The sequence below is a fragment of the Serratia sp. 14-2641 genome, from assembly GCF_001692375.1.
GTDB lineage: Bacteria > Pseudomonadota > Gammaproteobacteria > Enterobacterales > Enterobacteriaceae > Chania > Chania fonticola_C.
The window spans coordinates 229,125-338,976 of sequence record NZ_LXKR01000044.1 but is presented as its reverse complement, the minus strand read 5'-3'; the positions used below and the strand labels follow the sequence as shown (position 1 = coordinate 338,976).

Here is a 109,852-nt window from a genome sequence, read left to right as displayed (position 1 = left end):
AGCGCCTTGACAAACGCGGGGTCCTGGCAGATGGTTTTGCCTGGGCTATCGGACAGTTTGGCTACCGGCTTGCCTTTACACTCGACCAGCTTGATCACGATATTCAATGGCTTGACGCCGGGGATATTACAGGTCAGACGCGTACCGATACCGAACGCCAGGTTGATGCGCCGATCAAAGTGGCGATACAGTGCCAATGCCTTATCCAGATCCAGATTGTCTGAAAACACCAGCGTCTTGCTCATGGGATCGATGCCCAATTGCTGGTAATGGGCAATGGCTTTTTCACCCCATTCGATCGGGTCGCCAGAGTCGTGGCGCAACCCTTGATAACGCTGGGCAAACTGTTTGCCGAAATCACGCAGGAACGCATCCATGGTGATACAGTCGGTAAGCGCAATGCCGAGCTGATCGGGATATTCATCCAGCCAGGCCTGCAAGGCGGCACGTTGGCTGTTGGCCAGCACCGGGCTAATCTGTTGATGAGCCTGGAACCACTCATGGGCTTGCGTGCCAACCGGGATCAGATCCAGCCTATGCGCCAAATCGTAGTTACTGGTGCCAACCAGATAGGGGAATTCGTTTTTCAACGTGCTGACAATGGCCTGTTGCACGCCGCGGGAGAAGCGGCGACGGCTGCCAAAGTCCATCAGCTTGAAGCGTGAGATATCAATATCCCCGCTCAGTTGCTTGAACTGCGCCAGGTTCTGGCGCAACTGGCTAATTGCCATCTCTGGCGTGGCCTGTGGCGAACGTTGGCGGTGCACTACTTCACTGATCACCGCCAACAACGGCACTTCCCACATAATCACTTCGCGCCAGGGGCCAGCGATGCGGATATGCAATTTGCCGTCGTGATTGCTAATGCTGACCTGTTGCGGATCGTAGCGAAACTCCCGCAGCCAGTTCAGGTAATCCTGATGGAAGAAAGGCAGGCTGGAGAGATAGCGGTGTTCGGCTTCGGTTAGCGCCAACTCGCTCATCATGGCAACCTGCGCGCGGATCTCGTCGGCATATTCGCCCAGCAGTTTGTCGCCACGGCAACGAAACTCCGCCGCAACGGTAATTGCGGGGTAGCGATGGAACACTGCTTGCTGCATATGAAGCTTGTAGGCGTCAGTATCAAGCAGTGAAGTCAAAATCGGGGAAGCGTATAGAGTCATATCGCGTTACAGCATCCTCGTCAGGCGCGTGTCCAAATCCGGATAATCAAAAAAGTGGGGGGAGTATACCCGGATTATCCTGTTATTGAAGCCTCATCACACCACAAATGGCCTGAACGGGTCGAGGATAAAACGTGCCTTTATTTTACTGGGGGCACAGCCTCAGACAGAAAAAGCCATTTAATCCAATAAACTGAATGGCTTAGTTGATTTACTCATAAAAATTATGAGGTTAATTATTTTAAACACCGATTCAGATAAAACCGGTTGGCGTATAAATACTGACCCGATTGCGCCCGCTCTTCTTACAAAAATAGAGCGCTTCGTCGGCCTGTTTGATGGCTGGATGCAGTTCTGCCAGGTTGCCTACGGCAGCGATGCCACAGCTGATGGTAAAGCGCACTCGTTTTCCATTGAGCAACTCCAGGCACATCTGTTGGGTTTGCTCACGCAGCGCTTCCATCATGCTGCGGGCATTTTCCAGGGAACAGTGGCCGAGCAGCAGGGCAAACTCCTCACCGCCATAGCGGCAAAAGATATCGCTGGAACGGAAGGTGTTACTTAACGACTGGGCGAACATCACCAGCACTCGGTCGCCGACATCGTGGCCATAGGTATCGTTAAGACGCTTGAAGTTATCGATATCGATCAGACAGAACGCCAGCGGATAGCTACTCTGGGCGAGCATCTCACACTCAAGGAAAAATTTGCGACGGTTATAAATGTTGGTCAACGGATCGAAGAATGACGAGACTTCCAGCTCTTTGATTAGCTGTTGCTTTTCGTTTTCCAGCGCGAGTTTGACCTGATTGTATTGTTTGAGCTGGGTGATGGCATCACTGATGGCGATCAGCTCTTTGCTGTAAAAAGCGTCGTTGTCATCAATATTCGTATCGCCTTGTGACAGGCGCAGAATATTTTTATGCGTTTTGGTCAGCCAGCGGGTAATGTTGGAACAGAAGATCATAGAAGGCAGCAGGATGAACAGGGCAATCAGCCCACTCAGAGAAATCATGCCGTAGATGGCCGTCTGGCTATCATACTTTTTTGCTTCGGAAGCGGCCATCTCCAGCTCAAAGCTGCGCTCATAGAGTCTTTGGGAAAGCTTGTCCATCTCCTCGATATAGCTGGCGATCAGGTTGATGTCATAGACGGTATTGTGGGTAATGGCTTGATATAACCCGTCTGAAATGCTGCTGATCCGGTTGTTGGAGATGTTACGCAGTATCTCATCCACCAGTTCGGCAATCTGCGGATCGTTATAGGCCAGCTTTAAGAACGCCAAACGGGTACCGAGCGGGGTGAATACCCCGGTCAATTGGATGGCCTTCAGATAAGCATTCTTGCGTTCCAGGCTGCTGAGATTGACGTCGATAATCTGGTCGATCAGTTCGGTCAGCGACATATTCAACCGATTATTAAGGCGAACAGCCTCCAAAAACAGAAATGAGTCCGCATTGATCAGCCGGGTGTCATAGGTATAGCGGTAGAAGGCTTTGGTGGTCTGGACGATATAATAGGCGCTGTTGATATTGAACAGATTGCTGTTGGCAGTGTCGACTTGTGTGACCTGGCGTGAATCGTTATCCAGTAGCCTTTCCATCCAATCGAGCATGGACAGTATGGCAATTTTTTGCCGAATGCCCAGACGCAGGGCGAGATCGGCGTCAACATTGGATTTAACAATCGCGATTTTTTCACGCGCCTGTTTATCGGCCTGTTGCCATTGGGCTTGGGTCACGGATTTATCCGCCAGGCCTAATCTTTTTAACCTGTGTGCCAGCAGCGTAGCCTGAAAGGCCTCGGCCACTTCTTTGGTTCTGCTGATCTTATACAGGTTTTCCAGACTTCGGTCATAACTGGCCTGGGCCTTCATCAGCCCATTGGCGATAAAAACCGCAAAAGACAGCATGATGGCAAAGGTGAAGAAATAGATCAGGTATTTTACTTTCATGCCAATCTGTTTCTCCTACTGGCTCTTGGATGATTATATCATTGCTACCGCTGGTTTTCCTCCGCAATTCGGTTGCCAACGGGGACGGAACTGCGCCTGTTTAAGCATAAAATGCTGAGTTTGACGTTAAGCGAAGCGCCAGGGTAGCTGGAGCATAGCAAACAACAGCGAATGTCTGCGTGAATCGTGTGATTTCTTGGTGCGATTTGCTGCCATTTCTGGGTTTTTTTTATAGCTGTGATACAGTTTGTTCACAATCGGGCCATTGAGGTACCACGTCGTCCTGCACGGCGGTACGCTCCGAGTCCGGGATCTGTAACTCACTGAGACGTCAAAGGGTTTTTATGACACAACAGCCACAGGCGAAGTATCGCCACGATTATCGCGCCCCAGATTATACCATCACCGATATCGACCTGAATTTTGAACTGGATGCAGACACCACGCGCGTGACCGCCGTCAGCCAGATCAAACGGCAGGGTGCCGCCGGTGCCCCATTAACGTTGAATGGCGAAGACCTGACTCTGGTGAGTATTCAAGTGGATGGGCAGCCGTGGAGCGCCTATCGCCAGCAGGAAAACCAACTGGTGATTGAACAGCTACCTGCCCAGTTTACCCTGACGATCGTCAACGACATCCATCCGGCCAAAAACAGCGCATTGGAAGGGCTATATCTGTCTGGCGAAGCGTTGTGTACCCAATGCGAGGCCGAAGGTTTCCGCCATATCACCTTCTATCTGGATCGCCCAGACGTGCTGGCCCGTTTTACTACCCGCATTGTTGCCGATAAAGCGCGTTATCCGTTCCTGCTGTCGAACGGCAACCGGGTGGCTGAAGGTGACCTGGCAGACGGCCGTCACTGGGTACAATGGCAGGATCCGTTCCCGAAACCTAGCTATCTGTTTGCGCTGGTGGCAGGGGATTTCGACGTGTTGCGTGATAGCTTCACCACCCGTTCTGGTCGTAAGGTGGCCTTGGAGCTGTTTGTCGATCGTGGCAACCTGGATCGTGCCGATTGGGCCATGACCTCGCTGAAAAATTCGATGAAGTGGGACGAAACCCGCTTTGGCCTGGAATACGATCTGGATATCTACATGATCGTCGCCGTGGATTTCTTCAACATGGGGGCGATGGAGAACAAAGGGTTAAATATCTTTAACTCGAAGTATGTGTTGGCCAAGGCCGAAACCGCCACCGACAAGGATTACCTGAATATTGAAGCGGTGATCGGCCACGAATATTTCCATAACTGGACCGGCAATCGCGTGACCTGCCGCGACTGGTTCCAGCTAAGCCTGAAAGAAGGGCTGACGGTGTTCCGCGATCAGGAGTTCAGCTCCGACCTGGGCTCTCGTTCGGTCAACCGCATCGATAATGTGCGGGTGATGCGTGGGGCGCAGTTCGCCGAAGACGCCAGCCCGATGGCGCACGCGATCCGGCCGGATAAAGTGATCGAGATGAACAACTTCTACACCTTGACGGTGTATGAGAAAGGATCCGAAGTGATCCGCATGCTGCACACGCTGTTGGGGGAACAACAGTTCCAGGCGGGGATGCAGCTCTATTTCGAACGCCACGACGGCAGTGCGGCCACCTGCGATGATTTTGTGCAGGCAATGGAAGACGCTTCCAACGTCGATTTATCGCTGTTCCGCCGCTGGTATAGTCAGTCTGGTACGCCGCTGTTGACGGTACGTGATGACTATAGCGCCGAGGATCAGCAATACCGCTTGCACGTCAGCCAGAAAACCGCGCCGACGGCCGATCAGCCAGAAAAACTGCCGTTGCATATCCCGCTGGATATTGAGCTTTACGACAGCGAAGGCAACGTCATTGCTTTGCAGAAAGACGGTTCACCGGTCAATAACGTGTTGAACGTCACCGCCGCCGAACAGACTTTTGTGTTTGATGGCGTCACGCATAAGCCGGTTCCTTCGCTGCTGCGTGAGTTTTCGGCACCGGTCAAGCTGGATTATCCGTACAGCGATCAGCAACTGACCTTCCTGATGCAGCATGCACGCAATGAGTTTTCTCGCTGGGATGCCGCGCAGAGCCTGCTGGCTATCTACATTAAGCTGAACGTGGCCAAATATCAGCAGAAGCAGCCATTGTCGCTGCCGCTGCACGTGGCAGATGCCTTCCGGGCGGTGCTGCTGGATGAGAAGCTGGATCCGGCCCTGGCCGCGCAGATCCTCACGCTGCCATCGGAAAACGAAATTGCCGAGCTGTTCGCCATTATCGATCCACAAGCCATTTCGGCGGTGCATGAGGCAATCACCCGTTGCCTGGCTAAAGAGCTGGCCGATGAGTGGCTGGCGGTGTATCACGCTAACAAAACCGAAGGGTACCGGGTTGAGCATGGCGATATTGCCAAGCGTTCGCTGCGTAATATTTGCCTGCATTATCTGGCCTTCGGTGATGCAGAGCAGGCCGACAAGCTGGTGGTGCAACAGTTCCAGCAGGCCGACAACATGACCGATTCGCTGGCGGCACTGGCAGCGGCGATGGGGGCACAGCTGCCTTGCTGTGATGCCTTGATGGCCGAGTTTGATGAGCGCTGGCATCACGATGGTCTGGTGATGGACAAGTGGTTCATCCTCCAGGCCACCAGCCCGGCGGCAGACGTACTCGGTAAGGTACGTGCACTGCTGCAACACCGTTCATTCAGCCTGAGTAATCCAAACCGCACCCGCTCGCTGATTGGTGGGTTTGCCTCGGCTAACCCGGCGGCGTTCCATGCGGCAGATGGCAGTGGCTATCAGTTCCTGGTAGAGATCCTCAGCGATCTGAACAAGCGTAACCCACAGGTTGCCGCGCGGCTGATTGAACCTCTGATCCGCCTGAAGCGTTATGATGCCTCTCGTCAGGCGTTGATGCGTCAGGCGCTGGAGCAGTTGAAAGGGCTGGAGAACCTGTCTGGCGATCTGTTTGAGAAGATCACCAAGGCGTTAGACGCATAAAAAGCAAGGGGACGGCATTTGCCCGTCCCCTGATTAATTCGCCACCTGGCGGGAAGTCTCAACGGCTTGCGGTGGTGCCAACACTCTTGCCAATACTTCTGCTTCCAACTCCGCCAGCTTTGCAGAACCTTTGCGGCGCGGCCGAGGCAAATCAATAGTCAGATCCAGCCCAATACGTCCCTCTTCGATTAACAGCACCCGATCGGCCAGTGCGATCGCCTCACTAACGTCATGCGTGACCAGCAGTACGGTGAAGCCATGCTGTTGCCATAGCGTTTCGATCAGCCCCTGCATTTCAATACGGGTTAACGCATCCAGTGCCCCTAAAGGTTCATCCAACAGCAATAGCCGTGGGCGGTGGATCAACGCACGGGCCAGGGCGACACGCTGTTTCTGCCCGCCAGACAGCGCGGCTGGCCATTCATTGGCACGATCGGCCAGCCCAACGGTGGTTAACGCCTGCAATGCAGCATCACGCCAGTTGCCGCGCAGGCCAAGCCCCACGTTATCGATCACCTTTTTCCACGGCAGCAGGCGAGCATCCTGAAACATCAGACGGGTATCGTCTTTGGCGTGGCTGAGCGGGGCATTCCCACTCAACAGTGTCCCGCTGTTGGCCGTCTCCAGCCCTGCGAGCAGGCGTAATAAGGTGCTTTTACCACAGCCGCTGCGGCCAACCACGGCCACAAACTGGCCTGCGGTGATGCGGAGTTGCAGATCGTCCAGCACGGTGCGGCTGCCATAACGTTTGGCGATGCCTTCCAGCGTAATGGGGGTGCCTTGCGGAATACGAGTCGGGGCCGTCATTATGCTTCTCCTGATTTCAGTTGATAGGCCGGATGCCAGCGTAACCAGACACGTTCGAGCAATTGTGCGCAGGCATCGGCCAGTTTGCCGAGCAGGGCATATAGAATGATGGCGACCACCACCACGTCGGTCTGTAGGAATTCACGGGCATTCATCGCCAGGTAACCGATGCCCGAGTTGGCGGAGATGGTTTCGGCGACGATCAGCGTCAGCCACATAAACCCGAGGGCGAAACGCACGCCGACCATGATCGAAGGCAACGCGCCGGGTAGTACCACTTGCGTGAACAGGCCAAAGCCGCTCAGGCCGTAGCTGCGCGCCATTTCCAGCAGGCCACGATCGATATTCTTGATGCCGTGATAGGTATTCAGATAGATCGGGAATAGCGTACCCAGCGCCACCAGGAAGATTTTGGCGGACTCGTCAATGCCGAACCACAAGATCACCAGCGGGATCAGAGCCAGATGCGGCACGTTACGGATCATCTGTACCGAGCTGTCGAGCAGGCGTTCTCCCCAGCGGGACAGGCCAGTAATGAATCCCAGCACCAGGCCAATGCTGCCACCGATACTGAAGCCAATCAGCGCGCGCCAACTGCTGATGGTCAGGTGTTGCCACAGTTCGCCACTCTTGGTCAAGGCCCAAAAGGCAGCCACTACGGCGCTCGGCGCGGGCAAGATACGGTTAGATAACCAGCCAGCCTCAACGGCGGTCTGCCAGCCAATCACCAGCGCGACCGGCAAAGCCCAGGGGGCCAGCCGGTGTAGAATTTGTTGTGCACCGATCGCCATCACTGTTCTCCTCAGCTTTGTGACACTTTTTGCGGGATATAGATATTGGCGACCGCTTCGCCCTGCGGCTTGATCGCACGCAACTGGGTCGGTTGTTCGCTGGTCGCCAGATCGAGATGCGGGAACAGCAGTTCACCTACGCGATAGGCCTCTTCCAGATGCGGGTAACCGGAAAGAATAAAGGTATCGATACCCAGATCGGCATATTCCTGAATGCGCTCAGCGACCGTCGGACCATCGCCCACCAACGCGGTGCCCGCACCGCCACGCACCAGTCCGACACCGGCCCACAGATTAGGGCTGATTTCCAGATTGTCTTTCTTGCCGCCATGTAAGGCCGCCATACGCTGTTGGCCAACGGAGTCGAAGCGGGCAAAGGCTTTCTGCGCATCCGCAATGGTTTGATCATCGAGGTTGGCGATCAAACGCTCGGCCGCCTGCCAGGCTTCGGCGGTAGTTTCGCGCACGATGACGTGCAGGCGAATACCGAAGCGGACTTTACGCCCCAGGGCCGCTGCTTTAGCTCGTACTTCCTCTATTTTTTCTTTCACTTGGGGAGGGGGTTCTCCCCAGGTCAGATACAGTTCGACCTGCTCAGCTGCCAGATCCTGTGCCGCCTCTGAAGAACCGCCAAAATACAGCGGTGGGCGAGGTTGCTGCACCGGGGGAAACAACAGCTTGGCGCCTTTCACCTGAATATGCTTACCGGCGAAATCGACGGTTTCACCTTCCAGCACTTTGCGCCACACATGGGTAAATTCGGCGGAGGCCTCATAGCGTTCGGTGTGGTCAAGGTGCAAACCTTCCGCTGCCAGCTCTTCCGGATCGCCACCGGTCACCAGATTGAAGAGGGCGCGGCCATTGGAAAGGCGATCCAGCGTGGCGGCCTGCCTGGCTGCCAACGTCGGGGAGATGATGCCAGGGCGAAGGGCCACCAGGAATTTCAGCCGTTGCGTGACCGGAATTAATGACGCGGCAACCAGCCAAGAGTCTTCGCAAGAGCGCCCCGTTGGGATCAGCACGCCGCCGAAACCGAGCCGGTCAGCAGCCTGGGCGGTCTGCTGAAGATAACCGTAATCGACCGCACGTGCCCCTTCCGAACTTCCCAGATAGTGGCCATCTCCGTGAGTCGGTAAAAACCAAAATACGTTAATGCTCATAGGGTTCTCTCCTGATTATTGTGCGGCTGGATGCCATACGCGTTGAGAAATATCGACCTGCACCGGAACCAACCGGTTGGCGAAAAAGAGATCGGCGGTTTTTTGCTGGGCAGCAATGGTGGTGTCCCCTAAGGGTTTGATGGCCGTTGGCGGGCGATGATCCAGATAGCTGGCAATCACCGCTTCCGGTAAGCCCATCGCCTTGGCCAGCAGGGTAATGCTCTGCGCCCGATCGCTATGCGTCAGCGCATCGGCCTGGGTCAGCACCGCCAGCACCTGCTGAATGAACGGGCCGTTGGCTTCGGTATATGGGCGAGCGGCCAGGTAGAAAGAGCCGGTCTGGTTCAATTCGCTGCCATCGGTCAATACCCGCACACCGCCTTGCAGCAACGCGGCAGAATAGTAGGGATCCCAGATCACCCAGGCATCGACGTTGCCCTGTTGGAAGGCTGCTCTGGCATCGGCGGGCGTCAGATAAACCGGTTGGATATCGGTAAACTTCAGGCCGTCCCTTTGCAGTGCCCGCAGCAGCAAGTTGTGTGAGCTTGAGCCTTTCTGGAAGGCTACTTTGTGGCCTTTCAACTCGGCGACGCGGTGAATCGGACTATTTTCCGGCACCAGGATCACTTCCGCCTTGGGTTTTGGCGGCTCTACGCCGACGTACAGCAGGTCGGCCCCGGCGGCTTGGGCAAAGATTGGCGGGATATCGCCGGTGCTGCCCAGATCGATGCTGCCGACGTTCAGCGCCTCTAGCATCTGTGGGCCCGCCGGGAATTCGATCCAGCTGATGTGGGTGGCAGGAAAGCGTTGTTCCAGCAACTGATGGGTTTTGGCCAACACCAGACTCACTGAACCTTTTTGGTAGCCGATACGAAACTGAGCAGGCGCGTTATCTTGTGCGACAGCGGTATTGATCAGCACCAGCGTCATGATGGCGGCCAACGCACCGGTGTTAAGCCAACGGCGGAAAGAGAGCGGCATGATGATGTCCTTAGGCGGTTTGCCGGGTTAACAGAGAGGCGGCGGTGTTTAGCACCGGCGGTTTACGGCGGCTGAGCGCCAGATAAAAACTGTCCAACGCTTCGTTCAGGCGCGCGGCCACCCCATCGGATAGCTGGGCCTGTTCACCGTTAAGCACTATCTGGCCGTCATCGGCAAACACGCCGTGCAGCACCTCCTGAGCTTTCAGCGCCGTCAATACTGGCTTCAACGCATAGTCCACCGCCAGCATGTGGCCGATGGAGCCGCCGGTGGCCAGCGGTAGAACCACTTTGTGTTCCAGCGCTCGTTCAGGAAGCAGATCGAGTAAGGTTTTCAGCGCGCCAGAAAACGATGCCTTATAAACCGGCGTGGCGACCAATAGGCCATCCGCATCGGCAAGTTGCGCGGCGAAGGCTTTAATGTCAGGGCTGTTAAAATTGGCGCGTAGCAGGTCTTCCGCCTGGAAATCGTGCAGGGTATAGGGGATCACTTCCACCTGCTGTTGTTGTAACCAACGTTGGCTCAGCTGTAACAGCGCCGCCGAGCGTGAGGGGAGCCTTGGGCTGCCAGCCAGAGAAATAACGCGCATCGCCACTCCTTATATCGAAAAGTTATCAATGTTAAATTAATGTTCGAAAAGTGTTTTAAAGCTAACAGCAAAAGGGGGGGATTTTTAAATCTCATTTTTTGATTTTGATATGCGTAAAGAGGGAAAAGCGGGGAAGTAGCTCCATACAAGGGAAACGATTGCGCTAAACGCGCTTTTTTTGCCTTTAATCAATTCCAATTGGCGAGGGGATACCGGATAATACGCCCCCGGTCGACAGGCCTATCCTGCTGACTTGAGGTTGTCGCTAAATAACCGCAACACCTGTATCCCCATCAGGCACAGCGATTTACTTGCGACCTCAAGTCAGCAGGATATCACCGGGAAATCAGGAGAGTACATGTACTACCCCATCGTCAGGAAAGCCTTGTTCCAGCTCGATCCCGAGCGCGCACACGAATTGACCTTCAGTCAACTGCGCCGTATTACCGGCACCCCACTAGAGTTTCTTATCCGTCAGTCGGTGCCGAGCAAACCGGTGAGCTGCATGGGGCTCTCTTTTAGCAACCCATTAGGGTTGGCCGCCGGTCTGGATAAAGACGGCGAGTGCATTGATGCCTTTGGCGCGATGGGCTTTGGCTTTGTTGAGGTCGGTACCGTTACACCGCGTCCGCAAGCGGGCAATGATAAACCGCGTCTGTTCCGCCTGGTCCCGGCCGAAGGGCTGATCAACCGCATGGGGTTCAATAACCACGGCGTAGACAATCTGGTTGAAAACGTTAAAAAATCCCATTTTGGCGGCGTGCTGGGGATCAATATCGGCAAGAATAAAGACACGCCGGTCGAGCAGGGAAAAGACGATTATCTGATCTGTATGGATAAGGTTTATCCGTATGCCGGCTATATCGCGATTAATATCTCATCACCCAATACCCCGGGATTACGATCCTTACAGTATGGTGAAGCGTTGGACGATCTGCTAGCGGCGATAAAAAATAAGCAGGCCCAATTGCAGGCTCGCCATCACAAATATGTGCCGGTTGCGGTAAAGATCGCGCCGGATCTTTCAGAGGAAGAACTGATCCAAATAGCGGACAGTTTAGTGCGTCATAATATAGATGGGGTCATTGCCACCAATACCACCCTCGATCGTAAACTGGTTCAGGGATTGAATTACTGCGATCAGGCAGGGGGATTAAGTGGCCGTCCGGTACAGTTACGCAGCACCGAAGTGATCCGTCGTCTGTCGCAGGAGTTGCAAGGGCGCTTGCCGATTATCGGCGTTGGTGGAATTGATTCCCTGACGGCGGCGCGGGAAAAAATGGAGGCCGGGGCAACTTTGGTACAAATTTATTCCGGTTTTATCTTCCACGGACCGCGTTTGATTAAAGATATCGTTACCCATATCTAATATTTTGCCTTTCATTTTCGACCGGGGGTTTATTTCTGCCCCTGGCTCGTCTATATTTTGTTCGGTAGCGGAATTATCCGATGTTTAAGCAACCTTTCTGGTGATAAAATCGCCCTTTGCGTAATACTGCGTTGGCATGTGGTGAGAAGGATAAGTAATGAAGATAAAACCTGATGACAATTGGCGTTGGTATTTTGACGCTGAGCACGATCGACTGATGCTCGATTTAGCCAATGGTATGATCTTCCGTTCACGCTTTCCGGCAAAAATGCTAACCCCGGATGCCTTCGCTGAATGCGCATTCTGCGTCGATGATGCGGCGCTTTATTTTGATTATGAAGAACAGTGCAAACAGATAAAGCTCAGCCATGAACAACGTGCCGAGTTGGTATTAAATGCGCTGGTGGCCTTTCGTTTTCTTAAACCTCTGATGCCCAAGAGCTGGCATTTTGCTCAGCAACACTATCCGCTACGCCCTAAAAATGGCGAGTTGGCGGCGGTGAAGGTGATGGATAGCGGTGTCGATGCGCGTCTGCTGGTGGTGGAAGCCGGGGATAATGCCAGCCTGTGCTTGCTGGCACAAAATCAGCTGGTGTTGGCTGGGCGAACCATGGTGCTGGGGGATGCGATAAAAGTGATGCACGATCGCCTGAAACCCTGCATCCCAGGTGAACAGTCTGCCCCGGCTTACGACAGGGCAGTGTAATAAGCGTTACGCCAGCTTCACATCGCTTTTAGGAATACAGCTGCAACAGAGAATAGTGCCGTTGGCGGCCACTGCGCTTTTCTTTAGCGGTGCAACTTCGCCCTCCACCAACGTTATCTTGCAACTGCCGCACAGGCCAGCACGGCAGGAGTAAGGGATGCGAATGCCTTGCTGCTCCAACTGCTCTAACAAGATCTGCTGGTTATTACCGGCAAACACCTTTCCTTGATATTCAATGCTCACGCTGGTGGTGCTGTCCTGCGGTGCTTGCAGGCTTTCGACGACCTTGCCAGCCCCATAAGGCCGCGGCGGTTTGGTTGACAACACTTCAACGCTATCGCCGACGCGGATAATACCGCTGTTACGGGCAATCATGTTTTGACCAAAGTCGACGTCGCCATTATCGGCAGTGCGGAACTGTTGCAGCGTACTCAACGGCTCGCCGCTCGGGTGTTTGCGGCCACGCTCCACGCTGACCGTAGTCAATACGCAGCGGCTGCAGGGTTTCACCAGATCGAACATCACGTCGCCGACGCGGATCACCTGCCAACCATCTTCTGCCCAGGCCGGGCTACCGGTCACCACCAGGTTCGGGCGGAACTGCTCCAGCCTGATGCTGCTTGGGCAACGTTGTTGCAGATCCTGGAACGAGGCTTCATTAATCAGCAGATAAGGGTAACCGTCGGCAAAGGAGAGCGGAATTTCCGGGTGCTTCTTTACCCTACGGGTTAATTCAGGCCCAAGCCAGCGCAGCTGTACCTCGCGCTGAAAATAACCGCTTAACCAACTGTTGATGGCCACCGGCGCGATCAACGCGGTGAAATGGTTGCCCCACACCTCGGTCGGCTGCGCATCGGGGGCGAAATCAATGAAGCGGATCGCCGCACTTTCACCGTCCGGTGCGGTCAGAAACAGGCCATCGGCCAACAACGCCGGGGTAAACAGCACCATCTGCGGGTATTGGCGGGCGGTGATGAAGGTACCGTCTGGCTCGGTGATCATGAAGGAGCGATCAAAAGCCAGGCCGTGACTGGCCACCTGGGCGTGAGAAAGCTGCAAACCCCGTAGTGATTTGACCGGATGAACGTAAAGTCGGGAGAGCGTGATCACCCCTGCCTCCGTGCGATAAATGAAATAGAAGGGAGCAACTTTATGACAAGCGGTCTGGATTAGCTATAATGCGCAACAATTTTCTTTTTGGTGATAAGCACGATATGAACACTCTGTTTGCCAGCACGGCGCGTGGACTGGAAGAACTGTTAAAAAGCGAACTGGAGCGGCTTGGCGCTCACTCCTGCAAAGTGGTGCAGGGGGGAGTACATTTTCAGGGTGACGATCGTCTTCTGTACCAAAGCCTGCTTTGGAGCCGCCTGGCTTCGCGTATTCTGTTGCCGCTGAATGAATTTCGCGTGCACAGCGATTTGGATCTGTACCTCGGTGTGCAGGCCATTGACTGGCCATCGATATTTGGCCTGGATAAAACCTTTGCGGTGCACTTCAGCGGCCTCAATGAAGAGATCCGCAATAGCCAATATGGCGCGTTGAAAGTCAAAGACGCCATTGTGGACAGCTTTACCCGCAAGCTCAACGATCGGCCAATGGTAGAGAAACAGCAGCCGGACATTCGCGTCAACGTTTTCCTGCAGCGTGATATGGCCAGCGTAGCGCTCGATCTGAGCGGCGAAGGTTTGCACCAGCGTGGCTATCGCGATCTTACCGGCCAGGCTCCGTTGAAGGAAAACCTGGCGGCGGCGATCGTCCAACGCTCCGGTTGGCAACCAGGGGCGCCGATGCTGGACCCGATGTGCGGCTCCGGTACGCTGTTGATCGAAGCGGCGATGATCGCCTCCGATCGTGCGCCTGGCCTGCATCGCCAACATTGGGGCTTTACCGCCTGGAACGGCCACAATGCCGAACTGTGGCGTGAAGTGATCACCGAAGCGCAGGTGCGGGCGAAACGTGGTCTGCAGGAAACCCCGTCACGCTTCTTCGGCTCGGATATCGATCGCCGCGTCATTGAAATGGCGAAGGGGAACGCCCGCCGCGCTGGCGTGGCCGAATTGATCACCTTTAACGTTAATGACGTCAGCAAACTGACCAACCCACTGCCGGAAGGCCCGGTAGGCACGGTGGTCAGCAACCCGCCATACGGTGAACGCCTTGAAAGCGAACCGGCCCTGATTGCGCTGCACAATATGTTAGGGCGCATTATGAAGAGCCACTTTGGTGGCTGGCAGCTTTCGTTGTTCAGCGCTTCACCGGAATTGCTCAGTTGCCTGCAACTGCGCGCCGAGCGCCAGTTCAAAGCGAAAAATGGCCCGCTGGATTGCGTACAGAAAAACTACCAGTTGGCAGAAAACCCGCAGGGTGCTGGTGGCGTGCAGGTAGCGGAAGACTTTGCCAACCGCCTGCGCAAGAATCTAAAGAAATTGGACAAATGGGCGAAGCAGCAGGGGATCGAATGCTATCGCCTGTATGATGCCGATCTGCCTGACTATAACGTGGCGGTGGATCGCTATGGCAGTAAAGTGGTGGTCCAGGAGTACGCGCCGCCGAAAACCATCGACGCGCAGAAAGCCCGCCAGCGCCTGTTTGACGTGATTAATGCCACGTTGGCGGTGTTAGAGCTGCCATCTAATCAGCTGATCCTGAAAACCCGCGAACGTCAGAAGGGCAAGAATCAGTATGAAAAGCTGGCGCAGAAGGGGGAGTTCCTGCTGGTAGAAGAATTCAATGCCAAGCTGTGGGTCAACCTGACGGATTATCTCGATACCGGGTTGTTCCTCGATCACCGCATCGCTCGCCGTATGCTGGGCGAGATGAGCAAAGGCAAAGACTTCCTCAACCTGTTTGCCTACACCGGCACCGCAAGCGTACATGCCGGGTTGGGGGGCGCACGCAGCACCACCACGGTGGATATGTCGCGCACCTATCTGGAATGGGCGGAGAAGAACCTGCGGGTTAACGGCCTGACCGGTAGACAGCACCGCTTGATCCAGGCAGATTGCCTGTCCTGGCTGCACAATGCCGACGAACAGTTCGATGTGATCTTTATCGATCCGCCGACGTTCTCCAACTCCAAGCGGATGGAGAACACCTTTGACGTACAGCGCGACCATCTGGCGCTGATGAAAGATTTACAACGGATACTGCGCCGTAACGGGACCATTATGTTCTCCAACAACAAACGCGGTTTCCAGATGGATCTGGCAGGTCTGAACGCTCTGGGTCTGGAGGCGAAAGAAATTACCGCCAAGACACAGTCAGAAGACTTTGCCCGTAACCGTCAGATCCACAACTGCTGGCTGGTCACCCACGCCGGCGAAGGAAAATAATTACTATGTCGTTAATCAGCATGTCCGGTGCCTGGCTCTCTTTCAGCGATGCACCTTTGTTAGACAACACCGAAATTCATATTGAAGATAATGAACGCGTCTGCCTGGTTGGGCGCAATGGGGCCGGTAAATCGACCCTGCTGAAGATCCTCGGTAAAGAGATCCCATTGGACGATGGGCGCATCATTTATGAGCAGGATCTGATTGTGGCGCGTTTGCAGCAGGATCCTCCGCGCAATATCGGCGGTACCGTGTTCGACTTTGTGGCCGAAGGCGTGGCCGAGCAGGCGGAACACCTGAAGGCGTATCACGCTATCTCGCACCAGGTAGAGCTGGATCCGAGTGAAAAGAACCTGACGCGTATGGCGCAGGTCATGGAAATCCTCGATCACCAGGGCTTATGGCAGCTAGACAGCCGTATCAGTGAAGTCCTGTTGCAACTGGGCCTGAACGGCGATGCAGAGCTGTCCTCCCTTTCTGGTGGTTGGCTGCGCAAAGCGGCACTGGGCCGCGCGTTGGTCAGTTCACCGCGCGTGTTGCTGCTTGATGAACCTACCAACCACCTGGATATCACTACCATCGACTGGCTGGAAGGGTTCCTGAAAGAGTTCCAGGGCAGCATCGTATTCATCTCGCACGACCGTTCGTTTATCCGCAATATGGCCACACGCATCGTCGATCTCGATCGCGGCAAGCTGGTGTCATGGCCGGGTAACTACGAGCTGTACCTGGAAAGCAAAGAAGAAGCGCTGCGGGTCGAAGAGCTGCAAAATGCTGAATTTGACCGCAAACTGGCACAGGAAGAGGTTTGGATCCGTCAGGGCATCAAGGCACGCCGCACGCGTAATGAAGGCCGGGTGCGCGCTCTGAAGGCGTTGCGTAATGAGCGTTCACAACGTCGTGAAGTGATGGGTACCGCCAAGATGCAGGTGGAAGAGGCCGTGCGTTCGGGCAAGATTGTGTTCGAAATGGAAGACGTCAATTATCAGGTCGCCGACAAAGTGCTGGTCCGGGGCTTCAGCGCCCAGGTGCAACGCGGTGACAAAATCGCGCTGGTGGGGCCAAACGGCTGTGGTAAAACCACCTTGCTGAAATTGATGCTCGGTCAACTGAAAGCCGACAGCGGGCGAGTGCACTGCGGCACCAAGCTGGAAGTCGCTTACTTTGACCAGCACCGCGCCGAACTGGATCCAGAACGTACGGTGATGGACAACCTGGCGGAAGGGAAGCAGGAAGTGATGGTCAATGGCCGTTCGCGCCATGTGCTGGGCTATCTGCAGGACTTCCTGTTCCACCCTAAACGGGCAATGACGCCGGTCAAAGCGTTGTCTGGCGGGGAGCGTAACCGCCTACTGCTGGCTAAACTATTCCTTAAGCCGAGTAATTTACTGATCCTCGATGAACCAACCAACGATCTGGACGTCGAAACGCTGGAACTGTTGGAAGAGATGATCGATAGCTACCAGGGCACCGTATTGCTGGTGAGCCACGATCGTCAGTTTGTTGATAACTCAGTGACCGAATGCTGGATTTTCGAAGGCAATGGCGTGATCGACACTTACGTTGGGGGTTACTATGATGCACACCATCAACGTGCCACCGCCAAGCCGATCCGCACGGTTGCCGCCAGCCAAACCAAGGCTGCGGTGGAGAAAAAAACCGAGCAGCCCAAGAAATCAGCGGCCAAACTGAGTTATAACCTGCTGCGTGAACTGGAGCAACTGCCACAGCGCCTTGAACAGTTGGAAATGGATATTGCAGCCTTGCAGGCACAGGTGAGCGACGCAGGGTTCTTCTCACGCCCGCACAGCGAAACCCAGCAGGTGCTGGCCGATCTTGCCACTGCGGAGCAGGCACTGGAACAAGCCTTTGCCCGTTGGGAAGAGCTGGAAGCAATGAAAAACGGCTGATCGGTAACGGGTTGCCCGCACGCTGCTGCTGTGGGCAACCCAGGTGTACCGATGAGCGACACGGTTAAGGAGGATAATGGTGTGTTCCCACGAAAGTCATAAGCAGCAGAGTCATGCGATGCATGGCGAGCGTCAACAGGATAACCTGATACTGTGCCCACAATGCGATATGCTGGTGGCGTTGCCGCCTTTGCAATCAGGCTCCAAGGCCGTTTGTCCCCGTTGTAAAACGACGCTCAGCGCCCGCTGGGCAGAACCGCGTAAACAACCAATTGGCTTTGCCCTCAGCGCGTTATTCATGCTGGTGTTAGCCAATATCTTCCCGTTTATCAATATGCGCGTTGCCGGTCTGGGCAATGAAATCAAACTGATCCAAATTCCTCAGGTGATGGTGGCGGAAGACTATGCCAGCATGGCCACCCTGTTTATGGTGTTTGTGCAACTGATCCCGGCGTTTTGCATGTTGGCGATTATTCTGTTGTGCGCCAGGGTGCGGCTGCCACGACAATGGAAGATATGGATGGCCAAGGTGCTGTTCCAGTTGAAGACCTGGTGCATGGTCGAGATCTTTCTGGCTGGCGTGCTGGTCAGCTTCGTCAAACTGATGGCCTATGGTGATATCGGCATTGGTTCCAGTTTCATCCCTTACTGTCTGTTTTGCCTGCTGCAGGTGCGAGCCTTCCAATGCGTCGATCGTCGCTGGCTGTGGCAAGATATTGAACCGGCCCCGTTGATCGAACAACCGTTGCAGGTTGGGCGTACTGGCCTGCGGCAAGGCGTTCGTTCCTGCTCCTGCTGTACGGCCATCCTGCCCGCCCAGCAGTCCAAATGCCCGCGTTGTCACACGATGGGCTATGTACGCCGCCGCCACAGCCTGCAATGGACGATGGCGTTATTGGTCACCTCGATCATATTGTATATTCCGGCGATGCTGATGCCGATTATGATCACCGAGGCGTTGGGCAATAAAATGCCATCAACGGTCATGGCTGGGGTGGTGCTGCTATGGGGAGAAGGGTCCTATCCGGTGGCGATGGTGATTTTCATTGCCAGTATTATGGTGCCCTCGCTCAAGATGTTGGCGATTGGCTGGCTATGCCTGGATGCCAATGGCAAAGGCAAGGCCAATGCCGATAGCGAGCGTATGCATCTGATTTATGAAGTGGTGGAGTTTGTTGGCCGTTGGTCCATGATCGACGTGTTTGTGATCGCCGTGCTTTCGGCGTTGGTACGTATGGGACAGTTGATGAGTATTTATCCAGACATTGGGGCGCTACTGTTCGCCATGGTGGTCATTCTCACCATGTTTGCTGCTATGGCGTTTGATCCCCGTTTAACCTGGGATCGCGCAAATGAAACAATAAAAAAGGAGCCGCAAGGTGACGGAAAGTAATCATGGCGTCGCGGATGTTGAGAAGATCAAGCGCTGGTCGCCAGTGTGGATCATTCCCATTGTCACCGCGTTGATCGGTGCGTGGATCCTGTTTTATCACTTCAGCCATCAAGGGCCGGAAGTGACGTTGGTCACGACCTCTGCCGAAGGGTTGGAAGCGGGAAAAACCAAGATCAAAAGCCGCAGTGTGGATGTCGGTACGGTGGAAAGCGTTACCCTGAGTGAAGACTTGAGTAAAGTGCTGGTGCAGGCTCGCCTGAATTCCGGCATGGAAAAGCTGCTGCGTGACGATTCGGCCTTCTGGGTGGTGAAACCGCAGATTGGCCGTGAAGGCGTCTCTGGGCTGGGGACCTTGTTCTCTGGTGCCTACATTGAATTGCAACCGGGCAACAAGGGCAAGGTAGGAAAAGCGGATTATCAGCTGCTAGATGCTCCGCCGCTGGCCTCGCCCGATGCCAAAGGGTTGCGCGTCATACTGGACAGTGACAAGTCTGGCCAGTTGAACGCTGGCGATCCGGTGTTGTTCCGTGGCTACCGCGTTGGCTCGGTGGAAACCAGCTATTTCGATCCCAAGCTGCGCGCCATGCGCTATCAGCTGTTTATTACCGCGCCTTACGATCAGTTGATCACTACCAACGTCCGGTTCTGGAAAGACAGCGGCGTTGCCTTCGATATGTCCGCACAGGGTATGCGTGTGGAAATGGGATCCTTGGCCACGCTGTTTAGCGGTGGCGTGAGCTTTGACGTGCCTGAAGGTTGGGAGCGTGGCCCTGCGGTGAAAGAAAAGGCCGAGTTTGCCCTGTTCGATAACCAGCGCAATATTCAGGATTCGCTGTATACCGAGCATGTCGATTATCTGGTGTTCTTCTCCGAATCGATCCGTGGCTTGCAGCCAGGGGCACCAGTCGAGTTCCGGGGTATTCGCCTGGGTACCGTGGGGCAAGTGCCGTTCTACAAAGAAGGCATGCGCCAGCAACTGGATAATGACTATCGCATACCGGTGCTGATCCGTATTGAGCCAGAGCGCTTTAACCAAGAGGTGGGTAAGGGCTTCGACGTAGTACAGCATTTGAAAGATGCAGAAGCACGCGGCATACGCGCCTCGCTGAAGTCTGCTAACCTGCTGACCGGAGCGCTATATATCGATCTGGACTTCTATCCAAATGAGAAGCCGTGGAAGGGGCCGCGTGAGCTGTTCGGTTATCCGCTGTTGCCAACTACCGGCAGTGGCCTGGCGCAGATCCAGCAGAAGCTGGTACAGACGCTGGATAAGATCAATTCGATGCCGATCAATCCAATGATCAACGAAGCGACCAAAACGCTGGCAGAAAGCCAGAAGACCATGAAAGAAACGCAGAAAACCCTGCAGTCGCTCAATGACATCATCAGCAGTAAAGAGATGAAGGCATTGCCGGAAGATATGCAAAAAACCCTGCAAGAACTCAATCGCAGCATGAAAGGGTTCCAGCCAGGTTCACCGGCCTACAACAAAATGGTTGGCGATATGCAACGTCTCGATCAGGTGCTGCGTGAGCTGCAACCGGTGCTGCGTACCCTGAACGATAAGAGCAACGCCCTGGTATTTGAAGCCTCGGGCAGTAATGACCCTCAGCCGAAGAAGGCCAAAAAATGAAAAAATGGATCCCGGTAGTTCTGGCGCTGTTGCTGAGCGCCTGCAGCAGTACGCCTAACAAGACTTACTATCAGTTACCGGCGTTGGGGACCCCGGCTCAGGTGAGTGGCACTCAGGCGTCACGCCAGCTGTGGTTGGAGCACGTCAGCGTGGCGGATTTCCTGGCGCAGAGTGGGGTGGTCTACCAGACTAACGACGTGCAGTTTGTGATTGGGCAAAACAACCTGTGGGCCAGCCCGTTGGATCAGCAATTGCAACAGACGTTGGTGACCAACCTGGGCAGCGCTTTGCCGGGTTGGGTGGTGTCATCACAGCCTATGAGCAGCGATCAGGATGTGCTTAACGTCACCATCAGCGGCTTCCATGGGCGCTACGATGGTAAAGCGATCGTTCGGGGTGAATGGGTGCTGAGCCATCAGGGCAGGCTGATCAAGCGGCCATTCAACCTGGAATTGAAACAGGGTGAAGATGGCTATGACGCCTTAGTTCGCACCTTGGCCCAGGGCTGGTTGCAGGAAGCGCAGGAGATTGCCGCGCAGGCAGCTCGCCTTTAATCATAGCTTGTAATAATTCGTTCTAAAGCCATCCCGGTAAGGCAAAGTAAAAGCCTTGCCGGGATTTTTTTGTTTTATTATCATGCAATTAAATCCAGCTCAGCAATATCAGCCACTTAGCTTATGCGCCGTGCATAGCTCACAAATATGACAGCGGTATGAAATTTGAACATTGATCTTCTCGCCATTTAGGGCTATTTCTTAAATGTGGCTGTATTTCGTGCAGTCATTGTTTTCTTTCCACAAAGTAACAACGAGGGAAGTGAGGCATGAAGAGACAGAAAAGAGATCGTTTGGAACGGGCTGAATCACGTGGTTACCAAGCCGGTATTGCAGGGCGTTCAAGGGAACTTTGTCCCTACCAATCTTTAGACGCCCGAGCTAACTGGCTGGGAGGTTGGCGACAAGCCATGGAGGACAGGGCTGTGACCGCTTAAGCGGCTCTCTGTCATGAATTAAGGAACGACCTCCGCCAAACAAGCGGAGGTTTTCGTTTTAAGCGTAAAATTATTCCTGCCAGCGTTTTAGCAAAATACTCGCGTTGACTCCCCCAAAACCAAATCCGTTCGACAGGGCATAGGTCATTGCCATCGGTTCCGCCTTATTGGCCACCAGATGTAAACCGGCGGCGGCAGGGTCTGGATTATCCAGATTCAGCGTGGCCGGAGCAATTTGATCGCGCAGTGCCAGAGCGGTGAAAATGGTTTCCAGGCCACCTGCGGCTCCCAGCAGATGGCCGGTGGCCGATTTGGTGGAGGTGATAGCGATATGCCCATCGGTGCCGAACAGGTGTTTGATGGCGTTGATTTCACCCAGATCGCCAACGGGGGTTGAGGTGGCGTGTGCATTCAGATGCTGAACCTGATCTGGCGTGACGCCAGCCTGTTTCAGCGCAATCTTCATCGCACGATAGGCGCCGTCGCCATCTTCAGCCCCGGAAGTCATATGGTAGGCATCCGCACTGGTGCCGTAACCGACAATCTCAGCTAACGGCTTGGCACCGCGTGCCAACGCATGTTCCAACGTTTCGATCACCAACATCCCGGCACCTTCACCCATCACAAAGCCGTCGCGGGCACTGTCAAACGGGCGTGACGCTTTGGTTGCGGCATCCGCAGGCGTGGTTGACATGGCTCGGGCAGCGGCAAAGCCCCCCAGGCTAACGGTATCGATAGCGGCTTCCGTTCCTCCGCATAAGGCGATATCGGCTTCATCGTTGCGGATCATCCGCACCGCATCGCCAATGGCCTGTACGCCTGCTGCACAGGCGGTGACCGGTGCGCCAATCGGCCCTTTGAATTGATGCTTGATGGAAACATGGCCGGCGGCCAGGTTAACCAGGAATGAGGGAATGGTGAAAGGAGAGAGGCGCTTCGGCCCGCGGCTATCCGTGGTGCGTACCGCATGGGCGATAGCGGGGAAGCCACCAATGCCGGAAGCGATCACGGTGGCCGTCCGTTCCTGTTTCTCCTCACTATCGGCATTCCAACCAGCCTGCTTGATGGCTTCGTCAGCGGCGGCCATCGCCAGCAGAATGAAGCGGTCCATTTTCTTTTGGTCTTTCGGTGCCACGCTCAGGTCTGGATTAAAACCGGCAGCGGCATCCTGCTCCAGTGTGGGCACCTGACCGCCGATCTTGACCTGCAAATCTGCCACCATCTCTTCGGGCAGCGGGCCAATCCCTGACTGACCAGCCAACAGGCGTTGCCAGATCGGCTCTACGCCGCAACCTAAAGGAGAGACGGCCCCCATACCGGTGATAACTATACGACGACTGCTCATAGTGACTCCTTGGATGATTCATTAAGTAAGGCGTAGTGATGCTGCATCAGAGAAGCACGGCGTGACATGGCTTCTCCGGCCGCAGGACCTGCCGCCAACGTGATGTGCTGCAGGGCGATAGGCTGCTGGGTTAGCGCATCGATTAATTGAGGCTGTATCGGTTGACCGCTGCGCCGATCAACCAGTTCCGCGCTGTGCGCCCCTTCGGTCAGATGGGTATTGCCCCACTGGAACAACGTCACCAACACCGGGAAGAAATCCTTGCCGCGATCGGTGAGCAGGTATTGATAGCGTACCGGGCGTGTCTGGTAGCGTTGCTTATACAGAATGCCGCTTTCCACCAGAAATTTAAGCCTGCGGGTCAGCAGCGTGGGGGATAGCCCCAGGCTTTGCTGAAACTCGTCAAATTTGCTCAGGCCATGAAAAGCATCGCGCAGGATCAGGATGCTCCACCATTCCCCCACGCGCCCCAACGAACGGGCGATTGGGCAGGGGGTCGTTGCAAAACTGGTTTTTTTCATGCTGCCCTCTTGGTGAATACATTTATTGTAGTCACTGGGTGGCGATTAAACGACCAGCTCAGTAATAATACAGGGGGAAATAAACGGCGACCGAGAGAGGTCGCCGTAGGGCATTAGAACGCCGCTGCGTCCTTGAACAGGCCCACTTTCAGATCGCTGGCGGTATAGATCACTTTGCCGTCGCACAGCACTTCGCCATCAGCTACGCCCATAATCAGCTTGCGGATGATCACGCGTTTGAAGTTGATGCGGTAGGTGACCTTTTTGGCGGTTGGCAATACCTGACCGGTGAACTTCACTTCGCCGACGCCCAGCGCACGGCCTTTGCCTTCACCGCCCATCCAGCCGAGGTAGAACCCTACCAACTGCCACATGGCGTCCAGACCCAGGCAGCCTGGCATGACCGGATCGCCAATAAAGTGGCAATCGAAGAACCACAGATCCGGATTGATATCGAGCTCAGCTTCTACGTAGCCTTTATTGTGGCTACCACCGTCTTCGGTCATCTTGACCACGCGGTCCATCATTAACATGTTGCCTGATGGCAACGGTGGGCCACCGGCGCCAAACAGTTCGCCACGGCCCGATGCTTCGAGATCTTGTTTCGTATAGGATTCGCGTTTATCTACCATGTTCTCAGTAAACCTTATTTTGATGAAGGACGCAGATTAACTTACACGTGTACGCTGAACAAGTCCGATCAGCCACGGCTGAACCAGTTAAGCCAGCGCAATGGCCACGGCAACGGACGCCGTTCTGGCAACATGGCCTGTGCAATTCGCTCCTGGATGGCGGCCAGCAAGCTAGGCTGCTGCTCATCGGCGAACGGATAGCCGGTCAATAACGGCAAGGCTTCCGCAACGCTATCTACCGCCCACAGATGGAATTGCCCTTCACGTACCGCTTCGACGACGTCTGGGCGAAGGCAAAGGTGCCGTACGTTGCTGGCAGGCAGGATCACGCCCTGTTTGCCCGTGAGGCCACGGCGTAGACAAACCTCGAAGAAACCTTCGATTTTTTCGTTTGCGCCACCGATTGGTTGCACATTACCAAACTGGTCAACGGAACCGGTCACGGCGATTTGCTGGGTGATCGGCTGCTGTGACAATGCGCTGATCAGGGCGCAGAGTTCGGCTAGTGAGGCGCTATCCCCGTCAACTTCGCCGTAGGATTGCTCAAAGACGATCGAAGCGGAGAAGGGCAGTTGCTGATCGAGATCCAGTTCGGAGATCAGGAACGCCTGCATGATCATCATGCCTTTAGCATGCAGATTGCCCCCAAGCTCGGCCTTGCGCTCCACATCGGTGAATTCGCCATCGCCCAGGTGGACCACACAGCTGATGCGCGAAGGTTCGCCAAAGCTGCGCGGATGCCCTGGATAATCCAGTACCGACAGGCCGTTAATCTGACCAATCACCTCACCTTCGGTTTCGATCATGATCTGGCCCAGCTCAATCTCGTCCTGCATGCGTTCTGCGAGATAGCTTTCACGCCATTCTCGGGCATTCAGCGCCGCTTCTAACGCTTTAGCGGTGATCTGCTCCTCTTCGGCGTACAGAGCGGCCTCAGAAAGCTGCTGGCTGACCCACAGTGGCGATAGCGGTAGGTTACCCTGGTCACCGGTATGGCGCACCGCCTGGACCATCAGGGGCTGCCAGGCGTCGGCTGCCAGCGGTGGTAATTGCTGCTCGGCGACCACACTATTGATATAGCCACACCATTGCACCATATCGTCTGGCTCGGTGAGCTGCAGATCGTCTTCATATTCACCGTAGACGGCCTGCCCACAGACTTCAGGCTCCATATCGTGGAAATCAGCCAGGCCATGGCGATCGCCTACTACAATCAGGCGTAACTCCAGCGGCATGGGGGGGATGGAAAGCGGCAGTGGCCGGGTTTCATCTGGAGTCAGCCACTGGAATTGGCGCTGGGTAATCATCTGCTTGAGACGTAGCCACAATAGCGGTTGTGCCAAGAGGGCACGCGCCGACAGGATCAGCACGCCGCCGTTAGCCTGATGGACCAGGCCCGGCTGCAAGGTGATAGCACCATTATGCATTCTGACGCAGCCAAACAACTGTTCTGGCTCAACCCATTCCTGGTATACGCAAGCCCCGCCGGCGGCAAAAGGTTCATCGCCGCGCATGGCATTTTTAATGCTGACGGTGTCGCCTTCAATCACGTAGTGACTGCCTTTAACGGTATTCTGCGGTTGCAACTCTTCTGCCGCTCGGGCGATCAACGCCAGATACTCACGTGTTTCCTGTGCTTTCAACAGCATAAAACGTGGCAGAGACAGCGGATGCAAAAACAGCGTCAGCGCATTCTCCAAACGGGGTTGGATTGCAGAAAAGGCCACGGGTGCCAATTGAGCAGCGGAATCGAAAATCGCCTGATAAGGCGTAGCAGCAGGCAACAGAGATTGCCATTCAAGTCGGTTATTGGTCAAAGTGTTAGATGCAATCGTCAAAAAGGGAAAGCGCGATTATACAAGAATAACGCCAGCTTGATACCTCCAGAGTCATTGTTGAGCATTGGAGTTTGACATTGCTCGATGACTGTGCAAAAAACAGTCAAAAACGGAGGGTAATTGCCGAGGAAAAGTTGGCTAAAGCTGTTATGCTTATTAAAGTTACACGGTCACAGCAGAGTTCATGATGAAATATCAGCAACTGGAAAATCTGGAGAGCGGTTGGAAATGGAAGTACCTGGTGAAAAAGCACCGGGAAGGTGAAGCGATCACCCGCTACATTGAAAACAGCCTTGCTCAGGAGGTCATTGACCAACTGCTGAAGCTGGAAAATGAACCGGTCAAAGTGCTGGCATGGATCGATGAGCACATGAATCCGGCGCTGGATAACCGGATGAAACAAACCATCCGCGCCCGGCGTAAGCGTCATTTTAACTCAGAACATCAGCATACGCGCAAGAAATCGATCGATCTGGAGTTCCTGGTCTGGCAACGTTTGGCTGCGCTGGCGCATCGCCGGGGTGTCACCCTGTCGGAAACCGTCGTACAGCTGATCGAAGATGCCGAGCGCAAAGAGAAGTATGCCACCCAGATGTCATCGCTGAAACAGGATCTACAGGCGATCCTGGGTAAGGATGATAAATAGCATTACCCAATGTTTAGGCCATAAAAAACCCCGCAATGCGGGGTTTTTTACTAAGAAGCGCTTACTTAGCCCTGAGGCTGAGAAACAACTTCTTTGATACCTTTAACTTCGATCTCTACGCGACGATCTGGAGCCAGACATGCGATCTGAGCTGCAGTTGCGCGGCCTGAACGGTAGCCACAAGAGTCACCGGTAACTGGGTTAGCTTTACCCATGCCACGTGCAGAAATCTTGTCTGAAGGGATACCTTTAGACACGAGGTAATCCACAACGCTTTGTGCACGTTGCTCAGACAGGCGCAGGTTGTATTCTGCTGAACCTACTGCATCAGTGAAGCCCAGAACTACAACAGAACCGTCTTTCGGATCCAGTGAGCTCAGTTGGGTGTACAGCTGATCCAGAGCTTGTTGGCCTTCTGGCTTCAGGGTCGCTTTGTTGAATGCGAACAGAACGTCAGAAGTCAGAGTGAACTTCTTGGTCTCAACAACTGGAGCTGGGGCCGGAGCTGGAGCTACTACTGGAGCAGCAACTTCCTGGCCAAAGCGGTAGGAAACACCTACGCTCAGCATGCCGTTGTCTGGACGTGCGCCAACGGTACCTGCATCACCGATGTTGTTAACCCACTGGTAGTCCAGGCGGGTAGCCCAGTCACGAGTCAGTGCGTATTCAACACCCACTGCTGCCAGTGGAGAAACGCCAGTGTCATGGTTGCCACCGTTAGAGCCAGCACCATCACTGTCTGCACGCCATACCATGCCGCCCAGACGAGTGTAGATGTCCAGATCGTTCATGATTGGGTAGCTCAGTTTAGCTGCCAGTTGAACGCCTTGAGCTTTGAAAGAACCCCGGTTAGCGCCGGTGTATTTCATACGACCTAACCAGTCGTAGCCCATTTCGAAGCCCAGGTATTGGTTTGCCTGATAGCCAACGAACGCACCAGCACCAATCTGGTCTTTACGTGCGTCGTTATCAACGGTGTAACCGTTACCGTAGAAACCGGTGTCATGGAACTGGGACCAACCCAGTTTAGCACCAGTGTACCAAGTGTCGTCTTTTGGTGCGGCTTGCGCTACTGTAGCGAAACCTGCCAGTGCCACTGCTAATGCGATAGCTGTCTTTTTCATTTTGCGCCTCGTTATCATCCAAATAGGCAATGAGCTTTAAAGCTGCTTTAAGCCCTTGGTTTAAATTCCTTCGCCAAGGTTTGAGCCCTCGTTTGTTACTCTGCCAGTTTTTCTGGCGTTATAGAGCAACCTTGGCGATGTAAAGTCTACAACGTGGCGCGAAAGTTACAAGTGTGATGTGATAAAGCTCTAAAAAAAAACATGGAATTAGACATATCCTCTAACATATCGGGGTGCTAAACGAGACTTTTTTTCACATGGAAGGTGGCGCCGAACCGCAGCCAACCTCGCTTTTCGCCTGATCTGCCTGCGATTGCCAGACCAAACGATAAAAGTGATGGGAAAAGTCCTAAATTTACTTAATGATACAAAGAAGAGTGAATTTTTAAGGTTGAACAGTGTCTGTCGGCAGCAACGATGTCACGTTGAGGTCGCATAATGAACCCATAGGCATTGCCCAATTCTGCCGCTCTACTTAACCTTAGACGATCCTCTTGTGTCAATTCTGGTAACCAGCCAAGCACCACACTGTAATTTCCTGTCAGTAAAGCCTTCTCCATGGCGTCTACGGTAGCCAGTGGATTGATCTGGTTAAGCTGTACGACCTTATCAACCGGCAGGCTGGCCTGTTGCAGCCAGGTTTTGCTTAGTTTCTGCTGTGGGGTCAACCACAGTAACCAACGTGATTGCCTGCCTAACTGTTGCAACAAAGGCACCAGCAACTGGGCTACGGCGGGTTGCCGCTCATTGTAAACAAGCTCACTGATTAGGCCATTTTCATTGCCCTCTTGCGCAGGGATCACCGCTTGCTCCGCCGGCATTGAGGATTGGCTAAAATGAGGTTGATAAAGTGATTGAGTACGCATGTCGTCTCCCGCCCGTAGTGTTACTGTATGTATATACAGTATAGCCATCGAAACAGAAGATCAACCCAAATTTTCGTAACGCTTCGCATAATTGAGATTATTTATTGTACGTCTTGAATTTATGATTGGCACGAATAGGGATAATGCGTATTTTTTTTAATTAGTTGTTCCAGTTACGTTTATTCCAACCAAAACATGCCTAATGGCTGTGGCTTCATATAAGGAGAGTTAAATGAATGGAGGATCGTTAAGGAGGATCGAGCAGGCAAAGTCCTGCTTTGCCGCCCTGGGAAATATTGCCATACGCTCGCAGTTTGGCGGCTATGGCCTGCTGGCGGACGGCACAATGTTTGCGGTCATTACCGAAGGTGAGCTGTATTTACGTGCCACAGAAAGCCTGGAAACCGCATTTCGTGAACGTGGCATGGTGAATATGACCTATTTAAAGCGGGGGGTCCCCATGGTCATGCGCTATTACTGGGTAAATGAAGAGTTGTGGCAGCAGCGTCGCGAACTGTGTGCGCTTGCCTGGCGGGCTCTCTGTGAGACGCGTAAAGAGATTAAGGTGAAAAAACGCTGCAATGGCAGGTTGAAAGATTTACCGAATATTGATGCCTCATTAGAGCGCCAGCTGTGGCGAGCAGGTATCTGCAATATTTATGATTTTCGCCTGTTGGGGGCTAGAGATAGCTATCTGAAGTTGCTGCAACAGCAAAAAAATCTGGGCATGAAAGTGCTGATGTCACTGGCGGGTGCCATGGCGGGCTACCACCATGCCGCCTTGCCTAATCTACAAAGGGAGGCGTTGACCGAATGGTTCGAAAACAACGCGCTCTTTCCCTCCTTTGAGGCGCGGTCAGAAGACCGCGCCTGCGGTCCTCATCTTTGAACTATCAACCGGCTTGAGTAATTTGTGTATTAAGTGCCGTCAGCTCTGGTAGCAATTCGAGCACCAGGCCAATTTGCTGCAACACCAGTTGTTCTTTGCTTTCCGGCTCCGGAACCAGCGCAGTAATACGCTCGGAGAGGGCTTCCAGTGCCTGCGTGATACGCTGACGATCATGAGCGTCGTGGTGTAATGCACCATCAACATAGCAAACCGCATCGTTGAGCAAGTCCAGCACGGCGGCACTTTCCAGGCGTTCACGGTGGGCACCCAGGGCGGAAATATAGCTCAGCAAGGTATGGTTAAGGCAAAGCAGGCGGAATGCCGCTTCCTGTATGGTTTTATCGGCTTTAGGGTCGGCAGACATGTTAGAGATCACCGACGCCAATTCGGCATCGCTATTATGGGCATCGCGGCGGGCAATACGATAAGGCAGGCTGTTATCCTTGCCCTGATGGTATTGCACCAGAATGGCATCCAGATAGCGGCAGTCGGCATTCAGTGTCTTACGCACCATGGCCGGTAACTGACGGAACTTCCAGTCTGGCCAGATAAAACTCACCGCTGCCCAGGCGATGGCACAACCTAGCAGGGTATCGTAGACGCGCGGGGCAGCTACTTCGAACCCTTCGCCCAGCAAGTTAAAGCATAGCAAGACCAACAGAGTGATAAACATCGTGGCGTGGGCATATTGCACGGTTCGGAAGGCGAAGAACAACACCCCCGAGATCACAATCAGGATCAACTGCCCTTCCAGCGAGGGCACAAAATACAGGATCGGCAGCCCGACCAAAATGCCAGCCAGAGTGCCGATGATCCTTAACGCCAGGCGCCTGCGAGTGGCGTTGTAGTTGGGCTGGCAGACAAACAGGCTGGTCAGCAGGATCCAATAACCGTGCTGCATCCCGGTCAGCTGAATAAATGCATAGCCCACGCACAACACCACGGACATACGGATGGCGTGGCGGAAGAGGGCGGATTGTGGTGTCAGGTGGCGGCTGATACGCAGGCGAATATCGCTCCAACCGGTGAGCCGGTCGTCTGACAGGTTGTTTTCCTCGGTCTGGCCACTTGCCAAGGACTGCTCAGACTCGATATTGGCCAACTGGGCGTCAATTGCCCGTAAATTCTTCAGCAGATGGGATAGCGCTCTGGTCAGTTCGCGATTTTCTGGGGTAATGGTAATCCGGGTCAGCGCCTCTTCCAGGCGTGAAAAGGCGGGCTCAAAACGCGGGCTATGCAGATATTTCTGCCGTAGCAGTATCGACTGCGCCAGTTGCTGGCAGGCACGGGCCTGCTTGGCCAGCAGCCGCTGGAAGCGGAACAGAATATCGCTGTGGCGGAACTGTTGGCTTAGTGCCTGATACTGTACGTGGGAAGAACTGGCGCGTTCATGGATATCCTGAGCGACAAAATAGTAGTGCAGCGTTCTGCGGGTGCCGCGCTGGCCACGGTCGCCTTTCAAGCGGGTCAGCAGTGAAGCCTTGGTCAGGTTAAGCGTGGTGACCAGCGTGCTGTTGGCCATCGCCACGTCCACCCACGGTAGATCGGCGTCCGATTCGGCATCTGGATCGAACAGGTTGGCTTTGGCATCCAGGTAGTTGGCCAACTGTTCATAGCAGCGGGCCAGGTTTTCCTGCAGGGGCTTGATAGGAAATAGCAGATGGCCGATCAGCGTCAGCAAGTTGTACCAAATGGCACCGATGATCAACAGAACCGGTTGCTGGTACCAGGCGTCGTACATGGAGGTGCCAAGCATGGTGTAGACGGCGATCAGCAAGGCACCGAAGGCGATAGTGGCGTAACGCTGCCCTAATGCCCCCAGCAGAATAAAGCCGCAGGTTGAGGTCGTCAGCCCGAGGGCAAACAGCCAGGGGTAAGGAAACAGCAGTTCAATCGATGTCGAGGCCACAAAAAAGCAAACTAGCGTAATGAGCAGATTTCGTAATCTTCCTGCTAGCCTGTCGTCCAGATCCGCTAGCGCGGCGGCAACGACCCCCAGCGTTAGCGGAATGGTCAGTTTAGGGACGCCTAACCACCACGGCACCGCAGAGGCGCCAGCCAGAGCGATAAAAATACGCAGGTTATAAAGCAGGTTGCTGTTATAGGTATAACGCCGAATTTTGGGTGCTAAAGAGAGCACGACAAGCTCCTAAATGGGAGAAAAGTTAACGCGATTAAAAGCGGCGGCGGGCGTTCTCGATCCGCGCCTGTTGAGCCACCTCAACCGGAACGACGCGGCGGCCTACCGGCCACAGGGCGATAGCGGCTATCTTGAAATTGGCGATGCCTACCGGAATACCAATAATGGTAATGCACTGGGCGATACCCGCAATAATGTGTGACAGGCACAGCCACCAGCCGAACAGGACCAGCCAGACGATATTCAGCAAAGAACCGCCAGCAGCCAGCAGGGCATTGCTTTTCTCTGGGTATAATTCATCGACATGGATCGCTTCATTGCCAAATGGCAGCAAGGAGATTTTGGTAATTTCCCAGCAGGAGCGGGTCAATGGCAGGGTGAAAATCAGCACGACGCTGAAGAAGGTGGCAATCAGCCAGCCAAGCGTGGTGAAAAAACCACCCAAAACGAAATTAAGAACGTTCAATACAGTACGCATAGTCGTCATTCTGCTCTAATGATGGCCAAACGGCACGGGGGAAGTATTCATCAGCATAACGCAAAAACTATTCTACCCTTTTTTTAACGCTAGAGTGCCATTGCTTAACGCAGGTAAACTGGCGGCAACTCTCAACATGATTATGGCGTGGGTATATGGAACTTAAAGCGACATCGCTGGGTAAACACCTGGCACAGCATCCTTACAACCGCGTACGGTTGTTGCATGCCGGCGTTGAGGTGAGCGGCGAGAAGCATGAATACCTGATCCCTTTCAACCAGTTGATTCAGGTGCGTTGTAAACGCGGGATCGTCTGGGGGGAGCTCGAGTTCGAACTGCCGGATGAAAAGGTCGTACGCCTGCACGGTACCGAATGGCAGGAAACCCAGCGCTTTTACCACTATCTGCAGCAGTCCTGGCAGCAGTGGAGTAGCGAGATGAGTGAAGTGAGCGCCGAGGTATTGCAACAGCAGGTCGTTCATATCCGCCAAATTGAGCAACAGGACAAGTGGTTCAAGCGTGCCGAATTGAGCCACTTGCAGCAGCAGATCCGCCAGTCGTTTGGCGCGTTGCCAATGCCGGTGGCGCGGCTGGAAGAGTTTGAAAACTGCCGTGAAAGTTATCACTTGTGCCTGCAGTGGCTCAAGTCTGGCCTGCGCAGCGTGGCGCAACGCAATCAACGGTGGTGTGACCGGATGCTGGAAACCCACCAGGATTTCTTCCAGACCGTTGAAACGTCTCCGTTGAATGAATCGCAAAGCCGGGCCGTGGTGAACGGCGAGGATGCCGTGCTGGTACTCGCAGGGGCTGGCAGTGGCAAGACCTCGGTGCTGGTGGCGCGGGCGGGTTGGCTGCTACTGCGTCAAGAGGCCGAGCCTGAGCAGATCCTGTTGTTGGCATTTGGGCGCAAGGCCGCTGAAGAGATGAACGAACGCATCCAGGAACGTTTGGGCAGCGTGGCGATCCAGGCGAAAACGTTCCATGCGCTGGCGTTGCAGATTATCCAGCAGGGTAGCCGCAAAGCGCCGGTGATCAGCAAGTTGGAAAGCGACAGTAAAGCGCGCCGGACGTTGCTAGTTACCCACTGGCAACAGCAGTGCAGTGAGAAGAAAGCGCAGGCCAAAGGTTGGCGGCAATGGTTAACAGAAGAGCTGGAGTGGGAAGTGCCCGAGGGCGATTTCTGGCATGACCGGCGTCTGGCAGAGCGTTTGAGTGGGCGCCTGGAGCGCTGGCTTGGCTTGATGCGCACCCACGGAGGCAGCCAGGCAGAAATGATAGAGCAGGCCGACGAAGAGATCCGCGATCTGTTCAGCAAACGCATTCGTTTGATGGCACCGTTGCTGAAAGCGTGGAAAACCGCGCTGAAGGATGAGGGAGCGGTCGATTTTGCCGGGCTGATCCATCAAGCCGTTAATCTGTTGGAAAAGGGGCGTTTTATCAGCCCGTGGAAGCATATTCTGGTGGACGAGTTCCAGGATATCTCACCACAGCGTGCGCAGTTGCTGGCGGCACTGCGTAAGCAAAACAAGCAGACCAGCCTGTTTGCCGTCGGCGATGATTGGCAGGCAATTTACCGTTTCAGTGGGGCAGAGCTGTCGCTGACCACCGCCTTTGCCGAAAACTTTGGCGTAGGCGATCAGTGTGCGCTGGATACCACCTACCGCTTTAACGATCGGATCGGTGAAGTGGCCAACGGCTTTATACAGCAGAACCCGCACCAATTGAAAAAGCCGCTCAATAGCCTGACCAAGGGCAACAAGAAGTCGGTGGTTATCTTGCCGCAGGAGCAGTTGGAAGCGTTGCTGGACAAGCTAAGTGGCTATGCGAAGCCGCAAGAACGGATCTTGGTGCTGGCTCGCTACCACCATCTCAAGCCGGAGGTGTTGCAAAAGGCGGCGACGCGTTGGCCGAAGCTGAATATCGAGTTTATGACCATTCATGCCAGCAAAGGCCAACAGGCCGACTACGTGATCATTGCCGGGCTGTATGAAGGCAAGGATGGATTCCCGGCCGAGGTCCGTGAATCCGTGCTTGAAGAGGCATTATTGCCTCAGCCAGAGGATTTCCCGGATGCGGAGGAGCGGCGTTTGCTTTATGTCGCCCTCACGCGGGCCAGGCATCAGGTTTGGTTATTACAAGATCGCGAACGCCCGTCGGTATTTATCGAGCAGTTGCAAGATATTGGCGTGCCGTCGCAAAGAAAGCCGTAAACCACAGGCCTGGCACTGCACCAGGCCTTGGGTATTATTTCAGGCGTTCGGCGAGATACTTTTCGTAATCAGGAATAGCGATCACCACTTCGCTCTTGAACAGCGAGGAGTCGATCAGGAAATCGGCGGTGGAGCGGTTGGTCGCCACCGGGATGTTCCAGACCGTCGCCAGGCGCAGCAAGGCTTTGACATCGGGGTCGTGGGGGACGGCGTTTAGCGGATCCCAGAAGAAGATCAGCATATCAATCTTGCCTTCGGATATCAGTGCACCTACTTGCTGATCGCCGCCCATCGGGCCACTCAGCATGCTCTGCACCGGGATACCACTGGCCCGCTGGATCAAATTGCCGGTGGTACCCGTGGCATACAGCTGATGCTGGGCAAGTATTTCCTTATTGTCTTCAACCCATTTCAGCAGGGCCTGCTTGCGATGGTCGTGAGCAACGAGCGCAATATGCTTGCGCGCTGCGATGGTGCGGGTGGTTTGTTCCATGTCGCTATCCTTGGAAAATCGAATGATTCGCCACAGATTACTGAAACTGTATTTCACTGCCTAGTGCTAACGCGGGAAATTGCGAACCAACCACGCCTTTACGGCATAAAGGCGTGGTTGGCAGCGTTTAAAGGTTGCGAGATTGGCCGGCCCAGGCGATAAACCGTTTTTGCGTCTCGGGATCGGCGCGCAGGAACCAATATTGCAGCATTTTCTCGGCAACGTTGTCACCGTTCAGGGGGATAACCGCTGGGCTACCCTGTGCCGCCGAGATCACGCTGGCACCCAGATGTGCAAACGCCGGAACGGAGGCCTGGTGATTTTGAGCGTTATAATCGGCAACGATCTTCTCCAGGTCATTCCCATTGGGTGAGGTTGTTAGCGGTAATACATCGTGTTTGATTGCCAACGGCTTGCCGTGGTTACCCAGAATTTTAAAATTCGGCGCTTTATCAAACCGCTGTGCATCCTGCTCATTCTCGATACGCGGTAGCTCGATGGTGACGGCGCTGACGTTTTGACTGTTGAACACCACAATCTGCGCGGGTGAAGTATAAAGCATCTGAGACCGTGGTTCTTTACGTACGGATTTGGTGACTTTGAACAACAGCTGATGCTGCCCGTCATTTAATTCCAGACTATCGGCTCCTTTTAACAACGAGCCCGTCATTTGCTTGCCGTCGACCATCATCAGCTCGATGTCCGGGGAAAGCTTCAGGGTCGTAGCTGCGGCCGAAACGCTTAGCGATATTCCAAGCAGCCCCGCAACCACCAGACCAAATTTCATTGTTACTTCCTTTTCGTGGAACAGGATGACTAGTGTTGGATACGCCACTAGTTATGTCAAATCTTTTCAGAATGCCGTTTAATTTACATTTACACACATTTTGATGTTATTTGAAATATGACATTAGGGAAAACCAGCCTGGCGAGCAGTATAGACGCAGACTGATAACAAATTTTAACCGATGTTGGTGTTTCGGTTACACTGATGAAAGTGCTTTTTGGCAAAAAATCAGGAGCGAAAAATGCAAGACCTAGCAATTGCAGAGGTACTGAAACAGGTCAAAACCATTGCGCTGGTGGGCGCCAGTGATAAACCGGCTCGAGCCAGCTATGGCGTAATGGCTTATTTGTTGGAGCAAGGCTATCAGGTCATTCCGGTGAGCCCGAAGCTGGCCGGGCAGACGCTGCTTGGCCAGGTGGTGTATGCCACATTGGAGGATATTCCTCACCCTGTCGATATGGTGGATGTGTTCCGTAACTCGGAGGCGGCGTATGGGGTGGCACAGGAGGCCATTGCGATAGGTGCCAAGGTGCTGTGGTTACAAATTGGGGTGATCAACGAACAGGCGGAAGCGTTGGCCAACCAGGCCGGGCTAAAGGTGATTATGGATCGTTGCCCGAAGATTGAGATCCCGCGCCTGGGGTTGGCACGCTGATTGAGTGAAAACGCCAGGGTTGGCCCTGGCGTTTGAGACTGCTGATAGACTTCAACCAGTTACACTACGTAGAGGTGCTGGTTTCTCAGGCTAGACGCTTAGTTACGCAGCCGTGGGGCTTGCAACTGGCTGCGAATGGATTCCGCCAGCTCATCCAGAGAAGGCTGCTCAGGGTGTGCATCCTGTGCTTCTCCCGCCAACTGCGCTTCGGCCAGATAAGTGTGAACCGGCTGGCCTTCATCGTCTTCCATCACCACGTGATACCACGGGGCGAGGCGCAACTCGTCGTTGGCTGCAATCTCATCTGCTTTTGGGTGTTCCAGAGAGTATTCTGGATCGACATCAATCACTACCCCCAAATACCCCAGCAGCCGGTGGCGAACCTGCTGACCGATACCGAATTTGCTGGCTATCATATGACCTCCTGAGAAACAGTACATTGAACTCTATATGAGGACAAAAACAGCGCATTTCAAGTTACATCACCCGGCACGCAAACCCTTTCAGATACAAGCCTTCAGGATAAGTCGCAATCACCGGGTGATCGGCAGCCTGTCGGAACTGCTCTACAAATTGTACATCACGCCCGGCATCTACGGCAGCATCGGCCAAAATTTTCTGGAACAGATCGGTCGGCATCAAGCCAGAGCAGGAGAAGCTGAGCAGAATGCCGCCTGGGTTCAGCAACTGGAAGGCTAACATATTGATGTCTTTATAACCGCGACAGGCGCTGGCCAACTGATTTTTATTTTCGACAAACTTCGGTGGATCCATGATGATCAGGTCGAATTTCTCACCCTGTGTGCGGTAGTTGCGCAGCAGTTGGAATACGTCATCACGTACAAACTCGGCCTTGCTCAAATCCAACTGGTTCAGTTCGACGTTCTGCTTGGCGATGTCCAGCGCAGCCTGTGACGTATCTACGCTAATCACCTGCTCACATCCGCCCATCAAGGCAGACACTGCGAAAGCGCCAGTATACGAGAAGCAGTTGAGCACGCGACGGCCTGCGGAATAGTTACGTGCTGCCAGGCGGCTGTCACGCTGATCGAGATAAAAACCGGTCTTGTGGCCTTGTTGAATGTCCACCAGCAGTTTCATACCATGCTCGGTGATTGGCAGCAGGGCCGGGGGCAGATCGCCCAGTACCGGGCCTTGGGTGAGCGGCAAGCCTTCTTTCTTACGTACGGCAACGTCTGAACGGTCGTAGATCGCGCATTCAGGGTAGCAGTGCTGGAGAGCAGAAAGCAGCGGGGCGCGCTGATATTCGGCACCGGCCGAAAGTAACTGTAAAACCAGGAAGTTCTGGAAGCGATCGATGGTGATACCCGGCATACCGTCAGATTCACCGGCGATCAGGCGGTAACCGTCCAGCCCGTCACGCTTTGCGACCCAATCACGCCAGCTCTGTGCTTGCTGCAAGCGGCTGATAAAGAAAGCGATATCAATATCTTCGTCCTGCTTGAAAGTCCAGACGCGTGCGCGAATTTGCGATTCTGGTGAATAGGCACCGCGTGCCAGCCATTTGCCCTGGCTGTCATGGATATCGATGGTTTCGCCGGACTGGGCTTTACCTTCGACACGGAGAACGGCGCCAGAGAAAATCCATGGATGGCGACGGAGTAAGGACTTTTCACGTCCTTTGGCAAGAAACAGGCGCATAATTTTTACTCTTTAATTACAACAAATTACAACTGACAGGTCACTATCAGTCAAAATAAAGTCACAATCATAAAGGAAGCTCCATCCATTCAGAGCCTCTAGAGTCCTGATAGCGAGCTGTCATTTCGGCTGATTTGTGACCCAAAAGGCGCTGGGCGAATTCACTTCCTCGCGCCTCTGTATGCAGACGAGCGGAAAGGCTTCTGATTTCGTGGAAAGATGGCGGATCTCCATCCCACGTTAAGCCGGATAGTTTACGCGATTTCGTGAAATAATCCGACATTGTTCTTTCGGCCACCTTCCCGCCAGTGCGTGGCGATATGATGTAGTCGCTGGTTTTATTGATATCGCCGATCAGTTGCTCAAGGTTAACATCGGCTACGCTCAGCCTCATCGGTATTGCCACCATTGATCCGGTTTTCCCTTGTTTGACCAGGAGCCTGTCGTTAGAGATATCCTCCCATTTCATGTTGCATACGTCACCCATGCGCTGGCCGGTTACAAGTGCCATATTCAGCGCTGGAATAAACCAAGACGGCAGGGCCCTCGCGCATTGCCTTATTGCGTTAAAATCTGCCAGTGACAGACGCGATCGCCGCACATCTGTCTTTGGGTTCCTGGTCGCTTCAACAGGATTGTGTTGTATGGCACCATCTGCAATGGCTTCCCTGAATATATCTAGCAGCGTTCCACGCATGATTTTGGCGCTTGAGCTTTTCCCCTGTTCAACGTAGTGGTTGACGAACCCGGCGATATCCTTCGTTGTGAACTCTGCGATCGGCTTGTCCGGGAAGAAATCACGGTATATCCCAAGCTTGCTACGGTGATTTACCATCGTTGACTCCTTCAAGCCTCGGCGCTCTACAATGGCATCGTACCGGTCGAGCCAGGCATGAAACGTAACCACACCGTCCTCCTGGATGCGATGCGCCAAAGTTCGTTCACCATCACGCGTCATAAACTCCAGATTTGCTGAAATTGCTTCAGTTATCGCCAGTCGCTTATCCCTCCCTAATCCGTACTCCTTACCCGTCCTTGGGTCGCGGTAGCAGTAGTAACCCCCATTACGAACATAGAGGTTTGGCGGCAGGTCGCGCCGCCTTGAGTTCCTGACTCTTGCCATTCCTGATCCTCGATAAAAGACCTTCAGGCTTCGTGCTTTGCCCGTCGATTCTCTTTGCGTTTTCGGACAGCAGCCACTCCTTGCCATCCTTCTCCGGTGCTGGCCAGATTTTGCCTTCACGAATCAACCGCCTTATGGTTTCTTCGTTTCGCTTAATTGGCTGCCGCTCGTTCCATTGTCTGATTGTCAGCATGCAAACTCCCGCAAATAAGACGTGATGACCCTAGCCATGCACAGGGTGATGGCTACTAATTTAGTAACTTGATAAGTTACTGGTTATTTCTCTGCCTAGACCTCATGACACACGTAGTTCAATTGCAGCCATGCCGGAGGTTTTCTCGGCAGCATGTGAGCTATTTTCAGCGCGTGTTTATCGAGGATTTGGCGGTAAGTGAGAGTGTTGCCGGTCTGGCGGTATTCTTTGATGGCGTCTTTAGCTGTACTGCGGATCACGTTGTTGGTGAGTATGTCCATTCATTGCCCCGCAAATCCCCACGCCAGCAGCGCCAGGCAAATCAAAGTCAGCGTCCAGCTCCAGCCAACATGCCTTTCAAATGGAAACTCGCTCCGCTTCATGACACCCTCCGATTCTTCAAACTCCACTGATACCGTTCGTTATCTTCCCGGCACTCTTTGCAGCAGAAGTTGGTGCCTGGTACTGATGGCTCACCGCAATCACCGTTGAGGCAAATGGGCGAGGGAGGTGGCGCCGGTTGTCGGCCGGCAAGCGCTACCTGAATATTAAATTGCTCAAGCTCAGAAGCTTGGTCTAATTGGTCTGCATGCATGGTTTGTCTCCTAAGCCTAAGATTTTGTCGACATCATCAGCTGCGCAGCCGGATGCCAAAGTCATATGCCCTTCATGCAAGGTAACTTTTACTGGTGCAGGCATAACCCCGCACTGGCTCCAAAGGCCTTGATGAATAACTTGCTCTAGCGAATCCGTGCTAACCCTGCCATCTGTGAAATAGGCGCGGGGAATCCTGACGCTGATGATGTTCATAGGGGATACTCCGAAGAGTGAAGGGGGATTACTTGGTAGGGGTAGGTACTGCTGTCAATGCGGCGCGGCAGGCTGAAATGGCGTTTTTTGCTCGGTCCCAAACTTCATGGTCACGATCGGAAATGCGAATGACCTCAGCCATTGCATCTAGCAGTTCACATGGTAACGCAGGCGCAGGCGGGGCGGCGTAAACCTCCCTGACCTCTACAATCGGGTCTGGATTTTCAGATAGATAATCGAACATTGATTTGCTGCAACTCTGCCAGTGGTCACCACTAAATCTCTGCTGCCACGCCACCGGCACGCTCCGCGCCTCCCTTACAGCCAGCAGCTCGGCAAATGCTGATGCATACAGTCCATATATTTCTCTTATTTCTGGTGTTTCACCTTCGGCTTGCTCTCTTACAAATATTTCTAATCTTTCGCGTAACTGCTCATTCGTTACAGTTGATATTGTCATTCATCACCTCAAAACATGTAGTCGTACCACAAATAAAAGTGGAAGAAGCCAAAGCCGAAACAGGGGATGGGCCCGTCATACCAATCCTCCACGTAACCGAAATACCACAGTTCACGTGGCAGAGTATTGCAACAAAGCCAGCGGTCTTTGCTGATCCGGATGCGCATATCACTCTCCCTCGACCTTGAAGCCCTGCTCTGTCAGTGCTGCGATTACCTCATCACGATCAAAGCAATCCCCGTCATTGTCGGCCTCTAAATAAGCCTCATCGATGTGATAACCTTCGCAGCGATAACGCTGGGGCAACTTGATGGGCTGCTGTAGTCGCTGTTTTGCCTCTTCCAGCGCTGCCAGCAGTGCTCCTACAGTTCCACACGCAGCGAAAGCTACATCGGAAATTTCACGGGAAAATGGAAACATCTCCCCATTTTCAAGTTCAACTGTTGATGTAAAAATATGCTCCGCTACTTCACTTTCTTGCAGTAAGCGGAGCTGTTTTAAAGTTTCCTTTGCCTTGTCAATCAATTCTTTGTGGTTACTCATATTTAACCCCGTTCAGCTCCAGTAGTTTTTGAATGCGGGCGCATTCATGGACATACCAACCATTCTTATCCCTGTCACTTTTGGCTATTCGTAACTCTTCAAGTAGTGCAGTTACGTACTCTTGCGAGTAGAAATTGGTGTTATATGGAACCTTCTGGAGGTCGGCCAAAAGTTTAAGCTCACGCTCTCCAAACGCTTCCGGGTCACCGTATTTGTTTAAGACAACCGCCACAGGCTGGCTAAGTGCTTCTAATTTATCTGTCATGCTGTCACCTCGATAGGGCGAAGCCAGACACAAAGAGGGCCGTCCTCAGTGTCGTGAATGGAGCCAATGAACCAGCCGTCGCCAGCGGGTGGTGTGGGGTTCCAATGGCTAATGTCACCATTGCTATCTTCGAGAGCCTCTAACTGTTCGTCCGTAACGTCGCATTCTGCCCACAGCACATGAGCAATAACGCGATTACTATCTTGCCAAGCCTCAAACTCACCAGGTGCGGCGTACTCTCTGCCGTCTGCTGGTTCAAAGTAATCCGGGTGAGTCCAATACCCGCAATCATCGCGTTGCGGATCCATTGCTGTAATTAATTTGCTCATAGCTTTGCTTCCTCCTGGGCGTCATACATGCGCAATGCTTCGCGAACGGCGTCGAGAATGCGCTCTAAGTGCGTGTATTTGTGGTTTGGCACGGTGGGCCATCTGGCGTAAGCTGGATCATCGCCAAGTAATTCCCGCACCGCCGAGCTACTGAAGCCGCTACAACAGTCCTCTTTGATGTCGTGGCTGGCATTGGCTTCATCCCACATCTCCCTGGCCTTGTCCTGGTCAATCTCGCCGGACCGACGCAGCTTGCAGATTTCACGCTTAACGAACTCCACATTCGCGTCGTTATCATCATCAACTTCGCTGGGCATATTCGGCGCGAAGTTGTCGATCAGGTAGTCATTGCTGACGCGCTGGAAAAACGCCTGGACGGTATCGCCACCCATCGCAAACCAGGCGGCAGTCCATGCCTTACCGTAACAGGTGATAGTGATGCGTCCTTTCCCTGGCTCGTAGTTTTCAGCCATAACGCGGATCGGGTCGAGACGTTCAACATCGCTTATCTCAAGGCTCAAGACTTTCGTTTCTTTGATTTTCACTCTCTCTCCCCCTGTGTGTGCTGCCCCGACTTGGCGAAGATAATCCAGTGCGTTTTATCGTTCTTGCCAGTGCGCTGCCAAATTGTCGGCTTAACATCGGTAAGGGCGATAATCTGGCTTACTGGTATCTGTGTTTCGTTCCACTTAAAAATCAGCGTGCCGTGTGGCCGCAATACGCGAAACGCCTCAGAGAACCCGGCGCGGATGTCATCACGCCACGTTTCTTTGTTCAGCTTCCCGTACTTCTTGCCCTGCCAGCCTTGCGGGCCTACGCGCTCCAAGTGCGGCGGGTCAAACACGACTTGCGAAAATGAGTCATTGGCAAACGGTAGGGCGCGAAAATCAGCTATCACATCCGGGTGAATATGCAGTTGCCGCCCATCACAAAGGACGTGCTCTTCATCGCGAATGTCGGCGAATACTGCGCGGCTGTCCTGCTTGTCGAACCAGAACATGCGGGAGCCGCAGCACATGTCGAGGATCGATTTTTCCGCTGTAGCGTTGTCACTCTTCATGATGGGCCTCGCTGTCACTAATGGCGGGATTTGCATTCCGAATCGCTATTTTCAGCGCATAAGCCTCTGCATCATCCCTACTATTAAAATCCTTCATCCACGCCAGCGCCGAATCGCAGCCTTTCCCCTCAAGCGTTGGAAATGTGGCAAGTACGCACGGCCCTTCACCCCAAAAGTTATTTTCAAAAGACAAAATGATTCCGAGTTTTTTGGCTTTCTCGGTCAGTTCGCTATTAGTTGCCATCACCGGCCCTCCCCACCAAACATGTTTGCGACATGCGGGCATGTTGCTGCTATCGATTCAAGATGATTTAGCCACCGAACCATGCCCAGAGCCGTTCTACGCACCCCCAGCTTGTTGGATTTGCCAACAGAGCGGCGACACTTGCGGATTTGTTTGCGGTTGTAGGCCTCTACAACTTCCTGCCAGCGTTTCTTTGGCATGTGCTTATACGGCGAATTGGCTGCTTGCCATTTGACGTTGCGCTCACGTTCGTAAGCGCGGGTTAAATCGTTCAGATACGTTGCTTTGCTCATACCCGGCCCTCCCGCAGCTCGACGAGGTATGCGCGAACGCATTTTGAAAACGCCTCTCTTTGCTCTATGTGTCCGTAGAAGAATGGGCCTTCCATTATTTTTGCAGTATCAGCGTCCCAAACATCTGCGAACTTCTCTACTCCACGCTCTTCCACCGCAGCCAGAGCGGCGTCGGTGGCAGGGAAGCTCAGTTCCTCAGTGCATGGGATAACCTCTCCGTAAATGCGCTCCATCGCCTGTTCCCATCCGTATTCCATAGCGTCGTACCGGTCAGTGATACCACGGTCTTCAAGACCACATCCCATCCCCTCACAGTGATACTGAGGCTCGTTATCTAAATCGGTAACGGCGTCGATGATGGCTTTCATCTGCACACACTCATTCGTCAGCGCAATCACTTCGCGCTCTCTCGCTTCAAGCTGCTGCTTGAGTTGCACTACAGCTTCGTAAATACCGCCTTCTTTCACGTTAAGCAGGTCTTGAATGAGGGTGCATGTAGCAAGTGAGGAAGGGTGGTTTGTTTCGTTCATGGGGTTATCCTTGTTTGCGTGACCAGCCTTTGCCGTACCAGTCGATATGTACAAGAGTGCAGTAACGGTCGGGTGCCGGGTTATCACGGCTATATGGCACTCTCGATGGCGGTAGAAGGTGGATAGGGCAGTCAGGTTTGGATGCCGCAATCCGTGCGGCTGTCCGGGCCATCATTCCGTTGGCGCGTTGATGTGTTTCTCCCCGCTTGAGGCTGTCAAAGGCCGCGAGGACACCTACCGTAATTTCGGCATATAGTTCTTCTTTGGTCATGTGGGTTACCTGCGGGGAGAGGGGTTAGATTAGCTTTTGCCAGATTGCCGAAACGTATTTGGCCTGATGTTTGGCGTCTGCTAATGCATTGTGGCGAGCGCCATCAAATGGCACGTCCTTCTTTGGGTCGAACCCGATAACTTTTCCCAACTCAACGATGGTTCGAACGTCACGATCATTCCACCACTGCCACGGCGCAGTCTGACCAGCAAGTGTGTAGCCGCTGCGAAGGATCACGCAATCAAATGACGCACCATTCCCCCACACTTGAACATACTTCTGATTGGCATTTTCGGTAATGAAGCCTGAGAAATTCGCTAGTGCAGAAGAAAGTTCCTGTGGGTTGTCTTTTAGGCTGACCTTGGCTTCCTCTCCCTGATCCATCCACCAAAGAATTGTCGAAGCATCAGGGCGCGCACGGTGCCGCATTGATGATTCAAGCGATACATTCACAGAGAATTCTTTCCCAATATTTCCGGTAGATGGCTCAAAGAACACTGCACCGATGGAGATAATTGGCGCGTAAGTTCCAGTCCCCATTGTTTCTAGATCAAGCATTAAATGGTTCATTTTTATTCCTTAAAACGGGATGTCGTCGTCAAAATCCATTGGTGGCTCGTTGCTCTGCTGCGGACTGCTTTGTGCTGGCGCTGAGCGTTGTTGCTGGCCGCTTTGCTGCGGAGCGCTATCACCCTGACGACCACCCAGCATCTGCATGGTGCCGCCCACGTTGACGTGAATCTCCGTGGTGTACTTCTCGACGCCAGCCTGGTCTGCCCATTTGCGCGTTGTTAGCTTGCCCTCGATGTATACCTGGGAGCCTTTGCGCAGGTATTCACCCGCTATCTCCGCTAGCTTTCCGAACAGAATCACGCGGTGCCATTCCGTCTTTTCTTTCTGCTCCCCAGTAGCCTTGTCACGCCAGCTTTCGGAGGTCGCCAGGGTAATGTTGGCAACTGCGCCCCCATTAGGTAGGTAGCGAACCTCGGGGTCTTTCCCAAGGTTGCCGACGAGGATTACTTTATTGACGCCTTTACTGCTCATGCCGCTTCTCCCTTCTCAAGTTCTTGTTTGCGCATCACATAGAGTTCTTTCGCTTTTTCGTGCTCCGGCGTATCGAGGAGGCGTCTATCAGCGCTTTTCCAATACTTCTCCAAGTCATCCAGGCCCGCGGTTGTGATAGCACTGGTGAAGCCCGTAAGGATTTCTTCGTGCGGATTAACGCCAGACTCAAGCCACGCCAGCAACTTCTTGCCGGTTTCTTCGGATAGCTTTTCAGGGTCTGAGCTGGAGAACAGCTTGGTACGGTCTTTCGTGGCGTTGGCGTGGTGCGTTTCGTGGACAATGTCGAGCACAGTAGTGAACTCATATTCCACGCCGTCGCGCTGCTCTGACTTCATACCGAGCTTGGCAACCTTCTTGCGTCCGTTCTCTTCAACTTGCGCCGTTTCGGTCTTGCTTCGCATCGTTGCGATGATGTGCATCGGCGATCGGAGAATGGAATCAAGAAACAGGCGGTGCCGCGGGTTAATGTCGCTCCACGCTGACCAGGAGTTACCGCGATATTTGTTTTTTGCAATGGTGTCCACAAGCTCTAGGCAGCCACCTACGCCGCCCCATTCGTGAGTAATGCTATCAATCACCAACGTGTCATAACCGGCTTGCTCGGCCGCCTGAATGGCCTCAATGAAGCGTTCAGGTGAGAAGGGTGGTTCCAGTTCCAGAACGTCAAACTCTGCGATGTCAGAATAGAGCGAGGCGCTACCCTTTTCGGTATCAACAACAGCTATCTTGCCGCCGATCCCCTTAGCAATCAGAAGGGCACTATATGTTTTTCCTGAACCGCTCGGCCCGGTAAGTGCCAGCCGTAGCTTGGCTTTCTTTCTCATGGCTTTTTCAAATTTCATAACTGCCTCTTAGTTGAAGTTACCTGCAAACTCATTCCATGTGAGTGACGGGCTTTCGTGTTGCGAACCGTTCCAGCGGGCGTCCTTTTCCGCTTGTGACTCTGTTAGCTTCTGTTGCAATTCGCTCTGCATGTGAGCAACGAACAGATCATCATTAGCGAGTAGTTCCTGACTCATGCGACCGCCTTAACCTCAGTAACTGAGTAACCACGCTCGGCGAGATAAGCGAACACCACTGACTCATCCATAACAGCCAGCATTTCGCGCTGTGCGGCTTCGTCAGGCGTTTCTATCTGCGCCCCTATCAGATTCACCTTCATTTCACCGGATCGGATGCCGGGGGTGCTGCTTACTCTGTTGCAGGTGATTTCGATGTTCATGGCTTTAGCCTCATTCGGAGTACACGAACAATCGTCAGACGCTTAAACCAACTGACGAACCGGTTATTTTTCTTGGCTTGAATGCCGCGTGGAACTCTCATTAAGTCAGTCATGCGAATGCCTCCGGACCGGGCTTGGCACCGGCAATTAGATACTGATGAATACGTTCGAGCAGGGTTTTAGCGACGCCAATAGCGCCGCCGATAGCTTGAGCCATTGACGTTACTCCTGTTGATTTATGGGGTTCATAACTGAACCAGCTCGAGTGAACTGGCTTAGGTATGAAAAAGCCGCTGGTTAGGCGGCTTGTGGTCAGTCTGGAATGAATTCTTGCGTGGTGTGAGTTGCTAAAGCCTCAACCAGTTGGGCGGAGTCGCTCGTGATAATTAACGTCTTGTGCGGGTTGTGGTTCTTGGCGAGGTATTCCATTACTGGCTTAACTACAGCTTCAAAAGCATCAAGTTCGTACTCTTCCATAATTTACTCCATGCAAAAAGAAGCCCGCACTTGGCGGGCAAGAATGGCAACGAGGTGTTACTGGTCTGGAGCCAGTATCCAGACCACTCAGTGAATGGGCTGGGGACTGTGCTATTCGCCAATGGCATTGCTGATTGTTGCGTCTAGTTGGAATAGCAGGTCTTCATTCGGATTAAGCGAGTTTTCTTTGGGCTCATAACCCGCCTGATAAAGATGGCTTCTGGCCCGCTCACAGGCTTCCAGAAGGTCAGGTGCGGCAGCTATTAACCGTGCGTCATTCTCTTCGTAAACCGTATCTGCGATGTTCTCCCCATAAATACCGAACTCAATACTGATGCGTTCCAATGCCGCATTGTTCCAGTGGGGGCCATTCTTCGCGTACTTCCACGGCCCGGGCGTTCCTTTAAATCCACTCATCCCCAAATCCCCCATATAACGCCAATCCAAAACACAGTGCAGCCGCTTATCATGGCTGACCATACCTTCCCGCGATAAGACATGCTGCACCCTCCGATAAAAAAGGCCGATTACTCGACCTCTACGAATTCACCGACTTCATTCACCGAATAAGCCGTGTTGGCCTTAATGCCATTCTCGCCGACGTAAGCAATAGCGAAGCGAGTACGTGTGCCGTCGCTGTAAGGAACTGCTGCGCAACCGCCTTCACCCAACACAATGCGCGAAACTGATCCGGCTGCGGCCACAACAACATCTTTACCGGTAGCATCGATTCGTGCGTAGTTGCCGGAGCTGCCGATTCGTGCGTTGTAGCCGGAGCTGCCGATTCGTGCGTTGTAGCCGGAGCTGCCGATTTGTGCGTCGTTGCCGGAGCTGCCGATTTGTGCGTCGTTGCCGGAGCTGCCGATTTGTGCGTCGTTGCCGGAGCTGCTTTCGCCCTCGACCTGATCCGCTGGGTGCTCCATGCTGTTCAGTTCGACAACCATCGCGTCGGTAGCTTTGGTTTCGGCCTTGATAAACTCAGCCTTGGTTTCGCCTTGCAGGAAGGTTTTATACGCTTGGCTGACACCCCAACGAGCCCATTCATATTTCTTATCAGCGTTAAGGGCCTGAATGATTTCGGCGTAATCACCGCCTTGTGGGAATTTTTCTTTGAACCAAGCAAAGCCATCGCCACACGCCAGTTTTTGCACTTGCTCTTTTGTGATTTGCATTCGTTAAATCTCCAGATTTAGGCCGAAAAAAAGCCGCATAAGCGACTGTGTTAGTAATCTTGCCGAAGCCCCCACGTATAGAGGCAGCGGTAAATCTACTGGGCGGAGTTCAATTCCTTGGCTGTCCATGCCATCTGGCGGCGTACTGTCGGCGCCCGGTCGAATGCCCGGTCCAGCCATTTAAATCGGTGATACCAGCGGCGACCGTACTCACCAGAAACTAACCGTACTATTGTCACTTTCATCGTCCATCCCTCACTTAACAATGTGAACTGCTTCTTTACGTGTCTTACGATGACCCGCGTTGTATAGGGCTACTTGGGGTAAGCATGCTGGCCCCTCAATCACTGGCTTGCGCTTGAACTCGTTCTGATAAAGGTATGAGGCACGGAGAATTTGCATCTTGTATTCCTTTGCCAGCCAGAAGGCATCTGCAACCAGGAACTTGAGTGGGGCAGGTGAGTATCCAGCCTGCTTAACCATCGTTACTCTTTGGGCTACTACCTGGTATGTCCGGCCAACCCGCAATGGATTGGAACTAGCCCAGGCCTGCTGCTTTGCTTTTCTCTGTGCATCGCGGCGGCTGCGAGCGTTATCTTTGATGTTCTGCAACTTAATCATCATTACCTCCTGAAATAGCTTTGGTACTGGCAAGCAGTCCGAAGCTGTCTCTGTTAGTTGTTTGCACTTTTCAGTGCTCGATTGAATCACCGCCCTGGTGATGCCTTGCCGTTGCCCTTCTGTGGAATTAATATATGCGCAATGCGCAAATGCGTCAAACGCAAATTCACATAAGCAACTAAATCTACAACTATTCATTGATTTATAAGGTTATTTATTTTGTGTTATTGTTGTGATGTTTAAAACACAATCAACTTGGAGGCTGCTATGGACATGGAAAAGGCGCACGAGGCTATGTGCCTGGTGATCGGTGAGGCGGTGGTTCAGATTTGCGCAGAGGATAGGGCAGTCACGAACGAGTCGATCATTGAGATGATATTGATGCTGTCAGATGGTGCTGAGGTTGATCTGGCGGTGGAGTTCGCATTGGATACCCTGCGATAATCCCCAAAAAACCCGGCCTGAGCCGGGTTAGGTTCCTTTAGATTTCATCACACCCGCAGACAGGGATGGGGAATACGCGAGACTTCTTAGGGAAACGCTTCTTTCCGTTTTGGTCTATGATCCATGGGCGGAAAATCACTTCACAGCTGTTGCCACATTTGTGGCAGATCGTAGTAGCCATATAAATTACCTCGCCAAAGCAGGGACACGCTTCCAAGGCTTGATAAAAAAATGAGGATCCGCTACCTTACTTATGTCAATGAAGTGTGGTTGCGGGTGTCCATCCCCAATCAGAGCCCTTCCCCTTGCTGGGGGAATTAGCTCAAATTACTAATGAGGCCGAACATAGACCTTCAATATTGAAGCTATAAGTTCGGCCTCGTTGTTTGTGAGGTCTGTAGGTATGCCACTGATCGTGACAGAGATACCTTGCTCAGGGCGAATTATCACCGGAAGAGAGAAGGTGCTAATGTTCGATGCTGCTTTCAGCACCTCGGGATCCTGATCACCTAATATGATTGTGTCTTCGCGATTCACTTCTACCTCTTCATTTTTTGCCAAAGGCTTGTAAAGAATCTTACCTTCTTCTTCAAAGGCTATAAACTTCTTGATGGCGCTCTCTGTGCGACTTCTGTAGGCAGTAATGCTGCTCTCCGATGGCTTTGGCTCTGATGTTTCCATGTACCGCTTAGCAAGTTCATCTACATCGACTTTGGTAATGTCATCCATTTCGTCATCTTTGAGAACGGTCAGCAGTCGAGCCGTAGAGTTCTTGAGGTTTCTTGCGGTATTCTCATTGACAACGTCAAGAGTAGTCAGCATTTCCAGGAATTCCTGGAACTTCTTAACGCTGAATTTTCCGTTGTTCATGATATTTCTTCCCGTAAGTTATTGTGTACGATCAGATTTTTGATCGCTTAAGGGAATAAGTCAAGACTAGAAAGACTCAAATGCGCCATACAGATTAAGATTCTTTTTTGGTTAAAAGGCGGTCATGACTGCTCGCTAAAAATATGTCAAATTGCAGAATAAAAATCTGTATGAATATCCAGTTAAATAAAAAGGCCGCATCTCTGCGACCTTCTTCAGTCCTGTCATCATTTCGACTGTTGGACTACACGTATCGGCTGATGCCGTGACTGTAGATAACCCGCCCTATCACTTTAAGGTGCTGCTCATTTTTCTCTGTGATCAGCCAGTCCGTGTAGGTTTTGTTATCGGAGCGAACCAGTAAGCCATCTGCAGTGAACTGTAACCGCTTGACCATTACTGCGTCTTTGAACGAAAACACGTAAATCCCATCACCATCAAAATAATCTTTAGAAACATCAATGAAGATGTAATCACCAGTTTCGATCGTTCCGGACATGCTGTCTCCGGTAACGGTGATCACCTTTATGGTCTCTGCTGGGCGATGGCCAAAAATCTCCAGCGCCCGAGCTGTATCGTAAACGATGCTAGTAATTGTCTCCGCGACCTCAGTTGTTGAAACTCGGCCGCCACCTGCGCTTGCCTCTGCATCCAGAACGTCGATGGTAAATGGTTTTTCAACCTGCTCAGTGGTTAGAGGCACTGTTATTTCTTCTTCTGTGAAAAGGTCGGAAACCTTAACCCCCAAGGCACTAGCTATTTTCTTTATAGTAGTCTCTGAGAATCCTTGTTTTCCCGTTTCCAGCCTAGAGATATTCCCCACGTCACTTCCTGCCGACGTGGCCAATTCAAGGATTGTCATTTTCTTCGCTTTGCGAAGTTGTCTGATGCGCTTACCTATTTCCATGGCTCAATTTAATAACCTTTTTGCGTCACTCGCAAAGCGCCTTGCGCAAATTAAATGCGTGGTATAATATGCGTGTAGCGCATTAAATGGAGGTGCATATGGATACACCATTACGAAAAATGCGTGTAGAGACTGGTTTGACGTTGGCTGACCTGGCTTTGGCTACAGAGATCGATGTTGGAAACCTGAGCAGAATCGAACGAGGCAAGCAACTCACTTCCCTGAAAACGGCTGAAAGACTCTCACAGTTTTTTGGTGGGAAAATCAGTGAAATGCAGATTCTCTACCCGCAAAGATACATGGCGATAAAAGCCGCATAGCAACATCCATTCAATCGAGCACTGAAAAGTGCACATCACCAAAACAAATCACTAGTGGTCACTCCCACGGGCTGATCACATCACTTATTTGATAGGGAAATTATCAATCATGCATAACGCAAGTTACAGCAAGCCAACAGAAACAGAGATTAACCGGGCTGAAACCGATCTTCTGCTAACCGTTTCACAGGTCACAGGGCGTAAGTTCGCAGAGCTGGCAGGGTGGCATGAATCGAAGATAAGCCGGACTAACTGGCGGGACATCGCGACCATCTTCTGCATAGCTCGAATGGCTGCTGAATGTAGCCCATTAGGAAGGGCAGTGCAGGAAGTTTTCAAAGCGGTAGGCAATAAAAAACCCCTGGCGGCAACCAAGGGTTCGGAACAACAAATCACTATCAATTTCTGAGGTAAATAATGGCACGAAAACGCGTAAATTTCAAGCAGGAAGAGGAGCGGCGTCACCCAGATTGCCCCGACGAGCTGGTTTATTTGGCTGCCAATAACAAGCCGTTCGCTGAGCGGTTTATTGGCGTTTTCAGACTGGCTAAAGCAGGGGTGAAGAAAGATGAACGTCGTTAGAAAGTTATCCGATTACAGGCCGCAGGAACGCCCTGTAGAGACACCGGAGGCGACCGGTAAGGGGTTTGCCTTGATACACCGTCAATTCATGGATAGCAGACTGTACAAGGACTCGCAGGCAGTACACCTTTGGCTTCACTTGATACTGAAAGCCAACTATTCCCCGGCAGTGGTTAAGACCGACATTGGCGAGATGATGGTGGGGAGAGGGCAGATGATCACCGGGCGGCCAACGCTGGTATCTGAAACGTTTATCCCTGACAACAAAGTGAAGAGTTTGCTTCGTAGTTTCGAGTCAAAAGGCATGCTGAAAATCGAAGCCATGGGGCGCAAATTCAGCCTGATTACCATCCTAAAATATGACGATTTTCAGGCCCAAAATTGTCCAACGAATGTCCAACAGTTGTCCAACGCGAACACCAGTAATAACGAGCCTATCAGCGGTGTTTGTCCAACGAATGTCCAACAGTTGTCCATAAACAACAATATAACTAATAACTCTTTATCTAAAGATAAAGAGAGTGTCTCAGCAGCAGAAAATTCAGAACAGAAAAAACCATCCCACACATGCCAAGACGTGATCGACGCCTACCACCGGATACTGCCTGAATGCCCTAGCATCCGAGCACTGAGTGACAAGCGGAAGAACCTGATTAAAACCTTCTGGGTGAAAGCAGGGAAGATTACCCGCCAACTGGATAACGCGCCATTCAGCATGGCTGCATGGGAAGCCTACCTGACATACATCTCGCTCAACTGCCGGTGGATGCTTGGCGCTCGGCCTGATGCCAAGACTGGCAAGACGTGGCGCTGTAAGAATCTCGAATACTTGCTGAGCGACGAGGTTTATCTCAAGGTCCGGGAGGGAAACAGCGATGACGTCTGATTACTTAACACCTCCGCACAGCCTAGAAGCAGAGCAAAGCGTGATCGGCGGTCTGATGTTGGACGGCGGACAAAGCGAACGCTGCCAGAAAGTTCTTTCGTCACTCAAGGCGGAGGCGTTTTTCTGTCGGCCCCATCAAGTGATTTACGAAGAGCTGAGAGCGTTGAACCAGCAACAGAAGCCGATAGACCTGCTGACTGTGTTCGATAGTCTGGAGAGAAAAGGCATTTCTGAAACCATTGGCGGCTTTGCCTACCTCGCCGAACTGTCGAGATACACACCAAGCATGGCAAACATCGTGGAGTATTCGAAGATTGTCCGTGACCGTGCCAAGAGGCGATACGGCATCGAGAAGCTAAACCAAATGGTTTCCCTGATGTACGCCAACGACGGCCTATCAGCTGATGACAAACTCGAATCAGTGCAGACACTCTTCACGCAGATCACCGACTATTCAAAAGTTGGGGCCCGGCGTGGACTACGCACCTTCGGGGATGTCTTTGGTGATTGGGCCGAGATGGTTGAGAAGCGTTTCACTGGCGATCAGAGCGCCATTGGGCTGACCAGCGGCATTCCTTCACTGGATGCAATGTTGGAGCCAAAACGGATTGTCAAAGGCTCGCTGTTCGTTGTCGGTGCCCGGCCAAAAATGGGCAAAACCACGCTCTATCTGAATATGGCGATCAACTGCGCACTGAATGAAAACCTCCCTGCGTTGGCGTTCAGCCTTGAAATGCCAGATATCCAGCTCGTTGAACGGATGATCACCCAGCTTTCCGGGGTGGCCAGCAGTCACTTCTACGCCAGCGGGTTCGATCAGATGAAGTTTGGTTTGGCTTCCGCCAAGGCAGGCGAGCTTATCCAGAACGGTAATCTGTACATCGACGACACGCCCGGACTATCACTTGCTCACATTGTCGCAGAGTGTCGCCGTATCAAGCGTGAGCGCGGCGTGGTGGGTATGGTGCTGGTTGACTATCTGACGCTGATGAAGGCCGAGAAGGCCGACCGTAACGATCTGGCGTATGGGGAGATCACAAAAGGGCTGAAGAATCTCGCGAAGGAACTCGACTGCGTTGTTGTGCTGCTGACCCAGCTAAACCGCCAGCTTGAGAACCGTTCCGATAAGCGACCACAGCCAAGCGATAGCCGCGATACCGGTCAAATTGAACAGGACTGTGATTACTGGCTTGGTATCTACCGGGAAGGCGCTTACGACGAACATGCAGATCAGCGCGCGACAGAGCTGCTGCTCCGACTGAACCGTCACGGCGCGTCCGGCGTGGTGTACACCGAGCAGCGAAACGGGGCTATCTACGATTGCGACCAGGCTACAGCGAAGCGCAATGTGGAAACGCGTGAGGCTCAACCTACCAAGAAAAAAGGCGGATTTTAACCATGGATAAGCAACTGACAACGGTTTACATCACGAAATACGCGCTGAGCACCGGCGTTATCAAACGAGAAGGGGAGATCATGGAGTCTGGCTCGTTTATTTGGAGGGAAAAAGGGTTTCATAATTCAGTGTGGCATACCGACTACAGGCTTGCTGAGACCGAGGCGCTGGAAAAGGCCGATGACATGCGGAAGAAGAAAATCGCCAGCCTGAAAAAGCAGATCGCAAAGCTTGAGGCAATGACCTTCACGATTAAGGAGTGACCATGGATAAGCAAACAGAGAGCCGGAGCCAATTCGAAGCTGAGTTCAAGCGTCGGCATGGTGATATACCCGAATCACGGATGAGCGCACTGCTAAGAATTCACAACTTCGGCACCGATGAAGATCCAGAGTTGGATTACTACTCGTTACGGGCGCGTGATGCCTGGGAGTGGTGGCAGAAGGGCCGGGAGAGCCTCGTTGTTGAGCTGCCAGATTACGCTGATGTTAATTCAGCTAAATCTTTCGCTGGTCGCGCCATGTTAACCGGTAAAAATTCAGCGATAACAAAGTTCTCCGAGTCCCTCCGGGCTATCGGCATCAGAATCAAAGGGGAAGGGGTATGAGATTTATTGCAGCCCTAATTTTGTGCTCTATTGGCGGATGCCTGACAGCGGAAATACTTATCCAGCCTGTTGGCCGCTGGGTTCTGGCGATAATGGCTGCGCTGGTCATCTCCTTTTTGTCATCACTTTTCATCTGCAAAAAACTTGGAGTCGAATGATGGATAAACAGGTTTTCTACTTGAGAACCCCACAGATACGCCAGAACCTGAAAGCCTACATCGACAACCTCCAGCTCAACACCGAAAAACCTCTCGCAGTAACCATCCAGGAACCTACCCGCACACTAGACCAGAACGCCCGTCTATGGGCCACTCTGCGCGATATCAGTGAGCAGGTCGTTTGGTATGGCCAGAAGATGGATTCGGAAAGCTGGAAGCACGTTTTCACCGCGGCGCTGAAGAAGCAGCAAACCGTGCCGGGCATCGATGGTGGCTTCGTCGTTCTGGGGCAATCAACCAGCAAGATGAAGGTTGGCGAAATGCGTGACCTCATTGAGCTGATGAACGCTTTCGGCGCTGAGCGCGGGGTTAACTGGAGCGAGGATTCACGGCAGGCAATCGAGTGGGCAAAGCGTTACGGCGATAAGGCGAGGGCTGCATGAAATCATGTTCACGCTGCGGAGAAATAAAAGACGATTACCGGTTCCGGCCGGGGCAGAAATACTGGGTTCAGCAATGCATGCGTTGTGAGAGGACTCCAGTAGGCGAGATGCCGTATCGACAAACCGAGGAGGACATATGGCGAGAGCCCGCAGAAGCGCAACGCAAATAGCGATTGATAACCTGATATTCCGTACCAAATCCAAGTCACCCCGTAAACCGCAACCAAACTCTACAGACATCCCTACATTTGACGCCGTTTGGCCGCTACTACAGAGCCGGTTTAACCGCGTACGGAGGACAAGATGAAATGCTGCAACTGTCCCAAAGAGCTATCACCCGATGAAACTTACATCTGCGGCCAGTGCAATGCCGAGATAGACAGGTTCGCAGACGAAACCATGGGCAACCAGGAGGAAGATAATGAGCATTGCAGCGATTAAAGGCGCGTTTATTTTGTTTGGGATTCTCGCAATGTTCATTGCCTGGATAGCAACGCTGGAAGAGTGCCAAGACTTCATGAAAGGCAGCCTGTATTTCGTAGGCACGGCGGCATCTGGCGCACTATTCACAATAGGATGGTTTATTCATGGCTAAAGGCATTAAGCCGCCGAAACCAAAGACCTGCCGAGTATGCAAAACCAAGTTCCCCCCTCGTAACACTCTCCAAATCGTCTGTAGTCCCAAATGTGCAATCCAACACGCAAAGCAGCAATCAGAGCGCAAGCAAAGCAAATCTGAGGCTGAATCACGCCGTGAGTGGAATAAGCGCAAGGCAGTGTTAAGGCCCCTCAAGCATTGGGAGGATATGACGCAGCGGGTGATTAACGACTACGTCCGGGAGCGTGACAGGGAATTACCGTGCATCAGTTGCGGTACTTGGGACACCGCCCAATGGGAAGCAGGACATTACAGGTCAAGAGGCGCAGCATCACATCTTCGATACGTCGAAGACAACATCCACAAACAGTGTCATCGGTGTAACGCCGAGTTATCAAGCAACGCAGTTCCCTACCGGGCGGCACTAGTAATCAAAATCGGCCTTGAGCGCGTCCTGGCGCTTGAAAACAACAACACCGCTCATCGATACACCCGAGAAGAACTCGACACGCTCAGAGCGTCGTACAGAGCCAAAACCCGAGCACTTAAAAAACTATCGGAGGCAGCCTAATGGCAACCGTATTTAACGATCTCCAATCTGCAATCGAAGAGGCTCGCTTTATGCGCAAGAAATACCACCGGGACTATGGCGTATTTCAATGCACTGACGTGATGAAAGTAAAGCCAGCTTACAGCGGGGTAATGCCGATGTTCACGACCAGGCACGACAAGCACGGCACGGTTAACACTGAGGTGAGGGTATGAGTGTAAGAGAGTTAAGCCTCACAAAGGACCAGCATGATTGGCTCAATGGCTGGCTAGAACTGTGGGGGGCATGGGTTTATAGCGGAAGGCTCGAAAAGCGCATGAGCAGCGTTATAGCTCAGTACATGGCAACTGTTGAGCCACAGCCTGGAATGAGTAGGCCAATGTGCAATGATGATGACGGATTAATGATTTCTCAGGTCGTAGACTCCGTCCTCCGCATTGACCCAAAGGCCATGGGTATTCTGCTCAGTTACTATGCTCACGGCTCAACAAAGTACGCCATTGCAGTGTATAGCCACAAGAGTGCAATTCCCCGCAAAATCAGCACAAGGGGAGGAAACCGGTTTAAGCGTCCATCGTTATCAACGTGTCGTCGGGAGGTGGAGGAAATACTGAATGCTAGTCTGTTCATGATTTACGAACCGCTTAAGTTTGCTTTCAACTCCCGCAAACGTGTCGGCAAAATACAGAAAGTGGCATGAAACCTGTTGACACATTTGAACAAATGAGCAATCATTAAAGGGTAAGGTGCCGTATGTGTGTCTTAAGTGCGTCACCACCCAATTCAAAGCCTCGCCTCGTGCGGGTTAAAAGGCATTTTATGAATAGGGAAGAGCTTCAAGATCAGCTTCAAAAGCAAGCTCAACAAGTCACAAAGGCGTCATCAGCAAAGCCGCAGCCAAGAGAAGAAATCCCACGCGGGTGCAGCATGTGCAGATACACCGGATTTGTTAGTACGTCGCAAGAATGCAATTCTGGTATTGGGTGGTTTGATAACCTATTCAAGTACACTCATTGCCCTTATTGCAACGATAAAAAATAACATCCAAAGCCCTGGCATTCGCCGGGGCTTTTTGCATTTAGTCGCCCGCTAAAACAGTCAATCACCCCAAACATCCTCTATCGCTGAGTGACAACAGCGGGCGGCTATCCCATTTCTACCACCCGAAGATCGGGCGAGAACCCGGCAGGGGGAGGTCATGCGAATGCCTATCAAAGAGCCAGAGTCAGTGAGTATGCTGGGCGTTGTCCTTGTGCTCATCATGACGTTACTCGGAACCATTGCGAACTATGCCTGGCGAATCATCAACGGCGAGCAATTCCGGTGGTCGTTTTTCCTTCTGAAAATCCTGATATCAGTATTCGCCGGTGCGTTGGTGCTGTTGCTTGCGAGTTATTCGAGCTGGGCGGCAGAGATTGCAGGTGGGATTGCTGGCCTGGCTGGTTGGTCTGGTGCTGAGGCCATTAGGATGGTCGAGAGTCGCTTTCTGAAGCGCTTGGGGGAAGGCAATGCAAATCAGCAATAAGGGCATCAGCCTGATTAAAGGTTTCGAAAAGCTTGAGTTGAAGGCTTATCCCGATCCCGGCACTGGCGGAAAGCCCTGGACTATTGGCTGGGGCCACACGAAAGGCGTTAAGCCCGGCGACCAAATTACCCAGGCGCAGGCCGAAGCATTCTTGCGTGAGGATTTGGCAGTATTCGAAGCTGCCGTGAGTTCTGCTATCAAGCGCTCAATGACACAGAACCAGTTCGACGCCATGGTATCGCTGGCATTCAATATCGGCGGGGCCAGCTTCGCATCATCCACGCTGGTTAAGAAATTCAACGCTGGCGATGTGCAAGGTGCTGCTGACCAGTTCCCTCGCTGGAAGAATGCTAACGGCAAAGAGATGAAAGGGTTGGTGAGGCGTCGCGCTGCTGAGCGTGAGTTGTTCCTGTCATGAAGTGGCCGCTACCGCACTGGCAAATGGCTATTGTGTCGTTGGTGCTCGGTCTACTGGCTTACTTCACATATGCAAACCAAGGTTTAAGGCATGACCGCGACAAACTTCAGTCAGCAAATAGCCAGTTATCGCAAAGCCTCCGCATTCAATCCGACTTACAAATTCGCGCCAGTGCTATCGACACTCATCGCACCAAGGAATTAGCAGATGCCAAAAGTAAGATTGCTGATTTGCAGCGTGATGTTGCCGATGGCACTAAGCGGCTGCAACTCAACGCCAGTTGTAAATCGGCCACAACCACCACCGGCGGCGTGGTTGATGCAACCAGCCCCCGACTTTCTGACTCCGCTGAACGGGATTATTTCACTCTCAGAGAGCGAATCGAAACCGCTAACAGCCAAATAGCCGGGCTACAGGACTACATCAACGATGTATGCCTGGCTAAATAGCTCATCACTTAAACCAATGGAGCCAACTGACAGGGAAAGGTCGTACTTCAGGAGACTCCCCATAATGGGAATTATTCAAATGACAGAATTACAAGCCATGAACCTGGAGATCTTCCGCTTGGTCATGAGCGATACAGCTGCTGGTGAGAAGGCTATCTCTTTCATCGGTGGAGACCAGTTCAAGTATGAGCTCTTCAAAGATGCTTATGCCAAAGCGCAGGTAGAAGGTCAGCCGGTTTCACGAGTCGATAAGGCTATCAAGCTGACCGAAGAAGCATTAACCATTTTCCAGACCGCATCATAAGGGGTGAGCATGAATAGTCCATGGCCTTTGTACTCTGGCAATAGCGAAGTCGTTAATGCCATCGATATCACCTCAGTTAAGCAGTTGGATACCGGCTACGGTGAAATCACACCAACGAACAGTTTCCCAGTTGTGACGGTTACCGACAGTTTCATGCAGCAATATCGGCCAGTGGCCACTGGTTACTTGGTGAGCCGTACTGGTGGCCCGATGTTCTATATGAGCAAGTCAGCATTTGAGGCGGTGTACACCAAAAACGGCACTGGCGCGGCATGGGCTGATATCACCGGCAAGCCATCAACGTTTGCACCAGTGATTGGCACGACCGCAACTACTGCAATGGCAGGTAACAAGACGCCGACATCAACAGATCGCGGTGGTGTACTGCAACAGACGGCGGTAGCAGCTTTGACCGATTCATCTGGTGGCACATCAGGCGGAAACACTGTAGCAGCAATCCCCGCAGCAACGGCTGCAACAACCGATACCACTGCGGCATCGCTGACATCAACGAACGCTGCTATCACTGCAATCAAAAACGACGTGGCCACCCTGGCAGCTAAGGTCAACGCCTCCGTGGCTGCGAATAAAGCCGCAGGTGTTACTGCATAGCAAATTACACAGCCTATTCACCGAGTGGGCTGGATAATGAGTTAACGAGGATGGAGAGATGGCAAAATCAAAATGGCCTAAACCGCCAACGTACCAAGTGCCACTCTTTAACTGTGCTGATATCGTTTTGCTACGTCAGCGTGAAGAAGCGACTGATTACTTCACAAGGCTTGGGCTTGAGTTCGACTTGTCTGGTTTTGATGGCTTTGCTTACACGCACCTCATGGAAGGCAAGCCCCCATTGCTCCTTATCGGAGTGTTCCTGCACGAACCACAAATCCTTGCTCATGAGGCATGCCATACAGCATTTGAAATATGCAGTCACGTAGGGGTGCCAACACCAAATGATTCTCAGAATGAAACCTTCTGCTATTTGGTGCAGAGAATCATGCATAAATTCATGCCTTACATCACAAAGGAATAATCATGGCAGCACCAAAGGGTAACCGATTCTGGGAGGCCCGCAGTAGTCATGGGCGTAACCCTAAATTCGAATCGCCCGAGGCGCTGTGGTCAGCATGCTGTGAGTACTTCACGTGGGTTGAAGAGCACCCTTTATGGGAGATGAAGGCGTTTGCGTATCAGGGAGAGGTGACGCAAGAGCCCATAGCTAAGATGCGCGCAATGACACTCGGCGGCTTGTGCTTATACCTCGATATTACGAAGCCAACATGGGCTTTGTATAAGTCACGTGAAGATTTTAATTACGTCACTACGCGAGCAGAAGAAACCATCTACGACCAGAAGTTTTCCGGCGCAGCAGCCGACCTACTGAATGCAAACATCATCGCCCGTGACTTGGGCCTCAAAGAGCAGTCGCAAGTCGAAGACGTGACACCTGATAAGGGAGATCGCGATAAGCGCCGCTCTCGGATTAAGGAGTTACTCAGCCGTGGTGGAAGAAGCGATCCTTGATGAGCTGACAGAAGACGAGCAGATAGAGTTGCTTGAGCTTCTTGAAGTCGAAGATGAATACCGCCGTAGTCACCAGCTTTTCGAATATGCTCCCTATGGCAAACAGCGTGAATTTATGGACGCTGGTGCAGAGTTCACTGAGCGTTGCTTTATGGCTGGCAACCAACTTGGGAAAACGTTCACTGGCGGTGCGGAGGTGGCTTTTCACCTTACAGGCCGCTATCCAGGAACAGTTGGGTATCCAGAAGATGGCGCATATGACGGTGAGTGGGTTGGCCGGAGGTTCAACGAGCCGGTAGTGTTTTGGGTTGGCGGAGAGACGAACGAGACTGTAACTAAATCGACGCAGCGCGTTTTGTGCGGACGCATCGATGAGGGTAACGCTCCTGGATACGGCATGATCCCCAAGTACGATATAGTCAGCTATGTTAAGTCGCCTTTTTTCCCAGGACTCATCGACCGCCTTCTCGTTCGTCATCATAACGCGGAAGGGGTTGAAGACGGGGCCAGCCTCGTATATTTCAAGCCTTATTCACAAGGGCGAGCTCGCTGGCAGGCTGACACCATTCATGGCGTGTGGTTTGACGAAGAACCGCCATATCCTATCTACAGCGAAGGTTTGACGCGTACCAACAAATACGGACAGTTTTCAATCCTGACGTTTACCCCGCTGATGGGTATGTCTGAAGTAGTTACCAAATTCACAAAGAATCCAAGCAAGGCTCAGAAGGTTGTCACCATGACAATCTACGATGCCGACCACTATAGCGACGAGCAGAAAGAAAGGATTATCGCCTCATATCCAGAGCATGAGCGTGAAGCTCGATCACGTGGCATCCCTACGATGGGTAGCGGTCGAATATTCCAGATACCGGAAGAGACTATTAAGTGTCAGCCATTCGAATGTCCTGATCACTTCTACGTTATCGACGGCCAGGATTTCGGATGGGATCACCCGCAGGCCCACATACAACTGTGGTGGGACAAAGACGAAGATGTTTTCTATCTCGCAAGGGTATGGAAGAAGTCAGAGAGCACTGCAGTTCAAGCTTGGGGCGCCGTTAAGTCTTGGGCCAGCAAGATACCAGTCGCCTGGCCACATGACGGCCATCAGCATGAGAAGGGCGGGGGTGAGCAACTAAAGGTTCAGTACGCCGATGCTGGGTTCCAAATGCTTCCGGAGCACGCTACGTGGCCTGATGGCGGTAACGCTGTAGAGCCAGGGCTTGCTGAGCTGCGCGACCTCATGCTCGATAGCCGGTTCCGAGCATTCAACACTTGCGAGCCATTCTTCGAAGAGTTCCGCCTCTATCACAGAGATGCGAACAGTAAGATTTCCAAGACAAACGACGACGTCATTGATGCCGTTCGATATGCCTACATGATGCGCCGTTTCGCCAAGATGATGCGCGACATCAGAAAGCCAAAAGAAAAGAAAATGCCCGCCCCAATTAAGCCGATTCCACGAGGTAGATAATGGCTGACGATGACAAGCTGCAAGCAATCCTGACGCTGTTTGATCGGGATTGGATGTCTAGCGATGAAGCCAGAGCCGAAGCGACCAACGATCTGTTCTTTAGTCGTGTGTCGCAGTGGGATGACTGGCTGAACCAATACACAACGCTGCAATACCGTGGGCAGTTCGATGTAGTCCGACCGGTAGTGCGTAAACTCGTCGCAGAGATGCGGCAGAACCCGATTGATGTCTTGTATCGACCAAAGGACGGCGCGGCTCCAGACTCTGCTGATACGCTCATGGGCATGTATCGCACTGACATGCGGCACAATTCAGCGAAGATAGCTGTGAACATTGCTGTTCGTGAGCAAATCGAAGCTGGCTTTGGTGCTTGGCGCATTGTCACTGAGCACGAAGACCAGGACCCGACCAGCAATAATCAGGTGATCCGCCGCATTCCAATTCACGAGGCATCATCACACGTCATCTGGGACAGCAACAGCAAGCTGATGGACAAGTCTGACGCTAAACACGTCACGGTCATTCAGCCGCTCAGCATTGCCGGGTGGGAATCGTTCGCCGCTGATTATGGCTTTGATGCTGACAATCTTCCCGACTTCCAGAGCCCTGATAGCAACTGGCTATTCCCCTGGCTGAACAAAGATGTCGTTTATGTTGGTGAATTCTACGAGGTCGAAGAGAAGAAAGAGACAGTATTCATCTATCAAGATCCGCTTGGTGGTGAGCCGGTCAGCTACTTCAAACGCGACATCGCCGATGTTATTGATGAGCTGGCAGAGTCCGGCATGGTTAAGGTTGGTGAGCGCAAGGTTAAGCGCTGCCGTGTCTACAAGACAATCCTGACCAGCTCGACAATCCTCAAGTCACGCGAGCTGATAGCCGGTGAGCACCTCCCAATAGTGCCTGCATACGGCGAGTGGGGCTTTGCTGGCGACAAAGAGGTTTACGAGGGAGTCGTCAGGCTGACGAAAGACGGTCAGCGCCTGCGCAACATGATCATGAGCTTCGACGCCGATACGGTCGCCAGAACTCCGAAGAAGAAGCCTTTCTTCTGGCCTGAGCAAATCGCCGGTTACGAGCACATGTATAGCGGCACGGACGATTATCCCTATTACCTCGTCAACCGTACTGACGAAAACAGTGGTGATCTTCCCGCTCAACCTATCGCCTACATGGAGAACCCGGAAGTATCGCAAGCCAGCGCTTACATGCTGGAAGCAGCCACCAACGCAGTGAAAGAAGTGTCACAGCTTGGCGTTGATTCTGACGCTGCTAATGGGCAGGTGGCATTCGATACGGTTAACCAACTGAACATGCGCGCCGACCTATCGACATATGTGTTTCAGGACAACCTGGCCACAGCCATGCGCCGTGACGGGCAAATCTACGCATCCATGGTTAATGATATCTACGACGTTCCGCGCACCGTTATGACCACGCTACCTGATGGCAGCGAGAAAGACGTGCAACTGATGTCCGAGGTTATCGATTACCAGACCGGGCAGTCAGTTGTGCTTAACGATGTCCGTGGCCGGTATGAAACCTATACCGATGTTGGGCCGTCATTCCAGAGCATGAAGAGCCAGAACCGAGCGGAGATCCTTGAACTGCTGACCAAGGTTCCACAGGGTACGCCTGAGTTCCAAATGCTCATGCTGCAATACTTCACGCTGCTCGATGGTAAGGGCGTCGAAATCATGCGCGAGTACGCCAACAAGCAACTCGTCACGATGGGCCTCAAGAAACCTGAAACACCTGAAGAAATTGAGATGGTGCAGCAGGCGCAGCAGAAGCCGCAAGAACCAAGCGCCGAGATGGTTCAGGCGCAGGGCGTATTGCTTACCGGTCAAGCCGATTTGCAGAAAGCCCAGAACGACCAAGCACGCATTCAGGTTGACGCATTCAAAGCGCAGTCAGAAGCACAGGTTGCAGCCGCAAGGGTTGTAGAAATCCTCGCATCTGCCGACAGCACCAAGAAACAAGATGTGATCGCTGCGCTGAAACTGCTCGGTGACTTCCAGAATAAGCAGGGCGACGCAGCCCGCGCTGACGCTGAGCTTGTCCTTAAAGGGCAAGAACAACTCCACTCAAAACGCATGGACCTAACTGGTCTCATGCAGCAAGCAATGCAACCTTCCGGCAGAGCAGCCGAGATTCCTCAATAAGAGAGAGCTAAACATGTCCAATACCACCGAAATTCAGGCAATTGAAGAACAATCCCTGCCCGTTAATCAACAGGCGGCACCTGTAGTTAATCAGCCAGAAGTTAATGCCAACTCTGGCGAAGGGCAGGAAGAGGGCTTCGAGATTGTCCTGAGTGGCGATGAGAAACCGAAACAAGACCCGGCAACTAACGCACAATTCGCAGCAAAACGCCTGGAGCGCAAGCGTCAGCGTGAGCTTGAGCAACAGATGGAGTCTGTGAAGCGTGGAGAGGTGCCGGAGAACCTACGGGTTACCCCTGAATTACCGAAACAGCCAGACGTTAACGACTTCCTTTCGGATGAGGCGTTGGCTAGGTACGACTATGACCAATCTCGCGCTCTGGCTGCATTCAGCGCCGCTAACAGCGATTGGCAGGTCAAGGCTATGGACGCTCGCAGCACTGGCGTAGCGGAACAAGGCCGCAAGATTCAGGAGTACACCCAGCAGTCAACGCATTACGCCGAAGCAGCCCGCAAACACTATGACGCGGCAGAGAAGCTCAACATTCCTGACTTCCAGGATAAAGAGGACGCGTTCATGCAGTTGGTGCCACCGCAAGTTGGTGCCGACATCATGGCGCTTTTCCCTGAGAAATCAGCCGCACTCATTTACCACCTGGGCGCCAACCCAGAGAAGGTTCGTGGCCTCCTGGCGATGAACGGGCAGCAAGCGCTGATTGAACTCACTCGGCTATCAGAACGTTTAACTCTCAAGCCTCGCGGTAAGCAAGTATCCGGCGCACCTGCTGTTGACGAGCCTATTCAGGGTTCAGTCACTGCGGCAAACGTGGCTTCTCTTCAGAAGAAGATGGAAGAGGCCGCAAGCAAGGGCGACACGGAGACTTACCGCAAGATAAAAAATCAGATTAAAGGAATTAAATAATGGCTCTTAACGAAGGTCAAGTTATCACCTACATGGTCGATGAAATTATCGAGACCGTGGAAAACCTCACGCCGATGGCTCAGCGCGTTGGCAAATACACTCCTCCGGCCGGTGACATGCAGCGCTCACAGAACACCGTGTGGATGCCGCTGGAGCAAGAAGCACCAACACAACAGGGCTGGGATTTGACCGGACAGGCTACCGGCATCCTTGAGCTGTCTGTTAAGTGCAACATGGGCGTACCGGATAACGACTTCTTCACCCTTCGCGCCGATGACCTGCGTGATGAGCGCTCTCTGCGTCGCCGCATCCAGGCGTCTGGCCAGAAACTGGCTAACAACGTGGAAACCTCGATCGCCAAACAGGCTGTTGAAATGGGTTCTCTGGTTGTTACCAGTTCAGACCCGATCGGCTCCGCAACCACTGGCTGGGATTTCATCTCAGAAGCAGAGGCGCTGATCTTCTCTCGCGAGCTGAACCGTAGTTCTGGCTTGTCTTACTTCTTCAACCCGACCGACTACCGTGGTGCGGGGCAGGATTTGACCGGCAAAGACTTCTTTGGCCGAATTCCAGAAGAGGCCTACAAGTCAGGCACCATCCAGCGCCAGGTGGCGGGCTTTAACGACGTGCTCCGCTCTCCGAAAATGCCAACGCTGCCAGCTTCAACGGCAACCGGCATCACTGTGGCTGGCGCGCAGAAGTTCAAGCCTCAAGCGTGGGTTGCTGATACCGATGGTAACCGTGAGAACGTGGATAACCGTACCGCAGTGGTAACTCTGAGTTCCGGCACCGGCCTGAAGCGTGGCGATAAGATTTCCTTCACTGGCGTCAAGTTCCTGGCTCAGATGGCTAAAAACGTGCTGACTCAGGACGCGACTTTCTCAGTCGTTGCTGTGAACGGTGCGCAGGTGACAATCACGCCTAAGCCGGTAGCGCTGGATGACACTTCGCTTCTGCCGGAAGAGAAGGCGTATGCCAACGTTAACACCTCGCTGGCTAACGCCATGCCGGTGAACATCCTGAACACCACGACCGCGCAGTCAAACGTGTTCTGGGCTGATGATTCCATCCGCTTAGTGTCTCAGCCGATTCCAATCAACCACGAGTTGTTCTCTGGCATGAAAACCCAGAGCTTTGCGATTCCGAACGTTGGGCTTAACGGAGTAGTGGCTTACCAGGGCGATATCAGCACCCTGACCGGTAAGTGCCGTATTGCGTTGTGGTATGCGCCGACAGCGGTGCGACCAGAAGCGATCGGCGTCGGCTTGGCAAATCAGGCATAACCAAAGGGGCTTCGGCCCCTTTCTTATTTGGAGCAGAACATGACCCAGATGGTGTTTCGCCATGGCGATAGCAAAAAGTGGAAAGGCGTTGGTTATGACTTCGAAGTCATCCCAGAAGATGAGTTGCAGGAATATCTCGATGCTGGATGGTTTGCGCATCCGGATGAGTTGTTGAAATCATCTGCTGAGCCTGAGCCTGAGCCTGAGCCTGAGCCTGAGCCTGAGCCTGAGCCTGAGCCTGAGCCTGAGCCTGAGCCTGAGCCTGAGCCTGAGCCTGAGCCTGAGCCAAAGAAGAAACCCGGCCGCCAAAAGAAGGTGAGCACTGATGAACCTAACAACGAAGGGTGATCTTGTTCTTGCCGCTATGCGCAAAATCGCCGTGGCATCTAACGCAACGCTTACCGATGTTGAGCCGCAATCAGTCGAGGATGGTATCAACGACCTCGAAATGATGATGGCTGAATGGTACGAGGACGGTAACGGCATCGACGTTGGCTACCTGTTCTCGGCTGATGATGTTGCTCCTGACCCTGGCGATGATCACGGATTGAAGATCGGCCACCTTAGCGCGGTGTTTCACAACCTCGCCGTGCGCATTGCTCCTGATTACGTGATGGAGGCAATGGGGAAAGTTGTCGCCACTGCACGTTACGGCAAAGAGCTTCTCGTTAAATCATCAGCAGCCAGCAAGGCCAAGAAAGCCAAGGCACAAGCGGGATATCCGAACCGCATGCCAATCGGCTCCGGTAACCGGCTATTAACGCTGAACGGCCATAACTATTTCCACAATAGGGATGAAGATAATGCCGACGACTCAACTCCCCCTGGCTAAAGGATTGGGCAAGGACTACCGCAACACGGATTATGTGGACCTGCTGCCCGTCAACATGCTCGCAGTACCTAAAGAGGTGCTGAACGCCGCCGGGTATTTGCGATCATTCCCTGGTGTTGCAAAGCGTTCAGATGTCGCGGGAACGTCCCGTGGTGCGCAGTACAACACCGTGCAGAATGCGGTTTATAGAGTGTTAGGCGGCAAGTTGTATAACGCCAGTGGCGAACGTGGCGACGTGAGGGGAAATTCGCGGGTAAGTATGGCCCACAGTGATACAAGCCAAGCCGTTGCCGCTAACGGTGCGATGACGCTCTACCGCTACGATGGGACCAACAAAACACTGGAGAACTGGCCAGCACAGGTTGGGGATGTCACTTACACCCAATACGACATCGGTAGCGTCAGGGACATTTGCAGAGCTCGCGGGCGCTACGTGTGGGTAAAAGATAACTCTCAACTGTTTGGTGTAACGGATCTTGACGATGAATCGCATCCTGATCAATTCCGTCCGTTCTACCGTGCTGAATCCCAACCTGACGGCATCATTGGCTGCGGCGTGTGGCGCGATTTCGTTGTCATGTTCGGTAGCGCCACGATTGAGTATTTTGCGCTAACCGGCACCTCAGATGCCAAGGCGGCTCTCTATGTCGTACAGCCATCATATATGGTGCAAAAGGGTATTGCAGGGACCTACTGCAAAACCGTGTTTATGGACTCCTTTGCATTCATCAGCCACCAGGCTACGGGTGCGCCGTCCATCTATGTGATAAACGGCGGGCGGGCGGAGCCTATTGCTACCGCAACGGTGGAAAAGGTTTTGCGTGGCTATGCTGCGGATGAACTGGCCACCGGTGTGCTTGAAACAGTCCGGTTTGATTCGCATGAACTGCTGATCGTGCATTTACCCAGGCATGTGATGTGTTACGACGCTTCTGCATCGCAGAACGGGCCTCAGTGGTGCATTTTGAAAACGGGATTGGCGGATGATGTTTACCGTGCAATCGACTTCATATTCGAAGGCAACCAGATCAGCGTTGGCGACAAAACAGAGCCTGTAACCGGTGTACTGAAATTCGACTCTTCAGCGCAATACGATCGGCAAGCTGAACACCTTCTCTACACCCCGATGTTCAAAGCGAACAACGCTAGGGTGTTTGATTTCGAGCTGGAAGCCGCAACAGGGGTTTCTCAATTTGCAGAACGGTTGTTTATCTCAGCAGCAGCAGACGGATCAAACTACGGCCGGGAGCAGATGATTGATGCCAATGCCCCCTTTATTTATGACAAGCGCGTGTTGTGGCGGCGGCTCGGCCGCGTGCGTAAAAACATTGGTTTCAAAGTGCGGGTGATCACCCGGTCGCCAGTCACATTAAGCGACTGCTCGGTGAGGGTTGAATAATGGCGGATGACAACCTCAACGTGCCTGTTGAAATACAGGCGACGCGTATCGACGCGACCTTGGTCCCCCAAACATTCACGCCGGTCTACCGTGATTATGTCGTGAACCAAGGTACCGATCTGGGCAAAGTGGCGGGCAAAGCCAACGAGGCTGGGCAAGGTGCCTGGGACGCGCAGGTAAAGAACGACGAACAGGACCTGGTGCTGGCTGACCACGAAACTCGCATCGAAGCCGCAGAAGCGACACTGATCGACCATGAACAGCGTATCACTGCCGCAGAAGCTGCGCTCGTCAACCACGAGGAACGCATCACCGCGGCGGAAGCGGAGCTGGTAGACCACGAAGCGAGGATTACCCAGAACACGGCCGACATAGCTGCTCTAACGGTGAGAATGGTAACCGCCGAAAGTGCTATCACTGGCTTGCAGAACAATGTCGCCACGCTGACAACTCGCGTTACCACGGCAGAGGGCAGCATCGTCACTCTGCAAACTGGTCTTACAGCGCTGACAACCCGTGTCACAACGGCTGAAACCAATATCACCAACCTGCAAACGCAGGTGACGGCGCATGGCACGCGCTTAACCGCGTTGGAATACAAAACCACGCGCAAGAAGTCAGAGCTTACGTTCACCGGGTTAACGCTCAATATCCCGACCACGGCGACTAACTTGGTCGCGTTGCTGAAGGTTTTAACACCTGCATCGGGTACCTTTGCGCCGTTCTTCGACACTGTAGCCAACAAGATGGTCGTTTTTAACGAAAACAAAACGGTCAACTTTAAGCTGTCGATCATCGGCACCTGGACCGGCGGGACGACAAACCGGTCGATGCAGCTGACATTCTCTGGTGCGGTTCCTGACACCCTTGTTGTGAGCCGAAATGCTGCAACGGCGAATGACAACGTGCTGATGGCGACATTCTTCAGCGTTGACCAGGGCGGATTCCTCGCAACAAACGGCAGCACGATGACCATCCAATCCAACGGCTCAGCCTTCACGGCGACCACAATAAAGATGATCGCGGAGCAGTAAATGACCCCCATAGACAAAATAACAGGCTCACGCCTTATGCGGCTGTGGGGCGTTCCGTCGTGGCCAGAAATTGAGGCCAATTACCTGCTTTGGAACGGCGTCGGTGTGTTTGTCCTGCTGGATTTTGGCGACCACGTCGATATGCACATGGCAATGAAGAAGGGCGAGCGCCACCGCTGCCGGGACGCTGTCGCGGATGTGCTGGCGCTGATAGGCCCGCGTGAGATACACGCGCCGATCCTGGCCGAGTGTCGGCATGTTTGCAATCTGGCGCGTAAGTTCGGGTTTGTCGAAACATTCAGAGGCGTCGTTGAATTTATCGACAGCTCCACTGGCGAATTAATTTTAATGAAGAGGTATCCAGATGGGCGGAATTGTTAGCGGTATCGGTGGCGCAGTTAGTGGCATCCTAGGCGGCATTGGCGCTAACAAGGCGGCCAATCAGCAGCAGAAAGCCCAAGATGAGGCGATGAACCAGACGCGTGAGGGGTATCAGAACGCAGTTGGTTGGATGACACCTTACGAAAAAGCGGGGCAAACCGGGTTGGAAGGCCTACAAGGTCTAGCGGGGAAACCTATCGATCGTAACGCGCTGTTGGCCCAATATTACAAAAGCCCTGAATATGCCGCGATGGCAAATCAGGCGCGATACCAGCAACTGGCCAGTGCTGAAGCAACTGGCGGGTTAGGTAGTACAGCAACAGCGAACGGCCTGGCGTTCATCGCCCCTCAATTAGGGCAGAACTATTTGGCAGACATGACCAATCAGCAGCAAACCATGTACAGCCAGCTTATGGGGTTATCAGGACTGGGCGCGCAATCTGCCAACGCCCTAGGCAACTGGGCAATGAACCAGGGCAACACTATGGCAGGGATGGAGCAGCAGAAAGGGCAGATCTTGGCCGGTAAGTCGGCAATCCCTTGGCAGACAGCCGCGAGCGCTAACTCCAGCATCAACAACGGCGCATCACAAGACATGAACTCGTTCGGCAATATGTTCTCATCGCTAGGAGGGTTGTTCTAATGGCTCTTGAAGGCTTGGCGGGGCTCGGTGCCCCTGTTAATTATTATGAATCGATGGTGCCCGACTTCCGTCGCGAAGCCCTGATGGAAACCCAAAACCGAATGGGGCAGCAGCAGGTGGCCAGCCAGCAGATGCAGAATCAACAGCAACTGCAGGAAAACCAGCGCCGCCAAGCTTTCTATGGCGCTATCGAAACAGCCACACCGGAACAGTTACCAGCACTACGCCGCCAGTTCCCTGAGTTTGCACAGAACATTCAGCAGGAGATCGGCATTCAGGGGGCTGAGCACGCGGCCTTTGTCCATGGCGCGCTGAATAAACTGTCTGTGGCGGCATCAAGCGGTAACCCACAGCAGCTACAGGCCACAATTCAACAGAACGGCCCTGCGTTGGCATCTGTTGGCGTATCACCGGAGCAGGCAATGCAGTTGTATCAGCAGGATCCGGCGCGCTTCAATGGCATTCTCACCGCTGCCCGCCTTGCGACTCTGCCAATGGAAAAACAGTTTGATGTTCAAGCTGACCAGGCCGAGTTAGCCGAAAAAATCCGCAGCAATAAAGCAGGGGAGGACAACACTCGGCGAGGGCAAAGCCTGTCCTACCAATCAGCTATGACGGGTCACAACTTGGCGGCGCAACGCCTTTCTTTGGACCAGCAAAAGTTTGGTTTCGATGTTCAGCAGGCGCAGCAAAAGGCGCAGCAACTAATATCTGATGCGCCAGAGTTGTCAGTTAACATGGAGAAATCGATTGAAAAATCGGTTAACGACTCAACGGCAAGTCGTAATTCTGCTGACTCCATGAGCGCCCTAGCTCAGCAATTTAGAGCAGAAAAACCCACCACAGGCCTGTTTGGTAACGCTTCTAACATGTTTGCAAAAGTCACGGGGAGCGACACAGCATTGCGTGATCTGCGAATTAGGCAGAATGCGCTGGTTAATAGCCAGGTGTTGCGCTTCCTTCCACCAGGACCAGCTACAGATCGTGATGTGGCGATCGTTCGGCAGGGTGCGCCTACAGATATGGATAACCCCGAAGTAGTTGCTCGCTGGCTGGATGCCATGTCTAACCTTGAGAGAAAGTCTGCCCAGTTCAATGAGTTTAAAGCTGAATGGATGAGTGCGAATGGCAACCCGGGTCAGTCTAAATCAGGGGGTAACGTGTTGGGCCTTGAGGTAAATAAAGGCGAGTCGCTTGGTCAGGCAGCTAAACGCTACATGGCAACTGAAGTGTCTACCACGGCACAGCAACCAGGAATACAGCAGCAAACCCCACCGGTGCAGCAATATGGGCAAACTCAAGCGCAGGCACAACAGGCAGCACAAACACAGGTTTCGCAACCACAATCTACGGGGTCGTATACCTCCAAATCAGGTATTAAGTTTGAGGTGAAGTGATGCAAGTTACAGCGAACGGGAAAACATTCGAATTCCCTGATGGCACTAGCACTGATGATGTTGGGACTGCGATTGATGAGTATTTTGCGGGGCAAGCGGCACCACAAGCACAGGCCCAGCAGCAGGATCTCGGTTGGCTGTATAGCCAGGGAATTGTTCCAGAAACTGCGCTCGGTGTTGTTGAGGCAGGCAGGGGGGCTGCACAAGCCGCCGTAAAAACAATTAATATAATTCCCGAAGTCGCAGATATGGTGTCGAGCGCTGGCGCATGGGCGGGGGAGAAATTGGGCATTGGTGATGGAACCTACAATCCATCACCAAGACTGTCAATCCCAGAGGCTATGCAGCCACAAACTGAAGGTGGCAAGGTGGTCTCCGAGATACTTCCGTTCTTGGTCAACCCAGGTATCGCCGCCGCACCGGCCGCAGCAAGTAAACTAACCAAAGCGGCAAATTTTGCTAAAAGAATGGTGGGTGAAAATACAGTAGGTGTACTGGCACAAAACAGCGATAAGCCTGCCGATATCGGTGAGGTAACCAAGGATTTAGGCGTAGCATCGGTTATAAGCGCAGGTTTCCGAGGTGTGACAAAAGGCGCATCAAAAGCATACCAAGGATTTAAAGGCGCATCTGCAAAAGCAGAAAGCAACGCCGCAGAGGCTTTGGCTAAGGCCGATGACGCAGAGGCGCAGCGTATGCTTGGCTCATTATCACCGGAGCAACAGGCGGCTGTTAGGCAGAGAATGGATGAACTTGGTAGGGATTCCATTAACACAGGGATGCGTGATTTAGCCTCTCAGAGCCGTTCTGCTGTGCGTTCCGACTTACAGCAACTTGCGGGTAATGTTAACCCGGATCAACGTGTAATTCAGGCCGCGCAAGACGTTGGATTCCCTATTGATCTCGCGCCTGCTGCCTGGACGTCTAAGAACCGACCTTATGTTGAGTTCGAGAGAGCTCTTAAATCGCTACCTGGCAGCAAGCTTGCAGAGCAGGATCGCATAGCCCTGGGGGCGTTGAATAAAACGGCAGATGATTTTATCACCAATTTGAAGGGCAATCCTGACCTGTCTGTTGTTAGCCAGTCTGTGGCTGACTCTATGAACGCTACGCGTGAAAAAATGGCAGTTGCTACTAGGGGGCTCTATAAAAAAGTAGATGCAAAAATACCTGCTGCAACTGAAGTCGACGCCGCACCTGTTATCGATTTCGTTAAAGACCGACTGAAAGGCCTTGGAGGCGAAAGAAGCCTGCTTAACCCTGGTGAGAGGAAGATATTAGCTACACTTTCACCTCGTCAAATTAAGGACAGCACCGGAGCAGTGGTGGGTACCAAGGGGCCAACATACGCAGCTTTGGACCAGACCCGTAAAGATATCGGGCAGGCGAAAAGAAGCGCGACGGGACCTTTTGCAGGGGCTGATTCTGCATTGCTCGGTCAGCTTGAAGGCCGGCTGTTGGAGGCGCAGCGTGGAGCTGTGCAAAAGACGGCTCCAGACATGCTTGGCGTTTTCGATGCTGCAAGGGCTTCGACCAGGGCACGAAAAGAACTTGAGGATAACATCGTTAAGTTATATGGGCGCAATAAAGATGGCGATATAGTCAACAATATGCGTACTTCTATCAATATGCTGGCAAACGGTTCGACATCAAACTTCAACCGACTGATGAAAAATGTCCCAGCGGACATGCGCCAATATGTTGCTGCCTCAGCGCTTTCAAAAGCGCTCACCGGCAAGGGGACAACACCGGGTGTAGCTATAGACCCAACGCAATATGCGAACTGGTATCGCGGAATGATGCGGAATTCACAGTCGCGGAAAGCGTTAGCGCAGAATATCCCCCCCGGTGGGATGAAGGCGCTTAGAGATATGTATGTGTTCAATGATGGGATTTCAAAGGCACTTAAATCTGATATTCAAACAGGAAAAATTATATCCATCAAAGACGCTTTTGACGAAGCCAGTCAGTTAGGAGATGCGATTGTTAACCGGACGGCAAAAAGTGTACTTGGTAAAGTTCCATTCGTTGGGGAACCCATCGGGAACATGGTCGCCGCAGCAAACTCTACGTCCAAAAGAATGGAAATTGCCACGGACATGATCTCCTCCCCTGAGTTCCGTAACTTGGCGCGCCAACAGGCGGTGTGGAACAACGCATCAGCAAGGCAGGTAAAAATAGCAGAGGCTGCGTTAAAGAAATCTGATCGTTATAAACGTTGGACATCTACACTTGAACCGCTTGAAAGGAAGCAAATATACACCAACGGTATTGTTAACTTCCTTAAGGCAAAAGAGCAGGCCAAAGCTTCGGGGGAGTGAGCAGACGCCAAGAATGGCTCATTGCCCATAAATGCACGAATAGTTAATCGGGCCATTGGGCGTGTAGCAATTTTTCTTCTGCTCAGGAGCGATGATAATTGTTTGTTGCTGTTGCTGCGTTCTCTGCCCTTGCTGGATTTTCTCCCTTATCGACGACGCTATATCGGGCGATTTTCTAGCATTGGCTGACAAATATTCGTTGTTTAGTGTCGCGTATTTTTCCTGCAGAGCCAAGGCTGCATCTTCGTCATGCATTTCCCCTCGGCGAACCCTACCGGCTAAACTATTTGCCGTAGCGACGTAAATTTTCGCTTGGGGGCTGCTGTAAGTAAGATCATCCGATTTCACCTTTTTGGAGAGGCATGATGCCATTTCGGTAAATTTATCAAATTGCTTTTCACAATCGCTTTGATAGTCAGCGATCGATGTGGCTGACGCAATGCTTGGGGCGAGAATTCCGAAAGCGATTAGTAATGCTTTCACCGCAACCTCCTAGGTATGAACTACATCTGATTATTTTTTATCAGCATACATCTGCACGAGCGTTTCGAAAACCATCTTCTTGACGGTTTCAGCCTGCTGATCGGCTATCTGTTCTGCGTCGCTCCGGTAGCCTGAAACGGGCGACGGCTGCGCCAGGGCATCACGCACGATCTGCACCAGTTCGGCATTGAGAGAGCGGCCATTCAGTGCCGCACGTTGCTTAACCTTATCCTTCAGTTCCTTAGGTAAGCGCAAATTGAATTGCGGGTCTTCTCTTGTCACGGTCGATACCTCACCAATGGGTGGATCGGCATCATATGATCTACTGTTTTTATAAACAATGAGACCACTGTGGTCTGAATAAACCTTAATACACACCACCGCAAGCCGCGCCTTGTGGGGTTTCTGCACGCCTGGAGAAAAATAAATGGCTGACACCATTACCCCGAACGTTGTTGTATCAATGCCGTCACAACTATTCACCTTGGCGCGCTCACTTAAAGCGGCTGCGAACGGGAAAATCTATATCGGTAAAATCGATACCGATCCAACAATCCCCGAGAACCAGATCCAGGTATACATTCATAACGAGGACGACAGTCTGGTGCCGATCGCACAGCCGATTGTCATCAACACTGGCGGGTATCCAGTTTACGGCGGTCAGATCTCCAAGTTCGTTACCGTTGAAGGCCACTCAATGGCGGTCTATGACGCCTTAAATGTCCAGCAGTTCTATTTTCCTAATGTCCTTCGCTACGACCCAGATCAATTGCGTCAGCAGCTATCTGCCCCTGGCGGTGACAAACTGGTCGGCAGTACGTTCTATGGTTCGGTCTATGACTCTTACCTACCTTCGTTATACCGCCGCAACGGGAATATGGGTAACGGAGTGACAATTACCAGCCGTCGCCAAGCGTTCTTTTATACAGTAGATGGGTTTTACTACACATACTCCGGCACGCTCCCGCACAACGCAGTAGAGACTGCGCCTACATCAGAATACGTCTGTGTCGGCCTGCTGAACGGCGCGGACGTGAACACGCCCGAAAACTTCGGGGCGGTAGGGGACGGTGTTGCAGACGACACAAAAGCGGTGCAGCTACTGTTCAATTCTAAACTTGCTCACATGAAAGCATCTGGCACATATAAGCTGGCGAACCAGGCGCGATCGTCGGGTGGCTACGACAGTTACATGGCTTACAACTATGTGCTGAGAATTAACGGCTTTGCGGGGATGATGGACTTAACGCAAGCGACGTTGATAATGCCTGGTGGCGTTCCGCGTATAACTGCGATTGATATCCTGAATTCATCCGGCAGTATCAAACTGCCGAAGATCATCGGCAATATGCAGCAGACCTCAATGCCATCCATGTACATTGACGATTGTGGCGTACGCATCGGCGCCAACTGCAAGAATCTCTATGTGTTCTCGCCAGGCATTGACCACTACCCAGGTCACGGCATTGTTGTACGGCACTATATCCAGGATGGTGTGCCAACACTGGATGATGGCATTCCTTACGACATCACTATTGTTGCCAAGCTTATGCGCCACTGCTGGCAGTCCGGGATTGTACCGATCACCGGTGACACCATCCGCATTCGTGACTTTGATGTGCAATATTCCGGCTCACTTGAAAACCTAAACGGGCAAGTGGCCACTATCGGGCACAACATACACACCGAGTCTGTGGCCGGTGCGGGCGGGGTAAATAACCGGTTGCGCAATATCTGGGTGCAGGACGGTAACGGCTTCAATGCCCGCATGCATGGGTTGATGGCCCATACGGCGATCGACAATCTTAACGTGATGAACAACAACTTCAGATTTAACGGGCTGGACGGCGGGCGGTTCGAAGCGGCTGCGCACAAAATTAACTCGTATGGCAACCACTACTCAAACAACGGCGGGCGGGGAGTTACATTCAACTGCGGTAGCCTGACATCAGCTGGTTATCCGCTATTGCAGCATGCGGCTTCATTTAACGATGTGATCGAGAGCAACGGTGCTGATGGGTTTACAGACCTGTCCGGCAGTAAAGCGCTGGTTGTAAGCGGGAATATCGGGTTAAACGCTGGTAATGGCATAACACTGCAAGAGGGTGGTGAGCAGTCTCTCAGTAACCTGAACATTTACAATAATGGTAAGGGGGCCACGGAAACCAAGTATGCGATTAATGGTGGAGCGTCGTCCTATTCAAACGTGCGGATTTATAACTCAGCACCGGAAGTTAACATCCAGCGTGCGTTCAACTTCCGCGCCCGCAGCCGCATTGCAAATGTTATCGTTGATGCCAACTCTACAGGATTCGATGTTCTTGACGGGCATCCGGCTTACTTCCCAGCTAACGACGGCCTGTTGCGCCTGAGCGGTACATTCGGAACGATTATCGGCAGGCGCATGCTGGTAAACCCTAAAGGAGCTGGCGGCTGGCTCATGCCTGATACCTTTGACTACATCGGCATTTCGTTTACTGCGTCGGCGGATATGTTCTTCCCAAACCCTAGCTCTAGCAATTTATTTGCTCAGTTCTCACTTGAGTTGCTTACTGGTAGTATAACGGCGACGGTAAAGGTACAGACTGGCACGGTGAATGGAACGACACAATTCGCAGTATCAGCGGGACATGTTTACTCACTGAGATATACGACGCTGACAAACCTGCAAGTGACGCAGATAAGTTAAAATTAACTTCCCTTCTCGATCAGCACCCTACCATTCACCCGGCAAATCGATCTTCACACAGCGATTACCTCATGCTTATACTGTATGCATGAACAGTATTTGTTGTGTGAGGATTGTATGGCATCAAAATTCCCCAGCCCTGCGCAGGACTATGCGCATAGCCGCATCAGCTTCGATGAGTTGTGCGGCACCCAGCGCCACTCCGTGTATCTCGTTACTGCCAAAGGTGGGGCTATCATGGCCGGAATCCACCCAGGAGCGACGCTAGTTCTAGACCGGGCGCTCACTGCTGTAGACGGCAGCGTCATTCTTGCGTCCGTTGGCGGTGAACTTGTTGTGCGTCGTCTGCGCCTGGTGCCGGTGCGTTGCCTGGAGTATCTCGACGGTTCCGGGAATGTAACGATGATAGATGATGGGGATGATATTGATAGCGATGGTGGCGGTGTCGAAGTGTTCGGCGTGGTCACGTACGCGCTTAACGACATGAGGACGTGCGAGTTTGACGACCTGGTTGTGTGATGGTTTTTACAGTAGGGGCATAGCGGGGGCAAAAAATTACCGCAAAGCAACTCTCGAATATCGGGAGCCAGTTTGCGGTAATGCTTTACTTTTTCAGGTCACTATCAACGGCTAAGCTATTGATCCATAGTGACTGGAATTGATGTAAACTGATGCAAAAAATAGCACAAAGTTTAATCTAATTGTGGATCAATACGTTGAAATATAAATGATTTAATGATTTCATCACGTCCTTTGGCAAGGATCAAGCGTGCGGTCATAATTAAGTATGCTGCCAGATAGAGAAAAAAGAGTGACACACTCTGGGCATCAGCGCAGAGAATGCCTGTAATGAAATCGATCAGGAGCCGATTATGACACAAGTTTGTATTGCCGCGTATGTCTATGGTGTGGTGCAGGGGGTAGGATTCCGCTATAACACCCAGCACCAGGCCACGGCTTTGGGGTTAACCGGTTATGCACGTAATCTGGATGACGGCAGCGTGGAAGTATTGGCCTGCGGCGAGCAACAGGCTGTTGACCAACTGATGGCGTGGCTGAAAAGCGGCGGCCCACGCAGCGCCCGCGTTGACCGTGTGCTGGTGGAGCCGCGTGGGGTTGCCGAATATAAGGGCTTCAGTATCCGTTATTAACCCGTGGCTAGATACACTTCACCGGCTTTGGCAAACCGGCGATTTTGGTCGCCTGTTTGGCCGGGCCTTTCGGGAACAGGCGATACAGGTAGCGGCTGCTGCCTTTCTCTTCGCCGTATTTTTGCGCCATCGCCTTGACCAGCATGCGAATGGCCGGTGAGGTATTAAATTCCTGATAGAAGCTACGCACAAAGCGTACGACTTCCCAATGCGCTTCGCTTAGTTCAATCTCTTCCTGTGCCGCTAACAGTGGGGCCAGCCCTTCGTGCCAGTCGGCGCTGTTTTTCAGGTAGCCCTGGGCGTCAGTTTCAATCGTCTGACCTTCAAACTCCAACATACAGCCTCGGTGATCGGTAATTCATTGCGGGCCACAGTCTAGCAAACTTTTGCTCCGGCAAAAATAAAGCCCCGCATCGCGGGGCTCAGGTCAAAACAAAAGTGCTGTATCAGTTGCTGCGGGCGAAGCCCAGAATGCTCAACAGGCTGATAAACATGTTGTACAGCGAAACATACAGGCTGACGGTGGCACGGATATAGTTGGTTTCACCGCCATGAATGATGTTGCTGGTTTCCCACAGCATGGCACCGGCAGAGAACAGAATAAACAGTGCGCTAATGGCCAGGTGCAGGGCAGGGATCTGCAGGAACAGGTTGGCGATAACCGCCACCAGCAGCACCACGAAGCCCGCCATCATCATGCCAGACAGGAACGACATGTCTTTACGGGTGGTCAGCACATAGGCCGAACAGCAGAAGAACACCACTGCGGTACCGCCCAGCGCCAGCATGATCAGGTCACCCGCGCCAGCGTTCAGGAACGAGCTCAGGATCGGGCCAAGGGCGTAGCCCATAAAGCCAGTGAAGGCGAAGGCCGCCAGAATGCCGGCAGGGCTATTGGCCAGCTTATGGGTCAGGAACATCAAACCATAAAAGCCGACCAGCATTAACAGCAGACCAGGTGCCGGTAAGCCCAGCATGGTGCTGGCGGTTGCGGTCAGTGCTGAGAAGGCCAGCGTTAACGACAGCAGAAAATAGGTGTTACGCAGGACTTTATGCGTGCTTAGCAAAGAGTCGCGCGAGGAGGATGAGACGACAATGCGGTCCATATGATCTCTCTTATCAGGTCATCACAAAATTGATCATGATGATAGTGCAGTGCAAGCCATTGATTAAAGATTGTTTACCATTCTTTACCCTACGTGACTACTAGGGTATTGCTGCACCCCGATTGTTGATTTCTTCATCGGTCAGATTGCAGATGCGGTTTTTTCGTTCGGTTGAACGGTTTCAGGCTTTACAACGGGATCGGCTGTGTTTATAGTTCGCTGCATTACGGAGGGGTGGCCGAGTGGCTGAAGGCAACGGTCTTGAAAACCGTCGACGGGAAACCGTTCCAGAGTTCGAATCTCTGCTCCTCCGCCATTTTCTTGTCTAGCAACCTATCTCGAAGTCTACTGAAGCCAGAGCCAGCAAGGCTTCAGTAGCAAAATCATTATCTCCTCGTCTACTGAAATCAACCCAAATCTACATAGAGTTATGCATAGTTTTGTGTATAGTTTCCTGTTCTACAGGTTCTCTACACATCCGCGAGGAAAACTATACACATGCCGCCGCTTTCCGACCTCCAAATCAGGCGCGCCAAGCCTGAAGCCAAGACCTACAGCATGACTGACGGCTTCGGCCTATCCCTCATCGTTGAGCCAACAGGCTCGAAAGCCTGGCGTTTTCGTTATCGCTTTTCCGGAAAGGCGAAGATGATCTCCCTGGGGACATATCCCTTGACCACCCTAGCGGAAGCCAGAGAAAAACGTGATGAGATGAGAAAACTTGTCGCGTCCGGGCAAAACCCAAGCGATGTGCGCAAAGAGAGCAAGCGGGCGCTGTTATTGGAACAGTCAAACACATTCGAGGCTATTGCCAGAGAATGGTATGGGCGCAACGTTGAGCGCTGGTCTGAGGGGTACAGCAAGGACATGATGAGCGCGTTTGAAAAAGACGTTTTCCCCTACATCGGCCATCGCCCCATTAAAGAGATCAAACCCCTTGAGCTGCTCGATACCCTATCGAGGATGGAAAGGCGAGGCGCTACTGAGAAAGTCCGCAAAGTTAGGCAGCGGTGCGCCGAGGTTTGGAAATATGCCATCATTACCGGCAGAGCCGAATACAACCCAGCCCCCGACCTCTCCAGTGCGCTACAACCCCACAAGCGCGACAATTACGCACACCTTAAAGCAAATGAGTTACCCGAGTTCCTGCATGGCGTAAACGGCTACCGTGGAAGCGAGGTAGTGAAAATAGCGTTAAGGTTGCTGATTATCACCGGCCTACGTCCTGGTGAGCTTCGTGGTGGGTTATGGCGCGAAATAGACATGGATAATGCCATTTGGGAGATCCCGCCAGAAAGAATGAAAATGCGCCGTAGCCATGCAGTGCCGTTATCTAAGCAGGCGGTTGAGCTGCTGCACCGAGTTCACCCGATCAGTGGGCGGGGGGAATTGGTATTCCCTGGCCGGGGAGCTGGCGATAAGTCGATTAGCGAGATGACAATGAACCTCCTGATCCGCCGAATTGGTTACAGCGGGAGGGCAACTGGTCACGGCTTCCGGCACACAATGAGCACCATCTTACACGAGCAGGGTTTTAACACCGCCTGGATCGAGCTACAGCTCGCGCATATCGATAAAAACCGCATAAGGGGCACTTACAACCACACACAGTACCTGGATGGGCGTAGAGAGATGCTGCAGTGGTACGCTGACTACATGGACACTATGGAACGCTCGTGAGCGGCCAGCCAAACGAAAGGATTTCGTCTTACCCCCCCTTGCAAAAGTTTTTAGGTGGTTTTCGGTCTACCCGGTCTACCTAGCCGAGCTCAGTAGCGCGACCAACAGCACCAGTGAAACCCTGGCGGCAACCCCTAAGGCAGTCAAGGCCGTCCAGGATGCCGTTTCAGCCCTTGATAAACTGACCGTAAAAACTGTCAACACTCACAAACCGGATACCGCCGGCAACGTCAAGCTGGGCACGGCAGCGGATGCTGATGTCCAGACGTCGGTAGCAGATTTAACGGTCGGGCATGTTTTGACGGTAGGCAAGGCGTTCGGTCTTGGGCTAGTGCGAACGGACCAAACAGCACTTTCGCTAATGCGCAGTACCAGTGGATATACTGGTTTTACCTGGTCAGCCAACAATGACCCTGAAGCGCCGTCATTCTTGTCTGCTCATGCCAGTATTGGTATTCAAAACCAGATATGGAAGGACTCAAGCGGCCAGAGCTACGTGCTACAAACCGCCTGGCGTGATGGAAAGATAGGTTTTAGAACCGTAGAGGCGAATACGGTAGGGCCTTGGTGTGAGTATTTCCACACTAAAAATCTGCCGACTGCTACACAGACCGGTGCCCTCCCACTGACGGGCGGCACGATGGCCGGTGAAATCAAGTCAACCAGCGCTAATGCCGTGAGGATGATACAGGGGGGCTATGGCGTCATATTGAGAATGGACGCCAACGGTTTTTATATTTTGCAAACCAATAAGGATGACTCGAACGGCAATTATAACGGCAACCGCTCTTTGACAATTGCTAATAATAATGGCGCAGTCACCATAGGTGCTCCTTTTACTGTTAACGACGGTGACTTCATTCGCAAGGATGGTGTAAATACCTATGTGGACAGTGGCATCACCTACCATCAGACCAATGGGGTCACACTGCAGGGCATGGGTGACCAATACGTGCAATCTTATGCGCTGGAAACGGTAGGACAACGCTTTGCCCTGCGCTGGCGAATTCACTCCGGTGGCGTTGATGGTTGGCCAGAGTTCCGCAATGACGGTTCGTTGTACCTCGCGGGCAACTGGCCGGTCATCCAAAACAGCGCAGGTACCACCTGGCACTCCGACGGCAATATTCAGGGGGCATGCTGGGGCGGCGATTACCTGAGCAACTATTTACACAGTGCCATTCTCAACATCGGACAAATATCCGTCAGCGGCACGCAGTGGTGGGTAAAAATGAACGTCAACGGCGGTACGCTGATTGTCCAGGGCGGTTATGCCGAAGTCCAGGATGCGGAAGTGACAGACCGTATTCCGCTGAATATCGCTGTCCCCAACCGTCTATTACATGTTTCCATCACGAACCGAAACTTTGCCCAAGGGTATGCGACGTACAACCCTCAGGTATCAACGTTAACGGATGATAATACTGGGTTTAACTTTGTGCATGGCAAGAAAGAACGCATGATTTATTGGATGGCGGTGGGGTATTAATCATGAATACATACAAATTCAGTGCAACAACAGCCGGTTTCTACCCGGCAGATATGCTCGGGATGTATGAGCAGGCAGGCACGCTACCGGCTGACCTGGTGGACGTCACCGATGAGACGTACAAAACTTTCACCGGCCAACCTCCCGAGGGCAAGCAACGCGGCAGTAAGGGCAACCAGCCCGCCTGGGTCGATATCCCGCCCCCCACGGTAGAAGAAACCCGACAAGGAATGGCATCACGCAAGGCACAGTTGCTGAACGAAGCCTATGCGGCGATGAAGCCATTGGAACTGGCCGTGAAGCATGACATGGCCACGGATGAGGAAAAGGCCAAGCTCGACGCCTGGGAGCGCTACAGCGTGCTGCTGAGTCGGGTTGATACCAGCAAAGCGCCTGATATTGCGTGGCCGGATAGACCGGCGTGATAAAAACCGCGGCGTGGCGGCACATCGCCACCGCCCTAAAACCGGTGAGGTTTTCTTTTCGCGCAGCGCTTTCTGCTCTGCAATCAGTCTAACAGCGATACGGTTCCGTCTGATGCCCATTCTGCCATAAACCCCGCATTTTCAATGGGTACGGGGTTATGTGAAAGCGCAATTTCTATCACAAAACCCAATTCATTGCTCGCCTATTTTGATCGGAAATGTCGATCAATAACATACAATTAATCGAACATGGCTATTGATGATTGATTTTTGATCGTTACAAACGATTGGAAGGTTTTAAAAACCGTTTATATCGTTCAGGCAACATAACAGTCTGAACGGCAGATGTTCTCAATGCTTCCTTGAGCAGGCGTCTGAGCATCGTGCCGGTGAAAAGAGGTACGGTGAATATGAGAAAAATGAGCGAAGTCGGGTATACGTTTCGGCGGCTTTATGAGCAGCTCGTGCAGTTACCAGTGTCGAGGCGCAAAAGGGCCACACCACAGGTACAGCCACGTGTGTCGAAATACCGCGTACGATTGACAATCTGGGTCGCATTCTTGTTACATACGCCTGTGTCCGCTGTACTGGCCGCACAAACCGTATACATGCTCGGGCCAATAGGCCCAGCTGGCAGCATCATAACAGGGGGATCCGTATCTGATTCCAAAGATAAAAATCTTTCATGCTCTTATAGCAGTAACCAGTGTGGACTAGGCGGGGGAATGGGCAACTATGTCTCTAGTACCGACCCGGTATACCTAGGAACTAGCCAATACGGTCCTGGTTCAACCAACCGAGACTCGGGTTATGGCCAGGTGTGGGGGGTACCCGTGGAAGGTAAACCCGGCGTCTATGGAATACACAACCTTGGCAATGACACTTATACCGTACTCGAGGCCGGCTCCGTCACCCTCACCGTGCGCGGCGGAACTGGACAGAATGACGCGTCCACGACCGTCATTCGCATGAATATCGACCCCCGCTACCCAGAACTCTGTTCTCCTGATGTATACTGGTCTGTGTCCGGTGCCCAGACAGCAACAACCGGGGATATAGCCTTCCAACTCGACCCTGGTAGCATATGCGCCGTTAAACAAACCAAACGGCCAGCATACGGGACCCCCGCAAGTAACGACTTAAACGGTAACAAAGCACCTCTCCTCCAAGGCACGGTCACGACCAATACGTATGCCGGTTCCGCTGCTCGCTCCGGCAACTTTGGGACCAACACATCCGCTCCTGGTCAGTTCTTCTTTGCCTCTGATCGAACCTACTCCAGAGGGACACTCGAGCCCATCGAATTGCCCATGAAATTGGTCGCATCAGGATTCACATGCTCTATTGCATCCGAAAACAATGGGATTTCGACTTTCCCGTCTGTCTCCGTGGGGGCTACGGACGTAGCTGGCCCACCTTTAACGATTACCACCACCTGCGACGGCAAAAACTCCTCAGGTGTCGCCATACCCGTGGGTATCAAATTTACAGCATCCGGGGGAGCGTTTACGACTGGTGGGGGTAAGCAAATGCACCATGACTCGCAGAAGTCCTTCTACCTCACTCTCTCAAAGACAGGGAACCCGTCCTGCGATGTGAACACCAATGGGCTCGTCACCTTAGATGGATCAGATACAAATAATGTGGCTACAGTAACGACCGGTCAGACACTCAAAACAGCAACTTATCCCTTACAAATTACACCGGCACTGTGCACGACCGGAAATCTATCTCAGCCACCGGGGCCATACGAAATGCAGGTGACAGCAAACCTTACGTCCTATTAGCGACAATGAAGGGCCTAACAAACGGCCCGGTTCCGCCAATTGACGCGAGCCCAGAATAGTGAGGAATCACAGGAAACTTCGGTGCTGCCCTGGAAAATCACCCTACCTTAAACCCCGCGGCAGATCACTGTGGGGATTTAACGACGCTTACGAAACTTTGCTCAAGGGTATGCAACCTATAACCCGCAAGTCACCACACATTAACGGATGATAATGCGGGTTTTAACTTTGTGCATGGGAAGAAAGAACACATGATTTACTGGAGGGCGGTGGCATATTAATCATGAACACATACAAATTCAGAGCGACAACAGCCGGTTTCTACCCGGTAGATATGCCCGACAGCTACGAACAGGCTGGCACGTTACCGACCGACCTGGTAGATGCCATCGACGAGACATATACCGAATTCACCGGCCAACCACCGAAAGGCAAGATGCGCGGCAGTAAGGGCAAGAGACCCGCCTGGGTCGATAGTCCACCGCCAACGATAGAGGAAACCCGGTAGGGTATGGCGTCACGTAAAGCGCACCTACTTGAAGAAGCCTATGCGGCGATGAAGTCCTTGGAACTGGCTGTGAAGCACGACATGGCCACCGATGAGGAAAAGGTCCAGCTCGACGCCTGGGAGCGCTACAGCGTACTATTGAGCCGGGTAGATGTAGCGAAGGCGGGTAAAGTGAAGTGGCCGGCGATGCCGACAGGGAAGGTTTAACTATTGGGTGGCGGTATGCAGCTGAGTTTTTTGCCTTGCCCTGCATCCCTGCGTACCATCATAGGTTGGTGCGACACCCAAAGCTGGGGCAAAAGAATGTCGCACCGTGTCCTCTACTACGTAAGCGGGCGGAAAAATAAAAACGCAAAATAACCATATCAATAAAAAATAATGAGAAGCACTGCGTATTGTTGAGTCGTGTGACTTTTGAGGTTGTACCTCATGTTACTTGGGCAGAGAGGTCATACAAAATAACAGCAACGTGTTGTCACGTTGCCGAGTGTCGAGAATATTAGTTATTAAGACTAATGACTAAAAAATCATTATCAAAATTAAAGTTAAAATCACTGATGTTGGCAGGATTTCCATCTATACAAAGCATTTCATTTGCGGCAAGCCAGAACATTAGGGCACCAAGGTTTGTCTCTGTTTCACCCATATTGAAAGAGCAAGACAGTATAATTTGCCCTTCATTTTTTCCATCTTTTTTAGTGAAGTTGAAACGGGCTTTAGGGGTGTCAGCATTTCCTTTGCCTAGTGATGTTATGTCACAATACTCATTCGTGAAACCACAAATTGATATTTGTGTTTTTCCTGAATGCAAGTTGAATATTGTTTCTTGTTTTGTTGATGTTATTTCATCCGCATAAACCCATAAATTTGCACTATCTTTTAAACTGTAAATGGTATTTTCATCATGAGTTAAAGTGGCTACTTTTAGCTCTGCATATGATTCATCATTTAATTCAATTGGACCATTGACAAAACAGGTGGTGGCAGAGGTGTTGTTAGCGCTTATAGATAATTTTGCATTATTTTCAAGATTGACAGTTTGGTGCACATCTCCAAAACGGAAATGGTTTTGTAAAGAGTTAATATATAATGTCCCATTAGATTTGATGCTTATGCTACCATCTGTATGAAAATTATAGCATCCTTGGATTTCAAAACTGGCATCTAAATCCTTTGCTCCACCTATTTTTATATTTTGTGCACGGATAATAGCTGATGAGTCTTTCCCCCGAGAGAAATCTAACACAAACCTTCCTGATAGAACCTCAATAACAGAGGATTCATCCCAGTATATAGAAGTGATGTCCTCAGATGGTTTGACTACATACTGGTGGAAACCTGCATTCATTGTGAACGTTTTACCGACAGCCTTGTCAAGGCCATTGATAGTATTCATATTAGTGAATTGTGAACCATATTTCTGACTGTACACCTGATCACTATTTACGTTCCAAGTGAATTTTTCAAACATGCATAACTCCTAATAATGGTTTTTACTGTTAGTGATGAAGTCTATTTTAAATTAGACGTGTGTTATACTCGCAACGGTAAAATCAGCTGTCAATGGCAATTGCCATAATTTTCATACATGAATAATAAAGTAAGTCTAATCATGTACCATGAAAAATGAATGCCAGCCTAGTGCTGAATTTTGCGTTCTAAAAATAGAAAGCCTAGACAACTATGGTTGAGGCTTTCTTCATATTTCGCTTCAATAACCCGATTGAAACCAATCATCCGCACTTTCCCAAGTTTCCTGCAAAATTTCCTCGTTCGCTTCCCTGTCTGCTGGTGTAGCTCTACCTACTGATAGTCCATCCATGCCTGCAAAGCGAACGGTTGCCACTGCGTCAGGAAACTTTCGCTGTAGGCGATTGTTCAGTTCAGTGGTCAGCGCATCGGCGGCACCCTCCGGCAGTTTCTTTTTCTTATCGATAGTCACTTCAACATGCAGCATTGTTAGCGCTTCCAGGGTTGATTTCGGCTAAGCCCAGAGTTGGATTGTCGTTCTGGTGGGAGAAATTCTTGAGGGCATACGGGAAAGAAGGCAGTTTCAAACCCGATCCGATGCATGCACCCTCTAAAAGAGTATTCTAGCCGCTGGTGGTCTTCACCTTTTACCGCAGCATCGACAGCGGATAAGATATCGGCGACTAAATCGTCATATTTCTTCAAAGCAACACCTCATAATTGAATACCGGGTATTCAGATTCATAATCGTCTACTTTTAGCACAATTAGGTAGAGGTGGGTAGAGCGTTAGTAGAGGCAAAAAATTGCCCCTCTACACTGCTTCAAGCCTTGTCCTGTCTGGCTTTGGTCAAAAAGGTAGAGCAGGTAGAGGCGAACTGGCCCCAAAACTTTACACAGGGGGGTATGCAAATAAAATCCATAATCGAGTGTTAAATTTATGGTTGATAAATGAGCTATTTTGCGATGCAGGAGCACTACTCAGGTAAGGAGGAATTCGCTGTGTATAGTCGTGTGTATAATTTAATTTTTAATTATATGTAAAGTGTTATATATCAATTATATAAGTGTTTATTTCGATTCCCTGCTCCTCCGCCATATTATGAATGACCCCAAGCTCAAAAGGCTTGGGGTTTTTCGTTTTGAGCGTTTCTCAGTATGTCATCTAGTATGCCATTGGATGTTGACTGCAGTTGTCCTTGTTTGCCTTGCGTTGGACAGGTAATTGAGTGTTCCGTTATTCACAGCGCGGTCTGCCGGCTCCATTGATGGGCGAGGATGGGAGAGGTAGCAGGAGGTTTGTGTGAGATTGGGAGGCTAATCTGCTCTCCGTCATCATAGTCGCGATGCTAACATCCCTGGAAAATGCTTTGCCACGATGTCATTCATCGTCTCAACCAGCCCCGGTTTCCTAAACGTCAGATGTGCCGAGTCCTTCATAAAGTATTTGATCGAAAAATACTCATCTTCATACACCTTCGCCATCTGCGGATTGGCACGGATATGCTCATAAAGCCGAGTGGTGAGATCGCTACGATTATCAGGCAGCGGCTTGCCATCGAGTAAATGTAACATCCTCTCCAGATCGGCCAGTTGTTCACGCCGATAACTGTGGTTCAGCGTAAATCCCCATTGGTTATAACTCACCAGATTGGTCACGATCACCTTTTTGCCAAAGCGGCACGGGCTGTTGGTTTTGTAATGCCAAGATAGCGACTTGAAGATGTTGATCTCTCGGTATGCTCTGGACAACAGACCAGAGGACGTTGCTTCGCAGTGCATAAGCTAGAGTTACATGTTGATAGTGTTCGGTGTCATCGGTTTGGGTCAGTGCCACGCTCTGCCAGCGAGAGCGGTTCACCATCGCCAATGATCAGATGATCCAGCACACGGATCCCCACCAAATCCAGCGCACTCACCAGGCGATCTGTCAGTGAGCGATCGGCTTCGCTGGACGTGGGATCTCCAGCAGGGTGATTGTGCGCCAGTGCCACCGCAGCGGTCTGGTGGTGTAATGCCTGGATCACGACTTCGCGAGGATAGATAATAAGCCTTGGTTGAAGAAAAAGGATTTCTGCTGCGGCATCCCGTTATACATTGAGTGGCTCAAAATTAAAGTAAGTATCTATGTCTGATAAAGTGACTGGTTTAGTAGAAAGGTTTTATGTAGGGTAAGGTTTTGGTTTTATCTCTCTGGCTGATGGTAGCAAAGATGTCTTCGTGCATTTATCTGCAGTCCAAAGTAACGATTTTAAAATCTTAGATGAAGGGAGGCGTGGAAATTTATATTGAAAATGGTACCAAAGGTTCTTCCGCTGGTAATGATTTCGCGCTTTAACGATCGCTAATTTTGCTAGCGCTGGAGCTAGACATAGCGATGAGGGAAAATAGCCTGAGCAGTTCAGCCAAAGCGATCAAAGCCCGCTCTCGTAAAGCGGGCTTTTTCGTATGGAAAAATCAAGAGTATGATTAAAATGCTAATATTTTTTAAAATCGCTACCTACAGTTGTCTGAGAGAGAGTAAGAGTGCAAATAGATCATGCCCAATCATAGCCAAAAACATCAAGCTAACGACTATTTTCCAACCAAACACCGTGCCCTCGCACCAAAGTCATCAGGTAAAGTTAATGTAAACTTTACATAAATATAAGTCACAGGAAAATAAATTTACACTTCTCATTAGATTTTCTCCCTGTTAGTGCCCTTTAAGCATATTAGCGAATGAAAGGGATTATCCTCATTTTGTTTATGGGCTTTATGGAGGGGATGCGAACAGAAAAACGTGTCAACAAAGTCTGTCACAGCTTTTCGGGTTCTGCCTACGGCCAGAGCAGACTACCAATGCGGACAGTGAATCTGAACGTTAGCTATGAGTAAACCTCAAAGGCCAGTTATTGTGCATCAAATTCAACCAACTGGACGTTGTTGTTTTTTTATTCATATATTTCAATTGGATACTGATTTGTGTGTTTGGTTTATTCAACTTTATTTTTCCCGGCAATCAATCTGTAAGAACAATCCTAGTCTGATTTAGACTCTGATTTAACGGATTTAGCTATCATTGGTATCTTTTGGATTGTAATATTTTTCACAGCGAACCAGGGATGGCGGGCAGCAGACTAGTAAAAGACGTGCATTACAGTTCCTGTCACAAGAGTAGCGAGATAAGGGCAATGATGCCTGCACTATGATAACTACGCAGGAAAATGTAGTTTATTTAACTAAAAAACATGCAAATTATGTTGTATATGTATCAATGATAATTTCAGTTTGTTTTCAGGAGATAGTATTGATTTGATGCATAAAATGCAGTGTAAGATCTTTCATGAATTGCATAAAGCAGAGTAAAAAACCATTTTGTTCACGAGGCGTGGGTTTAACTTCTTTTATTCAAATCAATTTGAAAAGTCGTATTTCATAGCCTTAAAATAGGTCCGCTTAATCAGGATGCATGGCGTAGGGTATGACGGTGCGCGTTGTTTGAGGTTTTACACATGGGGAAAAGGACTTTACACGGCTATCGCATTGGTTGCGATATCTATGTGGATATACGGCATAAATGCCTGGTCTATAAGGTTTCTGATAAAGATAAAGAAGCCTCTGGCATCAAAGTAGTGCATTTAAGAAAAACCATGATGCAATTATTAATCTACATCCTGGATAATGCGCAACAACACATTATCCAGGATGAAGATATCATGCTAAATGTTTGGGATGCTCAAGGGTTGTGTTCCTCCAGACAACGACTATGGCAAGTCATCAATACACTGACTCAAAAGCTTTGCGCTTTTGGTATTCCCGCTCACTTTATTGTGCGCGTGAGAGCTCAGGGTTACATTGTTGATAAAGAAATCATCACATTAATTTATGGTGAAAAAATGTAAGAGAAAGAATCCTGATGTTAAGCAATGGAACTCAAGGTATGATTACTATAATTTCTGATGATAACTATTTTGTATTGGGAGCTGATGCGTTGTTGAAGCAATCAGGATACCAAGTGGCCATCATTGATATACATAAACTTAATTACCCTGTTAACTCGCAGCAGAACGACATCATTCTACTGTCATCTAACGATAGAAACTTGATCCATAATGTGCTGCTGTTTGCCGGGATTGAGAACAGGCGTGTCATTCAAATGATTGATGGACACACGCCATCCGATATGTGGGCTGATGGTGTTCTGTCAAAAAAAACGGCGACACATGAGTTTCCACGCATCATAAAATACATCTTGAATCTGAAGGTAAAGGACTGTTTGAAAGATCTGACGCTTCGTGAGGTGGAGATCATGGATAAATTATTAAAAGGTAAAAAAAACCATGCCATCTCCAGAGAAATGCGAATATCTGAAAAAACTGTCAGCGCCCATAAGTTGAATGCATTAAAGAAGCTGGGTCTCACGGGATTAAATTCACGGGCCATACTGATCTACGGAAGCTATCAGAACAGGCTACAAATGCAAAGATCTCATTAACCGGTTGTCAATGTTTTTTAAATTACCGGAGGATATCTGTTGCTGACTAAGTTTCCGCCAATTGAAATAAAAAGGATTTTAAAGATGCGGTAGTTGATTTAAAGCAAGTGACGCTATTTTTACCAACCTGACACAATGATTGCTCAAAAAGTATAGCCTTGTTACATGGGCGAAATACTGGTGCGCTATCAATGGTGAGGTTGTTTATACCACCCGGGCAACACTATGTTTGCCAATATGTACTTATCACATACTTTAATGGATTTAAAAATGAAAAAGACTTTAATTACGCTCGCCTTGGTTGCTTCCGGTGTTCTGGCATCGTCTGTTTATGCCGCCGATGGCACGGTAAATTTTGTCGGTGAAATCACGGATTCTGCCTGTATCGTCGACAGTACTGCGCAAAACCTGCAGGTGACACTCGGTAAAGTTGCTGCAACCTCGTTTAGCGGCGCAGGCAGCTATTCTTCCGCAACCCAATTCAAGCTGGTGCTGAAAGACTGCCCTGCAGGTGCAACAACGGCCACCGTCAAGTTTGACGGGACCAGTGTTGACAATGACAACAGCGTGCTGGCCTTGACCCCAGGTGGCGCAAGCGGCGTAGGCATTGAGTTGTCTGACGCCAGCCAGAAGGTGGTTAATTTATTCACCAACTCCGCGCCTTATACACTGACCGCGGGCGTAGGTACTGAAACCGACCTGAATTTCACCGCACGTTATAAAGCGCTGAGCGCCGATATCCAACCTGGTGTTGCGAACGCGTCGGTGCAGTTCTCTATTATTTACAATTAATCCGGATTTTCTTTGCCTGGCAAAGATCTCTTGATGAAAGCAGGTCGGTATTTATACCGACCTGCTTTAACCAGGACCGCCAACCCGGTTTTACAGCACTTGGTACCCGGACTGAAAAACCACATTGTTCACGTTCTTCGTTAACACCAAAGCGTCATTTTTATGTGCCGTGTCATTACGCGCAATGAGCGTTAACTAAAGCATAAGCCGGTCTGTCCCTCTCTACGCGCTTATCTTTTATTCAACACTTATTCATATTCTCAGATAGGAAGTACACATGAAGTTATTGTCAGTAGTCTTGTTGGCGGGTTTGTTTACCTCCACATTTAGTGCAACCGCCGGTGTGGTGGTGGGCGGGACTCGCCTGGTTTATGACGGGGCAAAAAAAGAAGCGGCATTAAATGTCAGCAATCCCGACAAAACACCTTATTTGATCCAGTCCTGGGTTGACACTCAAGAAGGCGGCGAGGCTAAAGCCCCCTTTATTATCACGCCACCCTTATTCCGCCTGGATGGTAAGCAGAATAACGTATTACGTGTCGTTCGCGCAGGAGGAAACCTGCCAGAAGATAAAGAGTCCCTGTTTTGGTTGAACATAAAGTCTATTCCATCCAGTGAAAAACGGGATAACACGTTACAAATCGCAGTGAAGACGCGCATCAAGCTGATTTATCGCCCGAAAGGGATTAAAGGCACGCTGGAGCAGTCTGCAAAGGACATCAAATGGCAGCGGAGCGGCAATACCCTGAAAGCCACCAACAACTCCGCCCATTACGTGACCTTCTTTTCGGTGAAAGTCGGTGCAAAAGATATTCCCGACTTTCCGATGGTTGCCCCCGGCGCCACACAAACCATAACGCTGCCTGCTGTCAGTGCCGGGAGTCAAGTCAGTTGGGAAATCATCAATGACTACGGTGGCACCAGTGAAGCTTACCAGGCCTCACTGTAAAGCCAACTGATGGGTAACTTTCAAGATCCGCTGCGTCAACATATTGGAAACGAGTAAATGGAAAAGCTGCTGAACAAGGGATATGTAAACAGGACCCGGCACTGCGTTCATTTGACGCGGCTCAGTTATTTGATCCTCTGTCAGTTAGGGTTACTGATGACGGATATGGGGTATGTACAGGCTCGGGAATATTTTGACCCCGCCTTGTTAGAACTGGGTAACGCACCTCAAGCCAGGGCTGATTTATCTGTCTTTGAAGACAGCAATACCCAGGCGCCGGGTAAATACCGGGTCGATATCTTGCTGAATGACCAATTCATTGAAACCCGTGAAGTGGACTTTACCCTGGTAAAAGATGCCAGCGGCAACCAAAGCCTGCAGCCCTGCCTTAATCAGGATGAGCTGGAACGGCTGGGTGTCAAGGTGGCGGCATTCCCAGGGCTGGCCAAGGAAGGTTGCGCCGACATATCAGCGGCTATTCCTCAGGCCTCGACAGAGTTTCGCTTTGGTCAACAGCAGCTTAACTTCAGCATTCCACAGGCAGCGCTAGCCCGGCAGGCGCGCGGATATGTGCCACCAGAACAGTGGGACCAGGGTATTTCGGCCCTGTTGGCCAACTACAGCTTTAGTGGTTCTAACAGCCGGGCAACCCATGACGAAGGCAACAGTAACAACAGTTACTTTTTAAATTTGCGCAGTGGATTGAATATCGGCCCCTGGCGGTTACGCAACTACTCTACCTGGGCTCGAGACAATGAAGGCAGCGACAAATGGAACTCCATCAACACGTATTTGCAACGTGACATTGTTGCCCTGCGCAGCCAACTCACACTGGGTGACAGCACCTCTCCCAGCGAAGTGTTTGACAGCGTGCCGTTTCGCGGCGGTCAGTTGGCTTCGGATGAAGAGATGCTGCCGGACAGCATGAAAGGCTATTCGCCTGTCGTGCGTGGCATTGCCAAAAGCAACGCTCAGGTTACCGTGCGGCAAAATGGCTATGTCATTTACCAAAGCTATGTCTCACCCGGGGCATTTGAAATTAATGACCTGTATTCCACTTCGGGCAGCGGCGATTTGGCCGTAACAGTCACCGAAGCAGATGGCAGTGAGCAAAACTTTATTGTGCCATTTGCCTCTGTGCCGGTGTTGCAGCGTGAAGGTGCCTTGAAGTACAGCCTGACCGGCGGTCACTACCGTTCTTCAGACAGCCGCGTGGATGAGACGGCGTTTGCGCAGGGGACCGCTATTTATGGTCTGCCCTGGGGGCTGACGGTCTACGGTGGCGTGCAGGGTGCCGCGCATTACCAATCGGTTGCGGGCGGTATAGGGAAGAACATGGGCCGTATCGGGGCCATCTCACTGGATATTACCGAGGCGCAGTCAACCTTATCCGATGACAGCACCCGCAATGGCCAATCATGGCGTTTTCGTTACGGCAAGAGTTTTGTTGAAACCGGCACCAACTTTAGCCTGGCCGGATACCGCTACTCCACTCGAGGGTTCTATACCCTGCAGGAAACGCTGGATACCTACAGCAACCATAACTCTCCGCTCGGCGAACAGCATAAACGCAGCCGTGCGGAGATGGTTATCAGCCAAAGCCTGGGGGAGTCAGCAGGCTCCCTTTCATTGAGCCTGGTTGATGAAGGGTATTGGGACAACGGCCAAAAGACGCAATCCCTGAGTGTTGGCTATAGCAACAACTGGCAAGGGGTGAGCTATGGCATCAACTACAGCCAGAATAAAAATGCGGCCAGCAGTAATGGCACACGCAGTGAAGCCACCGACAGGGTGTTGGCGCTGAACGTGAATATCCCGCTCAATCGCTGGATGGGTAACACCTGGGCGAATTACGCCATGAGCAATACCAAAGGGGGCGCGACCACGCATAACGTCGGTCTCAGCGGCACGGCGTTGGACAATAACAATCTGAGTTGGGGAGTCAATCAGGGATATGCCACACAGGGCGGCCGGAGTAATGGCAACCTGACGGCCAGCTACGACGGCGGTAGCGGCCAGATTAATGGCGGCTATAGCTATGACAGTCATCAGCAGCGCATCAACTATGGCGTTGCGGGCGGTGTCATTGCTCACGCGGGGGGCGTCACGCTATCCCAGTCGCTGGGTGAAACGGTCGCACTGGTTAAGGCACCTGGAGCAAAAGGCATCGATATCAATAATAACCGTGGCGTGAAAACCGACAGTCGCGGTTATGCGGTGGTGCCGTATATCAGCCCTTATCGCAATAATGCCATCAGTCTGGATACCACCTCACTGCCTGATGATGTTGAGCTGGAGCTCACCAGCCAAACGGTTACCCCGACGCGCGGAGCGGTGGTGGTTGCCCGCTATCAGACCAAGATTGGTCAGCGCGTCATGATGACGCTGCTCCGTGCCAATGGTGAACCGGTGCCGTTTGGTGCCACGGTCAGCGACGCCGCCAACCCGGGTGAAAACGGCTTTATCGTCGGAGACCGGGGGCAGGTTTATCTGACCGGTCTGGCCGAGAGCGGCAAGCTAGGGGTGCAATGGGGTAAAGGTGGCGATAGCCAATGTCAGGTCAGCTATCAATTAGCCAGGCAACACTCTCAGGATATAACGGACAACGGCATTCAGATAATGAATGGCCGCTGCTTATAAAGGAACCCAAGAAATGAAGAATATCGTCAAGATGATGGGGGGGCTGTTGTTTTTATACAGCACTCACGCCTGGTCTTTCTTTGCTTGTAACACCGAATCTGCGGGTGTCACGATCAATGCCCCGACGCTGGTTGTTCAGCGCGATGTGCCTGTCGGTACCCGGTTGGCCGCACCGGAGTTTACCTCACCTATCACGCTGTTATTCAGTTGCCCGGAAGGGAGGTCCTACCCCACGGCGGTGCAATATTTAGGTATCAAGGCGGCGACAGTCTATTCCGGAATGACGGCTGGCGGAGGCCGTATCTATAAAACCAATCTTCCCGGGTTGGGGATACAGTTGGGAGGGACGACGGAAACTGTTGGTCCCGCTGGATGGATTGGGACTAGTAATAATATAGACGGTAATGTGAACCAGGGGGCATTTAGGTTCACTATAGGTTCGGGCGTGTTGAGGACGTGGATAGGCGGCGCGGCGGTCACTTTTTATAAAATAGGGGACATGTCGTCAGGCGTTCTTAACCAACAGGTCGGGTCATTGATCCTGGGTAATGTGGACAGTTGGGCCCAACCCGAAGTCCCGGTCAATATTACCGGGATGAGTGTGTCGGTTCTGGCTTGTTCACTGACCACGCCGACGGTGGCGGCCCCGCTGGGCAATGTTTATGCCACTGCCTTTACCGGAGTCGGTTCAACAACGGGTAACGTTGATTTTAACCTGGGGCTCAATTGTGCTGCCGGTACCAAAGTCAACGTGACCATGAACGGGACACAAAACACGGATACCGCCAATACCAGCGTGCTGGCATTAACCGGCGCCGGGAGTGCGGGGGTAGCAAAAGGGGTAGGTGCGCAGATTTTGTATAACAATACGCCTTTGAACATTGGCTCTCGCCTGTTGTTGAAAACCGCTGCCGGTGGTATTGAGACCTTCCCTTTTAAAGCGCGTTATTATCAAACCCTGAGCAATATTTTACCGGGTTCCGCCAATGCAACAGCAACACTGAGTATTACTTATCTTTAAATCAACGTTAATAGAATAGTTTGTGAGGATTAATGAAATTATCAAAATCAAGAATGGCGCTGACCGGCTTATATTTTCTTGCCAGCCCGCTGGTGATGGCTGCGGATAACAGCACCATTAATATTACCGGCAATGTCATTGCCTCGCCGTGCGTTGTTGATGCGACCAACTCGGTCATGAATATTAAACTGGATGATATTCAGGCGACCGCCTTGAGTACCGCGGGTTCATACAGCCCCTGGAAAACCTTTTCGATCACGTTAGCCAGTTGTCCCGCATCAACCAGCAATGTTGATATGACCCTGTCTGGCACCCAAGATCCGCAGGATGCGACACGCTATAAGAATACCGGCGCGGCAACCAATCTTTCTATTGAACTGACGGACAACGCCGGGACCAATCTCGGCAATGGAAAAAAAGCATCCGTCGCGGTGAACGCCACCACCAAGCAGGCCGTTTTCACCTTGAAAACACGTGCCTATTCGGCTACAGGCAGTGTGATGCCGGGGAGTATCGCGGGCACGGTTTTGGCCACCTTTACCTATAGATAAAGCCCGGCAGTAAAGCACGGGTGGGTGATGAAAGGACTGTAAGATGAAACTGAGTACTCTTGGCCTATTACTTTTATCTGGACTGTCAAGTTGGGGATGTCTGGCAGAGGATTCCAATCTCACTATCAGTGGCAACGTGATGGCCAGCCCTTGCGTTGTTGACACTGACAGCGCCAATCAGACAATCGATTTTGGTCAAGGCCGCAGCCGTGACTTTCTGGTGGCGGGCAGCGTGGGAGAATGGCAGCCTTTCTCGGTTTTACTCACCCAGTGCCCGATAACCACGCGTCACGCGACCGTGTTACTGACGGGGAGCGCGACCTCCGGGCCAGATGGCGTGCCACTTTATGCCAACCTGGGTTCGGCTCCCTACGTCGGGATACAAATTGCGGATGGCAATACTCAACAAACCCTAGGGCCAGGCAGCCGGGTCACCCTGGACGTGGATAATACCAGCAGGACCGCAACCCTCTCTCTGGTCAGCAGGTTGTACAGCACTGGCCAAATGGGTGCAGGCCAAATCAAGGGGGCCATGCAGCTCGACTTTACTTATCAATGAATAATCTGCAGGTTTGTTATAAAAGACGTTTGGATTAGATTCAGGCATCCGCTAAAAACCTCATTAAGGTCGGGATGGCGGAACATTGCTGTCCCCGATTAAGTTATAGGTAGTGCAGTCAGATGATGCTTCGCTATCTATCGGGGAGTCGCATGAAATAGCCGATACACGAGTGCTATAGCTAAAAGCTGTGATATAGATATAAGGAGTGACCTTACAGTCTGCCCCTAACTCTCTAATCGACTTTATTTTCCCAGGTAAATCGTAATTGGCAGGATTCGTATATATGATACATCCTGAAGGTTCAGAATGGTGCGTGTAATAGCTTAGTGGAGATAACTCCTTATTTTTAAAAGCCAAGTAAGTCACCCACAAAGTGACAATAAGAGCCAATGTTACCATCATGTAAAAATACGGACTCTTTAAATTGACACTTTTTTTATGCTGCAAGGGATTAGTTGGATAAACATTAACATTATCTTCATGGCAAAGGGCTTTAGTAAGGTTTTCTATCAGCATGTCACTATTTGAAGACGACTCGATTATTTCCTCACCAATTTGTTCCTGCACAGAAAAAATCTGATTAAATTTGAATCCCTTTCGCGGGATCGTCAATATCATGACTTTATATTCTTTTGATATGCTTTTCAGTGCTTTACGAAGAAGCGAGATACTTTGATAGAGTGTGTCAACGGACACATTTTTAGCGTCATCCTGCCAAACGTACTGGTAAAAATCATGTTGGGACACCAGATCAAAACGCCGCTCAAGAAGCAGTTCCAGACACCGGCTGACAGGTACGTGAAGAGTAATGACAAAGTCTTCAGCACCGAAAACAGTCAGTTGACATGTTACCGGACAAAACTCAAAGCTCGAGTCAATGATGTATCTTTTTAGCATTCTTCACCAGAATTTTGATTGTATAATTAAAATAAATTTAAATACCTTACGCCTATACTAGTTATAACGTACAGCTGCTTGACCTTAATCACATGACAGCTTGTCTATTAAGCATATTCAAAGTAACCACTTTCGGCCATGCCGGTTTTATTTATTTTTTAAGTCATCAGACCTACCCTCAAAAGATAATGCATCTCAATGTCAGTAAGTAAGCGGTTTAACGGTTGTGTCATATTAAGGTGGGTTATGGTAACATGCTGTTCTTTATGATATTAATTCCGCATTTTTTGTTCGGGAATGTCTTTGGTCATCGGCATTACCCCATCGATGTTATCACACGATGTGTTCGCTGGTATCTGGCTTACTCACTGAGCTTACGCAACTTGGAAGAGATGATGGCAAAACGCGGTATTGTTGTTAACTATTCACTCTCGATAAAAGTGGGGCCAACACCGACAAACCCGATGAAGATACGATTACGGTGAGGTAGAGTAAATACTTGACAACCTTGTCGAGCAAGAGCACCAAAGTATCAAGCGTCGAATGCGACCCACGCTGGCATTCAAAACCTTTTAAGGGGCATAGACTTTGTTGGCAGGTATCGAACTGGTAGAGATGATACGCAAAGGACAACTCCATCATATTAGGTGCAATTACGAATGAAATTACGACTACAGTTTTATTAACTGACGCAATAAAGTGTAACAAACTTGTCACTCATAAAAAGGTAGCCATCATTCCCTACTTTGTACATATTAAGCCTGTAGTCCTTATCATTAAATAACATGAATTCAGGAAACATACCCGTCAATAAATCAGTTGAAGCCATGTTTCCTGGAAGTTCTGAGGCAATGGATTTATCAATGGCATAGGTATTTCCGTAGTGATGTAATGTAAAAGATGATGCTCTACGGATAGTGATTTTTACGTTTTTTTCATTGCTTATTATTCCGTCAAAGTTAACTCTTCCACGCTCCCCAGTTAAGAATATAGAAACTCTTACCCTGCTGGACATCAGCTCATTTTGGGTGACTAATGTGCCATGGCAAGAGATATTTACTTTATCCGGTCTGTCAAGGAAGATGTAATAAATCAATAAAGGTAGCAAGCAGGAAGCTAAAATGATGGGGGCTACTAATTCCTTTCTCATTTCACATTGCTCCCAATCAAGTTATAAGTAATGCAGAAAGGTGAACTGGTGTTTTCTAAAGGATGACGGCACGCAATTGCAGAGGTGCGAGAACTATATCTAAACATAGTGATATAGAGGTATGGTGTGGTTTCGCAATCGACACCTAACTCGCTAATCTCTTGAATCCTCCTCGATAACATACTATTGTTAGCATTAGCATATATGCTGCATGTAGATCCATCTGCATAGGGTGTGTAATAGAACAATGGATATATCTCCTTCCTTTCAAGAACGAAGTTAAAAGCCACCAAAATAGTAATGGCAACCAAAATACTCAAGGCATAAAATAGTGATACCTTCAATTTTGTATTTGTTCTATGCCACCATGGGGAAGTTTTATTTCCATTTACGATATCTTCATGAGATATGTGGCTGGTGAGGGAGTCTATGGATATGTCACTAGTTAAAGAATAGTTATCTACTTCCGTGACGAAATTTTCTAATACAGAAAAAATTTCATTGAACTTAAAACCCTTCTTAGGGACTGTTAGTATCATAACTTCATATTTTTTTGATATGGTTTTTAATGCCTTACGAAGCAATGCAATGTTCTGATAGAGTGTGTTAACGGAAATGTCCTTACCTTCATCTCCCCAAACATACTCATAAAAATCACGTTGTGGCACCAGATTAAAACGTCGCTCAATAAGCAGCTCCAGACAACGACTGGCAGGAGTGTTAAGAGTAATAGTAAGATTCTCACCATCTAAAACAGTTAACTGGAAATTTTGTGGGGAAAACTCAAGGTTTGAGTCAATAATGTATCGCTTTAACATGCTTTACCAAATTTTTTATTATTTAAATTTAAATTAATTATAGTGCAAAACTAGGCTGTGTCCCGTAACTATTTTTGGCTATGTCGCATTAAGGCGCTGTTAGGTCACATGGTTTTTGTGATGTTACTGCTCATGTCTCTGATCCGAAACGTCTTCAGTCACCCGCATATTGCTCAGTGCGTCCACTGGTATCTGGTTTACTCACTGAGTTTATACAACCAACCTGGATGAGTTAATGGCAGAGCGCTGTATTGTCGTTGACCATTTAACGCTGCATCGTTGGGTTATCTGTTTGCCCTGGTGATGGTAAAAGAGCGGCTGGTGGATACCACGCCTAACTGCGGCAATATGCTCTGCGCGGTCGGGCCTTTTGCCATTGAGCAGGGGCAGGTGGCCGCGACAGATCCTGTTATCGGCTTTCATGGCAGTTCAACATTCTCCATAAGTTAGCAACCGCAGCGAAAGTCTTGACGCATGACCCAGTCTCTTGCCATTCCGGTGATTTCAGATGCGATTTAAACTCAGAGTCTGCAATCTTAATCATACGTTTGTAGAAAAATTTCTCATATAGTCCGCATATAAAACAATCGTTTTACGTGCGGGGTCGAACGCTAAGATAGTGAAGTTTCGTTAACTATTGAGTTCCCCAGATGTTTAGTACGCTATGTAAGTTGGCGGAAAGTTCTTTCTAGACTAACTGCTTACCCAATCCAATCGGTGGTCGTTGCTGAGCGGGTATCATTACTTGCCGACTTTTGCAGATTCAGTCAACCATATACCACCCTTCGTAGTATGTCCCTTTTGTGCCGGACTCTTTTAGTTCGCAAGCAATGGTTTTTCCATTAGACAGGTTGCCAGTAACGATTTCAGGCTTATCTCTGATAATGATGACGGAGAACAGTGTTGAGACTTATCCGCAGTACCCTTGCCGTATCGCGGCATCCGGAGCCATTCATCGCCATATCAACAATGGTTTGATGGGTATCCGGTTTAGCACCGTTGTAGCGATACTGGAGCTGAAAGGTTTTCAGGCACTGCTTACAGCGATAGAGCTGCGCTCCTGAGCTGGAATGGCCGTTCCGGATAACCCCCTGAGTTTCAGAGCAACGGGGACAAACCACATCAATCTTTGCCATCAGTCATCCAAAAGAAAAAGAATACAACAGCACTAAATCGGAGTCACGACCGAAAAACTGCTTCAGTTAATAGCCTTCAGCTTATTACATTATTTTTAGCACGCAACGCGAGTTCACCGTTCGGTTATGATCATTTTGGGAGATAGTTAGGACTTTGTGTAATAGGGCTAAGAAACAGTCCCGGAATCAATAGGTTCGCTCCAATCAAAACACTGACTTTCGAAATGGAATTCCTGCATCAAATCTTTAGCAGCCAGGGTTAAAGGGCGCTCCGATGAATAAACCAGGCTAAACTTGGCAGCAGGCAGCATTTCTTTTACCGGAATAACACAAAAATCCTGCTTGAAGAGATTATTGCGAACCATCTGGCTAGTTGCAATGGTCAAATAATCGGCCTTCATCACCATTTGCAGTGCGACACTCCCGGTTCCGCGCATGATCGATTTATTTTGACTGTTGCTGGACTTAAACAGGATTTGCTCTAACTGATTATAATGGCCTATTTGGGTTAGGGGTAAAAACCATTCAGCATCTTGCAGTTCTACTAACGAGGTACAACCCGCTAATGGATGTCCTTTACGGGCATAGATAAAGTATTGGGTATCAATTAAAGGTTCTTGAACCAATCCACCCAGATATTCTAAAGGAGCATGGGAACATATGATAAAATCCAGCTTGCCGTTTCGTAGGCCGGGCAATAGCTCGGATATTTGTCCCTCGACATTAGTCACGCATGACTTGGTGTGTTTTATTTTAAAACGCTTTATCGCACCAGGGAATATAGTTAAAATAGGTAGCAGTGATAGCCCGATGGTGACGTGACCTGATGTGGAACTATTGTGATGTTCAATTTCGTCCAACGCACGATCTAACTCATTTAATACTAATTCAATACGTGAATTAAATAGTCGCCCAACATCGGTAAGGACCACACCGGTGCTTCCTCTTGTCATCAGAGAAATACCTAATATTTGCTCCAACTCTTGTAGGCTGCGTGTCACTCCTGGTTGTGACTGGCCCAGAGCCTTGGCAGCAGTACGGATACTACCATGCAGCAGAACGGCTCGAAACGTTTGGAGTTGTTGCAGCTTAGGTAGGTATCTCATATTACCTCTTTTTATGTGTTGCAATTTTTATTAAAACGAAAGGAAAAAAGTCATGTAAATACCATGTTTTATGATGACGTGCAAATAGGAATATCTATATCGTATTATTTTTTTGGTATTTCGGTATTTATTGATATCATCATAATTTTACTGCTAATGATTGCATTATAGTTTTTATCAAAAATGTAAAGGCGCGTCAGGGATTTAAGTTTATTCTATGATGTTTGATAAGAAGGTGTTGATTATAGTTTTCCTATTGTAGCTTTTGAACATGAGTGGTTGTAATGTGCGAATACCTAACTTAAACAGTGCGGAACGTTTATGACTGCTTACGGTTTTCGGGCTGATATGCATGTCGTAGGCGATATCAACTGTTTTTTGCTCGTCCAGCAACCTCTGTAATACCGCCATTTCACGTGGAGTGAGAGAAGGTGTTGTGGAGTATCGTGGTGAGGGACGGTATGTTAAAAGATCTAAAGTATTTAGCAGTTGAAGTTGCAGTGTCTCCACCGATCTTGAGGTATCCAATATGGCCCAAACATTCTTGAATTCGCAAATATAGCGTCCCATAACGCCGAAAGACACCATGTCGTTAATGAGTATGGTCTTTACCTTTGGATTTGCCAGGTAATACTCACCGAGCAACCTAAGTGTAGATGACGGGTTGTTCACCATGCTACTCAGGGTCATGATTAATATGTCTGGGGCAGGCCCCGTATTTAGCAATTTGATACATTGGCTAAGCCGATCTAAACTGGCAATGACTTCGAGTTCAACCAACTGATGTATATTGTGCAACACTGCCTCAATCCCCTTGCGGGTAAAATGGCAGGGACATTGAATGATTATCTTTTTATTTTGCATGGTACCTCCTGGGGTTACACCACCTATCCGTGCGCCTGACATCATTTATGCCTTTGGGGTAATAATAAAGTTTAACGTGTCAGAATGAAGGCCTTCCTTGGTCGACGAGTTTTTGAATAGATTTATTTTTGGTGTCCAACATATTTCACTGTGATCAGACGAGTAATTATTTTTTTGTTCTAAAGTGATATAGTTTGGGGTGCCTGTTGTCGGGAAGTTGAAGTTTTTGGCGGTATTTCCGTCATTGTTCGATAACTGCAAATTATAAAATAATTGGCTGCTATCTGGGCCCGGTAGCGTGAACAGGTTACGCCCCGCTTGTGAACTGGCGCTATTGGTAACTGCTAACGCATATTGCTTGCTGGCAACTCCCGCCGTCACGTAGCGCACGCACAGATTGTTATTGTTAACATTGTTAATCGTTACTGGGTAGCCGGTGCCTGCAGAGGTGACATTTGGTATGTCACCCACGTCGGTTGTTTGCAGCATCCACTCTACCGAATTCATGGTAAATTCGGGGTCGACAGGCATTAGCTCTGTCACTGGCGGTGGGGTCACGGGGGGATTGCTCCCACTACCAAAAGAACAGCTACCCGTGGTATAGTTGGGTATGAACCAGTAGTTTCCAACCACCCCTTCACCGGTTGTATTGCGGGCTTGCACAGAGACGACTGCCGCGGGGTAAGCCTTATTTTCGGCTGTTGGCGTGATAGTAAATTCCACGCGCCCTTTCGTCCCGGCTGAAGGTACGAGTAACAGGGGACCCGACCCTGGTGGGGCGAGAACCAATCCTGGGGCATAAATTGAAGGCGTACCCCGGACTGCAACCCCAGATGGCAGGCTGATATCTTTAACCGGTACCGGACTCCAGACAAAATTTGTCCTGCTCATGACATTACCAGAAATGGCTGGAATTTTTATAACGAGGTAATTAAACTCGCCTGAGCCAATGGCGGGTCCGTTTCCCATGACGATGGTGTTCATATTAAAAGTCACCTTCCATTGTTGATTACCTATATCGGTAATCATACAGCTAGACAGATCGGTTCGGTACCACGCGCCAGCCAACGCTGGATTGAGCAAACTGCACAGCTGAAAGATGCCAGCAAAGGCCAGCGCTAGAAAACATCTGTTCATCATAATTCCTTGATAAAATAAATCTGATTCAAAACGCCGACATCACTGGGGAAAAACGTTATATGTTGACTTCAAACAACAACATTAGCTCACCCACATAGTCGCCAGTGATATCACCCCGAGCCCCTGCAGGCTGATGGGCTGACACTGACAGGAGATAATTTCCTACCGAGGTATCTCCCAGAGGGATCGAATTGCTGAAATCCATCGGCGTAGTGCTTAATGTCTGCAACGTAGTCGCACTGCTGCCAAACTCGACCAGCGCGGAGCTGAACGTCAGCGAGGGGGTTGTGCTGTGGGTCAGGATCAGCGGGTTAACTAGCGTGACGCTGAAATCGCGCTCATTACGGATGCTGACCTTCACCGGAACTTGAGCTTGATAAAGGGTGGTGTCTCTACCGCTGCTGTTGTCCAACGCCAGTGTGTCGTACCAGCCACCCTCCGGTTTTTCTACCGTAATTTGTGGCAGTTTGGTCAGGTTGATGGTGATCGGCACCCCACCCAATGGTGAGTCAACTGCATTTGCTGCAATTCCTGGCAGTAACAACGTTGCCGCTATCATCTGTTGCCATAGCTTCATGGTGCTCATTCCTTTTTATGCGCCACAGTGCAGGGTAAACGTTTTGTCCTGCGCCTTGCCGCGTAATGTTTTGCCAGCCATATGACGCGGCGTGCCGGGATAGACGTTAAAGCTGTCCACGTCTTTGCCATCCAGCGTCAGCTCACTGAACTCAACCCGCACGTTGCCGGTTGCTGCCAACTCTATTCCTTTCGATCCGCAGTAGTGCTGCCAGGCGGTGGTAGGGTTAGTGGGCAGTTGGCGCACCAGGCCCATATACCCCAGATTGACCACCATCACATTGCCACGGGTGCCGCTGATGCTGAGCTTTTGCTGCGGAATAACCGAGAGCCGATACACCTTTTCTTGATCAGGCTGTTTCAACGCCTTCAGATGTACACGTTTTTCCTGGCGCGGGCCCAGAGACAGCTTGAACGGCGCGGCATACAGGTAAGGCGTTTTGATGCTACCCAAGGGGATCAGCTGTTCCTGTTCTGGCGGTACGCCGGGGTTAATCAGTTCGAACAGGCCAATCTCGACAAACTCGGATTTATCGCCGGTATTGATCACGTTCACTACCGCCTCTTTGCCTTTCATTTCGACGATTTTCGGTCTGATATCAATCAGTGCCTGGGCTGTTCCCCATGTGATCGCACAGAGCACCATCGCTGCGGCGGCCTTATGGGCAGCGCAGATCAAAGGGTTTGCCATCGGCTTGGCCTTTCAGGGCTTTCACTGGGAATACGCGTGGTAAGCCCGGGAAGATTTTTTGTTCATCAGGCATGCTGCCCGCCGGAACTGCCTGCAAACCGCTAAACAGCGTATGCATGTTGCCAGTAGAGGTCAGTTGCAGCCCACCGGTTTGGCACTGATGAGCCCAGCCGTGGGTTTGCGAACCGGAGGAGGGTAAGTGGTTCACTAACACCCCATAGGCTATGCCAAAGGTGATCGGCGCCTTGATTTTCTCTTTGCTATTCTCACCCACCACTTTGATGCTATTGATTGGCACGATGTATAAGCGATAGAGGGTTTCTTTCGCGGGCGCTTTCAGCACCACCAGATTGATGTCGCGCTTTTGGCCCGGGCCTAAGGTCAATTTGGCCGGGTTGGCCATCATTTCCGGTACGGTGAGCTCGCCAATCGGCGTTTTACGCTCAGGTTTCTCACCGGGGTTTTCAATACGTACCATATCGATTTTCAGATAAAGGGGTTTATCCCCAAGGTTACTGACCTGCACGGAACGATTCTGATTGCCTTCAACGGTGCTGCGTGCGGGCATCACCATCAGTTGGCCATCGGCCAGAGTTAACCCACTCATAGCCAGTAGGGCACTCGCCAGAGTGATGTGCAGTGGATTGATTATCGGTTTCATTTTTCTACTCTATTCCATGCGTTAACCGCCAGCCCTTACAGGTGCCGGCAGAGGTAGCGGTTGTTATTCTGGCGTTGACTCAGATCGCATTGATAACGCCCCTGTTTGCCATTGACGGTGACGACCTGCAGCATCATTGACGTCGCTACCGAGAATAGACCGTTCGGGTAAACGGTATCGCCGGTTTCTTGCAGCGTACCGCTCACTGGTAACCCGTGGTTGTCCATCAGAAAACCGTTATACAGCAGGTTCATTTCAACCTCCGCCGTCACTGGGTACACTTGCCCGGGGTGAGCACGAAGAACGTTGGCCGGCAGGCGAATGTTCATATCTGAATTGGCATCCACCGACTGCGCGCGGGCGAAGGTCACATCCTGATAACTGGCCAGCGGCACCGCATAGGTGCTGCCACCGGCAACCGGAGAGCCTTCAACCTTGAAGCCGTACTTCACATCCCCTAGCACAGGCGTAGTCACCAGCATCGCGGCACCGCTCGGGCTGGTACGCCCCAAGGCAATACCGTCGCGGCTTGCCGCCAACATGCCGTTGTAGTTAAAACTGGTGTTGGTGATGCGGTCATCTACACCGATGCGACCTGATACGTCACCGCGAGAGCCGCTGCGGCGGGCGTTGACACCAATGGCGTTGGTGCGGCCGATTTCACTGAAGTCCAATCCGGCGTAAGTTGTGCCGTTGACGTCTTCAAACTCACGGCTATAGCTACCGCCAGTGTGCAATTTGCCGTTGTTATAAGCGGCATTAAAAGTACCTGTGTTACGGTCCAACATGATGGTGGTATTCAGAAACAGCCCGTAGTTGTTGTTGCTGGTTTCAAATCCTCCCTTCTGTAAACCGGTAGAAATCACCGCCCAGACTCCATTTCCGCGCCAGTTCCAGGTGCTTTGTAACTGGTGGCGTTCGCTGCGCGCGAAACGGCTGTAGTGATAAGCCATACGCGTCGCCCCGAACTGACGGCTGTATGACAGCGTGGTGCTGTCACTGCCCCGATAGAAATCAGATATCGTGGTGTTCTGGTACTGCGAGGCGCTCAGGTAGCCTAATAGTGGGCTGCCAACGCTCAGACTGGCATAGCCACCGACGCTCTTCTCGCCCGCCATGACTCCTGCGGTAGGGGTCATATCCACATCACCAATCTGCATGGGCCGGGTGATATTGTGTTCCATCGCCCATTTTTTACCCGTTCCCTTGAGCAGCGCACTACTCATGGCAAACCAGTTGGTACTGAAGTTGGCCCCGGCGCTTGCCAGGTTTTCCTGGGTATCCAGCTCCTTACCCAAGGTCACGAACCAACCAGCATTCGCCCCATAGTTCAGGTTGGCAATCTGTTGATTTTCGCGGCTAACCACTTGACCATTGCGGTTGACCAGCCGGATTTCCACACTGTAGAAGCCGCCCGGCAACTGGTTGAAGTCAATTTCATTGCGGCCAATTGTGGCTGGTAGACGGCGGATCAGCCGCCCATCGCGGTAGATCTCATAGTCACCATCGCTGGTGGCGAACAGCACCATCTTGCCGGCCGACTGATTATCGCGTTTGAGATTATCCTGGCTGCCGAGGGTGACAAACTGGTCAAAGCTCGGACTGATAGTGGTGCTGATGCTGCCGGCCGCGTAATCCCGGCTGTCCTGACGGCCACTGCGCAGGTAAGTGCTGGAAAAGTTCTTCTGCAAATACCAGGTACTGATACCCTGATCGTTTGTCTGGGTATCGTAACTTTTGCTCTCGTTGTAATACCAATTCAGGTAGCCATAACTCTGAAATGGCATGCCAAGATAGGCTTGGCCCATCGCAGAGACCGAGTGGTAGTTGTTGGACGCGGTGCGTACATCCAGCGACTGGTTATGGATAAACCCCATCATGGTGTGTGGCCGCACGTAACGCTGCTTGCCATCGGAGATGGTGAGTGACTGCCTGACCTTGTCCAAAGAAACGGTCTGACCGCTGATGCTATAGTCGCAGCCGTTGGGGCAGACGGCGTAGGGGATCTGCGTCAACACTTTATTCAGCAGATCTATCTGCTCGGTTGGAATACCGTTCTGGCGGAACAGTGTTTCATCAAAAGTCAGGCGGTTCTTCTGCGCGGACCAACTGATAGTGCCTGGTAAAGGCTTGCCATCCAACGTGGCGAGAAACTGCATGGAATTGTCCTGCTCGGCCTCGGAAAAACCCGCAGGAACCTGGTATTCAATTTGGGCATTATCTGCATAGGTTGCTGCCGATGGTGCCAACAGCAATAATCCGGTTGCCCATCCTGGGATAGTTTTGGCCATGGAGAGTCCGTTCCATAAGTAGATTAAAGAGTGCCGCTAATAATTGCTTAACCAAAACACCCGGTTAAATTAAGCAATCCATTATTGAGTGGATTTTAATGCTTTAATAACACGGTAACTGACACTAAACCGAAATCACCATTATAAGAAACGCTGATGACGATTGAATGATAGGGTTAAAAATATAACCCTATCTTGA

At 51.5% G+C, this 109,852-nt stretch carries 124 protein-coding genes, 1 tRNA gene and 8 pseudogenes (1 of these 133 running past the window's edge); 67 read left to right on the top strand and 66 right to left on the bottom strand.

Translation table 11 applies throughout. The annotated features are described in order from the left end of the window. Nucleotides 1-1,163: the 5' portion of a nicotinate phosphoribosyltransferase gene (gene pncB, locus A6U95_RS16950; RefSeq protein WP_065685314.1), read on the bottom strand. The gene continues 43 nt to the left of window position 1, outside the view; only the first 1,163 of its 1,206 coding nucleotides appear in the window; it begins with the start codon at nt 1,161-1,163; the stop codon falls past the left edge of the window. A 253-nt stretch (nt 1,164-1,416) separates the two neighbouring features. After that, the gene (locus A6U95_RS16945; RefSeq protein WP_065685313.1) at nt 1,417-3,117 is read right to left on the bottom strand and encodes a GGDEF domain-containing protein; all 1,701 of its coding nucleotides are present in this window, start codon (nt 3,115-3,117) and stop codon (nt 1,417-1,419) included. Between the two features lie 344 nt (nt 3,118-3,461). Between A6U95_RS16945 and pepN the strand changes: the two genes are divergently transcribed. Beyond that, nucleotides 3,462-6,077: an aminopeptidase N gene (pepN, locus tag A6U95_RS16940; RefSeq protein WP_065685312.1), complete on the top strand. Its 2,616-nt coding sequence runs from the start codon at nt 3,462-3,464 to the stop codon at nt 6,075-6,077. A 33-nt stretch (nt 6,078-6,110) separates the two neighbouring features. Here the strand turns inward: pepN and ssuB are convergent, their stop codons facing one another. The 5 genes from ssuB to ssuE are packed head-to-tail and all read right to left on the bottom strand — an operon-like array spanning nt 6,111 to nt 10,405. Then, entirely contained in the window at nt 6,111-6,884 is a 774-nt protein-coding gene (ssuB, locus tag A6U95_RS16935; RefSeq protein WP_065685311.1) for an aliphatic sulfonates ABC transporter ATP-binding protein, read from the bottom strand. Beyond that, nucleotides 6,884-7,675, bottom strand: a complete 792-nt coding sequence (gene ssuC / locus A6U95_RS16930; protein ID WP_065685310.1) for an aliphatic sulfonate ABC transporter permease SsuC — start codon at nt 7,673-7,675, stop codon at nt 6,884-6,886. The genes ssuB and ssuC overlap by 1 nt, the downstream gene beginning before the upstream one ends. A gap of 11 nt (nt 7,676-7,686) precedes the next feature. Beyond that, nucleotides 7,687-8,835, bottom strand: a complete 1,149-nt coding sequence (gene ssuD, locus A6U95_RS16925) for an FMNH2-dependent alkanesulfonate monooxygenase (protein ID WP_065685309.1) — start codon at nt 8,833-8,835, stop codon at nt 7,687-7,689. A 15-nt stretch (nt 8,836-8,850) separates the two neighbouring features. Beyond that, complete coding sequence (locus tag A6U95_RS16920) at nt 8,851-9,816, bottom strand: sulfonate ABC transporter substrate-binding protein (protein ID WP_065685308.1); 966 nt, start codon at nt 9,814-9,816, stop codon at nt 8,851-8,853. 10 nt (nt 9,817-9,826) lie between these two features. Continuing rightward, a complete protein-coding gene (ssuE, locus tag A6U95_RS16915; RefSeq protein ID WP_065685307.1) occupies nt 9,827-10,405 on the bottom strand; it encodes an NADPH-dependent FMN reductase in 579 nt (192 codons plus the stop codon). A 358-nt stretch (nt 10,406-10,763) separates the two neighbouring features. On the opposite strand from ssuE, the gene pyrD reads away from it, so the two are divergent. Further along, nucleotides 10,764-11,774, top strand: coding sequence for a quinone-dependent dihydroorotate dehydrogenase (gene pyrD / locus A6U95_RS16910; protein WP_021804888.1), 1,011 nt, complete (start codon nt 10,764-10,766; stop codon nt 11,772-11,774). A 157-nt stretch (nt 11,775-11,931) separates the two neighbouring features. Next, nucleotides 11,932-12,480, top strand: coding sequence for a cell division protein ZapC (locus A6U95_RS16905; RefSeq protein ID WP_065685306.1), 549 nt, complete (start codon nt 11,932-11,934; stop codon nt 12,478-12,480). A 6-nt stretch (nt 12,481-12,486) separates the two neighbouring features. Here A6U95_RS16905 and A6U95_RS16900 read toward each other — a convergent pair whose 3' ends face one another. Then, nucleotides 12,487-13,590 carry a YcbX family protein gene (locus tag A6U95_RS16900; protein ID WP_024530386.1) on the bottom strand — a complete coding sequence of 368 codons (1,104 nt, stop codon included), beginning with the start codon at nt 13,588-13,590 and terminating at the stop codon, nt 12,487-12,489. Between the two features lie 104 nt (nt 13,591-13,694). On the opposite strand from A6U95_RS16900, the gene rlmKL reads away from it, so the two are divergent. From rlmKL to rmf, 6 genes are all read left to right on the top strand, one after another. Continuing rightward, complete coding sequence (rlmKL, locus tag A6U95_RS16895) at nt 13,695-15,815, top strand: bifunctional 23S rRNA (guanine(2069)-N(7))-methyltransferase RlmK/23S rRNA (guanine(2445)-N(2))-methyltransferase RlmL (protein WP_024486046.1); 2,121 nt, start codon at nt 13,695-13,697, stop codon at nt 15,813-15,815. Between the two features lie 5 nt (nt 15,816-15,820). Continuing rightward, nucleotides 15,821-17,725: an ABC transporter ATP-binding protein gene (locus A6U95_RS16890; protein WP_065685305.1), complete on the top strand. Its 1,905-nt coding sequence runs from the start codon at nt 15,821-15,823 to the stop codon at nt 17,723-17,725. Between the two features lie 118 nt (nt 17,726-17,843). Beyond that, a complete protein-coding gene (gene pqiA / locus A6U95_RS16885; protein ID WP_237657331.1) occupies nt 17,844-19,118 on the top strand; it encodes a membrane integrity-associated transporter subunit PqiA in 1,275 nt (424 codons plus the stop codon). Continuing rightward, nucleotides 19,105-20,751 carry an intermembrane transport protein PqiB gene (gene pqiB, locus A6U95_RS16880; protein ID WP_065685303.1) on the top strand — a complete coding sequence of 549 codons (1,647 nt, stop codon included), beginning with the start codon at nt 19,105-19,107 and terminating at the stop codon, nt 20,749-20,751. The genes pqiA and pqiB overlap by 14 nt, the downstream gene beginning before the upstream one ends. Continuing rightward, complete coding sequence (gene pqiC / locus A6U95_RS16875; protein WP_024486050.1) at nt 20,748-21,305, top strand: membrane integrity-associated transporter subunit PqiC; 558 nt, start codon at nt 20,748-20,750, stop codon at nt 21,303-21,305. The genes pqiB and pqiC overlap by 4 nt, the downstream gene beginning before the upstream one ends. A 269-nt stretch (nt 21,306-21,574) precedes the next feature. Next, nucleotides 21,575-21,742, top strand: coding sequence for a ribosome modulation factor (gene rmf, locus A6U95_RS29910; RefSeq protein WP_071784464.1), 168 nt, complete (start codon nt 21,575-21,577; stop codon nt 21,740-21,742). A gap of 70 nt (nt 21,743-21,812) precedes the next feature. Here the strand turns inward: rmf and fabF are convergent, their stop codons facing one another. The 4 genes from fabF to A6U95_RS16855 form a co-directional block, all read right to left on the bottom strand. Continuing rightward, nucleotides 21,813-23,087: a beta-ketoacyl-ACP synthase II gene (fabF, locus tag A6U95_RS16870; protein WP_024530392.1), complete on the bottom strand. Its 1,275-nt coding sequence runs from the start codon at nt 23,085-23,087 to the stop codon at nt 21,813-21,815. After that, complete coding sequence (locus A6U95_RS16865) at nt 23,084-23,608, bottom strand: helix-turn-helix domain-containing protein (RefSeq protein WP_065685302.1); 525 nt, start codon at nt 23,606-23,608, stop codon at nt 23,084-23,086. Before A6U95_RS16865 ends, fabF begins: the two co-directional genes overlap by 4 nt. Nucleotides 23,609-23,721: 113 nt before the next feature. After that, nucleotides 23,722-24,240: a bifunctional 3-hydroxydecanoyl-ACP dehydratase/trans-2-decenoyl-ACP isomerase gene (gene fabA / locus A6U95_RS16860; protein WP_024485665.1), complete on the bottom strand. Its 519-nt coding sequence runs from the start codon at nt 24,238-24,240 to the stop codon at nt 23,722-23,724. A gap of 68 nt (nt 24,241-24,308) precedes the next feature. Continuing rightward, nucleotides 24,309-26,057, bottom strand: a complete 1,749-nt coding sequence (locus tag A6U95_RS16855) for a Lon protease family protein (RefSeq protein WP_186530594.1) — start codon at nt 26,055-26,057, stop codon at nt 24,309-24,311. Between the two features lie 208 nt (nt 26,058-26,265). On the opposite strand from A6U95_RS16855, the gene matP reads away from it, so the two are divergent. Continuing rightward, nucleotides 26,266-26,724, top strand: a complete 459-nt coding sequence (matP, locus tag A6U95_RS16850; protein WP_065685423.1) for a macrodomain Ter protein MatP — start codon at nt 26,266-26,268, stop codon at nt 26,722-26,724. 65 nt (nt 26,725-26,789) lie between these two features. Here matP and ompA read toward each other — a convergent pair whose 3' ends face one another. Together ompA and sulA are read right to left on the bottom strand one after the other, a co-directional pair. Continuing rightward, nucleotides 26,790-27,848: a porin OmpA gene (ompA, locus tag A6U95_RS16845; RefSeq protein WP_065685300.1), complete on the bottom strand. Its 1,059-nt coding sequence runs from the start codon at nt 27,846-27,848 to the stop codon at nt 26,790-26,792. 359 nt (nt 27,849-28,207) lie between these two features. Next, entirely contained in the window at nt 28,208-28,714 is a 507-nt protein-coding gene (sulA, locus tag A6U95_RS16840) for an SOS-induced cell division inhibitor SulA (protein WP_065685299.1), read from the bottom strand. Between the two features lie 232 nt (nt 28,715-28,946). On the opposite strand from sulA, the gene A6U95_RS16835 reads away from it, so the two are divergent. Then, a complete protein-coding gene (locus A6U95_RS16835; RefSeq protein WP_065685298.1) occupies nt 28,947-29,603 on the top strand; it encodes a TfoX/Sxy family DNA transformation protein in 657 nt (218 codons plus the stop codon). A gap of 4 nt (nt 29,604-29,607) precedes the next feature. Here the strand turns inward: A6U95_RS16835 and yccS are convergent, their stop codons facing one another. Together yccS and A6U95_RS16825 are read right to left on the bottom strand one after the other, a co-directional pair. Further along, a complete protein-coding gene (yccS, locus tag A6U95_RS16830) occupies nt 29,608-31,743 on the bottom strand; it encodes a YccS family putative transporter (protein WP_065685297.1) in 2,136 nt (711 codons plus the stop codon). A 34-nt stretch (nt 31,744-31,777) separates the two neighbouring features. Beyond that, a complete protein-coding gene (locus tag A6U95_RS16825) occupies nt 31,778-32,221 on the bottom strand; it encodes a YccF domain-containing protein (RefSeq protein WP_024485658.1) in 444 nt (147 codons plus the stop codon). Between the two features lie 155 nt (nt 32,222-32,376). Here A6U95_RS16825 and helD point away from each other — a divergent pair, with 155 nt between their 5' ends. Further along, complete coding sequence (helD, locus tag A6U95_RS16820) at nt 32,377-34,431, top strand: DNA helicase IV (RefSeq protein ID WP_065685296.1); 2,055 nt, start codon at nt 32,377-32,379, stop codon at nt 34,429-34,431. Nucleotides 34,432-34,465: 34 nt separating this feature from the next. On the opposite strand, the gene A6U95_RS16815 is transcribed toward helD, so the two are convergent. Next, nucleotides 34,466-34,924: a methylglyoxal synthase gene (locus A6U95_RS16815; RefSeq protein ID WP_021182049.1), complete on the bottom strand. Its 459-nt coding sequence runs from the start codon at nt 34,922-34,924 to the stop codon at nt 34,466-34,468. A gap of 127 nt (nt 34,925-35,051) precedes the next feature. Further along, the gene (locus tag A6U95_RS16810; protein WP_065685295.1) at nt 35,052-35,711 is read right to left on the bottom strand and encodes a DUF2057 family protein; all 660 of its coding nucleotides are present in this window, start codon (nt 35,709-35,711) and stop codon (nt 35,052-35,054) included. Nucleotides 35,712-35,952: 241 nt separating this feature from the next. Between A6U95_RS16810 and A6U95_RS16805 the strand changes: the two genes are divergently transcribed. Next, nucleotides 35,953-36,366: a CoA-binding protein gene (locus A6U95_RS16805; protein ID WP_065685294.1), complete on the top strand. Its 414-nt coding sequence runs from the start codon at nt 35,953-35,955 to the stop codon at nt 36,364-36,366. Nucleotides 36,367-36,464: 98 nt separating this feature from the next. Here the strand turns inward: A6U95_RS16805 and hspQ are convergent, their stop codons facing one another. From hspQ to A6U95_RS16695, 26 genes are all read right to left on the bottom strand, one after another. Then, nucleotides 36,465-36,782: a heat shock protein HspQ gene (hspQ, locus tag A6U95_RS16800; protein ID WP_021182046.1), complete on the bottom strand. Its 318-nt coding sequence runs from the start codon at nt 36,780-36,782 to the stop codon at nt 36,465-36,467. 61 nt (nt 36,783-36,843) lie between these two features. After that, the gene (gene rlmI, locus A6U95_RS16795) at nt 36,844-38,028 is read right to left on the bottom strand and encodes a 23S rRNA (cytosine(1962)-C(5))-methyltransferase RlmI (protein WP_065685293.1); all 1,185 of its coding nucleotides are present in this window, start codon (nt 38,026-38,028) and stop codon (nt 36,844-36,846) included. A gap of 67 nt (nt 38,029-38,095) precedes the next feature. Then, nucleotides 38,096-39,151: a phage integrase Arm DNA-binding domain-containing protein gene (locus A6U95_RS16790; RefSeq protein WP_065685292.1), complete on the bottom strand. Its 1,056-nt coding sequence runs from the start codon at nt 39,149-39,151 to the stop codon at nt 38,096-38,098. Further along, the gene (locus A6U95_RS16785) at nt 39,093-39,344 is read right to left on the bottom strand and encodes an excisionase (protein WP_065685291.1); all 252 of its coding nucleotides are present in this window, start codon (nt 39,342-39,344) and stop codon (nt 39,093-39,095) included. The genes A6U95_RS16790 and A6U95_RS16785 overlap by 59 nt, the downstream gene beginning before the upstream one ends. A 95-nt stretch (nt 39,345-39,439) precedes the next feature. Next, entirely contained in the window at nt 39,440-39,625 is a 186-nt protein-coding gene (locus A6U95_RS16780; protein ID WP_065685290.1) for a hypothetical protein, read from the bottom strand. A gap of 295 nt (nt 39,626-39,920) precedes the next feature. After that, nucleotides 39,921-40,154: a hypothetical protein gene (locus A6U95_RS31080; protein ID WP_065685289.1), complete on the bottom strand. Its 234-nt coding sequence runs from the start codon at nt 40,152-40,154 to the stop codon at nt 39,921-39,923. A gap of 28 nt (nt 40,155-40,182) precedes the next feature. Then, entirely contained in the window at nt 40,183-40,614 is a 432-nt protein-coding gene (locus A6U95_RS16770) for a hypothetical protein (protein ID WP_065685288.1), read from the bottom strand. Nucleotides 40,615-40,622: 8 nt separating this feature from the next. After that, nucleotides 40,623-40,781: a hypothetical protein gene (locus tag A6U95_RS31075; RefSeq protein WP_158006222.1), complete on the bottom strand. Its 159-nt coding sequence runs from the start codon at nt 40,779-40,781 to the stop codon at nt 40,623-40,625. A gap of 1 nt (nt 40,782) precedes the next feature. Further along, entirely contained in the window at nt 40,783-41,157 is a 375-nt protein-coding gene (locus A6U95_RS16765; RefSeq protein WP_065685287.1) for a hypothetical protein, read from the bottom strand. Continuing rightward, nucleotides 41,150-41,422: a hypothetical protein gene (locus A6U95_RS16760; protein WP_065685286.1), complete on the bottom strand. Its 273-nt coding sequence runs from the start codon at nt 41,420-41,422 to the stop codon at nt 41,150-41,152. The genes A6U95_RS16765 and A6U95_RS16760 overlap by 8 nt, the downstream gene beginning before the upstream one ends. Continuing rightward, the gene (locus tag A6U95_RS16755) at nt 41,419-41,751 is read right to left on the bottom strand and encodes a hypothetical protein (RefSeq protein ID WP_065685285.1); all 333 of its coding nucleotides are present in this window, start codon (nt 41,749-41,751) and stop codon (nt 41,419-41,421) included. Before A6U95_RS16755 ends, A6U95_RS16760 begins: the two co-directional genes overlap by 4 nt. Further along, nucleotides 41,748-42,296, bottom strand: coding sequence for a hypothetical protein (locus A6U95_RS16750; RefSeq protein ID WP_065685284.1), 549 nt, complete (start codon nt 42,294-42,296; stop codon nt 41,748-41,750). Before A6U95_RS16750 ends, A6U95_RS16755 begins: the two co-directional genes overlap by 4 nt. Next, nucleotides 42,293-42,811, bottom strand: a complete 519-nt coding sequence (locus A6U95_RS16745; RefSeq protein WP_065685283.1) for a class I SAM-dependent methyltransferase — start codon at nt 42,809-42,811, stop codon at nt 42,293-42,295. The genes A6U95_RS16750 and A6U95_RS16745 overlap by 4 nt, the downstream gene beginning before the upstream one ends. Further along, nucleotides 42,801-43,055 (bottom strand): hypothetical protein, encoded by a 255-nt coding sequence (locus A6U95_RS16740; protein ID WP_065685282.1) that lies wholly within the window; start codon nt 43,053-43,055, stop codon nt 42,801-42,803. The genes A6U95_RS16745 and A6U95_RS16740 overlap by 11 nt, the downstream gene beginning before the upstream one ends. Continuing rightward, a complete protein-coding gene (locus A6U95_RS16735) occupies nt 43,055-43,348 on the bottom strand; it encodes a hypothetical protein (protein WP_065685281.1) in 294 nt (97 codons plus the stop codon). The genes A6U95_RS16740 and A6U95_RS16735 overlap by 1 nt, the downstream gene beginning before the upstream one ends. After that, nucleotides 43,345-43,878: a hypothetical protein gene (locus A6U95_RS31540; RefSeq protein ID WP_074423366.1), complete on the bottom strand. Its 534-nt coding sequence runs from the start codon at nt 43,876-43,878 to the stop codon at nt 43,345-43,347. The genes A6U95_RS16735 and A6U95_RS31540 overlap by 4 nt, the downstream gene beginning before the upstream one ends. 4 nt (nt 43,879-43,882) lie before the next feature. Then, nucleotides 43,883-44,149, bottom strand: a complete 267-nt coding sequence (locus A6U95_RS30730) for a hypothetical protein (RefSeq protein ID WP_139102389.1) — start codon at nt 44,147-44,149, stop codon at nt 43,883-43,885. Nucleotides 44,150-44,173: 24 nt separating this feature from the next. Then, nucleotides 44,174-44,719, bottom strand: a complete 546-nt coding sequence (locus tag A6U95_RS16725) for a 3'-5' exonuclease (protein WP_065685280.1) — start codon at nt 44,717-44,719, stop codon at nt 44,174-44,176. Between the two features lie 9 nt (nt 44,720-44,728). After that, a complete protein-coding gene (locus A6U95_RS16720; RefSeq protein WP_065685279.1) occupies nt 44,729-45,193 on the bottom strand; it encodes a single-stranded DNA-binding protein in 465 nt (154 codons plus the stop codon). Further along, nucleotides 45,190-46,056, bottom strand: a complete 867-nt coding sequence (locus A6U95_RS16715) for an ATP-binding protein (protein ID WP_065685278.1) — start codon at nt 46,054-46,056, stop codon at nt 45,190-45,192. The genes A6U95_RS16720 and A6U95_RS16715 overlap by 4 nt, the downstream gene beginning before the upstream one ends. Nucleotides 46,057-46,065: 9 nt before the next feature. After that, on the bottom strand, nt 46,066-46,233 hold the full coding sequence (locus tag A6U95_RS31070; RefSeq protein ID WP_158006221.1) for a hypothetical protein: 168 nt from the start codon (nt 46,231-46,233) through the stop codon (nt 46,066-46,068). Next, the gene (locus A6U95_RS16710) at nt 46,230-46,436 is read right to left on the bottom strand and encodes a hypothetical protein (RefSeq protein ID WP_025118961.1); all 207 of its coding nucleotides are present in this window, start codon (nt 46,434-46,436) and stop codon (nt 46,230-46,232) included. Before A6U95_RS16710 ends, A6U95_RS31070 begins: the two co-directional genes overlap by 4 nt. Before the next feature lie 312 nt (nt 46,437-46,748). Next, on the bottom strand, nt 46,749-46,913 hold the full coding sequence (locus tag A6U95_RS31065; RefSeq protein WP_158006220.1) for a hypothetical protein: 165 nt from the start codon (nt 46,911-46,913) through the stop codon (nt 46,749-46,751). A 111-nt stretch (nt 46,914-47,024) separates the two neighbouring features. After that, nucleotides 47,025-47,393 carry a hypothetical protein gene (locus A6U95_RS16705; RefSeq protein WP_065685277.1) on the bottom strand — a complete coding sequence of 123 codons (369 nt, stop codon included), beginning with the start codon at nt 47,391-47,393 and terminating at the stop codon, nt 47,025-47,027. 47 nt (nt 47,394-47,440) lie between these two features. Next, on the bottom strand, nt 47,441-48,085 hold the full coding sequence (locus A6U95_RS31060; protein WP_065685276.1) for a hypothetical protein: 645 nt from the start codon (nt 48,083-48,085) through the stop codon (nt 47,441-47,443). A gap of 255 nt (nt 48,086-48,340) precedes the next feature. Further along, nucleotides 48,341-48,709, bottom strand: coding sequence for a hypothetical protein (locus A6U95_RS16695; RefSeq protein WP_139102388.1), 369 nt, complete (start codon nt 48,707-48,709; stop codon nt 48,341-48,343). A gap of 264 nt (nt 48,710-48,973) precedes the next feature. On the opposite strand from A6U95_RS16695, the gene A6U95_RS31250 reads away from it, so the two are divergent. Then, nucleotides 48,974-49,150 carry a hypothetical protein gene (locus A6U95_RS31250; protein WP_198927305.1) on the top strand — a complete coding sequence of 59 codons (177 nt, stop codon included), beginning with the start codon at nt 48,974-48,976 and terminating at the stop codon, nt 49,148-49,150. A 330-nt stretch (nt 49,151-49,480) separates the two neighbouring features. On the opposite strand, the gene A6U95_RS16690 is transcribed toward A6U95_RS31250, so the two are convergent. Then, nucleotides 49,481-50,020 (bottom strand): hypothetical protein, encoded by a 540-nt coding sequence (locus A6U95_RS16690; RefSeq protein WP_065685274.1) that lies wholly within the window; start codon nt 50,018-50,020, stop codon nt 49,481-49,483. A 244-nt stretch (nt 50,021-50,264) separates the two neighbouring features. Continuing rightward, nucleotides 50,265-50,927, bottom strand: coding sequence for a helix-turn-helix transcriptional regulator (locus tag A6U95_RS16685; RefSeq protein ID WP_065685273.1), 663 nt, complete (start codon nt 50,925-50,927; stop codon nt 50,265-50,267). Between the two features lie 98 nt (nt 50,928-51,025). Here A6U95_RS16685 and A6U95_RS16680 point away from each other — a divergent pair, with 98 nt between their 5' ends. The 32 genes from A6U95_RS16680 (at nt 51,026) to A6U95_RS16540 (ending at nt 74,544) form a co-directional block, all read left to right on the top strand. After that, a complete protein-coding gene (locus tag A6U95_RS16680; protein ID WP_065685272.1) occupies nt 51,026-51,247 on the top strand; it encodes a helix-turn-helix transcriptional regulator in 222 nt (73 codons plus the stop codon). Between the two features lie 109 nt (nt 51,248-51,356). Beyond that, complete coding sequence (locus A6U95_RS16675; protein WP_065685271.1) at nt 51,357-51,656, top strand: CII family transcriptional regulator; 300 nt, start codon at nt 51,357-51,359, stop codon at nt 51,654-51,656. Nucleotides 51,657-51,664: 8 nt separating this feature from the next. Then, nucleotides 51,665-51,829 carry a hypothetical protein gene (locus tag A6U95_RS31245; protein WP_198927304.1) on the top strand — a complete coding sequence of 55 codons (165 nt, stop codon included), beginning with the start codon at nt 51,665-51,667 and terminating at the stop codon, nt 51,827-51,829. Beyond that, nucleotides 51,816-52,715, top strand: a complete 900-nt coding sequence (locus tag A6U95_RS16670) for a DNA replication protein (protein WP_065685270.1) — start codon at nt 51,816-51,818, stop codon at nt 52,713-52,715. Before A6U95_RS31245 ends, A6U95_RS16670 begins: the two co-directional genes overlap by 14 nt. Further along, entirely contained in the window at nt 52,705-54,111 is a 1,407-nt protein-coding gene (locus tag A6U95_RS16665) for a DnaB-like helicase C-terminal domain-containing protein (protein ID WP_065685269.1), read from the top strand. The genes A6U95_RS16670 and A6U95_RS16665 overlap by 11 nt, the downstream gene beginning before the upstream one ends. A 2-nt stretch (nt 54,112-54,113) precedes the next feature. Next, on the top strand, nt 54,114-54,374 hold the full coding sequence (locus A6U95_RS16660) for a hypothetical protein (RefSeq protein ID WP_065685268.1): 261 nt from the start codon (nt 54,114-54,116) through the stop codon (nt 54,372-54,374). Nucleotides 54,375-54,376: 2 nt separating this feature from the next. Further along, nucleotides 54,377-54,718 carry a hypothetical protein gene (locus tag A6U95_RS16655; RefSeq protein ID WP_065685267.1) on the top strand — a complete coding sequence of 114 codons (342 nt, stop codon included), beginning with the start codon at nt 54,377-54,379 and terminating at the stop codon, nt 54,716-54,718. Then, nucleotides 54,715-54,876: a hypothetical protein gene (locus A6U95_RS31055; RefSeq protein WP_158006219.1), complete on the top strand. Its 162-nt coding sequence runs from the start codon at nt 54,715-54,717 to the stop codon at nt 54,874-54,876. Before A6U95_RS16655 ends, A6U95_RS31055 begins: the two co-directional genes overlap by 4 nt. Beyond that, entirely contained in the window at nt 54,876-55,319 is a 444-nt protein-coding gene (locus tag A6U95_RS16650) for a recombination protein NinB (RefSeq protein WP_065685266.1), read from the top strand. Before A6U95_RS31055 ends, A6U95_RS16650 begins: the two co-directional genes overlap by 1 nt. Next, complete coding sequence (ninD, locus tag A6U95_RS29895; protein WP_074423365.1) at nt 55,316-55,489, top strand: protein NinD; 174 nt, start codon at nt 55,316-55,318, stop codon at nt 55,487-55,489. The genes A6U95_RS16650 and ninD overlap by 4 nt, the downstream gene beginning before the upstream one ends. Nucleotides 55,490-55,740: 251 nt before the next feature. After that, on the top strand, nt 55,741-55,914 hold the full coding sequence (locus A6U95_RS31050) for a hypothetical protein (RefSeq protein ID WP_158006218.1): 174 nt from the start codon (nt 55,741-55,743) through the stop codon (nt 55,912-55,914). Next, entirely contained in the window at nt 55,907-56,488 is a 582-nt protein-coding gene (locus A6U95_RS16645) for a recombination protein NinG (protein ID WP_065685265.1), read from the top strand. Before A6U95_RS31050 ends, A6U95_RS16645 begins: the two co-directional genes overlap by 8 nt. 190 nt (nt 56,489-56,678) lie before the next feature. Further along, nucleotides 56,679-57,167 (top strand): antiterminator Q family protein, encoded by a 489-nt coding sequence (locus A6U95_RS16635; RefSeq protein WP_065685263.1) that lies wholly within the window; start codon nt 56,679-56,681, stop codon nt 57,165-57,167. Between the two features lie 504 nt (nt 57,168-57,671). Further along, nucleotides 57,672-57,992, top strand: coding sequence for a phage holin family protein (locus A6U95_RS16630; RefSeq protein WP_024530259.1), 321 nt, complete (start codon nt 57,672-57,674; stop codon nt 57,990-57,992). Further along, nucleotides 57,976-58,410, top strand: coding sequence for a lysozyme (locus A6U95_RS16625; protein ID WP_065685262.1), 435 nt, complete (start codon nt 57,976-57,978; stop codon nt 58,408-58,410). Before A6U95_RS16630 ends, A6U95_RS16625 begins: the two co-directional genes overlap by 17 nt. Continuing rightward, nucleotides 58,407-58,859 carry a lysis protein gene (locus tag A6U95_RS16620; RefSeq protein WP_065685261.1) on the top strand — a complete coding sequence of 151 codons (453 nt, stop codon included), beginning with the start codon at nt 58,407-58,409 and terminating at the stop codon, nt 58,857-58,859. Before A6U95_RS16625 ends, A6U95_RS16620 begins: the two co-directional genes overlap by 4 nt. A gap of 64 nt (nt 58,860-58,923) precedes the next feature. Next, nucleotides 58,924-59,163 (top strand): DUF2560 family protein, encoded by a 240-nt coding sequence (locus A6U95_RS16615; RefSeq protein ID WP_065685260.1) that lies wholly within the window; start codon nt 58,924-58,926, stop codon nt 59,161-59,163. A gap of 9 nt (nt 59,164-59,172) precedes the next feature. Next, the gene (locus A6U95_RS16610) at nt 59,173-59,775 is read left to right on the top strand and encodes a hypothetical protein (RefSeq protein WP_065685259.1); all 603 of its coding nucleotides are present in this window, start codon (nt 59,173-59,175) and stop codon (nt 59,773-59,775) included. A gap of 58 nt (nt 59,776-59,833) precedes the next feature. Next, nucleotides 59,834-60,199: a hypothetical protein gene (locus A6U95_RS16605; RefSeq protein ID WP_065685258.1), complete on the top strand. Its 366-nt coding sequence runs from the start codon at nt 59,834-59,836 to the stop codon at nt 60,197-60,199. A 2-nt stretch (nt 60,200-60,201) separates the two neighbouring features. After that, nucleotides 60,202-60,690 (top strand): DNA-packaging protein, encoded by a 489-nt coding sequence (locus A6U95_RS16600; RefSeq protein WP_065685257.1) that lies wholly within the window; start codon nt 60,202-60,204, stop codon nt 60,688-60,690. Next, nucleotides 60,668-62,167, top strand: a complete 1,500-nt coding sequence (locus A6U95_RS16595; protein ID WP_065685256.1) for a terminase family protein — start codon at nt 60,668-60,670, stop codon at nt 62,165-62,167. The genes A6U95_RS16600 and A6U95_RS16595 overlap by 23 nt, the downstream gene beginning before the upstream one ends. Then, nucleotides 62,167-64,332 (top strand): portal protein, encoded by a 2,166-nt coding sequence (locus A6U95_RS16590; protein ID WP_065685255.1) that lies wholly within the window; start codon nt 62,167-62,169, stop codon nt 64,330-64,332. The genes A6U95_RS16595 and A6U95_RS16590 overlap by 1 nt, the downstream gene beginning before the upstream one ends. A 13-nt stretch (nt 64,333-64,345) precedes the next feature. Then, on the top strand, nt 64,346-65,254 hold the full coding sequence (locus A6U95_RS16585) for a scaffolding protein (protein WP_065685254.1): 909 nt from the start codon (nt 64,346-64,348) through the stop codon (nt 65,252-65,254). After that, nucleotides 65,254-66,537: a P22 phage major capsid protein family protein gene (locus tag A6U95_RS16580; protein ID WP_065685253.1), complete on the top strand. Its 1,284-nt coding sequence runs from the start codon at nt 65,254-65,256 to the stop codon at nt 66,535-66,537. Before A6U95_RS16585 ends, A6U95_RS16580 begins: the two co-directional genes overlap by 1 nt. 39 nt (nt 66,538-66,576) lie before the next feature. Further along, nucleotides 66,577-66,885: a hypothetical protein gene (locus tag A6U95_RS31240; RefSeq protein ID WP_065685252.1), complete on the top strand. Its 309-nt coding sequence runs from the start codon at nt 66,577-66,579 to the stop codon at nt 66,883-66,885. Further along, nucleotides 66,863-67,369: a packaged DNA stabilization gp4 family protein gene (locus A6U95_RS16570; RefSeq protein WP_065685251.1), complete on the top strand. Its 507-nt coding sequence runs from the start codon at nt 66,863-66,865 to the stop codon at nt 67,367-67,369. Before A6U95_RS31240 ends, A6U95_RS16570 begins: the two co-directional genes overlap by 23 nt. Then, a complete protein-coding gene (locus A6U95_RS16565) occupies nt 67,341-68,768 on the top strand; it encodes a packaged DNA stabilization protein (protein ID WP_065685250.1) in 1,428 nt (475 codons plus the stop codon). The genes A6U95_RS16570 and A6U95_RS16565 overlap by 29 nt, the downstream gene beginning before the upstream one ends. Next, a complete protein-coding gene (locus A6U95_RS30370) occupies nt 68,768-69,802 on the top strand; it encodes a tail needle knob protein (protein WP_083196399.1) in 1,035 nt (344 codons plus the stop codon). Before A6U95_RS16565 ends, A6U95_RS30370 begins: the two co-directional genes overlap by 1 nt. After that, nucleotides 69,803-70,183 (top strand): hypothetical protein, encoded by a 381-nt coding sequence (locus A6U95_RS16555; RefSeq protein ID WP_065685249.1) that lies wholly within the window; start codon nt 69,803-69,805, stop codon nt 70,181-70,183. It begins immediately after the preceding gene. Continuing rightward, nucleotides 70,167-70,826 carry a DNA transfer protein gene (locus A6U95_RS16550; RefSeq protein ID WP_065685248.1) on the top strand — a complete coding sequence of 220 codons (660 nt, stop codon included), beginning with the start codon at nt 70,167-70,169 and terminating at the stop codon, nt 70,824-70,826. Before A6U95_RS16555 ends, A6U95_RS16550 begins: the two co-directional genes overlap by 17 nt. Continuing rightward, the gene (locus A6U95_RS16545) at nt 70,826-72,223 is read left to right on the top strand and encodes a phage DNA ejection protein (RefSeq protein ID WP_198927303.1); all 1,398 of its coding nucleotides are present in this window, start codon (nt 70,826-70,828) and stop codon (nt 72,221-72,223) included. The genes A6U95_RS16550 and A6U95_RS16545 overlap by 1 nt, the downstream gene beginning before the upstream one ends. Further along, complete coding sequence (locus A6U95_RS16540) at nt 72,223-74,544, top strand: hypothetical protein (RefSeq protein ID WP_065685247.1); 2,322 nt, start codon at nt 72,223-72,225, stop codon at nt 74,542-74,544. The genes A6U95_RS16545 and A6U95_RS16540 overlap by 1 nt, the downstream gene beginning before the upstream one ends. 18 nt (nt 74,545-74,562) lie before the next feature. Here the strand turns inward: A6U95_RS16540 and A6U95_RS16535 are convergent, their stop codons facing one another. Both A6U95_RS16535 and A6U95_RS16530 read right to left on the bottom strand, forming a co-directional pair. Further along, on the bottom strand, nt 74,563-75,027 hold the full coding sequence (locus A6U95_RS16535) for a hypothetical protein (RefSeq protein WP_065685246.1): 465 nt from the start codon (nt 75,025-75,027) through the stop codon (nt 74,563-74,565). Between the two features lie 30 nt (nt 75,028-75,057). Continuing rightward, on the bottom strand, nt 75,058-75,309 hold the full coding sequence (locus A6U95_RS16530) for an Arc family DNA-binding protein (protein WP_065685420.1): 252 nt from the start codon (nt 75,307-75,309) through the stop codon (nt 75,058-75,060). A 145-nt stretch (nt 75,310-75,454) separates the two neighbouring features. On the opposite strand from A6U95_RS16530, the gene A6U95_RS31535 reads away from it, so the two are divergent. From A6U95_RS31535 to yccX, 3 genes are all read left to right on the top strand, one after another. Further along, nucleotides 75,455-77,716, top strand: coding sequence for a phage head-binding domain-containing protein (locus A6U95_RS31535; RefSeq protein WP_065685245.1), 2,262 nt, complete (start codon nt 75,455-75,457; stop codon nt 77,714-77,716). A gap of 117 nt (nt 77,717-77,833) precedes the next feature. Further along, entirely contained in the window at nt 77,834-78,235 is a 402-nt protein-coding gene (locus tag A6U95_RS16520) for a S24 family peptidase (protein WP_065685244.1), read from the top strand. A 353-nt stretch (nt 78,236-78,588) separates the two neighbouring features. Continuing rightward, a complete protein-coding gene (gene yccX, locus A6U95_RS16515) occupies nt 78,589-78,867 on the top strand; it encodes an acylphosphatase (RefSeq protein ID WP_021181988.1) in 279 nt (92 codons plus the stop codon). Between the two features lie 7 nt (nt 78,868-78,874). On the opposite strand, the gene tusE is transcribed toward yccX, so the two are convergent. Together tusE and yccA are read right to left on the bottom strand one after the other, a co-directional pair. Beyond that, nucleotides 78,875-79,204: a sulfurtransferase TusE gene (gene tusE, locus A6U95_RS16510; protein ID WP_024485653.1), complete on the bottom strand. Its 330-nt coding sequence runs from the start codon at nt 79,202-79,204 to the stop codon at nt 78,875-78,877. A 109-nt stretch (nt 79,205-79,313) separates the two neighbouring features. Beyond that, nucleotides 79,314-79,973: an FtsH protease modulator YccA gene (gene yccA, locus A6U95_RS16505; RefSeq protein WP_021181987.1), complete on the bottom strand. Its 660-nt coding sequence runs from the start codon at nt 79,971-79,973 to the stop codon at nt 79,314-79,316. Between the two features lie 228 nt (nt 79,974-80,201). Between yccA and A6U95_RS16500 the strand changes: the two genes are divergently transcribed. The 6 genes from A6U95_RS16500 to A6U95_RS16470 all read left to right on the top strand — a co-directional run bounded on the left by A6U95_RS16500 (nt 80,202) and on the right by A6U95_RS16470 (nt 86,069). Next, nucleotides 80,202-80,289 (top strand) — tRNA-Ser (locus tag A6U95_RS16500). 182 nt (nt 80,290-80,471) lie between these two features. Continuing rightward, nucleotides 80,472-81,653, top strand: coding sequence for an integrase arm-type DNA-binding domain-containing protein (locus A6U95_RS16495; protein ID WP_065685243.1), 1,182 nt, complete (start codon nt 80,472-80,474; stop codon nt 81,651-81,653). Next, a complete protein-coding gene (locus tag A6U95_RS31530) occupies nt 81,592-83,142 on the top strand; it encodes a phage tail protein (RefSeq protein WP_074423364.1) in 1,551 nt (516 codons plus the stop codon). Before A6U95_RS16495 ends, A6U95_RS31530 begins: the two co-directional genes overlap by 62 nt. 2 nt (nt 83,143-83,144) lie before the next feature. Continuing rightward, complete coding sequence (locus A6U95_RS16485) at nt 83,145-83,567, top strand: tail fiber assembly protein (RefSeq protein ID WP_065685241.1); 423 nt, start codon at nt 83,145-83,147, stop codon at nt 83,565-83,567. Nucleotides 83,568-85,637: 2,070 nt separating this feature from the next. After that, nucleotides 85,638-85,862, top strand: a complete 225-nt coding sequence (locus tag A6U95_RS16475; protein ID WP_065685239.1) for a hypothetical protein — start codon at nt 85,638-85,640, stop codon at nt 85,860-85,862. A gap of 3 nt (nt 85,863-85,865) precedes the next feature. Continuing rightward, entirely contained in the window at nt 85,866-86,069 is a 204-nt protein-coding gene (locus A6U95_RS16470; RefSeq protein ID WP_065685238.1) for a tail fiber assembly protein, read from the top strand. A gap of 292 nt (nt 86,070-86,361) precedes the next feature. On the opposite strand, the gene A6U95_RS16465 is transcribed toward A6U95_RS16470, so the two are convergent. The 4 genes and pseudogenes from A6U95_RS16465 to A6U95_RS16450 form a co-directional block, all read right to left on the bottom strand. After that, on the bottom strand, nt 86,362-87,333 hold the full coding sequence (locus tag A6U95_RS16465; protein WP_065685237.1) for a hypothetical protein: 972 nt from the start codon (nt 87,331-87,333) through the stop codon (nt 86,362-86,364). A 240-nt stretch (nt 87,334-87,573) separates the two neighbouring features. Further along, nucleotides 87,574-87,819: a DinI-like family protein gene (locus A6U95_RS16460; RefSeq protein ID WP_198927302.1), complete on the bottom strand. Its 246-nt coding sequence runs from the start codon at nt 87,817-87,819 to the stop codon at nt 87,574-87,576. An 847-nt stretch (nt 87,820-88,666) separates the two neighbouring features. Next, a pseudogene (locus A6U95_RS16455) lies at nt 88,667-89,062 on the bottom strand (DUF4942 domain-containing protein); the annotation flags it as partial. Nucleotides 89,063-89,145: 83 nt separating this feature from the next. Continuing rightward, nucleotides 89,146-89,376 (bottom strand): annotated as a pseudogene (locus A6U95_RS16450) (JAB domain-containing protein); the annotation flags it as partial. Nucleotides 89,377-89,458: 82 nt separating this feature from the next. On the opposite strand from A6U95_RS16450, the pseudogene A6U95_RS30710 reads away from it, so the two are divergent. From A6U95_RS30710 to A6U95_RS16410, 9 genes and pseudogenes are all read left to right on the top strand, one after another. Beyond that, nucleotides 89,459-89,669, top strand: a pseudogene (locus A6U95_RS30710) (cold shock domain-containing protein). 1,156 nt (nt 89,670-90,825) lie between these two features. Further along, nucleotides 90,826-91,215, top strand: a complete 390-nt coding sequence (locus tag A6U95_RS16445) for a hypothetical protein (protein ID WP_065685236.1) — start codon at nt 90,826-90,828, stop codon at nt 91,213-91,215. A gap of 14 nt (nt 91,216-91,229) precedes the next feature. After that, nucleotides 91,230-91,808, top strand: a complete 579-nt coding sequence (locus A6U95_RS16440; protein ID WP_083196396.1) for a LuxR C-terminal-related transcriptional regulator — start codon at nt 91,230-91,232, stop codon at nt 91,806-91,808. Nucleotides 91,809-92,078: 270 nt separating this feature from the next. Next, nucleotides 92,079-92,600 carry a fimbrial protein gene (locus tag A6U95_RS16435; RefSeq protein WP_065685234.1) on the top strand — a complete coding sequence of 174 codons (522 nt, stop codon included), beginning with the start codon at nt 92,079-92,081 and terminating at the stop codon, nt 92,598-92,600. 277 nt (nt 92,601-92,877) lie between these two features. Next, a complete protein-coding gene (locus A6U95_RS16430) occupies nt 92,878-93,549 on the top strand; it encodes a molecular chaperone (protein ID WP_065685233.1) in 672 nt (223 codons plus the stop codon). Between the two features lie 156 nt (nt 93,550-93,705). Then, entirely contained in the window at nt 93,706-96,189 is a 2,484-nt protein-coding gene (locus A6U95_RS16425) for a fimbria/pilus outer membrane usher protein (protein ID WP_241810674.1), read from the top strand. Next, nucleotides 96,173-97,210 carry a fimbrial protein gene (locus tag A6U95_RS16420; protein WP_065685232.1) on the top strand — a complete coding sequence of 346 codons (1,038 nt, stop codon included), beginning with the start codon at nt 96,173-96,175 and terminating at the stop codon, nt 97,208-97,210. Before A6U95_RS16425 ends, A6U95_RS16420 begins: the two co-directional genes overlap by 17 nt. Nucleotides 97,211-97,242: 32 nt before the next feature. After that, complete coding sequence (locus A6U95_RS16415) at nt 97,243-97,761, top strand: fimbrial protein (RefSeq protein WP_065685231.1); 519 nt, start codon at nt 97,243-97,245, stop codon at nt 97,759-97,761. 43 nt (nt 97,762-97,804) lie between these two features. Further along, a complete protein-coding gene (locus A6U95_RS16410; protein WP_083196394.1) occupies nt 97,805-98,320 on the top strand; it encodes a fimbrial protein in 516 nt (171 codons plus the stop codon). Between the two features lie 63 nt (nt 98,321-98,383). On the opposite strand, the gene A6U95_RS16405 is transcribed toward A6U95_RS16410, so the two are convergent. Then, nucleotides 98,384-99,220, bottom strand: coding sequence for a winged helix-turn-helix domain-containing protein (locus A6U95_RS16405; RefSeq protein ID WP_065685229.1), 837 nt, complete (start codon nt 99,218-99,220; stop codon nt 98,384-98,386). A 266-nt stretch (nt 99,221-99,486) separates the two neighbouring features. Between A6U95_RS16405 and A6U95_RS29865 the strand changes: the two are divergent. Further along, a pseudogene (locus A6U95_RS29865) lies at nt 99,487-99,793 on the top strand (hypothetical protein); the annotation flags it as partial. Nucleotides 99,794-99,902: 109 nt separating this feature from the next. Here A6U95_RS29865 and A6U95_RS16400 read toward each other — a convergent pair. Together A6U95_RS16400 and A6U95_RS16395 are read right to left on the bottom strand one after the other, a co-directional pair. Then, entirely contained in the window at nt 99,903-100,370 is a 468-nt protein-coding gene (locus A6U95_RS16400; RefSeq protein WP_065685228.1) for a hypothetical protein, read from the bottom strand. After that, nucleotides 100,367-101,188 carry a winged helix-turn-helix domain-containing protein gene (locus A6U95_RS16395; RefSeq protein ID WP_065685227.1) on the bottom strand — a complete coding sequence of 274 codons (822 nt, stop codon included), beginning with the start codon at nt 101,186-101,188 and terminating at the stop codon, nt 100,367-100,369. The genes A6U95_RS16400 and A6U95_RS16395 overlap by 4 nt, the downstream gene beginning before the upstream one ends. A 132-nt stretch (nt 101,189-101,320) precedes the next feature. Here A6U95_RS16395 and A6U95_RS30365 point away from each other — a divergent pair. Together A6U95_RS30365 and A6U95_RS29860 are read left to right on the top strand one after the other, a co-directional pair. Further along, a pseudogene (locus A6U95_RS30365) lies at nt 101,321-101,483 on the top strand (IS6 family transposase); the annotation flags it as partial. Continuing rightward, nucleotides 101,462-101,599, top strand: a pseudogene (locus A6U95_RS29860) (PrpF domain-containing protein); the annotation flags it as partial. The pseudogenes A6U95_RS30365 and A6U95_RS29860, both read left to right, overlap by 22 nt. Before the next feature lie 82 nt (nt 101,600-101,681). On the opposite strand, the pseudogene A6U95_RS31525 reads toward A6U95_RS29860, so the two are convergent. From A6U95_RS31525 to A6U95_RS16355, 9 genes and pseudogenes are all read right to left on the bottom strand, one after another. Beyond that, nucleotides 101,682-101,800: pseudogene (locus A6U95_RS31525) on the bottom strand (type II toxin-antitoxin system RelE/ParE family toxin); the annotation flags it as partial. Between the two features lie 275 nt (nt 101,801-102,075). Then, nucleotides 102,076-102,324 (bottom strand): annotated as a pseudogene (locus A6U95_RS29855) (IS1-like element transposase); the annotation flags it as partial. Nucleotides 102,325-102,491: 167 nt separating this feature from the next. Further along, nucleotides 102,492-103,430 carry a LysR substrate-binding domain-containing protein gene (locus A6U95_RS16385; RefSeq protein WP_065685225.1) on the bottom strand — a complete coding sequence of 313 codons (939 nt, stop codon included), beginning with the start codon at nt 103,428-103,430 and terminating at the stop codon, nt 102,492-102,494. A gap of 210 nt (nt 103,431-103,640) precedes the next feature. Continuing rightward, nucleotides 103,641-104,294, bottom strand: a complete 654-nt coding sequence (locus A6U95_RS16380) for a LuxR C-terminal-related transcriptional regulator (RefSeq protein ID WP_065685224.1) — start codon at nt 104,292-104,294, stop codon at nt 103,641-103,643. Between the two features lie 45 nt (nt 104,295-104,339). Beyond that, the gene (locus tag A6U95_RS16375) at nt 104,340-105,434 is read right to left on the bottom strand and encodes a hypothetical protein (RefSeq protein ID WP_139102386.1); all 1,095 of its coding nucleotides are present in this window, start codon (nt 105,432-105,434) and stop codon (nt 104,340-104,342) included. 55 nt (nt 105,435-105,489) lie between these two features. Beyond that, the gene (locus A6U95_RS16370) at nt 105,490-106,011 is read right to left on the bottom strand and encodes a hypothetical protein (protein WP_083196392.1); all 522 of its coding nucleotides are present in this window, start codon (nt 106,009-106,011) and stop codon (nt 105,490-105,492) included. A gap of 15 nt (nt 106,012-106,026) precedes the next feature. Beyond that, a complete protein-coding gene (locus A6U95_RS16365; RefSeq protein ID WP_083196391.1) occupies nt 106,027-106,701 on the bottom strand; it encodes a hypothetical protein in 675 nt (224 codons plus the stop codon). Beyond that, complete coding sequence (locus A6U95_RS16360; RefSeq protein ID WP_065685221.1) at nt 106,670-107,362, bottom strand: hypothetical protein; 693 nt, start codon at nt 107,360-107,362, stop codon at nt 106,670-106,672. Before A6U95_RS16360 ends, A6U95_RS16365 begins: the two co-directional genes overlap by 32 nt. Before the next feature lie 35 nt (nt 107,363-107,397). Next, nucleotides 107,398-109,653 carry a TcfC E-set like domain-containing protein gene (locus A6U95_RS16355; RefSeq protein ID WP_065685220.1) on the bottom strand — a complete coding sequence of 752 codons (2,256 nt, stop codon included), beginning with the start codon at nt 109,651-109,653 and terminating at the stop codon, nt 107,398-107,400. Nucleotides 109,654-109,852: the final 199 nt, after the last annotated feature.

What these genes read in the sequence shown, in the direction of transcription:
- A6U95_RS16945 (WP_065685313.1), bottom strand. Translation starts at nt 3,117, where the DNA reads ATGAAAGTAAAATACCTGATCTATTTCTTCACCTTTGCCATCATGCTG.
- pepN (WP_065685312.1), top strand. Translation starts at nt 3,462, where the DNA reads ATGACACAACAGCCACAGGCGAAGTATCGCCACGATTATCGCGCCCCA.
- ssuB (WP_065685311.1), bottom strand. Translation starts at nt 6,884, where the DNA reads ATGACGGCCCCGACTCGTATTCCGCAAGGCACCCCCATTACGCTGGAA.
- ssuC (WP_065685310.1), bottom strand. Translation starts at nt 7,675, where the DNA reads ATGGCGATCGGTGCACAACAAATTCTACACCGGCTGGCCCCCTGGGCT.
- ssuD (WP_065685309.1), bottom strand. Translation starts at nt 8,835, where the DNA reads ATGAGCATTAACGTATTTTGGTTTTTACCGACTCACGGAGATGGCCAC.
- A6U95_RS16920 (WP_065685308.1), bottom strand. Translation starts at nt 9,816, where the DNA reads ATGCCGCTCTCTTTCCGCCGTTGGCTTAACACCGGTGCGTTGGCCGCC.
- ssuE (WP_065685307.1), bottom strand. Translation starts at nt 10,405, where the DNA reads ATGCGCGTTATTTCTCTGGCTGGCAGCCCAAGGCTCCCCTCACGCTCG.
- pyrD (WP_021804888.1), top strand. Translation starts at nt 10,764, where the DNA reads ATGTACTACCCCATCGTCAGGAAAGCCTTGTTCCAGCTCGATCCCGAG.
- A6U95_RS16905 (WP_065685306.1), top strand. Translation starts at nt 11,932, where the DNA reads ATGAAGATAAAACCTGATGACAATTGGCGTTGGTATTTTGACGCTGAG.
- rlmKL (WP_024486046.1), top strand. Translation starts at nt 13,695, where the DNA reads ATGAACACTCTGTTTGCCAGCACGGCGCGTGGACTGGAAGAACTGTTA.
- A6U95_RS16890 (WP_065685305.1), top strand. Translation starts at nt 15,821, where the DNA reads ATGTCGTTAATCAGCATGTCCGGTGCCTGGCTCTCTTTCAGCGATGCA.
- pqiA (WP_237657331.1), top strand. Translation starts at nt 17,844, where the DNA reads ATGCATGGCGAGCGTCAACAGGATAACCTGATACTGTGCCCACAATGC.
- pqiC (WP_024486050.1), top strand. Translation starts at nt 20,748, where the DNA reads ATGAAAAAATGGATCCCGGTAGTTCTGGCGCTGTTGCTGAGCGCCTGC.
- rmf (WP_071784464.1), top strand. Translation starts at nt 21,575, where the DNA reads ATGAAGAGACAGAAAAGAGATCGTTTGGAACGGGCTGAATCACGTGGT.
- fabF (WP_024530392.1), bottom strand. Translation starts at nt 23,087, where the DNA reads ATGAGCAGTCGTCGTATAGTTATCACCGGTATGGGGGCCGTCTCTCCT.
- A6U95_RS16865 (WP_065685302.1), bottom strand. Translation starts at nt 23,608, where the DNA reads ATGAAAAAAACCAGTTTTGCAACGACCCCCTGCCCAATCGCCCGTTCG.
- fabA (WP_024485665.1), bottom strand. Translation starts at nt 24,240, where the DNA reads ATGGTAGATAAACGCGAATCCTATACGAAACAAGATCTCGAAGCATCG.
- matP (WP_065685423.1), top strand. Translation starts at nt 26,266, where the DNA reads ATGAAATATCAGCAACTGGAAAATCTGGAGAGCGGTTGGAAATGGAAG.
- ompA (WP_065685300.1), bottom strand. Translation starts at nt 27,848, where the DNA reads ATGAAAAAGACAGCTATCGCATTAGCAGTGGCACTGGCAGGTTTCGCT.
- sulA (WP_065685299.1), bottom strand. Translation starts at nt 28,714, where the DNA reads ATGCGTACTCAATCACTTTATCAACCTCATTTTAGCCAATCCTCAATG.
- A6U95_RS16835 (WP_065685298.1), top strand. Translation starts at nt 28,947, where the DNA reads ATGAATGGAGGATCGTTAAGGAGGATCGAGCAGGCAAAGTCCTGCTTT.
- A6U95_RS16825 (WP_024485658.1), bottom strand. Translation starts at nt 32,221, where the DNA reads ATGCGTACTGTATTGAACGTTCTTAATTTCGTTTTGGGTGGTTTTTTC.
- helD (WP_065685296.1), top strand. Translation starts at nt 32,377, where the DNA reads ATGGAACTTAAAGCGACATCGCTGGGTAAACACCTGGCACAGCATCCT.
- A6U95_RS16815 (WP_021182049.1), bottom strand. Translation starts at nt 34,924, where the DNA reads ATGGAACAAACCACCCGCACCATCGCAGCGCGCAAGCATATTGCGCTC.
- A6U95_RS16810 (WP_065685295.1), bottom strand. Translation starts at nt 35,711, where the DNA reads ATGAAATTTGGTCTGGTGGTTGCGGGGCTGCTTGGAATATCGCTAAGC.
- A6U95_RS16805 (WP_065685294.1), top strand. Translation starts at nt 35,953, where the DNA reads ATGCAAGACCTAGCAATTGCAGAGGTACTGAAACAGGTCAAAACCATT.
- hspQ (WP_021182046.1), bottom strand. Translation starts at nt 36,782, where the DNA reads ATGATAGCCAGCAAATTCGGTATCGGTCAGCAGGTTCGCCACCGGCTG.
- rlmI (WP_065685293.1), bottom strand. Translation starts at nt 38,028, where the DNA reads ATGCGCCTGTTTCTTGCCAAAGGACGTGAAAAGTCCTTACTCCGTCGC.
- A6U95_RS16790 (WP_065685292.1), bottom strand. Translation starts at nt 39,151, where the DNA reads ATGGCAAGAGTCAGGAACTCAAGGCGGCGCGACCTGCCGCCAAACCTC.
- A6U95_RS16785 (WP_065685291.1), bottom strand. Translation starts at nt 39,344, where the DNA reads ATGCTGACAATCAGACAATGGAACGAGCGGCAGCCAATTAAGCGAAAC.
- A6U95_RS16780 (WP_065685290.1), bottom strand. Translation starts at nt 39,625, where the DNA reads ATGGACATACTCACCAACAACGTGATCCGCAGTACAGCTAAAGACGCC.
- A6U95_RS31080 (WP_065685289.1), bottom strand. Translation starts at nt 40,154, where the DNA reads ATGAACATCATCAGCGTCAGGATTCCCCGCGCCTATTTCACAGATGGC.
- A6U95_RS16770 (WP_065685288.1), bottom strand. Translation starts at nt 40,614, where the DNA reads ATGACAATATCAACTGTAACGAATGAGCAGTTACGCGAAAGATTAGAA.
- A6U95_RS31075 (WP_158006222.1), bottom strand. Translation starts at nt 40,781, where the DNA reads ATGCGCATCCGGATCAGCAAAGACCGCTGGCTTTGTTGCAATACTCTG.
- A6U95_RS16765 (WP_065685287.1), bottom strand. Translation starts at nt 41,157, where the DNA reads ATGAGTAACCACAAAGAATTGATTGACAAGGCAAAGGAAACTTTAAAA.
- A6U95_RS16760 (WP_065685286.1), bottom strand. Translation starts at nt 41,422, where the DNA reads ATGACAGATAAATTAGAAGCACTTAGCCAGCCTGTGGCGGTTGTCTTA.
- A6U95_RS16755 (WP_065685285.1), bottom strand. Translation starts at nt 41,751, where the DNA reads ATGAGCAAATTAATTACAGCAATGGATCCGCAACGCGATGATTGCGGG.
- A6U95_RS16745 (WP_065685283.1), bottom strand. Translation starts at nt 42,811, where the DNA reads ATGAAGAGTGACAACGCTACAGCGGAAAAATCGATCCTCGACATGTGC.
- A6U95_RS16740 (WP_065685282.1), bottom strand. Translation starts at nt 43,055, where the DNA reads ATGGCAACTAATAGCGAACTGACCGAGAAAGCCAAAAAACTCGGAATC.
- A6U95_RS16735 (WP_065685281.1), bottom strand. Translation starts at nt 43,348, where the DNA reads ATGAGCAAAGCAACGTATCTGAACGATTTAACCCGCGCTTACGAACGT.
- A6U95_RS31540 (WP_074423366.1), bottom strand. Translation starts at nt 43,878, where the DNA reads ATGAACGAAACAAACCACCCTTCCTCACTTGCTACATGCACCCTCATT.
- A6U95_RS30730 (WP_139102389.1), bottom strand. Translation starts at nt 44,149, where the DNA reads ATGACCAAAGAAGAACTATATGCCGAAATTACGGTAGGTGTCCTCGCG.
- A6U95_RS16725 (WP_065685280.1), bottom strand. Translation starts at nt 44,719, where the DNA reads ATGAACCATTTAATGCTTGATCTAGAAACAATGGGGACTGGAACTTAC.
- A6U95_RS16720 (WP_065685279.1), bottom strand. Translation starts at nt 45,193, where the DNA reads ATGAGCAGTAAAGGCGTCAATAAAGTAATCCTCGTCGGCAACCTTGGG.
- A6U95_RS16715 (WP_065685278.1), bottom strand. Translation starts at nt 46,056, where the DNA reads ATGAAATTTGAAAAAGCCATGAGAAAGAAAGCCAAGCTACGGCTGGCA.
- A6U95_RS31070 (WP_158006221.1), bottom strand. Translation starts at nt 46,233, where the DNA reads ATGAGTCAGGAACTACTCGCTAATGATGATCTGTTCGTTGCTCACATG.
- A6U95_RS16710 (WP_025118961.1), bottom strand. Translation starts at nt 46,436, where the DNA reads ATGAACATCGAAATCACCTGCAACAGAGTAAGCAGCACCCCCGGCATC.
- A6U95_RS31065 (WP_158006220.1), bottom strand. Translation starts at nt 46,913, where the DNA reads ATGGAAGAGTACGAACTTGATGCTTTTGAAGCTGTAGTTAAGCCAGTA.
- A6U95_RS16705 (WP_065685277.1), bottom strand. Translation starts at nt 47,393, where the DNA reads ATGGTCAGCCATGATAAGCGGCTGCACTGTGTTTTGGATTGGCGTTAT.
- A6U95_RS31060 (WP_065685276.1), bottom strand. Translation starts at nt 48,085, where the DNA reads ATGCAAATCACAAAAGAGCAAGTGCAAAAACTGGCGTGTGGCGATGGC.
- A6U95_RS16695 (WP_139102388.1), bottom strand. Translation starts at nt 48,709, where the DNA reads ATGATGATTAAGTTGCAGAACATCAAAGATAACGCTCGCAGCCGCCGC.
- A6U95_RS31250 (WP_198927305.1), top strand. Translation starts at nt 48,974, where the DNA reads ATGGACATGGAAAAGGCGCACGAGGCTATGTGCCTGGTGATCGGTGAG.
- A6U95_RS16690 (WP_065685274.1), bottom strand. Translation starts at nt 50,020, where the DNA reads ATGAACAACGGAAAATTCAGCGTTAAGAAGTTCCAGGAATTCCTGGAA.
- A6U95_RS16685 (WP_065685273.1), bottom strand. Translation starts at nt 50,927, where the DNA reads ATGGAAATAGGTAAGCGCATCAGACAACTTCGCAAAGCGAAGAAAATG.
- A6U95_RS16680 (WP_065685272.1), top strand. Translation starts at nt 51,026, where the DNA reads ATGGATACACCATTACGAAAAATGCGTGTAGAGACTGGTTTGACGTTG.
- A6U95_RS16675 (WP_065685271.1), top strand. Translation starts at nt 51,357, where the DNA reads ATGCATAACGCAAGTTACAGCAAGCCAACAGAAACAGAGATTAACCGG.
- A6U95_RS31245 (WP_198927304.1), top strand. Translation starts at nt 51,665, where the DNA reads ATGGCACGAAAACGCGTAAATTTCAAGCAGGAAGAGGAGCGGCGTCAC.
- A6U95_RS16670 (WP_065685270.1), top strand. Translation starts at nt 51,816, where the DNA reads ATGAACGTCGTTAGAAAGTTATCCGATTACAGGCCGCAGGAACGCCCT.
- A6U95_RS16665 (WP_065685269.1), top strand. Translation starts at nt 52,705, where the DNA reads ATGACGTCTGATTACTTAACACCTCCGCACAGCCTAGAAGCAGAGCAA.
- A6U95_RS16660 (WP_065685268.1), top strand. Translation starts at nt 54,114, where the DNA reads ATGGATAAGCAACTGACAACGGTTTACATCACGAAATACGCGCTGAGC.
- A6U95_RS16655 (WP_065685267.1), top strand. Translation starts at nt 54,377, where the DNA reads ATGGATAAGCAAACAGAGAGCCGGAGCCAATTCGAAGCTGAGTTCAAG.
- A6U95_RS31055 (WP_158006219.1), top strand. Translation starts at nt 54,715, where the DNA reads ATGAGATTTATTGCAGCCCTAATTTTGTGCTCTATTGGCGGATGCCTG.
- A6U95_RS16650 (WP_065685266.1), top strand. Translation starts at nt 54,876, where the DNA reads ATGGATAAACAGGTTTTCTACTTGAGAACCCCACAGATACGCCAGAAC.
- ninD (WP_074423365.1), top strand. Translation starts at nt 55,316, where the DNA reads ATGAAATCATGTTCACGCTGCGGAGAAATAAAAGACGATTACCGGTTC.
- A6U95_RS31050 (WP_158006218.1), top strand. Translation starts at nt 55,741, where the DNA reads ATGAGCATTGCAGCGATTAAAGGCGCGTTTATTTTGTTTGGGATTCTC.
- A6U95_RS16645 (WP_065685265.1), top strand. Translation starts at nt 55,907, where the DNA reads ATGGCTAAAGGCATTAAGCCGCCGAAACCAAAGACCTGCCGAGTATGC.
- A6U95_RS16635 (WP_065685263.1), top strand. Translation starts at nt 56,679, where the DNA reads ATGAGTGTAAGAGAGTTAAGCCTCACAAAGGACCAGCATGATTGGCTC.
- A6U95_RS16630 (WP_024530259.1), top strand. Translation starts at nt 57,672, where the DNA reads ATGCCTATCAAAGAGCCAGAGTCAGTGAGTATGCTGGGCGTTGTCCTT.
- A6U95_RS16625 (WP_065685262.1), top strand. Translation starts at nt 57,976, where the DNA reads ATGCAAATCAGCAATAAGGGCATCAGCCTGATTAAAGGTTTCGAAAAG.
- A6U95_RS16620 (WP_065685261.1), top strand. Translation starts at nt 58,407, where the DNA reads ATGAAGTGGCCGCTACCGCACTGGCAAATGGCTATTGTGTCGTTGGTG.
- A6U95_RS16615 (WP_065685260.1), top strand. Translation starts at nt 58,924, where the DNA reads ATGGGAATTATTCAAATGACAGAATTACAAGCCATGAACCTGGAGATC.
- A6U95_RS16610 (WP_065685259.1), top strand. Translation starts at nt 59,173, where the DNA reads ATGAATAGTCCATGGCCTTTGTACTCTGGCAATAGCGAAGTCGTTAAT.
- A6U95_RS16605 (WP_065685258.1), top strand. Translation starts at nt 59,834, where the DNA reads ATGGCAAAATCAAAATGGCCTAAACCGCCAACGTACCAAGTGCCACTC.
- A6U95_RS16600 (WP_065685257.1), top strand. Translation starts at nt 60,202, where the DNA reads ATGGCAGCACCAAAGGGTAACCGATTCTGGGAGGCCCGCAGTAGTCAT.
- A6U95_RS16590 (WP_065685255.1), top strand. Translation starts at nt 62,167, where the DNA reads ATGGCTGACGATGACAAGCTGCAAGCAATCCTGACGCTGTTTGATCGG.
- A6U95_RS16585 (WP_065685254.1), top strand. Translation starts at nt 64,346, where the DNA reads ATGTCCAATACCACCGAAATTCAGGCAATTGAAGAACAATCCCTGCCC.
- A6U95_RS16580 (WP_065685253.1), top strand. Translation starts at nt 65,254, where the DNA reads ATGGCTCTTAACGAAGGTCAAGTTATCACCTACATGGTCGATGAAATT.
- A6U95_RS31240 (WP_065685252.1), top strand. Translation starts at nt 66,577, where the DNA reads ATGACCCAGATGGTGTTTCGCCATGGCGATAGCAAAAAGTGGAAAGGC.
- A6U95_RS16570 (WP_065685251.1), top strand. Translation starts at nt 66,863, where the DNA reads ATGAACCTAACAACGAAGGGTGATCTTGTTCTTGCCGCTATGCGCAAA.
- A6U95_RS16565 (WP_065685250.1), top strand. Translation starts at nt 67,341, where the DNA reads ATGCCGACGACTCAACTCCCCCTGGCTAAAGGATTGGGCAAGGACTAC.
- A6U95_RS30370 (WP_083196399.1), top strand. Translation starts at nt 68,768, where the DNA reads ATGGCGGATGACAACCTCAACGTGCCTGTTGAAATACAGGCGACGCGT.
- A6U95_RS16555 (WP_065685249.1), top strand. Translation starts at nt 69,803, where the DNA reads ATGACCCCCATAGACAAAATAACAGGCTCACGCCTTATGCGGCTGTGG.
- A6U95_RS16550 (WP_065685248.1), top strand. Translation starts at nt 70,167, where the DNA reads ATGGGCGGAATTGTTAGCGGTATCGGTGGCGCAGTTAGTGGCATCCTA.
- A6U95_RS16545 (WP_198927303.1), top strand. Translation starts at nt 70,826, where the DNA reads ATGGCTCTTGAAGGCTTGGCGGGGCTCGGTGCCCCTGTTAATTATTAT.
- A6U95_RS16540 (WP_065685247.1), top strand. Translation starts at nt 72,223, where the DNA reads ATGCAAGTTACAGCGAACGGGAAAACATTCGAATTCCCTGATGGCACT.
- A6U95_RS31535 (WP_065685245.1), top strand. Translation starts at nt 75,455, where the DNA reads ATGGCTGACACCATTACCCCGAACGTTGTTGTATCAATGCCGTCACAA.
- A6U95_RS16520 (WP_065685244.1), top strand. Translation starts at nt 77,834, where the DNA reads ATGGCATCAAAATTCCCCAGCCCTGCGCAGGACTATGCGCATAGCCGC.
- yccX (WP_021181988.1), top strand. Translation starts at nt 78,589, where the DNA reads ATGACACAAGTTTGTATTGCCGCGTATGTCTATGGTGTGGTGCAGGGG.
- tusE (WP_024485653.1), bottom strand. Translation starts at nt 79,204, where the DNA reads ATGTTGGAGTTTGAAGGTCAGACGATTGAAACTGACGCCCAGGGCTAC.
- yccA (WP_021181987.1), bottom strand. Translation starts at nt 79,973, where the DNA reads ATGGACCGCATTGTCGTCTCATCCTCCTCGCGCGACTCTTTGCTAAGC.
- A6U95_RS16495 (WP_065685243.1), top strand. Translation starts at nt 80,472, where the DNA reads ATGCCGCCGCTTTCCGACCTCCAAATCAGGCGCGCCAAGCCTGAAGCC.
- A6U95_RS31530 (WP_074423364.1), top strand. Translation starts at nt 81,592, where the DNA reads ATGGGCGTAGAGAGATGCTGCAGTGGTACGCTGACTACATGGACACTA.
- A6U95_RS16485 (WP_065685241.1), top strand. Translation starts at nt 83,145, where the DNA reads ATGAATACATACAAATTCAGTGCAACAACAGCCGGTTTCTACCCGGCA.
- A6U95_RS16475 (WP_065685239.1), top strand. Translation starts at nt 85,638, where the DNA reads ATGAACACATACAAATTCAGAGCGACAACAGCCGGTTTCTACCCGGTA.
- A6U95_RS16470 (WP_065685238.1), top strand. Translation starts at nt 85,866, where the DNA reads ATGGCGTCACGTAAAGCGCACCTACTTGAAGAAGCCTATGCGGCGATG.
- A6U95_RS16465 (WP_065685237.1), bottom strand. Translation starts at nt 87,333, where the DNA reads ATGTTTGAAAAATTCACTTGGAACGTAAATAGTGATCAGGTGTACAGT.
- A6U95_RS16460 (WP_198927302.1), bottom strand. Translation starts at nt 87,819, where the DNA reads ATGCTGCATGTTGAAGTGACTATCGATAAGAAAAAGAAACTGCCGGAG.
- A6U95_RS16445 (WP_065685236.1), top strand. Translation starts at nt 90,826, where the DNA reads ATGGGGAAAAGGACTTTACACGGCTATCGCATTGGTTGCGATATCTAT.
- A6U95_RS16440 (WP_083196396.1), top strand. Translation starts at nt 91,230, where the DNA reads ATGTTAAGCAATGGAACTCAAGGTATGATTACTATAATTTCTGATGAT.
- A6U95_RS16435 (WP_065685234.1), top strand. Translation starts at nt 92,079, where the DNA reads ATGAAAAAGACTTTAATTACGCTCGCCTTGGTTGCTTCCGGTGTTCTG.
- A6U95_RS16430 (WP_065685233.1), top strand. Translation starts at nt 92,878, where the DNA reads ATGAAGTTATTGTCAGTAGTCTTGTTGGCGGGTTTGTTTACCTCCACA.
- A6U95_RS16425 (WP_241810674.1), top strand. Translation starts at nt 93,706, where the DNA reads ATGACGGATATGGGGTATGTACAGGCTCGGGAATATTTTGACCCCGCC.
- A6U95_RS16420 (WP_065685232.1), top strand. Translation starts at nt 96,173, where the DNA reads ATGGCCGCTGCTTATAAAGGAACCCAAGAAATGAAGAATATCGTCAAG.
- A6U95_RS16415 (WP_065685231.1), top strand. Translation starts at nt 97,243, where the DNA reads ATGAAATTATCAAAATCAAGAATGGCGCTGACCGGCTTATATTTTCTT.
- A6U95_RS16410 (WP_083196394.1), top strand. Translation starts at nt 97,805, where the DNA reads ATGAAACTGAGTACTCTTGGCCTATTACTTTTATCTGGACTGTCAAGT.
- A6U95_RS16405 (WP_065685229.1), bottom strand. Translation starts at nt 99,220, where the DNA reads ATGCTAAAAAGATACATCATTGACTCGAGCTTTGAGTTTTGTCCGGTA.
- A6U95_RS16400 (WP_065685228.1), bottom strand. Translation starts at nt 100,370, where the DNA reads ATGAGAAAGGAATTAGTAGCCCCCATCATTTTAGCTTCCTGCTTGCTA.
- A6U95_RS16395 (WP_065685227.1), bottom strand. Translation starts at nt 101,188, where the DNA reads ATGTTAAAGCGATACATTATTGACTCAAACCTTGAGTTTTCCCCACAA.
- A6U95_RS16385 (WP_065685225.1), bottom strand. Translation starts at nt 103,430, where the DNA reads ATGAGATACCTACCTAAGCTGCAACAACTCCAAACGTTTCGAGCCGTT.
- A6U95_RS16380 (WP_065685224.1), bottom strand. Translation starts at nt 104,294, where the DNA reads ATGCAAAATAAAAAGATAATCATTCAATGTCCCTGCCATTTTACCCGC.
- A6U95_RS16375 (WP_139102386.1), bottom strand. Translation starts at nt 105,434, where the DNA reads ATGATGAACAGATGTTTTCTAGCGCTGGCCTTTGCTGGCATCTTTCAG.
- A6U95_RS16370 (WP_083196392.1), bottom strand. Translation starts at nt 106,011, where the DNA reads ATGAAGCTATGGCAACAGATGATAGCGGCAACGTTGTTACTGCCAGGA.
- A6U95_RS16365 (WP_083196391.1), bottom strand. Translation starts at nt 106,701, where the DNA reads ATGGCAAACCCTTTGATCTGCGCTGCCCATAAGGCCGCCGCAGCGATG.
- A6U95_RS16360 (WP_065685221.1), bottom strand. Translation starts at nt 107,362, where the DNA reads ATGAAACCGATAATCAATCCACTGCACATCACTCTGGCGAGTGCCCTA.
- A6U95_RS16355 (WP_065685220.1), bottom strand. Translation starts at nt 109,653, where the DNA reads ATGGCCAAAACTATCCCAGGATGGGCAACCGGATTATTGCTGTTGGCA.